At 74.7% G+C, this 113,134-nt stretch carries 110 protein-coding genes, 3 tRNA genes and 1 other RNA gene (1 of these 114 only partly in view); 73 read left to right on the forward strand and 41 right to left on the reverse strand.

Features of this window, described 5'->3' with window-relative positions; genetic code table 11:
- The first annotated feature begins 82 nt into the window (after nt 1-82).
- Nucleotides 83-159: transfer RNA gene (locus tag ABD160_RS14375), tRNA-Met, on the forward strand.
- A 196-nt stretch (nt 160-355) separates the two neighbouring features.
- Nucleotides 356-432: transfer RNA gene (locus ABD160_RS14380), tRNA-Met, on the forward strand.
- A gap of 42 nt (nt 433-474) precedes the next feature.
- On the opposite strand, the gene ABD160_RS14385 is transcribed toward ABD160_RS14380, so the two are convergent.
- Nucleotides 475-1,080, reverse strand: coding sequence for a class I SAM-dependent methyltransferase (locus ABD160_RS14385; RefSeq protein WP_344022493.1), 606 nt, complete (start codon nt 1,078-1,080; stop codon nt 475-477).
- Between the two features lie 44 nt (nt 1,081-1,124).
- Between ABD160_RS14385 and ABD160_RS14390 the strand changes: the two genes are divergently transcribed.
- A complete protein-coding gene (locus ABD160_RS14390; RefSeq protein WP_344022495.1) occupies nt 1,125-1,349 on the forward strand; it encodes an RNA-binding S4 domain-containing protein in 225 nt (74 codons plus the stop codon).
- A gap of 4 nt (nt 1,350-1,353) precedes the next feature.
- On the opposite strand, the gene ABD160_RS14395 is transcribed toward ABD160_RS14390, so the two are convergent.
- On the reverse strand, nt 1,354-3,417 hold the full coding sequence (locus ABD160_RS14395) for an acyltransferase family protein (RefSeq protein WP_344022497.1): 2,064 nt from the start codon (nt 3,415-3,417) through the stop codon (nt 1,354-1,356).
- A gap of 144 nt (nt 3,418-3,561) precedes the next feature.
- On the reverse strand, nt 3,562-4,371 hold the full coding sequence (locus ABD160_RS14400; protein ID WP_344022499.1) for a transglycosylase SLT domain-containing protein: 810 nt from the start codon (nt 4,369-4,371) through the stop codon (nt 3,562-3,564).
- Nucleotides 4,372-4,800: 429 nt separating this feature from the next.
- Between ABD160_RS14400 and soxR the strand changes: the two genes are divergently transcribed.
- Both soxR and ABD160_RS14410 read left to right on the forward strand, forming a co-directional pair.
- A complete protein-coding gene (soxR, locus tag ABD160_RS14405; RefSeq protein WP_344022810.1) occupies nt 4,801-5,271 on the forward strand; it encodes a redox-sensitive transcriptional activator SoxR in 471 nt (156 codons plus the stop codon).
- A gap of 54 nt (nt 5,272-5,325) precedes the next feature.
- A complete protein-coding gene (locus ABD160_RS14410) occupies nt 5,326-6,084 on the forward strand; it encodes a tyrosine-protein phosphatase (RefSeq protein WP_344022501.1) in 759 nt (252 codons plus the stop codon).
- Nucleotides 6,085-6,093: 9 nt separating this feature from the next.
- Here ABD160_RS14410 and ABD160_RS14415 read toward each other — a convergent pair whose 3' ends face one another.
- The 3 genes from ABD160_RS14415 to ABD160_RS14425 all read right to left on the reverse strand — a co-directional run bounded on the left by ABD160_RS14415 (nt 6,094) and on the right by ABD160_RS14425 (nt 7,777).
- Nucleotides 6,094-7,065 (reverse strand): zinc-binding dehydrogenase, encoded by a 972-nt coding sequence (locus ABD160_RS14415; RefSeq protein WP_344022503.1) that lies wholly within the window; start codon nt 7,063-7,065, stop codon nt 6,094-6,096.
- A 68-nt stretch (nt 7,066-7,133) separates the two neighbouring features.
- Nucleotides 7,134-7,460 (reverse strand): hypothetical protein, encoded by a 327-nt coding sequence (locus ABD160_RS14420; protein WP_344022505.1) that lies wholly within the window; start codon nt 7,458-7,460, stop codon nt 7,134-7,136.
- Between the two features lie 74 nt (nt 7,461-7,534).
- Nucleotides 7,535-7,777 (reverse strand): ribbon-helix-helix domain-containing protein, encoded by a 243-nt coding sequence (locus tag ABD160_RS14425; protein WP_344022507.1) that lies wholly within the window; start codon nt 7,775-7,777, stop codon nt 7,535-7,537.
- Between the two features lie 124 nt (nt 7,778-7,901).
- On the opposite strand from ABD160_RS14425, the gene ABD160_RS14430 reads away from it, so the two are divergent.
- The 12 genes from ABD160_RS14430 to ABD160_RS14485 all read left to right on the forward strand — a co-directional run bounded on the left by ABD160_RS14430 (nt 7,902) and on the right by ABD160_RS14485 (nt 18,048).
- Nucleotides 7,902-9,101, forward strand: coding sequence for an acyl-CoA dehydrogenase family protein (locus tag ABD160_RS14430; protein ID WP_344022509.1), 1,200 nt, complete (start codon nt 7,902-7,904; stop codon nt 9,099-9,101).
- A 10-nt stretch (nt 9,102-9,111) separates the two neighbouring features.
- Nucleotides 9,112-10,194, forward strand: coding sequence for an acyl-CoA dehydrogenase family protein (locus tag ABD160_RS14435; protein WP_344022511.1), 1,083 nt, complete (start codon nt 9,112-9,114; stop codon nt 10,192-10,194).
- A 171-nt stretch (nt 10,195-10,365) separates the two neighbouring features.
- Nucleotides 10,366-10,875, forward strand: a complete 510-nt coding sequence (locus ABD160_RS14440; protein WP_344022513.1) for a PadR family transcriptional regulator — start codon at nt 10,366-10,368, stop codon at nt 10,873-10,875.
- Nucleotides 10,876-10,907: 32 nt separating this feature from the next.
- Entirely contained in the window at nt 10,908-12,014 is a 1,107-nt protein-coding gene (gene prfB / locus ABD160_RS14445; protein ID WP_344022515.1) for a peptide chain release factor 2, read from the forward strand.
- Entirely contained in the window at nt 12,011-12,727 is a 717-nt protein-coding gene (locus tag ABD160_RS14450; protein ID WP_344022517.1) for a LolA-like protein, read from the forward strand. The genes prfB and ABD160_RS14450 overlap by 4 nt, the downstream gene beginning before the upstream one ends.
- Nucleotides 12,728-12,781: 54 nt before the next feature.
- Nucleotides 12,782-13,471: a cell division ATP-binding protein FtsE gene (ftsE, locus tag ABD160_RS14455; RefSeq protein WP_344022519.1), complete on the forward strand. Its 690-nt coding sequence runs from the start codon at nt 12,782-12,784 to the stop codon at nt 13,469-13,471.
- A complete protein-coding gene (gene ftsX, locus ABD160_RS14460; RefSeq protein ID WP_344022521.1) occupies nt 13,471-14,373 on the forward strand; it encodes a permease-like cell division protein FtsX in 903 nt (300 codons plus the stop codon). The genes ftsE and ftsX overlap by 1 nt, the downstream gene beginning before the upstream one ends.
- Nucleotides 14,374-14,401: 28 nt before the next feature.
- Nucleotides 14,402-14,887, forward strand: a complete 486-nt coding sequence (gene smpB / locus ABD160_RS14465) for an SsrA-binding protein SmpB (protein ID WP_344022523.1) — start codon at nt 14,402-14,404, stop codon at nt 14,885-14,887.
- Nucleotides 14,888-15,010: 123 nt separating this feature from the next.
- Nucleotides 15,011-15,967: an amidohydrolase family protein gene (locus ABD160_RS14470; protein WP_425563616.1), complete on the forward strand. Its 957-nt coding sequence runs from the start codon at nt 15,011-15,013 to the stop codon at nt 15,965-15,967.
- Nucleotides 15,964-17,220 carry a saccharopine dehydrogenase family protein gene (locus ABD160_RS14475; RefSeq protein ID WP_344022527.1) on the forward strand — a complete coding sequence of 419 codons (1,257 nt, stop codon included), beginning with the start codon at nt 15,964-15,966 and terminating at the stop codon, nt 17,218-17,220. Before ABD160_RS14470 ends, ABD160_RS14475 begins: the two co-directional genes overlap by 4 nt.
- A 165-nt stretch (nt 17,221-17,385) precedes the next feature.
- Nucleotides 17,386-17,770: a transfer-messenger RNA gene (gene ssrA, locus ABD160_RS14480) on the forward strand.
- Between the two features lie 86 nt (nt 17,771-17,856).
- Nucleotides 17,857-18,048, forward strand: a complete 192-nt coding sequence (locus tag ABD160_RS14485; protein WP_344022529.1) for a ferredoxin — start codon at nt 17,857-17,859, stop codon at nt 18,046-18,048.
- 260 nt (nt 18,049-18,308) lie between these two features.
- On the opposite strand, the gene ABD160_RS14490 is transcribed toward ABD160_RS14485, so the two are convergent.
- Nucleotides 18,309-19,037: a VIT1/CCC1 transporter family protein gene (locus ABD160_RS14490; protein ID WP_344022531.1), complete on the reverse strand. Its 729-nt coding sequence runs from the start codon at nt 19,035-19,037 to the stop codon at nt 18,309-18,311.
- A gap of 501 nt (nt 19,038-19,538) precedes the next feature.
- On the opposite strand from ABD160_RS14490, the gene ABD160_RS14495 reads away from it, so the two are divergent.
- Nucleotides 19,539-21,065: a cryptochrome/photolyase family protein gene (locus ABD160_RS14495; protein ID WP_344022533.1), complete on the forward strand. Its 1,527-nt coding sequence runs from the start codon at nt 19,539-19,541 to the stop codon at nt 21,063-21,065.
- Nucleotides 21,066-21,133: 68 nt separating this feature from the next.
- On the opposite strand, the gene ABD160_RS14500 is transcribed toward ABD160_RS14495, so the two are convergent.
- Complete coding sequence (locus ABD160_RS14500; protein WP_344022535.1) at nt 21,134-22,876, reverse strand: DUF222 domain-containing protein; 1,743 nt, start codon at nt 22,874-22,876, stop codon at nt 21,134-21,136.
- 159 nt (nt 22,877-23,035) lie between these two features.
- Here ABD160_RS14500 and ABD160_RS14505 point away from each other — a divergent pair, with 159 nt between their 5' ends.
- Both ABD160_RS14505 and ABD160_RS14510 read left to right on the forward strand, forming a co-directional pair.
- Nucleotides 23,036-23,662: a MauE/DoxX family redox-associated membrane protein gene (locus ABD160_RS14505; RefSeq protein ID WP_344022537.1), complete on the forward strand. Its 627-nt coding sequence runs from the start codon at nt 23,036-23,038 to the stop codon at nt 23,660-23,662.
- Between the two features lie 391 nt (nt 23,663-24,053).
- Complete coding sequence (locus ABD160_RS14510; RefSeq protein ID WP_344022539.1) at nt 24,054-24,788, forward strand: DsbA family protein; 735 nt, start codon at nt 24,054-24,056, stop codon at nt 24,786-24,788.
- A 38-nt stretch (nt 24,789-24,826) separates the two neighbouring features.
- Here ABD160_RS14510 and yczE read toward each other — a convergent pair whose 3' ends face one another.
- Nucleotides 24,827-25,417 carry a membrane protein YczE gene (gene yczE / locus ABD160_RS14515; RefSeq protein ID WP_344022812.1) on the reverse strand — a complete coding sequence of 197 codons (591 nt, stop codon included), beginning with the start codon at nt 25,415-25,417 and terminating at the stop codon, nt 24,827-24,829.
- A gap of 111 nt (nt 25,418-25,528) precedes the next feature.
- Between yczE and yczR the strand changes: the two genes are divergently transcribed.
- Nucleotides 25,529-26,974: a MocR-like transcription factor YczR gene (gene yczR, locus ABD160_RS14520; protein WP_344022541.1), complete on the forward strand. Its 1,446-nt coding sequence runs from the start codon at nt 25,529-25,531 to the stop codon at nt 26,972-26,974.
- A gap of 4 nt (nt 26,975-26,978) precedes the next feature.
- Here yczR and ABD160_RS14525 read toward each other — a convergent pair whose 3' ends face one another.
- Nucleotides 26,979-27,497, reverse strand: a complete 519-nt coding sequence (locus ABD160_RS14525; protein WP_344022543.1) for a gluconokinase — start codon at nt 27,495-27,497, stop codon at nt 26,979-26,981.
- A gap of 134 nt (nt 27,498-27,631) precedes the next feature.
- On the opposite strand from ABD160_RS14525, the gene ABD160_RS14530 reads away from it, so the two are divergent.
- The 5 genes from ABD160_RS14530 (at nt 27,632) to ABD160_RS14550 (ending at nt 31,543) form a co-directional block, all read left to right on the forward strand.
- A complete protein-coding gene (locus ABD160_RS14530) occupies nt 27,632-28,366 on the forward strand; it encodes a FadR/GntR family transcriptional regulator (protein ID WP_344022544.1) in 735 nt (244 codons plus the stop codon).
- Between the two features lie 141 nt (nt 28,367-28,507).
- Nucleotides 28,508-29,344 (forward strand): TrmB family transcriptional regulator, encoded by an 837-nt coding sequence (locus tag ABD160_RS14535; protein WP_344022545.1) that lies wholly within the window; start codon nt 28,508-28,510, stop codon nt 29,342-29,344.
- 250 nt (nt 29,345-29,594) lie between these two features.
- A tRNA-Ala gene (locus ABD160_RS14540) sits at nt 29,595-29,667 on the forward strand.
- A 564-nt stretch (nt 29,668-30,231) separates the two neighbouring features.
- Complete coding sequence (locus ABD160_RS14545; RefSeq protein ID WP_344022547.1) at nt 30,232-30,957, forward strand: SDR family NAD(P)-dependent oxidoreductase; 726 nt, start codon at nt 30,232-30,234, stop codon at nt 30,955-30,957.
- Between the two features lie 16 nt (nt 30,958-30,973).
- Complete coding sequence (locus ABD160_RS14550) at nt 30,974-31,543, forward strand: TetR/AcrR family transcriptional regulator (RefSeq protein WP_344022549.1); 570 nt, start codon at nt 30,974-30,976, stop codon at nt 31,541-31,543.
- A gap of 70 nt (nt 31,544-31,613) precedes the next feature.
- Here the strand turns inward: ABD160_RS14550 and ABD160_RS14555 are convergent, their stop codons facing one another.
- Both ABD160_RS14555 and ABD160_RS14560 read right to left on the reverse strand, forming a co-directional pair.
- Nucleotides 31,614-32,597 (reverse strand): glucosyl-3-phosphoglycerate synthase, encoded by a 984-nt coding sequence (locus ABD160_RS14555; protein WP_344022551.1) that lies wholly within the window; start codon nt 32,595-32,597, stop codon nt 31,614-31,616.
- Between the two features lie 59 nt (nt 32,598-32,656).
- Nucleotides 32,657-34,618, reverse strand: coding sequence for an acetoacetate--CoA ligase (locus ABD160_RS14560; protein WP_344022553.1), 1,962 nt, complete (start codon nt 34,616-34,618; stop codon nt 32,657-32,659).
- Between the two features lie 170 nt (nt 34,619-34,788).
- Between ABD160_RS14560 and ABD160_RS14565 the strand changes: the two genes are divergently transcribed.
- Entirely contained in the window at nt 34,789-35,778 is a 990-nt protein-coding gene (locus ABD160_RS14565; protein WP_344022555.1) for an LLM class flavin-dependent oxidoreductase, read from the forward strand.
- 31 nt (nt 35,779-35,809) lie between these two features.
- Here ABD160_RS14565 and ABD160_RS14570 read toward each other — a convergent pair whose 3' ends face one another.
- Nucleotides 35,810-36,949, reverse strand: a complete 1,140-nt coding sequence (locus tag ABD160_RS14570; protein ID WP_344022557.1) for a hypothetical protein — start codon at nt 36,947-36,949, stop codon at nt 35,810-35,812.
- 97 nt (nt 36,950-37,046) lie between these two features.
- Between ABD160_RS14570 and ABD160_RS14575 the strand changes: the two genes are divergently transcribed.
- The 4 genes from ABD160_RS14575 (at nt 37,047) to ABD160_RS14590 (ending at nt 42,708) form a co-directional block, all read left to right on the forward strand.
- Nucleotides 37,047-37,805, forward strand: a complete 759-nt coding sequence (locus tag ABD160_RS14575) for a DUF3159 domain-containing protein (RefSeq protein ID WP_344022559.1) — start codon at nt 37,047-37,049, stop codon at nt 37,803-37,805.
- Nucleotides 37,802-39,112, forward strand: coding sequence for an MFS transporter (locus ABD160_RS14580; RefSeq protein ID WP_344022561.1), 1,311 nt, complete (start codon nt 37,802-37,804; stop codon nt 39,110-39,112). The genes ABD160_RS14575 and ABD160_RS14580 overlap by 4 nt, the downstream gene beginning before the upstream one ends.
- 72 nt (nt 39,113-39,184) lie before the next feature.
- Nucleotides 39,185-39,901 carry a helix-turn-helix domain-containing protein gene (locus tag ABD160_RS14585; RefSeq protein WP_344022563.1) on the forward strand — a complete coding sequence of 239 codons (717 nt, stop codon included), beginning with the start codon at nt 39,185-39,187 and terminating at the stop codon, nt 39,899-39,901.
- Nucleotides 39,902-39,972: 71 nt separating this feature from the next.
- A complete protein-coding gene (locus ABD160_RS14590) occupies nt 39,973-42,708 on the forward strand; it encodes an AAA family ATPase (protein ID WP_344022565.1) in 2,736 nt (911 codons plus the stop codon).
- 13 nt (nt 42,709-42,721) lie between these two features.
- On the opposite strand, the gene ABD160_RS14595 is transcribed toward ABD160_RS14590, so the two are convergent.
- Nucleotides 42,722-43,075 carry a nuclear transport factor 2 family protein gene (locus ABD160_RS14595; RefSeq protein ID WP_344022567.1) on the reverse strand — a complete coding sequence of 118 codons (354 nt, stop codon included), beginning with the start codon at nt 43,073-43,075 and terminating at the stop codon, nt 42,722-42,724.
- Between the two features lie 195 nt (nt 43,076-43,270).
- Between ABD160_RS14595 and ABD160_RS14600 the strand changes: the two genes are divergently transcribed.
- The 8 genes from ABD160_RS14600 (at nt 43,271) to ABD160_RS14635 (ending at nt 51,361) form a co-directional block, all read left to right on the forward strand.
- Nucleotides 43,271-43,414, forward strand: coding sequence for a hypothetical protein (locus ABD160_RS14600; RefSeq protein WP_344022569.1), 144 nt, complete (start codon nt 43,271-43,273; stop codon nt 43,412-43,414).
- The gene (locus ABD160_RS14605; RefSeq protein ID WP_344022572.1) at nt 43,411-44,418 is read left to right on the forward strand and encodes a zinc-dependent alcohol dehydrogenase; all 1,008 of its coding nucleotides are present in this window, start codon (nt 43,411-43,413) and stop codon (nt 44,416-44,418) included. Before ABD160_RS14600 ends, ABD160_RS14605 begins: the two co-directional genes overlap by 4 nt.
- A gap of 100 nt (nt 44,419-44,518) precedes the next feature.
- Nucleotides 44,519-45,397 (forward strand): SMP-30/gluconolactonase/LRE family protein, encoded by an 879-nt coding sequence (locus ABD160_RS14610; protein WP_344022574.1) that lies wholly within the window; start codon nt 44,519-44,521, stop codon nt 45,395-45,397.
- Nucleotides 45,398-45,455: 58 nt separating this feature from the next.
- Complete coding sequence (locus ABD160_RS14615) at nt 45,456-46,580, forward strand: LacI family DNA-binding transcriptional regulator (RefSeq protein ID WP_344022576.1); 1,125 nt, start codon at nt 45,456-45,458, stop codon at nt 46,578-46,580.
- 522 nt (nt 46,581-47,102) lie between these two features.
- The gene (gene chvE, locus ABD160_RS14620; RefSeq protein ID WP_344022578.1) at nt 47,103-48,245 is read left to right on the forward strand and encodes a multiple monosaccharide ABC transporter substrate-binding protein; all 1,143 of its coding nucleotides are present in this window, start codon (nt 47,103-47,105) and stop codon (nt 48,243-48,245) included.
- A gap of 121 nt (nt 48,246-48,366) precedes the next feature.
- The gene (mmsA, locus tag ABD160_RS14625; RefSeq protein WP_344022814.1) at nt 48,367-49,884 is read left to right on the forward strand and encodes a multiple monosaccharide ABC transporter ATP-binding protein; all 1,518 of its coding nucleotides are present in this window, start codon (nt 48,367-48,369) and stop codon (nt 49,882-49,884) included.
- Nucleotides 49,881-51,122, forward strand: a complete 1,242-nt coding sequence (gene mmsB / locus ABD160_RS14630) for a multiple monosaccharide ABC transporter permease (RefSeq protein WP_344022580.1) — start codon at nt 49,881-49,883, stop codon at nt 51,120-51,122. Before mmsA ends, mmsB begins: the two co-directional genes overlap by 4 nt.
- 56 nt (nt 51,123-51,178) lie before the next feature.
- Nucleotides 51,179-51,361, forward strand: coding sequence for a hypothetical protein (locus ABD160_RS14635; RefSeq protein ID WP_344022582.1), 183 nt, complete (start codon nt 51,179-51,181; stop codon nt 51,359-51,361).
- Between the two features lie 24 nt (nt 51,362-51,385).
- On the opposite strand, the gene ABD160_RS14640 is transcribed toward ABD160_RS14635, so the two are convergent.
- The gene (locus tag ABD160_RS14640) at nt 51,386-52,558 is read right to left on the reverse strand and encodes an acetyl-CoA hydrolase/transferase C-terminal domain-containing protein (RefSeq protein WP_344022583.1); all 1,173 of its coding nucleotides are present in this window, start codon (nt 52,556-52,558) and stop codon (nt 51,386-51,388) included.
- 37 nt (nt 52,559-52,595) lie between these two features.
- On the reverse strand, nt 52,596-53,027 hold the full coding sequence (locus ABD160_RS14645; protein ID WP_344022584.1) for an ATP-binding protein: 432 nt from the start codon (nt 53,025-53,027) through the stop codon (nt 52,596-52,598).
- A 142-nt stretch (nt 53,028-53,169) separates the two neighbouring features.
- Here ABD160_RS14645 and ABD160_RS14650 point away from each other — a divergent pair, with 142 nt between their 5' ends.
- The 7 genes from ABD160_RS14650 (at nt 53,170) to ABD160_RS14680 (ending at nt 58,400) form a co-directional block, all read left to right on the forward strand.
- A complete protein-coding gene (locus tag ABD160_RS14650; protein WP_344022586.1) occupies nt 53,170-54,009 on the forward strand; it encodes a SigB/SigF/SigG family RNA polymerase sigma factor in 840 nt (279 codons plus the stop codon).
- Nucleotides 54,010-54,226: 217 nt separating this feature from the next.
- Nucleotides 54,227-54,712: a hypothetical protein gene (locus tag ABD160_RS14655; protein ID WP_344022588.1), complete on the forward strand. Its 486-nt coding sequence runs from the start codon at nt 54,227-54,229 to the stop codon at nt 54,710-54,712.
- A gap of 192 nt (nt 54,713-54,904) precedes the next feature.
- Nucleotides 54,905-55,606, forward strand: a complete 702-nt coding sequence (locus ABD160_RS14660; RefSeq protein WP_344022590.1) for an energy-coupling factor ABC transporter permease — start codon at nt 54,905-54,907, stop codon at nt 55,604-55,606.
- On the forward strand, nt 55,603-55,905 hold the full coding sequence (locus ABD160_RS14665) for an energy-coupling factor ABC transporter substrate-binding protein (protein ID WP_344022592.1): 303 nt from the start codon (nt 55,603-55,605) through the stop codon (nt 55,903-55,905). The genes ABD160_RS14660 and ABD160_RS14665 overlap by 4 nt, the downstream gene beginning before the upstream one ends.
- On the forward strand, nt 55,905-56,636 hold the full coding sequence (gene cbiQ / locus ABD160_RS14670) for a cobalt ECF transporter T component CbiQ (RefSeq protein ID WP_344022594.1): 732 nt from the start codon (nt 55,905-55,907) through the stop codon (nt 56,634-56,636). Before ABD160_RS14665 ends, cbiQ begins: the two co-directional genes overlap by 1 nt.
- A complete protein-coding gene (locus ABD160_RS14675) occupies nt 56,633-57,517 on the forward strand; it encodes an energy-coupling factor ABC transporter ATP-binding protein (RefSeq protein WP_344022596.1) in 885 nt (294 codons plus the stop codon). Before cbiQ ends, ABD160_RS14675 begins: the two co-directional genes overlap by 4 nt.
- Nucleotides 57,518-57,584: 67 nt before the next feature.
- Complete coding sequence (locus ABD160_RS14680) at nt 57,585-58,400, forward strand: SAM-dependent methyltransferase (RefSeq protein ID WP_344022598.1); 816 nt, start codon at nt 57,585-57,587, stop codon at nt 58,398-58,400.
- Here the strand turns inward: ABD160_RS14680 and ABD160_RS14685 are convergent.
- Entirely contained in the window at nt 58,388-59,203 is an 816-nt protein-coding gene (locus ABD160_RS14685) for a crotonase/enoyl-CoA hydratase family protein (RefSeq protein ID WP_344022600.1), read from the reverse strand. The genes ABD160_RS14680 and ABD160_RS14685 overlap by 13 nt on opposite strands.
- 79 nt (nt 59,204-59,282) lie before the next feature.
- Between ABD160_RS14685 and ABD160_RS14690 the strand changes: the two genes are divergently transcribed.
- From ABD160_RS14690 to ABD160_RS14715, 6 genes are all read left to right on the forward strand, one after another.
- On the forward strand, nt 59,283-60,464 hold the full coding sequence (locus ABD160_RS14690) for an MFS transporter (RefSeq protein ID WP_344022602.1): 1,182 nt from the start codon (nt 59,283-59,285) through the stop codon (nt 60,462-60,464).
- Nucleotides 60,465-60,494: 30 nt separating this feature from the next.
- Nucleotides 60,495-61,298: a TrmH family RNA methyltransferase gene (locus ABD160_RS14695; protein ID WP_344022604.1), complete on the forward strand. Its 804-nt coding sequence runs from the start codon at nt 60,495-60,497 to the stop codon at nt 61,296-61,298.
- A 36-nt stretch (nt 61,299-61,334) separates the two neighbouring features.
- Nucleotides 61,335-62,429 (forward strand): sensor histidine kinase, encoded by a 1,095-nt coding sequence (locus tag ABD160_RS14700; protein ID WP_344022606.1) that lies wholly within the window; start codon nt 61,335-61,337, stop codon nt 62,427-62,429.
- The gene (locus ABD160_RS14705) at nt 62,426-63,094 is read left to right on the forward strand and encodes a response regulator (RefSeq protein ID WP_344022608.1); all 669 of its coding nucleotides are present in this window, start codon (nt 62,426-62,428) and stop codon (nt 63,092-63,094) included. Before ABD160_RS14700 ends, ABD160_RS14705 begins: the two co-directional genes overlap by 4 nt.
- A 121-nt stretch (nt 63,095-63,215) precedes the next feature.
- Nucleotides 63,216-64,715, forward strand: a complete 1,500-nt coding sequence (locus ABD160_RS14710; protein WP_344022610.1) for a multicopper oxidase family protein — start codon at nt 63,216-63,218, stop codon at nt 64,713-64,715.
- The gene (locus tag ABD160_RS14715; RefSeq protein ID WP_344022612.1) at nt 64,708-65,130 is read left to right on the forward strand and encodes a hypothetical protein; all 423 of its coding nucleotides are present in this window, start codon (nt 64,708-64,710) and stop codon (nt 65,128-65,130) included. The genes ABD160_RS14710 and ABD160_RS14715 overlap by 8 nt, the downstream gene beginning before the upstream one ends.
- 30 nt (nt 65,131-65,160) lie before the next feature.
- Here the strand turns inward: ABD160_RS14715 and ABD160_RS14720 are convergent, their stop codons facing one another.
- Nucleotides 65,161-66,390, reverse strand: a complete 1,230-nt coding sequence (locus tag ABD160_RS14720; protein WP_344022614.1) for an MFS transporter — start codon at nt 66,388-66,390, stop codon at nt 65,161-65,163.
- Nucleotides 66,391-66,435: 45 nt separating this feature from the next.
- On the opposite strand from ABD160_RS14720, the gene ABD160_RS14725 reads away from it, so the two are divergent.
- Both ABD160_RS14725 and ABD160_RS14730 read left to right on the forward strand, forming a co-directional pair.
- The gene (locus ABD160_RS14725; RefSeq protein ID WP_344022616.1) at nt 66,436-67,620 is read left to right on the forward strand and encodes an ROK family transcriptional regulator; all 1,185 of its coding nucleotides are present in this window, start codon (nt 66,436-66,438) and stop codon (nt 67,618-67,620) included.
- Between the two features lie 566 nt (nt 67,621-68,186).
- The gene (locus ABD160_RS14730; RefSeq protein WP_085913989.1) at nt 68,187-68,342 is read left to right on the forward strand and encodes a hypothetical protein; all 156 of its coding nucleotides are present in this window, start codon (nt 68,187-68,189) and stop codon (nt 68,340-68,342) included.
- 194 nt (nt 68,343-68,536) lie between these two features.
- Here ABD160_RS14730 and ABD160_RS14735 read toward each other — a convergent pair whose 3' ends face one another.
- Nucleotides 68,537-69,433 (reverse strand): beta-keto acid cleavage family enzyme, encoded by an 897-nt coding sequence (locus tag ABD160_RS14735; protein ID WP_344022622.1) that lies wholly within the window; start codon nt 69,431-69,433, stop codon nt 68,537-68,539.
- Between the two features lie 76 nt (nt 69,434-69,509).
- Between ABD160_RS14735 and ABD160_RS14740 the strand changes: the two genes are divergently transcribed.
- The 3 genes from ABD160_RS14740 (at nt 69,510) to ABD160_RS14750 (ending at nt 72,150) form a co-directional block, all read left to right on the forward strand.
- A complete protein-coding gene (locus tag ABD160_RS14740) occupies nt 69,510-70,259 on the forward strand; it encodes a chorismate mutase family protein (protein WP_344022624.1) in 750 nt (249 codons plus the stop codon).
- Nucleotides 70,260-70,357: 98 nt separating this feature from the next.
- The gene (locus ABD160_RS14745) at nt 70,358-71,404 is read left to right on the forward strand and encodes a 2,5-dihydroxypyridine 5,6-dioxygenase NicX family protein (protein WP_344022626.1); all 1,047 of its coding nucleotides are present in this window, start codon (nt 70,358-70,360) and stop codon (nt 71,402-71,404) included.
- Nucleotides 71,401-72,150 (forward strand): maleate cis-trans isomerase family protein, encoded by a 750-nt coding sequence (locus tag ABD160_RS14750; protein ID WP_344022628.1) that lies wholly within the window; start codon nt 71,401-71,403, stop codon nt 72,148-72,150. Before ABD160_RS14745 ends, ABD160_RS14750 begins: the two co-directional genes overlap by 4 nt.
- A gap of 136 nt (nt 72,151-72,286) precedes the next feature.
- On the opposite strand, the gene ABD160_RS14755 is transcribed toward ABD160_RS14750, so the two are convergent.
- Nucleotides 72,287-73,885: a solute symporter family protein gene (locus ABD160_RS14755; RefSeq protein WP_344022630.1), complete on the reverse strand. Its 1,599-nt coding sequence runs from the start codon at nt 73,883-73,885 to the stop codon at nt 72,287-72,289.
- On the reverse strand, nt 73,882-74,250 hold the full coding sequence (locus ABD160_RS14760) for a DUF485 domain-containing protein (protein ID WP_344022632.1): 369 nt from the start codon (nt 74,248-74,250) through the stop codon (nt 73,882-73,884). The genes ABD160_RS14755 and ABD160_RS14760 overlap by 4 nt, the downstream gene beginning before the upstream one ends.
- Before the next feature lie 276 nt (nt 74,251-74,526).
- Between ABD160_RS14760 and ABD160_RS14765 the strand changes: the two genes are divergently transcribed.
- From ABD160_RS14765 to ABD160_RS14780, 4 genes are all read left to right on the forward strand, one after another.
- On the forward strand, nt 74,527-76,281 hold the full coding sequence (locus ABD160_RS14765) for an N-acyl-D-amino-acid deacylase family protein (protein WP_344022634.1): 1,755 nt from the start codon (nt 74,527-74,529) through the stop codon (nt 76,279-76,281).
- Between the two features lie 48 nt (nt 76,282-76,329).
- Nucleotides 76,330-77,046, forward strand: coding sequence for an alpha/beta hydrolase (locus tag ABD160_RS14770; RefSeq protein WP_344022636.1), 717 nt, complete (start codon nt 76,330-76,332; stop codon nt 77,044-77,046).
- Nucleotides 77,047-77,108: 62 nt separating this feature from the next.
- Nucleotides 77,109-77,879, forward strand: a complete 771-nt coding sequence (locus tag ABD160_RS14775; protein WP_344022638.1) for an IclR family transcriptional regulator — start codon at nt 77,109-77,111, stop codon at nt 77,877-77,879.
- 100 nt (nt 77,880-77,979) lie between these two features.
- Nucleotides 77,980-79,377, forward strand: coding sequence for an MFS transporter (locus ABD160_RS14780; protein ID WP_344022640.1), 1,398 nt, complete (start codon nt 77,980-77,982; stop codon nt 79,375-79,377).
- 26 nt (nt 79,378-79,403) lie between these two features.
- Here ABD160_RS14780 and ABD160_RS14785 read toward each other — a convergent pair whose 3' ends face one another.
- The 10 genes from ABD160_RS14785 to ABD160_RS14830 all read right to left on the reverse strand — a co-directional run bounded on the left by ABD160_RS14785 (nt 79,404) and on the right by ABD160_RS14830 (nt 88,962).
- On the reverse strand, nt 79,404-80,255 hold the full coding sequence (locus ABD160_RS14785; protein ID WP_344022642.1) for an alpha/beta fold hydrolase: 852 nt from the start codon (nt 80,253-80,255) through the stop codon (nt 79,404-79,406).
- Nucleotides 80,252-80,905, reverse strand: coding sequence for an isochorismatase family protein (locus tag ABD160_RS14790; RefSeq protein ID WP_344022644.1), 654 nt, complete (start codon nt 80,903-80,905; stop codon nt 80,252-80,254). Before ABD160_RS14790 ends, ABD160_RS14785 begins: the two co-directional genes overlap by 4 nt.
- Entirely contained in the window at nt 80,902-81,447 is a 546-nt protein-coding gene (locus ABD160_RS14795) for a (2Fe-2S)-binding protein (RefSeq protein ID WP_344022646.1), read from the reverse strand. Before ABD160_RS14795 ends, ABD160_RS14790 begins: the two co-directional genes overlap by 4 nt.
- Nucleotides 81,444-83,798 (reverse strand): xanthine dehydrogenase family protein molybdopterin-binding subunit, encoded by a 2,355-nt coding sequence (locus tag ABD160_RS14800; protein WP_344022648.1) that lies wholly within the window; start codon nt 83,796-83,798, stop codon nt 81,444-81,446. Before ABD160_RS14800 ends, ABD160_RS14795 begins: the two co-directional genes overlap by 4 nt.
- Entirely contained in the window at nt 83,791-84,606 is an 816-nt protein-coding gene (locus ABD160_RS14805) for an FAD binding domain-containing protein (protein ID WP_344022650.1), read from the reverse strand. Before ABD160_RS14805 ends, ABD160_RS14800 begins: the two co-directional genes overlap by 8 nt.
- A complete protein-coding gene (locus tag ABD160_RS14810; protein WP_344022652.1) occupies nt 84,603-86,012 on the reverse strand; it encodes an MFS transporter in 1,410 nt (469 codons plus the stop codon). Before ABD160_RS14810 ends, ABD160_RS14805 begins: the two co-directional genes overlap by 4 nt.
- Before the next feature lie 12 nt (nt 86,013-86,024).
- Complete coding sequence (locus ABD160_RS14815; protein ID WP_344022654.1) at nt 86,025-87,293, reverse strand: FAD-dependent monooxygenase; 1,269 nt, start codon at nt 87,291-87,293, stop codon at nt 86,025-86,027.
- A gap of 139 nt (nt 87,294-87,432) precedes the next feature.
- Nucleotides 87,433-87,945, reverse strand: coding sequence for a MarR family winged helix-turn-helix transcriptional regulator (locus tag ABD160_RS14820; protein ID WP_425563618.1), 513 nt, complete (start codon nt 87,943-87,945; stop codon nt 87,433-87,435).
- Between the two features lie 67 nt (nt 87,946-88,012).
- Nucleotides 88,013-88,327 carry a hypothetical protein gene (locus ABD160_RS14825; RefSeq protein ID WP_344022656.1) on the reverse strand — a complete coding sequence of 105 codons (315 nt, stop codon included), beginning with the start codon at nt 88,325-88,327 and terminating at the stop codon, nt 88,013-88,015.
- 41 nt (nt 88,328-88,368) lie between these two features.
- A complete protein-coding gene (locus ABD160_RS14830) occupies nt 88,369-88,962 on the reverse strand; it encodes a TetR/AcrR family transcriptional regulator (protein WP_344022658.1) in 594 nt (197 codons plus the stop codon).
- 274 nt (nt 88,963-89,236) lie between these two features.
- Here ABD160_RS14830 and ABD160_RS14835 point away from each other — a divergent pair, with 274 nt between their 5' ends.
- Nucleotides 89,237-90,133 carry an SDR family NAD(P)-dependent oxidoreductase gene (locus ABD160_RS14835; protein WP_344022660.1) on the forward strand — a complete coding sequence of 299 codons (897 nt, stop codon included), beginning with the start codon at nt 89,237-89,239 and terminating at the stop codon, nt 90,131-90,133.
- A 44-nt stretch (nt 90,134-90,177) separates the two neighbouring features.
- Here the strand turns inward: ABD160_RS14835 and ABD160_RS14840 are convergent, their stop codons facing one another.
- Entirely contained in the window at nt 90,178-90,693 is a 516-nt protein-coding gene (locus ABD160_RS14840; protein ID WP_344022662.1) for a hypothetical protein, read from the reverse strand.
- A 167-nt stretch (nt 90,694-90,860) separates the two neighbouring features.
- Entirely contained in the window at nt 90,861-92,564 is a 1,704-nt protein-coding gene (locus tag ABD160_RS14845; protein ID WP_344022664.1) for a glycoside hydrolase family 13 protein, read from the reverse strand.
- A 90-nt stretch (nt 92,565-92,654) separates the two neighbouring features.
- On the opposite strand from ABD160_RS14845, the gene ABD160_RS14850 reads away from it, so the two are divergent.
- Nucleotides 92,655-93,677 carry a LacI family DNA-binding transcriptional regulator gene (locus ABD160_RS14850; RefSeq protein ID WP_344022666.1) on the forward strand — a complete coding sequence of 341 codons (1,023 nt, stop codon included), beginning with the start codon at nt 92,655-92,657 and terminating at the stop codon, nt 93,675-93,677.
- A 19-nt stretch (nt 93,678-93,696) separates the two neighbouring features.
- Here ABD160_RS14850 and ABD160_RS14855 read toward each other — a convergent pair whose 3' ends face one another.
- The gene (locus ABD160_RS14855) at nt 93,697-94,821 is read right to left on the reverse strand and encodes a DUF418 domain-containing protein (RefSeq protein ID WP_344022668.1); all 1,125 of its coding nucleotides are present in this window, start codon (nt 94,819-94,821) and stop codon (nt 93,697-93,699) included.
- A gap of 74 nt (nt 94,822-94,895) precedes the next feature.
- Between ABD160_RS14855 and ABD160_RS14860 the strand changes: the two genes are divergently transcribed.
- From ABD160_RS14860 to ABD160_RS14885, 6 genes are all read left to right on the forward strand, one after another.
- On the forward strand, nt 94,896-95,477 hold the full coding sequence (locus tag ABD160_RS14860) for a TetR/AcrR family transcriptional regulator (protein ID WP_344022670.1): 582 nt from the start codon (nt 94,896-94,898) through the stop codon (nt 95,475-95,477).
- 692 nt (nt 95,478-96,169) lie between these two features.
- Nucleotides 96,170-97,639 (forward strand): NUDIX hydrolase, encoded by a 1,470-nt coding sequence (locus ABD160_RS14865; protein ID WP_344022672.1) that lies wholly within the window; start codon nt 96,170-96,172, stop codon nt 97,637-97,639.
- Nucleotides 97,639-99,567: an ABC transporter ATP-binding protein gene (locus ABD160_RS14870; RefSeq protein ID WP_344022674.1), complete on the forward strand. Its 1,929-nt coding sequence runs from the start codon at nt 97,639-97,641 to the stop codon at nt 99,565-99,567. The genes ABD160_RS14865 and ABD160_RS14870 overlap by 1 nt, the downstream gene beginning before the upstream one ends.
- A gap of 336 nt (nt 99,568-99,903) precedes the next feature.
- Complete coding sequence (locus tag ABD160_RS14875) at nt 99,904-100,116, forward strand: hypothetical protein (RefSeq protein ID WP_344022676.1); 213 nt, start codon at nt 99,904-99,906, stop codon at nt 100,114-100,116.
- Between the two features lie 25 nt (nt 100,117-100,141).
- Entirely contained in the window at nt 100,142-100,504 is a 363-nt protein-coding gene (locus ABD160_RS14880; RefSeq protein ID WP_344022678.1) for a cupin domain-containing protein, read from the forward strand.
- 49 nt (nt 100,505-100,553) lie between these two features.
- Entirely contained in the window at nt 100,554-100,979 is a 426-nt protein-coding gene (locus tag ABD160_RS14885; RefSeq protein WP_344022680.1) for an META domain-containing protein, read from the forward strand.
- Between the two features lie 15 nt (nt 100,980-100,994).
- On the opposite strand, the gene ABD160_RS14890 is transcribed toward ABD160_RS14885, so the two are convergent.
- Both ABD160_RS14890 and ABD160_RS14895 read right to left on the reverse strand, forming a co-directional pair.
- Nucleotides 100,995-101,771 carry an alpha/beta hydrolase gene (locus tag ABD160_RS14890; protein ID WP_344022682.1) on the reverse strand — a complete coding sequence of 259 codons (777 nt, stop codon included), beginning with the start codon at nt 101,769-101,771 and terminating at the stop codon, nt 100,995-100,997.
- Nucleotides 101,771-102,826, reverse strand: a complete 1,056-nt coding sequence (locus tag ABD160_RS14895) for an alpha/beta hydrolase (protein WP_344022684.1) — start codon at nt 102,824-102,826, stop codon at nt 101,771-101,773. Before ABD160_RS14895 ends, ABD160_RS14890 begins: the two co-directional genes overlap by 1 nt.
- Nucleotides 102,827-103,074: 248 nt before the next feature.
- Between ABD160_RS14895 and ABD160_RS14900 the strand changes: the two genes are divergently transcribed.
- The gene (locus ABD160_RS14900; RefSeq protein ID WP_344022686.1) at nt 103,075-104,871 is read left to right on the forward strand and encodes an alpha/beta hydrolase; all 1,797 of its coding nucleotides are present in this window, start codon (nt 103,075-103,077) and stop codon (nt 104,869-104,871) included.
- A 96-nt stretch (nt 104,872-104,967) separates the two neighbouring features.
- Nucleotides 104,968-105,555, forward strand: a complete 588-nt coding sequence (locus ABD160_RS14905) for a hypothetical protein (RefSeq protein ID WP_344022688.1) — start codon at nt 104,968-104,970, stop codon at nt 105,553-105,555.
- 180 nt (nt 105,556-105,735) lie between these two features.
- Here the strand turns inward: ABD160_RS14905 and ABD160_RS14910 are convergent, their stop codons facing one another.
- Nucleotides 105,736-105,933: a hypothetical protein gene (locus ABD160_RS14910; RefSeq protein WP_344022690.1), complete on the reverse strand. Its 198-nt coding sequence runs from the start codon at nt 105,931-105,933 to the stop codon at nt 105,736-105,738.
- An 837-nt stretch (nt 105,934-106,770) separates the two neighbouring features.
- On the opposite strand from ABD160_RS14910, the gene ABD160_RS14915 reads away from it, so the two are divergent.
- Entirely contained in the window at nt 106,771-107,232 is a 462-nt protein-coding gene (locus ABD160_RS14915; protein ID WP_344022692.1) for a DNA-processing protein DprA, read from the forward strand.
- Nucleotides 107,233-107,389: 157 nt separating this feature from the next.
- Here ABD160_RS14915 and ABD160_RS14920 read toward each other — a convergent pair whose 3' ends face one another.
- The 4 genes from ABD160_RS14920 to boxC all read right to left on the reverse strand — a co-directional run bounded on the left by ABD160_RS14920 (nt 107,390) and on the right by boxC (nt 112,760).
- Nucleotides 107,390-108,880: an NCS1 family nucleobase:cation symporter-1 gene (locus ABD160_RS14920; RefSeq protein ID WP_344022694.1), complete on the reverse strand. Its 1,491-nt coding sequence runs from the start codon at nt 108,878-108,880 to the stop codon at nt 107,390-107,392.
- A 74-nt stretch (nt 108,881-108,954) separates the two neighbouring features.
- Entirely contained in the window at nt 108,955-109,593 is a 639-nt protein-coding gene (locus tag ABD160_RS14925; protein ID WP_344022696.1) for a helix-turn-helix domain-containing protein, read from the reverse strand.
- A gap of 18 nt (nt 109,594-109,611) precedes the next feature.
- Nucleotides 109,612-111,033, reverse strand: coding sequence for a benzoyl-CoA 2,3-epoxidase subunit BoxB (boxB, locus tag ABD160_RS14930; protein ID WP_344022698.1), 1,422 nt, complete (start codon nt 111,031-111,033; stop codon nt 109,612-109,614).
- A gap of 5 nt (nt 111,034-111,038) precedes the next feature.
- Nucleotides 111,039-112,760 (reverse strand): 2,3-epoxybenzoyl-CoA dihydrolase, encoded by a 1,722-nt coding sequence (gene boxC, locus ABD160_RS14935; RefSeq protein WP_344022700.1) that lies wholly within the window; start codon nt 112,758-112,760, stop codon nt 111,039-111,041.
- Nucleotides 112,761-112,915: 155 nt separating this feature from the next.
- On the opposite strand from boxC, the gene ABD160_RS14940 reads away from it, so the two are divergent.
- On the forward strand, nt 112,916-113,134 hold the start of the coding sequence (locus tag ABD160_RS14940) for a DUF3558 family protein (RefSeq protein WP_344022702.1). Its footprint extends 342 nt past the window's final position; 219 of the gene's 561 nt are visible here — the first part of the coding sequence; it begins with the start codon at nt 112,916-112,918; its stop codon lies beyond the right edge, outside the window.

A 113,134-nucleotide genomic window follows, 5' to 3' on the forward strand; every position in this document is an offset into this window, starting at 1 on the left:
GCCCGCGGTGTACGGTGGGGACACAACACAGACGGAGCCACGGGGTCGAGGCCACACGGTCGACACGGCCGGTTCCGTTCGGCGCGGGGTGGAGCAGCTCGGTAGCTCGCTGGGCTCATAACCCAGAGGTCGCAGGTTCGAATCCTGCCCCCGCTACCACCACACGACGGCCCCCGGGATCTCCCGGGGGCCGTCGTCGTGTGCGGGTCGGATGCGCTCGGGCGCAACGGATCCGGTGCACGCGTGGGCCGGCGCCGGGAACCGACCCCCCTGTGCGGGCGCCGGGAGCGGCGAGGTACTGTGGGGACACAACACAGACGGAGCCACAGAGGTCGAAACGACCGGTTCCGGACGGCGCGGGGTGGAGCAGCTCGGTAGCTCGCTGGGCTCATAACCCAGAGGTCGTAGGTTCGAATCCTACCCCCGCTACCACGATACGAAGGCCCCCGGAGAGATCCGGGGGCCTTCGTCGTCTCACGGCTCGCGCGGCGCGACCTCCAGCACCCGGTAGCCCTTCTCGGAGACCAGCCGGACCGTCGGGAACCCCTGCTCGTGCTCCAGCCAGCGCTGCAGCGAGTCCGATCCCAGGTTCTTCGCCACGACCAGCCAGGCCCGCCCGTCCGGCATCAGCCGGGGCAGCCAGCGCAGCAGCAGCGCGTGCAGGGCCGGCTTCCCGGACCGGATCGGCGGGTTCGAGTAGATCCCGGCGAACGACAGGTCGGCGGGCACCTCGTCCGGCAGGCAGGCCGTCACGTTGCCCAGCCCGGCGCGCTGTGCGTTCGCCCGGGTGAGGCCCAGCGCCCGCTCGTTGAGGTCCACCGCCCACACCGGCAGCCGCCTGCGGCGCGCGGCGAGGGTGAGCGCGATCGGGCCGTAGCCGCAACCGACGTCCAGCATCGGCCCGCGGACCGGTGGCATCGGCGCCGCGTCCAGCAGCACCCGGGTGCCCCGGTCGATCCGGCCGCCGGAGAACACGCCGGTGTCGGTCGCGAGGGTCAGGTCCACGCCGTCGGCGTGCAGCCGGACCTCGCCCGGCCGGCTCGCGACCGACGGCGTGGCCGTGAAGTAGTGGTCTGCCACGCCGGTCGATGCTACGGACCCGGGGACCGGCCAGAATGGGGGCCATGACGCCCCCGAGCAGCCCGGCCGACGTCCCGATCCGCGACGAGCCGATCCGGATCGGCCAGTTCCTCAAGCTGGCGAACCTCGCCGAGGACGGCGGGCACGCCCGCGAGCTGCTCGAGTCCGGCCTGGTGACGGTGAACGGCGAGCCGGAGTACCGGCGCGGCGCTCAGCTGCGCCGCGGCGACGTGGTCGCCGTCGACGGCCGGAGCGTGCGCCCGGTGTGAGCCCTCACCAGCCGAGCCGGTGGGTGAAGTGCTCGTCGAACAGCGGGGCCATGCTCTCGGCGTAGGTCGCGGTCAGGTGGTTGTCGTCCATGTAGACGAGCACGTTCCCGATCTCGCTGGGGCAGAAGTCCGGCTCGCAGATCGCCGGGGCGGTGTCGACGAACGAGACGTTCGGCGGGACGTCCGGGAGCAGCGCGTACGGCGGCAGCGGGGCGTAGACGTCCTCGCGGGGCATCCCGCACGCCTCCGCGTGCCTGCCCTCCCGGCCGACGCACTCCGGCACGAAGAACGGCGGCCGCGGGTTGTCCCGGACGGCCACCACGGCCACGCCGGCGTCGTCCATCTTCTTCCAGGCGTCCACGAAGCCCTGCGGGGTGACCTCGGTCAGGCCGGGCCGGACCTCGCGGGTGGCGAGCGTGACGACGGCGTCCGGCTGCTGCTCGGCCAGCTCCTCGGCCACCTCGGCGTTCCACTCGGCGCAGCCGTTCTCGGCCCACTCGGACTCGGCGGTCGTCGAGAACGGGCAGGCGCCGCGGAACATGCCGATGATCTCCCAGTTCCGCTCGGCGGCGACCGGCATCAGCGACGCGACGTACTGCTGGGCGTGCGAGTCGCCGACCACCGCGATCCGCCGCTCGGCCGGTTCCGGGCCGGGCGCCGGGATGGTGCACAGGTGCACCTCGGGCCGTTCGATCGGGTCGCACAGCCAGGTCCCGCGCCGGTAGCTCCAGTCGTCACCGGCCTGCACCAGGGACGGCGCGAGGGCGACCTCCGAGCCCGGCTCCTCGCCGAGCCCGGCGTACTGCACCCCGGCGGTCAGCGCGGCCGCCCCGGGGTGGGTCGGCGACCCGATGTCGACCTCGACCGACGAGCGGGCGGCGGCCACCCCGTACCAGGCGCCGGCACCGAGCAGGACGACCAGCGCGAGCGCGCCGCCGGTGCGCAGCGCCCGCCGCACGTCCAGCGCCGCGATCGGCTGCTCGACGAACCGGTGGGTGAGCCAGGCCAGCACGAACGACGCGGCGATCACCGCGGTGCCCGCGGCCGCGCCGAGCCGGTCGGCGCCGGTGTACACCAGCGTCAGCACCAGGATCGGCCAGTGCCACAGGTACAGCGGGAACGAGATGTCGCCGATCCGGCGCAGCACCGGGCCGGACAGCAGCCGGTCCACACCCAGCGGGTGCCCCGAGCGCCCGGCGACGAGCACCATCGCCGCGGCGAGCGTCGGCCACAGCGCGGCCCAGCCGGGGAACGCCCGGTCCACCTGCAGCAGCACGCCGCAGGACACCAGCGCGACGACGCCGAACCAGCCGAGCGCGGCCCGCGCGGGCGGGGTGAGCTCCGGCCGGTCCTCGATCCGGGAGATCCACAGCGCGAGCAGGCCGCCGAGCGCGAACTCCCAGAGCCGGGTCAGCGAGTGGAAGTAGGCGAGCGGCTGGTTGACCAGCGTCAGGTACACCGAGTACGCCAGCGACGCCCCGCCGACGACGACCAGCGTGCCGGTCAGCCGGGCGTGCAGGTCGGCGCCGTCCCGCCGGGCGGCGACCGCGACACCGGCCACCAGCAGCGGCGCGACGAGGTAGAACTGGCCCTGGATGGACAGCGACCAGAAGTGCTGCACCATGCTCGCCGCGTTGTTCATCGCGGCGTAGTCGACGGCGTTGTTCGCCAGCTCCCAGTTCTGCACGAACAGCAGCGACGCGACGGTCTCCCGGACCGTGGGCAGCCACCGGCTCTCCGGGAGCAGGAACGCGCCGGCCGCGATCCCGGTGCCCAGCACCACGGTGATGGCGGGGAGCAGCCGGGACAGCTGCCGCCGCCAGGTCGCGAGCAGGTCGATCCCGCCGCGGCCGGCCGCGCGGTACAGCCCGCCGACGATGAGGAATCCGGTGATCAGGAAGAAGACGTCCACGCCGCCGGAGACGCGATCGAACCAGATGTGGTAGACGACGACCAGGAGGACCGCGAGTGCGCGCAGTCCCTGGAGCTCGGGCCGGAACCGGGACCTCGAACCGTCGCCGCTCGTGGCGGCGCCGGTGCAGGCGTGCGCTCCACCGGGGGAGGTCACGAGCGGGGAGCTCCTCTCGGCCACGGACGTTAAAGCAGATATTACTTTCCACAACGGGAAAGGCGGCCGGCAGGTTCCCCCTGCCGACCGCCGTCACAGTCGTGGCCCGGAACGACACGCCACCCCGATGGGGTGAACCGCCGGTCAGTAGCCGATGTACCCGCCGTTCGCGCCGGTCCGGCCGCCCGCCGCGAGGGTGTCGATGCCGTACCGGTCGATCATGTACCGGACACCGGCGGTGATGTTCGCGATCGGGTGGGTGATGTCCTCGTGCGCGAAGTCCGGGTGCACGTACGCCGCGAACGTCGACGGGATGACCTGCATCAGGCCCTCCGAGGGGGTGCCGCGCAGGGCGTTGGAGTCCCAGTTGTTGATCGCGTTGGGATCGCCGTTGGACTCCTTCATGATGATCCGCTTGAGCCCGGTCGCGTAGGACTGCGACAGGCCCATGTGGTCGAGCGCCTCGGCGATCCAGGCGTCCACGCCGCCCTGCGCGATCAGCTCCTGGAGCCGGGCCTGCTCGGCCTCGCGCTGGGCCTGTGCCTCGGCCGCCCGGCGGTGCTCCTCGGCGATCCGGTCGGCGATCTCGCGGGCCTTGCCCATCGAGGCGATGTCGCCGTCGTCGGCCGGGGCGGCCGCCTGCAGCGCACCGGTGGCGGCACCGGAGTGCTCGAACGAGACCGGGCTGAAGTACCCGGACGGGCTGCCGTCGGAGGTCGCCGTCGCGGACGGGATCGTCGCCGAGTACGCGGCGAGGGTCGTCGCGGTGGTCGACTCCTCGGCCTCGGCCTCGGTGGCCGTCCCGTCCAGCGTGGTCGGGACGATCGTGGCGAACGCGCCGGAGGCGAGCACGCCGAAGGCGGCGCCGGTGGCCGCTGTCGCGGTCCCGGCACGGCGGGCCGCGTGTGCGGCCCCGGGGGAGCGGACGGTGCGGGCACCGGGTGTTGCTGTCACTGCGGGATGGGTCGCCACGGGTCGGGGGAACACGCGGCGGCCACCGGGGGAGCGGTGTCCTGGCAAGGGTTGCCCTTTCACGATCAACGGACGGCACCGAGCACCGAGCGGCCGGGTCGGGGGTCCCGGGCGAGCCGGTCGGGGATTCCGGCTCCTGGCCCGCTCGTGATCGGACCGTGATGACTTGCGGATCACCGTAGAGGGGTCCGCCCGGCAGGTCCAGCCCCGGGGGTGTCGGTCGCCGCGCCGCAGGCACCGCTCACCGAGAAATCGATCTTGAGGGCGGCTGCGGGGCAACCCGGCGGACGGCCGGTCCGCACCGACGGGCGGATGTCGCCGCAGGTGGCCGGAGCGCGACGAACGGCATGATGGTGAACTGAGCTTCAGGATCGGACCGGGAGCCGGACGGTGTCGGAGGGGGTGGAGGAGATGGAGTCGGGCGATCTCCTGACGATCGGCGAGATCGTCGAGCGGAGCGGCTTCCCGCACTCGGCGCTGCGCTACTACGAGCGGGAGGGGCTGATCTCGGCGAGCCGCACCTCGGGCGGGCAGCGCCGGTACCGCCGCAGCGTGCTGCGCAGGCTGGCGTTCGTCCGGGCGGCCCGCTCGCTCGGCATCGGGCTGGACGAGGTGCGGGCCGCGCTGGACTCGCTGCCCGCCGAGCGCACGCCGACCCGCGCCGACTGGTCGCGGCTGTCGAAGGCCTGGCGGGGCAGGCTGGACGAGCAGATCGAGGCGCTGACCGCGCTGCGCGACGGCCTGGACGGCTGCATCGGCTGCGGCTGCCTGTCCATGACGACCTGCCGGCTGGTCAATCCCGACGACGCGGCGGCCGTCCAGGGCGACGGCGCGCGCCGGCTGCCGCCCGCGCTGCGCAGGCCGCCGGTGCACGGACGGTGAGCCCGGTCGCCGGGGCCTCCCGCGGGCGCGTCCGGCTGCCTAGGCTCGGTGACCGTGACGGATCTGGTGCCGGACCGCTGGCTGACCTTCGACGGCCTCGCCAACGCCCGTGACGTCGGCGGCCTCCCGCTGGCGGGCGGTGGCCGGGTGCGGCCGGGCGTGCTGCTGCGGACCGAGTCCCTGGAGGGGCTCAGTCCGGCCGACGTCGCCCGGCTGACCGGCGAGCTCGGCGTCGTGCAGGTGCTGGACCTGCGCAAGGACGAGGAGCTGCTGATCAGCGGGGCGGGCGCGCTGGCCGGTGCCGGCGTCACCGTGCACCGGCTCAGCTTCATCCCGGACGCCGGGCGCGGCCTGCCCGAGATCGGTGACGACGCCGATCCGATGGTCGGTCACTACCTGGCCTACCTCGGCGACCGGGGCGCGAACGTGGTGACCGGCGTCCGCCGGATCGCCGAGCGGGAGACCGGCGCGACCGTGGTGCACTGCGCGGCCGGGAAGGACCGGACCGGCGTGCTCGTCGCGCTGGTGTGCTCGGCGGTCGGCGTCCCGCGGGAGGAGGTGGTCGCCGACTACGCGCTCTCGGCGACCCGGATCGACGCGCTGTTCCGGCGCTGGACGACCGCCGCCGGGCAGCCGATGCCGGCCCCCGAGGAGATCGACCGGCACCGGCCGCGGGCCGAGGTGATGCAGACCTTCCTGCAGTTGCTCGACGAGCGGTACGACGGCCCCGTCGGCTGGCTGCACGAGCACGGCCTGACCGAGGGCGAGCTGGCCACGCTCCGTTCCCGCCTTCGTGACGAGAACGCTGTCTGAGCTGCCGGTTCAGGGCACCAGCACGACCTTCCCCCGGGTCCGCCGGGCCTCCAGGTCGGCGTGCGCGCGGGCCGCGTCGGCCAGCCGGTAGCGGCTCACCACCGGTGACCACCGGCCGTCGGCGAGCCGGGCGAGCGCCCGCTCCTCGAGCCGGCGCAGTCCCAGGGCGAGGACCGGCGGCCCGAGCGCCACGGTCACGGTGAGCGCCCGCTCCCACAGCTCGTCGGCCCGGAACGGCGTCGGGGTGCCCGCCGACCAGCCGTGCAGCAGCACCCGGCCGCCGGGGGCCAGCAGCTCGAACGCGCCGCGGCCGGCGTCGCCGCCGACGCCGTCGAACACCAGATCGACGCCGCGGCCCCCGGTGTGCCCGCGGGCGGCGCCGGTCCAGCCGGGCCGGTCGTAGGCCAGCGGGACCACCCCGTCCGGCAGCGGTCCGTTCAGCCGGCCGGAGCCGGCCGCGGCGAGCACCGTCACGCCGTCGGCGGCCAGCGCCTGCACCAGCAGCGTCCCGATCCCGCCGGCCGCGGAGGTCACCAGCGCGGTCTCCCCGGCCCGCGGCCGGGCCAGCTCCAGCAGGCCCTCGGTCATCCGCCCGGTGCCGAGCACGGCCACCGCCGCCGCGGCGTCGACACCGGCCGGCAGCCGGTGCAGGTCGCCGGCCGCGGCGACCGCGACCGCGGCGTACCCGCCGGACCCGCCCGGGCCGAGATGGCTGCTGACCCGGGCGCCGAGCAGGCCCGGATCGACGCCCGGCCCGATCGCGTCGACGACGCCGGCGACCTCCCGGCCGGGGACGGTGGGCAGGGCGGGCGCCGGGAACGGTCCCCGGTCGCCACCGGCACGCAGCGTGGTGTCCACCAGGTGCACCCCGGCCGCCTCGACCCGGATGCGCACCCGGTCCGGGCCGGGCTCGGGATCGGGGACCTCGCGCGGGACGAGGACCTCGGGTCCTCCGTGGTCGTGCTGGACGATGGCGAGCATGCGGACCTCCGGCCGTCGCGGGCTGACCGGAGGAGCGTGCGACCTGAAGCCGACGTCAGGTCAAGGGATCAGGGCAGTTCCTCGATCGGGACCAGCGGGTCCAGCTTGCGCAGGGTCCCCGGGTCGCCGGTGACCGCGGGCCAGCCGCGCCGGCGGGCGGCCGAGACGACCTGGCCGGTGGCGATGTCGTCCAGCCCCTGGGAGGCGAGCAGCAGGCCGGCCTCCTGCGCGCTCTCCGGGGAGAGGTCGTGGATCACCGTGTTCGGCAGGCCGAGCAGGACCTGCAGCGCCGCGTGGTGCTCGGCGTCGACCATCGACCAGGCGCGGCCGAGGGCGGTGCTGGGCACCGCGAGCACGATGCCCTCCTCGACGGCGGCCCAGACGAGGGCCCGCATGTAGACGGGGCGACCGGTCGCGAAGGCCGCCAGAGCCGAGGCATCGAGAACTCGTCCGCCGATCATCGCGCGGCTCAGCCGACGGCCACGGGCGGGATCGGGCGCAGCGAACGCCGCGCCGCATCCAGCTCATCGGCCGGCGGCGGGCCGCCGTAGAGGCTCGCCAGTGTGGCCAGGGACCGGTCCCGGTCCTGCCGGGCCTGGACCGCCTCCGCCACGTAGGCGGACAGGCTCGCTGCTGATCCGCGGGACACCGCGTCCCGCGCTTCCGCTACCAGCTCGGCCGGCAGCGTGACCGTCACCCGCTCGCTGCGCATACCGGAATGGTACTCGCTGCATACCGGACCGGCCATGGCGGCACGCCGGGGTGGCAGGTTACCGGCGGGTATGCAAGATTGCGGCGAGGGACAGCGGCGACTCAACGCAGAACGGGTGCGACACATGGACCTGACCTTCACCCCCGCCGAGGAGGAGTTCCGCAGCGAGCTGCGCTCCTGGCTCTCGGCGCACATCCCGCAGGAGTGGACCCGGCCCGGCTTCTGGGAGTCCCTCGGCGACGACGAGAGCTTCCGGCTGCGCCGCGACTGGGAGCGGGACAAGGCCGACGCGGGCTTCGCCGGGATCCAGTGGCCGACCGAGTACGGCGGCCGCGGCGGCACCCCCGGCATGAAGGCGATCTACGACGAGGAGACCGTCCGCGCGCACGCCCCGCGCACCGTCAACCCGCTCGGGCTGGCGTTCCTCGCGCCGACCGTGATGGCGATCGGCACCGACGCGCAGAAGAAGGAGATCATCGGCCCGCTGCTGCGCAACGAGGTGATCTGGTGCCAGGGCTTCTCCGAGCCGGGCGCCGGGTCCGACCTGGCGGCACTGTCGACACGGGGCGTCCGGGACGGCGACGGCAGCAGTGACGACTTCGTCGTCAACGGGCAGAAGGTCTGGACCACCAACGCCGTGCACGGCGACAAGATCTTCACCCTGGTCCGCACCGAGCCCGGATCGGCCAAGCACCGCGGCATCAGCATGCTGCTGATCGACATGGACCAGCCCGGCGTCACCGCGCGCCCGCTCAAGCAGATGAGCGGGGCCAGCGAGTTCGGCGAGGTCTTCTTCGACGACGCCCGGGTCCCGGCCACCGACTGCCTCGGCGAGATCGGCGACGGCTGGCGGACCGCGATGCTGCTGCTCTCCTTCGAGCGCGGCGCGTCCGGCATCTCCCAGTACACCGAGTTCCGCAGGCAGTACGACGAGATCGTCGCGGTCGCCCGCACCCTCGGCCGGGACACCGATCCGGTGGTCCGCAACGAGCTCGCCAGGGTGCTCACCGAGCTGGAGTGCCTGCGGCTGCACTCGATGCACGTGCTCACCCAGGTCGAGCAGGGCCGCGATCTCGGCTTCGAGGCGTCGATGACCAAGCTGCAGTGGTCGGAGACGTTCCAGGACCTCTGGGAGGTCTACGACCAGATCCTCGGCGCCGACGCCACCCTCGACACCCTGGGCGGGTGGGACGGCGGCCCGGCGACCGACCTGCGGGCGATGCACGCCCAGGCCATGTGGTCCCGTTCGGTCACCATCTGGGGCGGCTCGTCCCAGGTCCAGCGCAACGTCACCGCCGAGCGCGTGCTCGGCCTGCCGCGGTAGAGGGGTCACCGTGTACTTCGCACTCACCGACACCCAGCGCGAGTTCGACCGGGCCGTGCGCGACTACCTGGCGCAGCGGTTCGACCTGGCCGCCGTCCGCGAGGTGGTGGACGCCGGCACAGCCGGTACCGCCGGCACCGCCGGCCCTGCTGGCACAGCCGGCACCGCCGACCCTGCTGACACAGCCGGCAACCCGGCGTCGCTGTGGGCCGCCGCCGGCGAGCAGGGCTGGCTGGCCGTCACCGTCCCCGAGGAGCACGACGGTCTCGGGCTCGGCCTGGTCGAGGCCCAGGTGATCGCCCGGGCGCTCGGCGCCGGGGTGGCGCCCGGGCCGTGGCGGGGCACCGTGCTCGCCGCCGAGGCGATCCGGCTGGCCGGCTCCGACGAGCAGCGCGCGGCCTGGTTGCCGCGGCTGGCGGCCGGGGAGGCGGTCGGGGCGTTCGCGTCCCGCGGCTCCGCCGCCGGCGGCCTGCCCGCCGTCGAGTACGGCGCGATCGCCGACGTCGTGGTCGCCCCCGCCGAGGACGGCGTGCCCGGCCTGGTGCTCCTCACCGGCGCCTCGGCCACACCGGTCGGCTCCTACGACGGCACCACCCGGCTGGCCACCCTGACCGGCGGCCGCACCGAGCCGCTGCCGGGGGCCGGCATCGACGTCGCCCGCGACCTGGCGGACCGGGCGACCGTGCTGGTGGCCGCCGACCTGGTCGGCGTCGCGCGCGAGGCGCTGGACCGGACCGTCGCCTACGACCGGGAGCGCGAACAGTTCGGCGTGCCGGTCGGCTCCTTCCAGGCGATCAAGCACGCGCTGGCCGACCTGCACGTCGGTGTGACGATGGCCGAGCACGCCGCGCTGTACGCCTCGTACGCGGTGCAGGAGGGGCTCGACGGTGCCGATCTCGCCGTCGCCGTCGCGAAGGCCAAGGCCAACGACGTCGCGCTGCAGGCGACCGCGGCGATGATCCAGTACCACGGCGGGATCGGCTACACCTGGGAGCACGAGGCGCACTTCTTCTACAAGCGCGCCCGCCGGCTGGCCGGGCAGTGGGGCGATCTCGCGGTCACCCGCGAGCGGATCGCGGCGCTCACGATCTGACGCCGCCGGCACCCGGCCCGTCGACAGTGGACCGGGTTCGGCGGTTCGCGCCCGGTGTCCGAAATCGACCCCGGCGAACGGCGGCACCGGCTGGGCCGGAGGGACCGCCGCCCCCGGATCGGGTGCAACGTGGACTCGCGGAGCGGCCCGGTCCGTGGGACCGTCGATGTCATGGCCCCTGTCACACCGGTCAACGCGACCGCCGCCGCACTGCTCGGACTGCTGCACGGCGGCCCGATGACCGGCGGGCAGCTGGTCACCGCCGCCGGCGAGCGGTTCGGGCTGTTCTTCTCGGTGACCCGCAGCCAGGTCTACCGGGAGCTGCCCGCGCTCACCGAGGAGGGACTGCTCCGGCTGGGCAAGCAGGGCCCGCGGGCGAGCCAGCAGTACGTCGTCACCGCGGCGGGCAAGCGGGCGTTCAAGGCGTGGCTGGCCGCCGGCGGCGACGCCGACGCGGTCCGCAGCCCGCTGGTGCTGCGGCTGCTGCACGCCGGGTCGCTCACCGTGAAGCAGCGCACCGAGCTGCTGCGCGCCGCCCGCGAGGCCTACACCGAGCGGCTCGCCGAGGCGCGCGCCGCCGCGAAGGCCACCACCGACCCGTACGGCAGGCCGGTCGCGGACTTCGCGGTCGCCCACACCCGCGCGATGATCAAGCTGATCGACGCGGTGCCCGAGGACTGAGCGGCCCCGCACGCCGCGTACCCTCGGTCGGCGTGAACCCCGACGTCCAGGCCGACCTGAAGGACCTCGACACCACGCTGTCCAGCATCGAGGCCGTCGCCGACGTGCCCGCGCTCCGGCAGGAGATCGAGGAGCTGTCCGAGCAGGCGGGCCGGCCGGACCTCTGGGACGACGTCGACGCCGCCCAGAAGATCACCAGTCGGCTCGCGCACGCCCAGGGCGAGCTGCGCAGGCTCGACGACCTGCGCCGCAGGCTCGACGACCTCCCGGTGCTCTACGAGCTCGCCGAGGACGAGGGCGACGCCGCCGCGATCGCCGACGCCGACGCCGACCGGGCCCGGCTGCGGTCCGAGATCGCCTCGCTGGAGGTCCGGACCCTGCTGTCCGGCGAGTACGACCAGCGCGAGGCGCTGGTGACCATCCGCGCCGAGGCCGGCGGGGTGGACGCCGCCGACTTCGCCGAGATGCTGCTCCGCATGTACCTGCGCTGGGCCGAGCGGCACGGCTACGGCACCGACGTCTACGACACCTCCTACGCCGAGGAGGCCGGCATCAAGTCGGCCACCTTCGCGGTGCACACGCCGTACGCGTTCGGCACGCTCTCGGTCGAGGCGGGCACCCACCGGCTGGTCCGGATCTCGCCGTTCGACAACCAGGGCCGCCGGCAGACCTCGTTCGCCGGGGTCGAGGTGGCCCCGGTCGTCGAGGTCACCGACCACGTCGAGATCGACGAGAAGGACCTGCGGGTCGACGTGTTCCGCGCGTCCGGGCCGGGCGGCCAGGGCGTCAACACCACCGACTCCGCGGTCCGGCTCACCCACATCCCGACCGGGATCGTGGTGGCCTGCCAGAACGAGCGCTCGCAGCTGCAGAACAAGGCGTCGGCGATGACGGTGCTGCAGGCCAAGCTGCTGGAGCGGCGCCGGCAGGAGGAGCGCGAGCTGCGCGACTCGTTCAAGGACGCCGGCTCGTCCTGGGGCAACCAGATGCGCAACTACGTGCTGCACCCCTACCAGCTGGTGAAGGACCTGCGCACCGAGCACGAGGAGGGCAACCCCTCCCAGGTGCTCGACGGCGAGATCGACCAGTTCATCGAGGCCGGCATCCGCTGGCGCCGTCAGCAGGCCGACGCGTCGTGAGCCGCGGTTCCCGGGCGTCGCTCGCCGTCCGCTGCGCGGTGCCCGCCGTGCTGGTCCTGCTGCTCGCCGGCTGCACCGGCGGTGCCCCCGGCGCGGAGCAGGACCCGCCGCCGCCCACCCCGCAGGAGATCGTGACGGCGGCCGGGACGGCGCTCGCCGAGGCCGGGACGGCGCGGGTGGCGGTCACCCTGGACGGGCCGACCGGTCCGCTGAGCGGCGGCGGCCCGGTCCGCTTCGACCCGTTCGCCGCGGACCTGACGGTCGCGCTCGGCACCCGCGGTGCGCACGTCCGGGTGCTCGACGACGACGCCTGGCTCCGGCTCGGCGGTGCCGAGCAGTGGCAGCCGGTCTCCACCGGGCTGCTGCCGGTCGGCGCGCTGACCGGGGCGCTGCACGCCACGTCCGGCCTGCGCGAGGTCACCGAGCAGGGCCCGGCCGAGGTGGACGGCGTCCCGGCGCTGCACTACACCGGCACCGTGGACCTGGCCGCGGCCCGGGACGCCGCGCCCGGCCCGGCCGAGGCGACCCGGCTCGACGAGCTCGCCGGGCTGGTCTCGCCGCGTCCCGGGTTCGACGCCTGGCTGGGCGCCCCCGGCACCCCCGACGAGGGCCGGCTGCTGCGGCTGCAGCTGGTGCCGGCCGAGGCCGCCACCGGCGCGATCACCCTGACGTTCGCCGAGCCCGGCCTGCCGGTCGACGTCACCGCACCCTGATCCCCGCGTGTCGTCACCGCTCGTGCACAGCGGGCGGCGGTACCGTCCCGCTCCGTGATCGAGCTGCAGGACGTCACCAAGCGCTATCCGGCGTCCGGGCGTCCGGCGCTGGACCGGATCTCGCTGACCGTCGGTGCCGGTGAGTTCGCGTTCCTGATCGGGCCGTCCGGATCCGGCAAGTCGACCCTGCTGCGGTTGCTGCTGCGGGAGGACGTGCCGACCTCGGGGACCATCCGGGTCGACGGCCGCGACGTCGCGCGGCTCCCGCGGCGCAAGGTGCCCGGGCTGCGCCAGCGGATCGGCTGCGTCTTCCAGGACTTCCGGCTGCTGCCCAAGCGCACCGTGGCGGGCAACGTCGCGTTCGCGCTGGAGGTGCTGGGGCGCAGGCCCGCCGAGATCCGGGCCGCGGTCCCCGAGCTGCTGGAGATGGTCGGGCTGCAGGGCAAGGCCGAGCGGATGCCGCACGAGCTGTCCGGCGGCGAGCAGCAGCGGGTGGCGATCGCCAGGGCGTCGGTGAACCGGCCGCCGCTGCTGCTCGCCGACGAGCCCACCGGCAATCTCGACCCGGACACCAGCCGGGAGATCATGCAGGTGCTGGAGCGGATCAACCGCGGCGGGACGACGGTGCTGATGGCCACCCACGACGACTCCATCGTGGACGCGATGCGCCGCCGGGTGATCGAGCTGTCCGACGGGACGGTGCTGCGCGACGAGTCCCGCGCCGTGTACGGGGCGGGCCGGTAGTGCGCCCCGCCCTGCTCACCCGCGAGGTCTCCGCCGGCCTGCGCCGGAACGTCACGATGACCGTCGCGATGGTGCTGACCACCGCGGTCACCCTGATGTCGGTCGGGGCAGGCCTGCTCGTGCTGCGCACCATCGACGACATCTCCGCGCTCTACACCGACCGGCTGGAGATCCAGGTCGCGCTGACCGCCGACGTCTCCGGCTCCGATCCGGACTGCTCCGGCCCGACGTGCGCGTCGATCCGGTCGGCCGTCGAGACCGCGCCGGGCGTCGCCGCGGTGACGTTCGAGTCCCAGGAGGAGGCCTACACCCGGTTCCGGGAGCTGTTCGCCGGGCAGTCCGTGGCCGACGTCGCGCGGCCGCAGTCGCTGCCCGCCACCCTGCGGGTGACGCTCACCGACCAGGAGGCCGGCCCGGCCGCCGTCCGCGCCGCGGTCGCCGAACGGCCCGGGGTGCGCGGTGTGATCGACCAGCGCGACGTCGTCGGGACGCTGTTCGACTTCCTGAACGGCGTGCGGAACGTGGCGTTCGCGCTGGCCGTCGTGCAGGCGTTCGCCGCGGTGCTGCTGATCTCCAACACGGTGCAGGTGTCGGCGTTCACCCGGCGCACCGAGGTGGGGGTGATGCGCCTGGTCGGGGCCACCCGGTGGACGACGCAGCTGCCGTTCCTGGTGGAGGCCGCGATCGCCGGCGCGATCGGCGGCGCGCTCGCCGGGCTCGGGCTGGTGGCGGCCAAGTACGCGGTCGTCGACGACCTGGTCGCGGCGATCGGGCAGGCCGGGGTGATCCCGCCGGTCCGGCTGTCCGACGTGCTGCTGGTGTCGGCGCTGCTGGTGCCGGTCGGTGCCGTCGTCGCGGGCGTCACCGGGTACGTGACGCTGCGCGCTTATGTGAAGGTCTGACGTCGGTGGTCACGGGTACCCTGGCCGCATGAAGGAACAGGGCCGGAAGGTGATCGCACAGAACCGTCGGGCCCGGCACGACTACGCGATCCTGGAGGAGTTCGAGGCCGGGGTCGCGCTCAAGGGGACCGAGGTGAAGAGCCTCCGTCTGGGCCGGGCGTCGATGGTGGACGCGTTCGCCACCATCGACGACGGCGAGGTGTTCCTGCGCGGGCTGCACATCCCGGAGTACGTCCGCGGGAGCTGGACCAACCACGAGCCGCGGCGCACCCGCAAGCTGCTGCTGCACCGCGGCGAGATCGACCGGCTGATGGGCAAGACCCGCGAGGGCGGGCTCACCCTCGTCCCGCTGTCGCTCTACTTCAACGACGGCAAGGTCAAGTGCGAGCTCGCGCTCGCCCGCGGCAAGAAGGACTACGACAAGCGCCGCGATCTCGCCAAGAAGGACGCGCAGCGGGAGATCGCCCGCGCCGTCGGCCGTGCGGCGAAGGGGCGGGCGCGCAGCCTGCGCTGAGCGGCGGCGCCGATCCGGCACCGCGCCGGCGGCCCGGCCGGTCCGGCACTGCGCCGGTGGTCCGGCCGATCCGGCACCGCCGGGCCGCCGGTGGCCCGGCCGATCCCCGCGCACCGGCCTAGGGTGGACCACGTGGATCTTCCCGCGCCACCCCGCGACGACGCCGACGTCCCGCGCTGGACCGCCGAGCTGGGCCTGCCCGGCCTGGTCGACGTGCACGTGCACTTCCTGCCGGAACGCATGCTGGACAAGGTGTGGGCCTACTTCGACCAGGCCCGCACGCACTACGGCACGGATTGGCCGGTGCAGTACCGGCTGCCCGAGCAGCAGCGCTACGAGGTGCTGGAACGGCTCGGCGTGCTCGCGTTCGCGCCGCTGACCTACCCGCACAAGGCGGGCATGGGCGAGTGGCTGACCGGCTGGGCGGGCGAGTTCGCCGACGCCCACCCGCGGGCGGTCCGGACCGCGACGCTGTTCCCGGAGCCGTCGGTCACCGACTACCTGGGCCGGGCCGTCGAGGCGGGCGCCCGGATGGTCAAGGTGCACGTCCAGGTCGGCGCGTTCGACCCGCGTGATCCGCTGCTGCGCGACGCCTGGGGCCTGCTCGCCGAGGCGGGCGTCCCGGCCGTCGTGCACTGCGGGGACGGCCCGATCCCGGGGAAGCACACCGGGCTCGGGATCTTCGCCGAGGTGCTCGAGGCGCACCCGTCGCTGCGGATCGTGCTGGCGCACGCCGGCATGCCGGACTTCCGCGGGGCGCTGGAGCTGCTGGAGCGGTTCCCGAACCTGGTGCTGGACACGACGATGGTCGGCACCGCGTTCTCCGAGCGGATCGCGCCGCTGCCCGCGGACTGGCCGGCCCGGCTCGCCCGGTTCCCCGGCCGCGTCGTGCTCGGGTCCGACTTCCCCAACATCCCCTACCCGTACGCCGAGCAGCTGGCCGCGATCCACGACTGGGCCGCCGCCGAGCCGCGCCTCGGCGCGGCATTCCTGCGCTCGGTGCTCTACGACGCGCCGGCCGAGCTGCTCGGCGTCCGTGACCGGCTGCCGTCCCCGACCTCCCAGGAGCACCCGTGGTGAACCCGCAGAACGACCCGACCGGCGGCGCCGCGCCGTCGGAGCCGGTGGACATCGCGATCTACGGGGCCACCGGTTTCGTGGGCGGGCTGACCGCCCGCCATCTCGCCGAGCACGCGCCGCCCGGGCTCCGGATCGCGCTGGCCGGCCGGTCCGAGGCGAAGCTCGCCGCGACCAGGGCGGGTCTGCCGGCCGCAGCCCGGGAGTGGCCGTTGATCGTCGCCGACTCCGCGGACCGGGCGGCGACCGACCGGCTCGCCAGCGCCGCCCGCGTCGTCCTGACCACGGTCGGCCCGTACGCGAAGTACGGCAGCCGGCTCGTCGAGTCCTGCGCCCGGGCCGGCACGCACTACGCCGACCTGACCGGCGAGGTGCTGTTCGTCCGGGACACCATCGACCGCTGTCACGGCGTCGCCGAGTCCACCGGGGCCCGGATCGTGCACTCCTGCGGCTACGACTCGATCCCGTCCGATCTCGGGGTGTGGCTCGCGCACACCGCGGCGGCGGCCGACGACGCCGGCGGGCTCACCGAGGTCCGGACGGTCGCCACCATGCGCGGCGGGGTCAGCGGCGGCACCATCGACTCGCTGCGCGGGCACATCGACGCCGTGCGCGCCGATCCGGCGCAGCGGCGGCTGGCGGCCGACCCGCACACGCTCAGCCCGGACCGCTCCGCCGAGCCGACCCCGTCCCAGCCGTCCGACGCCGGACGGCCCGCGCGGCTCGACGACGGCACCTGGACCGCGCCGTTCGTGATGGCGTCGCACAACACCCGCATCGTGCGCCGCTCCAACGCGCTGCTCGGTCACGCCTACGGGGCCGGCCTGCGCTACGGCGAGCTGCAGGGCTGCGGGAAGGGCCCGGCCGGTGCGCTCGCCGCGGCCGGGATCACCGGCGGGCTCGGTGCGCTGGTCGGCGCCTTCATGGTCCCGGCGGTCCGGCCGCTGCTCGACCGGGCACTGCCCTCGCCCGGTGCGGGACCCTCGGAACGGACCCGGGAGCGTGGCTGGTTCCGGATGGACGTCCGGGCCCGGACCGAGTCCGGCCGCCGCTACCGGGTGACGGTCGCCGGACCGGGCGATCCCGGCTATGCAGCGACCGCGGTGATGCTGGGGGAGAGCGGGATCGCGCTCGCCACCGGCGGCGCTGCACTGCCCGGCCGGGCGGGGTCGCTGACCCCGGCGACCGCGATGGGGGACGTGCTCGTCGACCGGTTGCGGGCGGCCGGGCACACCTACCGGGTGGCGCCGGGGTGAGCCGGGACGGGGCCGTGCCGGCCGGTCGCCCGGTCCATCGCCGCACCCCGGCCCTGGCCGCCGCGCCCGGAGCGGAACCGGAATGATCCGCGGGGCGCGGGGCGTTATGCTGTGCGTCCGCGCGGGTACGCTCGGGCGGACACCAGGTGGACACCTACCTGACCAGGGGGTGAACGGTTTCGACTCCGATCGTTGATCGAGGTGAAGCGTGCCGAGGAAGGCGACGATGATCTCGTTAACCATGCGTCGCAAAAAAATAAGTGCCGACAACAGTCGCACTGCCCCGCAGAGCGCTTACGCGCTCGCTGCCTGATCACCAGGTAGGGGCTGTCGGGCCGGAGGCGTCCCCGCTCCGGATCCCGGCATCATTCAGGGGACTCACCCTGCGGCTCGGCCGCGGAGCCGCAGGGGACATCTCACAGCGGCTGGGATCGTCACACCGGCTTGTTCGCGTGACCGGTGGATCCGAGTAGAGACGAAGCGAACTGCGCACGGAGAAGCCCTCGTGAACCGACGGAGGACCCGGGTTCGATTCCCGGCACCTCCACCACCACTGCGGCGGCCCCGTCCCGGACCATCCGGGACGGGGCCGCCGTCTTTCCTGCGGGACGGGTGGTGCGGTGGGACCCTGGTGGCATGCATGTCTCCGTGGACAAGGATCTCTGCATCGGTGCCGGGCAGTGCGTCGTCACGGCACCGGACGTGTTCGACCAGGACGACGACGGCATCGTCGAGCTGCTGACCGAGCACCCCGCCGAGACCGACCGGGACGCGGTCAAGGAGGCCGAGCACGTCTGCCCGGCGCGGGTGATCGCCGTCGAGGACTGAGTCCGTCGGAGCCCGCGCCTCGGCCGGGCACCGGGTGTCTGGTGGCCGCGCGGGTACTCCGCGCTGCCCGGTCGCCGGGTCGCTGTCGTGTGCCGTGTTGCCGCGGTTGCCGGGGCTGTCTGCCCGGGGCTGTCATCTGCGGTGCTGCGGGTGCTGCCCGGTGCTGCGGGTGCTGCCCGGTGCTGCGGGTGCTGCGGGTGCTGCGCGGTGCTGCGCGGTGCTGCGCGGTGCTGCTGCCGGTGGTGCGCTGCTGTGCTGCGTCAGGCGATCCCGACGCCGATCAGCATGCCGACCAGGTAGGTCGCGCCGGCTGCGATGGCGCCGAACGCGAGCTGGCGCAGGGCCGCACCCCACCACGTCCGCGAGGTGAAGCGCGACGTCAGTGCCCCCGCGACGAGCAGGCCGAGACCGCCGACGGCCAGGCCGAGGGCCAGCGACGAGAAGCCGAGCAGGAACGTCACCAGCGGGATGATCCCGCCGACCACGAACGCCGCGAACGACGACGCCGCGGCCACCCACGGCGACGGCCTGCTGTCCAGGCTGACGCCCAGCTCCTGGGTGAGGTGCACCCGCAGCGCCAGCTCGGGATCGGCGTGCACCTCCCGGGCGACGGCGGCGGCCGTCTCCTCGGACAGGCCCATCTCGCGGTAGGCCCGGGCGAGCTCGTACTGCTCGGCGCGCGGGTGCCGGCTGAGCTCCCGTCGCTCGACCGACGCCTCGGCGTCGACGGCGTCGTTCTGGGTGCCGACCGACGCGAACTCGCCGAGCGCCATCGAGAAGGCCCCGGCCACGACTCCGGCCATCCCGGTCAGCACGATCAGGTCGCGGTCGGCGCCGCCGCCACCCACCCCGGCGATGAGCGCGATCGTGGTCACGAGGCCGTCCATCGCGCCGAACGTCGCCGCCCGCAGCCAGCCGCCGGACACGTCCCGGTGACCGTGGTCCTGTTGGTGCTCGGCGAGTTCAGCGGCCAGTTCCGGATCCTCCATGAGCCGTGATGATAGGCCGGTGACCTGCGCGGACAAGGTCGTGAACGGGTGGCGTCGATGGCGCGCAGGGGACCGGCTGCCTGCCCCGGCGCCGGTGCCGGTGCTCCTGCCCGGCGTCGTCATCGGCGTCCGGCCACAGCCGCGCCGGTGGGACCGTCGCCGGCAGGCCCGGCAGGCCCGGCACGCCCGGCACGTCCGGCACGCCCGGGCATGTCCGGCACGCCCGGGCATGTCCGGCCCCCAGCATCCGCGGCATCTGTGGCGCCCCGGCGTCCTCGGCATCCGTGGCGTTCCCGGTGTCCCAGGCGTCCCTGAAGTCGGCAGCGTCCCAGCGTTCTCGGCGTCCCCAGCGTCCTGCGATTCTCAGTGTCTCCGTTGTCGCCCGTCTCCGTTGTCGCCCGTCTCCGTTGTCGCCCGTCTCCGTTGTCGCCGGTGTCCGCTGTGGCATCGCCCGGGCCGGTCCGGCGCGCGGTTCCGCTCGGCCGGCTCGACACTGGATCGATGGCGAGCACCTCCCGCACCCCGGAGCGTCGGTCCGGCCCGGACGACGACCGGGCCCCGTTGTGGCTGTTCGCCGATCAGCTCGGACCCCACGTGTGGGACACCGACGAGCACGCCGGCCGGGAGATCGTCCTCGTCGAGTCGGCACGGGCGCTGGGCCGCAGGCGGCACCACCGGCAGAAGCTGCACCTCGTCCTGTCGGGGATGCGGCATCTCGCCGACGAGCTCGGCGACCGGGTGACCCTCCTGCGCACCGAGACCTACCGCGAGGCGCTGGAGCGGATCGGCAGACCCGTCGTCGTGCACCAGCCGACGTCGTTCCCGGCATCGGACATGGTGCGCCGGTTCCGGACGGAGGGCCTCGTCGCCGGGATCCGGCCGACACCGACGTTCGCCCTGTCGAAGGAGGAGTTCGACGACTGGGCCGGTGACCGGGACACCTTCCGGATGGAGGAGTTCTACCGGGCGCAGCGGGAACGGTTCGACGTGCTGGTCGACGGCGACGGTCCGGTCGGGGGAACCTGGAACCTCGACCGGGAGAACCGCGAGCCCCCGCCGAAGGGGGCGACGTCGCTCGGGGTCACGCCGCCGTGGCAGCCGTCCGAGGACGGGATCGACGAGCAGGTCAGGGCCGAGCTCGACGCGGCACCGTGGCCGATGACCGGTTCGGACGGTCCCCGGCGGTTCGCCGTGACCCATCGCGAGGCGACGACCGCGCTGCAGCACTTCGTCCGGCACCGGCTCGACCCGTTCGGCCCCTACGAGGACGCCGTGCTGGCCGGGGACTGGGCGATGGCGCACTCGCTGCTGTCGGTCCCGATGAACCTCGGCGTGCTGCACCCGCTCGACGCCGTCCGCGCCGCGGAACGTGCCTATCACGACGGCACCGCCCGGCTCGCCAGCGTCGAGGGGTTCGTCCGGCAGGTCCTGGGGTGGCGGGAGTACGTGTGGCAGCTGTACTGGCGGTTCGGCCGCGGCTACACCCGGCGCAACCAGCTGCGGGCGCGCTCGCCGCTGCCGGACTGGTGGGCCGATCTCGACGCCGACGCGGTCACCGCGAGATGCCTGTCGTCGGCACTCGCCGACGTCCGGGACCGCGGCTGGACCCACCACATCCCGCGCCTGATGATCCTCGGCAACCACGCCCTGCAGCGCGGATACCGGCCCGCGGAGCTCAACGAGTGGTTCGCGACCCGGTTCGTCGACGGTTTCGCCTGGGTCATGCCGGCCAACGTGATCGGGATGAGCCAGCACGCCGACGGGGGCCGGATGGCCACGAAGCCGTACTCCTCGGGCGGCGCCTACATCGACCGGATGACCGACTTCTGCGGTGGCTGCGCGTTCGACCCGAAGGTGCGGGTCGGGGAGAACGCCTGCCCCTACACGGCCGGCTACTGGCAGTTCGTGCACCGGCACCGTGACCTCATGGCTGCGAACAACCGGACCGCGCGGGCCGTCGCCACGATGGACCGGCTGAAGGACCTCGACGACCTGCTGGAACAGGAGTCCGCCCGCGAGCAGTACTGAGCCCCGGAGGCGAGGTCGGTCGCACGGGGAGCGCCGGTCCGGACGTCCGGTCGCGCATGGCCCGCGCATCAGAACGGTGCCTCGGCGGTGCCCTGGGCGAGCCGCGCGGCCAGCCCGGGATCACGCAGCAACGCGAGCACTCCCGGGCCGCGCCGGCCGCGCCCGCCTGCGCCGTCCGGACCGGGCCCGCCGGCCCCGCCCGGGCCGCGTGCGGAGGAGCCGGCCGGCTCCGGCTCGGACCGGTGGACGTGGCCGGACGGAGTGGTCCACTCGGTGGTCCCGTCCGGCATCAGCACGGTGCGCCATCCGGGCAGGTGCTTGAGGACGTGGTGCGAACGGCACAGTGGATGCAGGTTGTCGGCGCTCGTCGGGCCGGCGCCGGTCCGCGGATCGTGCGGGACCACATGGTCGAGATCGCACCGATGTGCCGGCACCCGGCATCCCGGATGTGCGCATCTGCCGTGCCGGGCACGGACCAGCTCGGCCAGGGCGGCGCCCGGCCGGTACGCGGTGGTGTCCCGGTGCACGACGTGCCCGGCCGGATCGGTCAGCAGCCGGTACCAGACGCAGGCCGGATCGAAGGCCAGCGCGCGGGCGTCCGAGACGGGGAGCGGCCCGTACCCGGCGAGCTCGGCCGGTCCCTCGGACCGGCCGAGGAGCGCCTCGAGCGGGACGGTGACGTTGATCCGGACGGACACCGAGTTGCGGACGGGGTCGTAGCGGCCGGAGGGTGCGGCGGCCGGCCCGGTGCTGCTTGGTCCGGTGCTGCCTGGTCCGGTGCTGCCTGGTCCGGCGCTGCTCGGCACGGTGCTGCCTGGTCCGGTGCTGCCTGGTCCGGTGCTGCCTGGTCCGGTGCTGCCCGGTTCTGTTCCGGCCGGGTCGGCGCCGCTCGTGGTGGCAGCGCCTCCCGGTCGGCTCGCCGCCGTGCCGGTCCGTGGGCCGGGCCATCCCGTCTCGCGCAGGACGAGATCGGTCAACACGTCGGTCCGGCGCTGGTCCATCGTGCGGGGATCGGAGCTCCCGCACCGGCGGGCGTGCTCGTCGAGCACGGCGTAGACACCCACCGCGGCCGCGGCCGGGAGGAACATGCGCAGCGTCGCCATCCCCTGCGGCTCGGCCTGCAGCTCGACCGACCGCGAGCGGATCGCCCGGTCCCGGCGCCGCGCCGGGAGCTCACGATCGGCGAGCGCCGTCAGGAAACGGTCGATCGCGACCCGCAGCTGCCCGACCGTCTGTCGTGGGGCGGCCGGGAGCACCGCGGCCTGGAGCCGCGCGGCCTGCTCGTCGGTCAGGTCGGCGGTGCCGTCGAGGATCTTCCTGGCCTTCACCGGGGTCAGCAGCCCGGCCCTGGCCAGCTCGGTGGTGGGGCCGTGCCCCGGCTCGTGCAGACGGCGGGCGTGCTCGAGGCGCCGCAGCATCGCGGCACCGGTGAGATGCAGCATCAGCTGGATCTCGGCCGTCGCCGACCGGGAGGCGTGACCGACCGTGTCGAAGGGCCCCGGGGGTCCGTCGGCCGGATCCCGATCGGTGAGGAGCCGGGCCATCGCGGCCTCCGCGTCGGTGACGAAGGAGGCCATCTCGGCATCCTGAACGGTCTGCAGCCAGCCGATGACGCGCTCGAGGGCACCGATGCGCTCCAGGCGCTCGGCGCCGCTCGCGGACCGGTCGGGTGGTCGCGCCAGGACCGTGACGAGCGCGGGACCGGGGTCGCGCTCGGAGAGGCGGACGGGCCCGGTCACGGTGGTGGTGAGGGTGGCCGGGGACGCACCGGTGTCGGCATCACCGCAGGCAGTCGCCATGTCGTCGAACATGTGGTCGATTCTGGCGGGTGGGACCGACAGTTTCGCGACGATATGACGACCTGAGGACAACTCGGGGGTTGTTCACTCGGATGGAGTACGAGGTTCTCCCGGTGTCGTCCGCCCGGACGTGTGAACCGGCCGGCGGGAGCCTCTCGCTAGGCTCCCGCCGTGAGATCCGCCCGCCTGCTGGACGTCGTGGGCACCGCTGTGCGGCTCGGTCTGGCGGTCGTGTGGCTGGTGTCCGGTGGCGTCAAGCTGGCCGATCCGTTGCAGGCGGCGGTCGCCGTCGACGCGTACGAGATCCTGCCTGCGGGTGCCGTGCCGGTCGTCGCGACCGTGCTGCCGCTGCTGGAGCTGGCGCTCGGTGCGCTGCTGCTGCTCGGCGTCGGCACCCGGCTGGCCGGGGTGGTCAGCGTGCTGCTGCTGCTCGGGTTCGTCGCCGGTCTGGTGCAGGCGTGGGTCCGCGGCCTGTCCATCGACTGCGGGTGTTTCGGTGGCGGCGGACCGGTGGAACCGGGGGAGGAGCGGTACCTCTCGTCGCTGTTGCGCGATCTCGGCTTCCTGGCGCTCGCGCTGTGGGTGTCGGTGCGTCCGCGCACGTTGCTGGCGGTGGACCGGATCTGGGACGGAGGTGGACCTATGAGCGACGCGGACGGTGACCGGGTGCCCGACGAGACGGTGGTCGGCCGGCGCGCACCCGACTCGGGGCCGGATGTCGACGGCACCGCGGTCGACGACTGGCCGGGTGCGGACACGGCGGATCCGGAGCATGCGGGGGACGACCGGGGCCGGTGACCGGCCGGTGCGGCCCAGGTGAGCAGAGCAGCGGCCGGGTCGGTGCAGGCCGGTAGCGCCGGCCGGCGGGCGGGCCCGGCGGGCGAGCCTGGTGGGCGGGCCTGGTGGGTGAGCAGAGCAGTGACCGGGCCCGGTGGGTGAGCAGAGCAGTGACCGGGTGGGTGCGGGCGGGCAGCGCGATCCGGTTGGTGAGCAGAGCAGAGCCGGTAGGTGAGCAGAGCAGAGCCGGTGGGACGCCGGTGGGTCCGGGAGCGGCGGGCGCGGTACCGGCCCGGTGGTGAGCAGAGCAGGAGCGGGTCCGGACCGGGACCGGGGCGGGTGACCGCGACCGGCCGGCTCCCGGGGCCGGTGACACGTCCGGTGCGAACCGGCGGCACGAAGGGGAACAGCGATGGGACAGTCGGAGCGGGAGCGGCGGGCAGCCGCACAGGCACGGCTGCAGGCGGCCGGGATCACCCCGCCGAAGAAGTCCGGCGGCGCCACCCGCGGCCTGGTGATCGGCGCCGTGGTCCTGGTGTTCGCGGTGGTCACGGGCCTCTACCTGGCGTGGCAGAACTACACCGCCGGTGCCGAGCCCGCGTACCCGGTCGCCCGGGACGGCGCCGTGGTCAGGGCGGGCGACCAGGCCGCGCCGGTCACCGTCGACGTCTACGAGGACTATCTCTGCCCGACCTGCCAGCAGTTCGAGCGCATCTACCGCGACCAGCTCACCCGGGCCATGAACGACGGCACGATCAAGGTCAACTATCACACGATCGCCATCCTGGACGACCGCTCGACGCCCCCCGGCTACTCCACCCGGGCCGGCAACGCGGCGCTCTGCGCGGTCGACGCCGGGATCTACCCGGCGTACCACTCCCGGCTCTACGTCGACCAGCCGCGCCAGGGCACCGCGGGCCTGTCGGTCGAGCAGCTGACCGCACTCGGCACCGAGCTGGGCGCGACCGGGGACTTCGGCGGATGTGTCGCGGGCCAGGCGGGGACGCAGTCGATCGTCGACGCGACGGAGGCGGCGATCGCGAACCCGGCGGCGGCCCCCGGTGGCCGGTTCGCCACCCCGACCGTGCTGGTGGACGGCCGGATGGCCGATCTCACCAACTCCGACTGGCTGTCGAACATCACCTGACCGTCACCCGCCCGACACCGGCCACCGGCTGACGCCGCTCACCGGGACGTCCGGACGGTGAACCAGGGCAGGAACCACTGGACCAGCGGTCCGACGCCGAGCGCGTAGGCCACGGTCACCACGCCGAAGGTGCCACCGAGCAGCCATCCCGTGAGCACCACCGTCACCTCGATCCCGGTCCGCACCGCGCGCACCGAGCGCCCGGTGCGGGCCGCGAGGCCGGTCATCAGGCCGTCCCGCGGGCCGGCCCCGAGGCCGACCCCGATGTAGGCGGCCGTCGCGGCGGCGTTCAGCACGATCCCGGTGACCGCGAGCCCGGCCCGCGCCCAGAGCCCGTCCACCACCGGTACGACGGCGAGCGCGCCGTCGACCGCCAGCGCGATCACGACGACGTTGGCGAGGGTCCCGATACCCGGCCGCTCCCGCAGCGGGATCCACAGCAGCAGCACGACCACCCCGGTCACGGCGACGACGACACCGATCGAGAGGCCGGTGCGCAGCGCCAGGCCCTGGTGCAGCACGTCCCACGGCATCGAGCCCAGCCCGGCGCGCATCATCAACGCCATCGAGAGCGCGTACCCGACCAGCCCGAGCACGAGCTGCACCAGCCGCCGGCGTCGCCGGGGCATCCGCAGCGACCACCGCGTGCCGCCCTTCCGTCCGATCGTCACGTCACGGCATCCTGCCCCTGAATTGGCGTGTCGTCTGCGATCCAATCGAGCAGAAGTGGACTGAAGAAGATGGACGGAATCGGGGCGGCCGCGCTGGCCGAGCTGTGCGGCGAGGTCCGGGGCGGGCGCGGGCCGGCGTACCGCACGCTCGCCGACGCGATCCGGGTCCTGGTCGGCGACGGACGGCTGCCGGCCGGCACCCGGCTCCCTGCCGAGCGGGCGTTCGCCGAACGGCTGCGGGTCAGCCGGGTCACCGTCACGCACGCCTACCGCGAGCTGCGCGAGGAGGGCTGGGCGGACGCGCGGCAGGGATCGGGCACCTGGGTCCGGCTCCCGGACGGCCCGGCCGGCGTCGACGGGGCCTGGGTGCCCGGCCCGCCCCGCGGCGGTGTCATCGACCTGGCGCACGCCGCCCCGGCCGCCCCGCCGGGCATGTCCGGGCTGGTGCAGCGGGCCGTGCGGCGGCTCGACGGCGAGCTGGCCGGGCACGGGTACGGCCCGGACGGCCTGCCCGAGCTGCGCGAGCGGATCGCCGCCCGGTTCACCGCCCGCGGCGTGCCCACCGATCCGGACCGGATCGTCGTCACCGGTGGCGCGCTGCACGCGATCGGGATCGCGGTCGCGGAGCTGACCGGCGCCGGCGACCGGGTACTGGTCGAGCACCCGACCTACCCCTCCGCGCTGGACGTCCTCGCCGACGCCGGCGTCCGGCCGGTCCCGGTCGCGCCCGGGCCCGGCATCGAGGACGCGTTGCCGCGGGCCGCCCGGCAGACGGCCGCGCGGGCGGCGTACCTGATGGCGGACTTCCAGAACCCGACCGGCCGGCTGCTCGGCGACGACAGCCGCGCCCGGCTGCTGCACCGGCTCGCCCGGCAGGGGACCGTGGCGATCGTCGACGAGACGTTCGCCGAGCTGGACCTGCGGGAGGGGGTGCGCTCACCGCTGCCGTGCGCGGCGCACGCGCTGCGCGACGACGACGTCGTCACCGTCGGCGGGGCCAGCAAGATCGCCTGGGGCGGGTTGCGGCTGGGCTGGATCCGGGCGGCCCGGGAGCCCGCCGCGCGGATGCGGCGGCGGCTGGCCCGCGCCCAGATCGCGCAGCCCGTGCTCGAGCAGCTGATCGCGGTCGAGGTGCTGGACGCGATCGACGGCATCCGGGCCGAGCGGACCGCCGAGCTGCGCCGGCGCCGGGACCGGCTGGTCGGCGAGCTCGCCGCGGTGCTGCCCGAGTGGCGTCCGGTCGTTCCCGACGGTGGTCTGGTGCTCTGGTGCGATCTCGGCGCGGAGCTGTCGACGGCGTTGACGGCGGTCGCGCCGCGGCACGGGCTGACGCTCGCGCCCGGCCCGAGGTTCGGGACCGGTCACGCCTTCGAGGACCGGCTGCGGCTGCCCTTCACCCATCCCGAGCCGGTGCTCGCCGAGGCGGTCCGGCGGCTCCGCCGGGCCCACGACGAGATCGCCGGGACGTCCGCCGGTGCCGGACGTCCGGCCGGGCCGGCACCGGTCGTCGTGTAGCGCCTCAACCCAGGTCGGCGGCGCCGGCCTCGACGAGCTCGCCGACCGGGGCGTCGATGTCCAGGGTGGTGCCCGCCTCCCCGGTGGCGAGCGGCTCGAGCGTGTCGAGCTGGGAGGTGAGCAGAGCAGGCGGCATGAAGTGCCCGGCGCGCCCGGCCATCCGGGCGGCGAGGACCTCGCGTCCGCCGGCCAGGTGCAGGAAGGCGGTGCGCGGGGCGTGCGCCCGGATCCGGTCCCGGTAGCTGCGGCGCAGCGCCGAGCAGGCGACGACCAGCCCGTCGTCGTCGTGGCCGGACAGCTCGGCGCCGACGGCGTCCAGCCAGGGCCACCGGTCGTCGTCGGTGAGCGGGACACCGGAGCTCATCTTCGCGACGTTCGCCGGGGGGTGCAGGCCGTCGGCGTCGGTGAAGGCGAGGCCGAGCCGGTCGGCGAGCGCGGCGCCGACCGTGGACTTGCCGGATCCCGACACCCCCATCACCACGATCAACGGTGGTCGCTGGACGTCCTGCGGCTGGTGCGTCACTGCAGCGGCTCCTCGGGGTACGGCACCGGACGCGAGCCGGACTGCCCGGCCGGTACCGACCAGCCTGCGTCATAAGTAGTACTTATTCAAGATCGTATCGATTCAGATATGTCCAATGTGCGAGCATGCGGCGGATGAACGACGGGCGCGAGATCGGTGCGGGTCTGCACGCCGACGTCGTCGACCGGCTCGGGGCGCGCGTCGCGGGTGGCGGGATCCCGCCGGGCACCGTCCTGCGGGCCGACGAGCTGGGCGAACGCTACGGGGTCTCACGGACCGTCGTGCGCGAGGCCGTGCGGGTCCTCGAGTCGATGGGACTGGTGCAGAGCCGCCGCCGGGTCGGGACGACGGTCGCCCCCCGCGAGCACTGGAACGTGCTCGATCCGCGGGTGATCCGCTGGCGGCTGGACGGGGCGGAGCGGGCCGGGCAGCTGCGCTCGCTGTCCGAGCTGCGGCACGGGATCGAGCCGGTCGCGGCGCTGCTCGCGGCCACCCGGGCGACCCCCGAGCAGTGCGGCGAGCTGGTCGGTGCGGTGATGGACATGACCGTGCACGGCCGCAGCGGCGATCTCGCCGCGTATCTGGGCGCCGACGTCCGGTTCCACCGGACCCTGCTCGCCGCGTCCGGCAACGAGATGCTCGCGGCGCTGGGTGACACGGTCGCGGAGGTGCTCGCCGGCCGGACCCGGCACCACCTGATGCCCGACCGGCCGGAGCCGGCGGCGATCCGGCTGCACGGCGACGTCGCCGACGCGGTCCGGTGCGGCGACGGCGCCGCCGCGGAGACGGCGATGCGGGCGATCCTGACCGAGGCCGCGTCGGCGATGAGGACGGACGGCATGGACAGCGGGGCGGCGCCGGATCAATGATTGTGATGAAGGGGAGCAGCGCCCCGTAGCATTCGATCGTTCACGATCGATTCATTCGCGGGCCCTGCGTGCCGGGGCCGCGTCGCGGTGATGGCACCGGACGCACGACGGCGTCGAACGATTGATTGAGATGATCCCGCAATGTCCGTGCAGCACGTGACCGGAGAGCTGCAACGCCTCGGCATGTCCGGCTACGAGGCCAAGGCCTACGTGGCGCTGGTCCTCGCCGCCGAGCCGGTCAACGGCTACGAGGTGGCCAAGCGCTCCGGGGTTCCCCGGAGCACCGTGTACGAGACCCTCGGCAAGCTCGTCGGGCGCGGCGCGGCGTACGAGGTGCGCACCGACGACGACTCGGTCGGCTACGTCCCGCTCCCGCCGCGCTCGCTGCTGGAGCGGATGCGCCGCGAGTTCGACCGCACCATCCAGGTCCTGGAGGACGAGCTGCCCCGGCTGGCGACGCCGCCGCCGGTCCGGCTGGTGCACTCCCTCGCCGAGCGCAGCACCCTGCTCGAGCGGGCCGAGGACGTCGTCACCGCGGCCGAGGGCGAGCTGTACATGTCCGGCTGGCCGGACGACCTCGACGCGCTCACCCCGGGCGCCCGCCGCGCCGAGGAGCGCGGCGTCGCCGTGCGCCGGGTGGTGTTCGGTGACGACGGCGACCCGGTCGGCTGGACCACCGAGCACCGCTACTCCAGCCCGGAGGCGGTCGAGGAGAACCTGGGGCAGCGGCTGCTGGTCGTCGTCGCGGACCGCAGTCAGGCGGTGATCGGCGGACTGACCGCCGACCGCACCTGGGGGCTGTACACCGACGACCCGGCGGCCGTCCTGCTCGCCGTCGACTACGTGCGGCACGACATCGCGATGCACGTCGTGGCCGACCGCTACGCCGATCACGGGTTCGACGAGTTCTGGACCGGTGACCAGGCGCTGCGGCGGCTCCGCGGGACCGCCGGCCCGGACCAGGGGTGCACCGGCTGATCCGGTCCGGGCCCGAGGTTCCCGCCGACGACGTCGGGGCCGGCGCCGGCCTCCCGGCGCCGGGGGACCGGCCCGGGGCCGGAGTGTCACCGGCGACCGCCGCGCCGTCCGGGGAGGCCGCGGGGAGCGGGGGTGGACGGTCGTCCGAGGTCGGAGCGCGGTGGCGGCGGCACGCCGGCGGGCGCCCGCGGAACAGGCACCCCCCTGTCCGGGGCCGGGACGGCGCCGTGTACTGTTCTGCATGTCGCAAGGGGCTGTGGCGCAGCTGGTAGCGCACTTGACTGGCAGTCAAGGGGTCAGGGGTTCGAATCCCCTCAGCTCCACCCTTCTTCATCAGCCAGAACTTCGGTTCTGGCTTTTTTCTTGCCCGGCTGGACAGCTATCGCGGACGGCAACGTTCTCGGCGGTCCAGCTCGTCATCGAGCTGTTCGGGTGCGACGCGTTGGGTCTCTGGAATCACGTGGCCGTGGACGTTCATGGTCATCTCGATTGCGGAGAGACGTGCTGGAAAGCGCGGCCCCTGAGCGCGGCCTGATCGCCGGCCGGAACCAGTTCGATGGTTCCGGCCTTCTGCGTTTCCGGCCCGTCCCGGCCCGTGGTTCCGGCCGCTGTGCCCGTCGGCGCCGGGTGTCGGCGGGGCCCGCGACCCGGCGCGATTTCACCGCAGAGCCGCCGGGGTTCCGGCGGGCGGTCGGGCGCCGGCCGCAGGCCACAGATCGGGGCCGGTCGGTCCCTCCCACCCGGTGCTCCTGCGGGACCCACCACCCCCCGGGACCGGCCGAACTGGACGATGCTCGGCGCACCTCCCGGCCCGGCGACACCCCGGTGGCGCTCTTAGACAGGTTGGTCTAACTTGGTTTTAGACCAACCTGTTCAAAGGAGCTGACGTGAGCGACCTGACCGGCAAGACCGCCCTCGTGACGGGTGCGACGACGGGGATCGGTGCTGCGACCGCACGTGCGCTGGCCGCGCAGGGGGCCGACGTGGTGGTGCACGGACGTGACGTCGAGCGCGGCGAGGGCGTCGTCCGTGATCTCAAGGCGAGCCACGTCGACGCTCGCTTCATCGCCGCCGATCTCCGCGATCCCGGCGAGATCGCCCGCCTCGTCGGTGAGGCGGGCCGCATCGACGTGCTCGTCAACAACGCGGCCGTGGGGTGGTTCGGGCCGAGCGCCGACATCGGGCTGGACGACTACGCCCGGGTGTTCGAGAGCAACGTGCGCAGCGCCTACCTGCTCACCACCGCACTCGCTCCGCTCATGGTCGAGCGCGGCGGGGGCGCCGTCGTCAACGTGAGCAGCGGGTCGGCGGTCATCGGCCAGGCCTACGACTCGGCGTACGCCGCGACCAAGGCGGCCGTCAGCTCGCTGACCCGCTCGTGGGCGGTCGAGTACGGGGCGTCGAACGTGCGGGTCAACGCGGTGTCCCCGGGACCGGTGTACACCCGGAAGGAGATCCGCGAGCTGCTCGAGAGCCACATCCCGGACATCCCGCTCGGTCGCGTCGCGGAGCCGGCCGAGATCGGTGAGGTCATCGCGTTCCTGGCCGGACCGAGGGCCTCCTACATCCACGGGACCACCATCGCGGTGGACGGCGGCCGGACCGTGGTGTGACGGTTACAGTCGTGGCATGACCTCCGTGGCGACTCCGGGAAAGCGGTCGGCCCGCGATCGCCTCCTGGAGACCGCGGACCGGCTCTTCGACGCGGAGGGGACCGACGCGGTCGGCATCGACCGGATCCTCGAGGAGTCCGGAGTCGCCAAGGGCTCCCTCTACTACAACTTCAGCGGCAAGGCGGAGCTGGTCACCGAGTACTACCTCCGCCAGCACGCCCGGTGGGTCGGGCGGATCGCCGACGCGGTGCAACGGCAGGAGCACCCCCGAGCGAAGATCCTCGCGATCTTCGACGAGCTCGGCACCATCTTCACCGAGCCCGACTTCCGTGGCTGCGCGCTGAACAACTCCTCCGCCGACACCCGTGCCGGGAGCCCGAAGGACCTGGCCGTCAGGAAGTTCCGTTCCTGGCTGCACGCGCTGTTCCGCGAGCCGGTGACGCAGCTCGGCGTCGACGATCCCGATCAGCTCGTCGCCCAGCTGGTGCTGCTGTTCGACGGCGCGAACATCGCCGCGAACACCGGCTCCACCCGCACGGCGGCCGGCTCCGCGAGGACGATCGCGGAGGCGATCCTGCCCGGCTGACCCGCAGACGACCACCGGGCCGGCTCGCGCAGGTGCTGCGCGCGGTGCGGGCGTCCGGGGTCGGGTACTGCTACGAGGAGATGACGGTCGGCGCGGTCCCGGTGGCCGCTCCGGTGCCCGCCGGCCGGAGATCGCACATCGGGGGCCGGTCGGTCCCGTCCACCCGGTGCTCCTGCGGAACCCACCGCTCCCCGGACCGGCCGAACTGGACGATGCTCGGCGCACCCCCCGGCGCGCCGGTCCCGTCGCGGCGCAGCACCGTGTCGACGATCTGCCGGGCCATCACCCCGAGCTCGAGCAACGTCCGGTTGCGGTGCTTCCGCACGCCGAGATCGACCTGCGCGATGGCGTCCAGCCCGCGCCGGCGCAGGGTGTCGATCAGCAGGCCGATCTCGACGCCGTAGCCGGCCGCGAACGGCAGCGACTCCAGCAGTTCGCGGGTGGCCGCGTACTCGCCGCCGAGCGGCTGGACCACCCCGGCCAGATCGGGCTGCAGGGCGGCCAGCAGCGGGCGCACGGTGAGCTCGGTGACCCGGCCGCCGCCGGTCGCGGCCTCGGTCCCCGCCAGCCGCAGCGGGCGCCGGTAGAAGCCCTTGACCAGGGCGATCCGGTCGTCCTGGAACAGCGGTTCGAGCAGCGAGCCGACGAGTGCGGCCGGGTCGGCCTCGACCAGGTCGGAGTCGACGAACACCAGGACATCACCGGTGGTCGCGGCCAGCGAACGCCAGAGCACCTCGCCCTTGCCGGGGCGGACCGGCACGTCCGGCAGCGCCTCCTCACGGGTGACCACCCGGGCCCCGGCGGCGGCCGCGACCTCGCGGGTGCGGTCGGTGGAGCCGGAGTCGACGACGACCACCTCGCCGACCAGCGGATCCGGGCCGCGGGTCAGCGGCACCAGCCCGGCGACGAGCGCGCCGACCGTGGCCTCCTCGTCCAGCGCCGGCAGCACCACCGAGACGGTCCGGCGGTGCCGGGACGCGCGCAGCCGGTCGACCGGCATCCCCGAGTCGTGCCAGGTCCGGCGGCCGAACCAGCTCCGGACGTGGTCGTCCACCGTGCAGTCCTCCTGGACGGGATGACGGGAGGGACGACGATCGTATCGGCGCGCGCAGCTCAGCCGGTCCGCCGGGCCCGGCGCCGGGCGAACCCGGCGTACCAGCGCAGGGTGTCCGGGTCGTCGACGGAGGCGATGTTCGCGGCCTTCTCCAGTGGCCGCCCGGCCAGCAGCTTCTTGATCGGGACCTCGAGCCGCTTGCCGCTGAGCGTGTGCGGCACGCCGGGCGCCTCGATGATCTCGTCCGGGACGTGCCGCGGGGTGAGCCGGGACCGCAGGGTGTCCACGACGGTGGCCCGCAGCGCGTCGTCGAGCACATGCCCCTCGGCCGGGACGACGAACAGGCCGAGCCAGTAGCCGTCGTCGGGCTCCTCGACGCCGACGACCAGGGTCTCGGCGATCTCCGGGAGCGTCTCCAGCACGTCGTAGAAGTCGCTGCTGCCCAGCCGTACACCCTGCCGGTTCAGGGTGGAGTCGGACCGGCCGTGGATGGACACGTCGCCCTCGGGATGGAAGGTCACCCAGTCCCCGTGCCGCCAGACCCCGGGCCAGGTGTCGAAGTAGGACTCGGTGTAGCGCACCGCGTCCGGGTCGTTCCACAGGTACACCGGCATCGACGGCAGCGGCTGGGTGAGGACGAGGTCCCCGACCGTGCCGACCACCGGCCGCCCGTCCTCGTCCCAGGCGGCGCAGTCGACGCCGGCCAGCCGCCCGCCGATCCGGCCGACCCGCACCGGGGCGTACTCGTTGCCGCCGACGAACGCGCCGGAGATGTCGGTGCCGCCGCTGGTGGAGTCGATCCGCACGTGCGGGCCGACGTGCTCGAGGATCCAGTGGTAGCCCGCCGACGGCAGCGCCGAGCCGCTGACCATGACGTGCCGCAGCCGGCCCAGGTCGTGCTCGGACCGGGGCGACACCCCGGTGTTCGCGGTCGCGGTGACCACGGCGGCGCCGAGCAGCAGGAGGTCCGCGCGGGTGCGGGCGGCGACCTCGAACACGGCGCCCGCCGGGTGGCCGGGGCTGCCCTCGTACAGCACGATCGTCGCGCCCCGGGTGAGCGCGCCGAGCTGCATGTTCCACAGTGCCCAGCCGGTGGAGGTGAAGGCGAACATCCGCTCGCCCTCGCGCAGGCCGCAGTACAGCCCGGCCCACCGGAGGCCCTCCAGGGTGATCCCGCCGTGCCCGTGCACCAGGCCCTTGGGCAGCCCGGTGGTGCCGGAGGTGAACAGCACCCAGAGCGGGTGCGAGAACTCGACCTGTGCGAACTCGAGCGGGGCGGGTTCGGCGAGCAGCTCGGCCCACGGCGTGCTGCCGTCCGGGGCGGGCCGGTCGGACAGGTACGGGACGTGCACCACGTGCCGGACCGTCGGCAGGTTCGCCCGCAGCTGCGCGACGACGTCGCCGCGGTCGATCTCGCGGCCGTTCCAGTGGTACCCGTCGGCGGCGACGAGCACGGTCGGCTCCAGCTGGGCCAGCCGGCCGATCGTCCCGTCGGCGCCGAAGTCGGGGGAGCAGCACGCCCACACGGCCCCGACGGCGGCCGTGGCGAGCACGCCGATCACCGCGTGCTCGGTGTCGGGCAGGTAGGCGGCGACCCGGTCCCCGGGCCGCACCCCGGCCCGGCGCAGCCAGGCCGCGGCCGCGGCGACCGAGCCGCGCAGCTCGCCCCAGGTGATCTCCCGGGCGGGCCCGCCGCCCTCCTGCACGCACACCAGCGCGGCGGCGTCGTCGGCCCCGTGGCGCAGCGCGTGCCGCGCCCAGTTCAGCCGGGCCCCGGTGAACCAGCGGGTGTGCGGCATCGGATCGGCGGTCCGCACCTGCGTCCACGGCGTGGACAGCTCGACCTCGTAGTACTCGACGACGGCGGTCCAGAACCGGTCGATGTCCGCGACCGACCACTCCCAGAGGGCGTCGTGGTCGGGGAAGTCCCGGCCCTCGCGCTCCTGCAGCCAGTCGAGGAATCCGCGCAGCGCGGACGACTCGACGCGGGCGTCGGACGGGCTCCACAGGATGTCGGTCATCCTCGGAACATAGGGCTGCGACGCCGTCCGACGGCCCCGGTTGAGAATGCGTTGAGATCCACATGACGCGGGGTTGAGCGGACCGCGGGAAGGTCGGTCCTGCATCCGCGTGCGCCGGTCCCGCAGGCCCGGACCGGGCGCCGACGACGACGTGTCGAGGGGACCGACCGATGAAGCTCGCTCTCTACCTGCCCAACTTCCGCGACCACGTCACGGTGAAGGAGCTGGAGGACCTGACCGTCCTCGCCGAGGACCTGGACTTCGACTCGGTCTGGACGCTGGACCGGATCATCGTCCCGGAGAGCTCGGACCGCCTGGAGCTGCAGTACCCGTTCGGCATGATGGACGACCTGCCCAGGGGGCTGCCGGTGGTCGCGGCCGGCAAGTGGTTCCAGGGCATGACGCTGATCCCGTGGCTCGCCGCGAAGACCGAGAAGGTCCGGATCGGCATGAGCATCATCGACACCCCCTACCGCTCGCCGGGCGTGCTGGCCGCCGAGCTCGCCACCCAGGACCACCTCGCGAACGGCAGGCTGAACGTCGGCGTCGGCTCCGGCTGGATGCCCGAGGAGTTCGCCGCCGCCAGCGCCGCGCACCTGTTCCCGCGCCGGCACGCGCACGTCCGCGAGACGATCGAGATCATGCAGGGCATCTGGTCGAACGAGCTGTTCGAGTACCACGGCGAGTTCGCCGACTTCCCGCTGTCCGGCTTCGGCCACAAGCCGGTCCAGCAGCCCGGGCCGCCGATCTTCTTCTCCGGCCTGAAGGACCCGAAGCGCTCGGCGAAGCGGATCGCCAAGTACGGCCTGCAGGGCTGGATCGGCATCCAGGACTCGCCCGAGGACATCCGCCGCTGGAAGGGCGAGATGGAGCGCGAGCTGGGCGAGCTCGGCCGCGGCTTCCCGGACGGCTTCGAGATGTGCAGCATGATCTGGTTCGTCATCACCGACGAGCCGATGGACCAGACCCCGGCGGGCAAGGCGACGAACCTGCTGGCCGGCAACGCCCAGCAGATCGAGGACATGCTGAAGCGCTACAAGGAGGCCGGGATGACGATGCCGCTGCTGTGGCCGCCGTTCCGCGACGTCCCGACCAGCAAGACCCTCGACGACCTCAAGCGGCTGAACGAGGAGATCCTGCCGAAGGTCAACGCGAGCTGAGCACCGGCCTCGCAGCGGCCGGCGGGGTGGCTCACCGGAGCCCCCGCCGGCCGACCAGGACCGCGAACACCGCCTGGACGACGACGTAGCCGACGACGAACGGCAGCATCACCAGCGCCGGGTGCGCCGTGCCGGGATCGGGCAGCGGCACCAGCCAGGCGAAGCCGACGACCAGGCCCGAGTTGAGCAGCGAGAGCCGCGCGTATCCGAACCCGTCGCCGTCGGCCTGGCGCCGGGCGAGCTCGAACACCACCATCAGCCGGAACAGCACGCCGACCAGCAGCGCCGCGAGGACCGGCGCGCCGACGGTGTAGCCCTCGCCGAGCACCCGCAGCACCGGCCACCCGAGTGCCGCGCCGAGCACGAGCAGCGGGACGAACACCGTCAGCATCCGGCGGCGGGTGGACCGGGCGAGGTCGGCGGCCCGGTGCGGCTCGCGGGCGGTCTGCACGGCCAGCGAGTTCGTGAAGAACACCGCGGCGGTGTCGACGACGACGGTCGCCTGCCAGGCGATGAAGAAGACCGCGCCGATCTCGTTGCCCATCCGGAAGTTCGCGAGCAGCGGGATCTGGTTGTAGAGCAGCACCGCGCCGAACTGGGCCACCGCGGTCGGCGCGAGGAACGCGGCCATCGAGGCCCGGGCCGGCAGGGTCCCCGCGTCGCCCGCGGCGGCGAACCGGCGCACCACGAACCAGAGCACGACGGTGCCCACGGCGATCCACAGCACCACCGGGACCACCCAGGACAGCACCATCCCCTGCGCGGCGAGGCCGCCGCCGAGCGCGGCCAGCAGCCCGATCCGGGCGATCGCGAAGGTGCCGCTGCGCCAGACCGCGAGCCACGGCCGGCCGACCGCGACCAGCACGAAGTCGTGGACGACGAACACGCCCCAGCCGGCGCAGCCGAGCACGAGCAGCAGCAGTCCCCAGCCGAACGGGGCGTCACCGGCGGCGATCTCGGCGACCCGCGGGACGACGAGCCCGTAGCCGAGGCCCACCAGCCCGGACAGCGGCATGATCAGGAGCAGGCTGCCGAACACCAGGCGGACCGACCTGCGCCCGGCGCCCGGGAGCCAGCGCATGAGCCCGATCCCGAGGTTGAGCTGGGCGGCGCCGGTGTGCGCCGGTCCCGCCCCGCCGACCCGGCCGGGGAGCGTGCACCCGGCCCGCACGCGTCGGTGACCTGGGTCACTGGCGGTTGAGTGTGCCGCGACGGCATCGACTCTCCTGGTTCCCGGATCACCGGGACGAAGGGGAGGACGAATGTCCATGACCGGACGACAGGACGACACACGGCCGGACGACGAGGCCGGCACGGGACCGCTGCCCGTCGTCGGGCAGGCGGGTCAGGCCGGGCAGGCAGGGCAGGCCGGGCCGGCCGGGCAGGGCCGGCCGGGCGGCCCTGCCGGGGCGCCTAAGGACCCGGCCGAGATGACCCTGCTCGACCACATGGGCGGCCCGATGGGGTTCGTCTACTCGGCGATCCCGGTCGTCGTGTTCGTCACCGCGAACGCGTTCCTGTCGCTGTCGCTGACGATCGGGATCTCGGTCGGATCGGGCCTGGCGCTGTTCGGCTACCGGCTGCTGCGCGGTGAGCGCTTCGCGCAGGCCGTCGGCAGCCTGCTCGGGGTCGTGCTCGCCTCCGCGCTGGTCGCGGTCACCGGATCGGCACGGGACTTCTTCGCGATCGGGATCTGGGTCTCGCTCGCCGGTTTCGTGTTCACCCTCGGGACCGTGCTGGCCCGGCGGCCGATCACCGGGGTGGTGTGGAACCTGGTGCACGGCGGCACCCACGACTGGCGGGCCGACCGGCCCACCCTGCGCGCACACGACATCGCGACGCTGGCCGCGGCGCTCGTCCTCGGCTCCCGGTTCGCGATCCAGCAGTGGCTCTACGTCACCGAGGCCACGACCGGGCTGGGCGTCGCCCGGGTGGTGATGGGCACCCCGCTGACGATCGTGGCCGCACTCGTCGTCGTGTGGGCGTTCCGGCGCAGCACCAAGCGCCTCGTCCCGTCCGGCCGATGAGCGTCGCCGGTGTCCGGCGCAGCCCGGCGGTGTGGCTGACCTCGTACGGGCTGTCGTTGCTGGGCAGGGGCATCGCCGCGGTGGTGCTGCCCCTGCTGGTGCTCGACCGCACCGGCGACGTGCTCGCCGCGGGCGTGCTGGCATCGGTATCGACGGCCGCGTCCGCGCTGACCGGGCTGGTCTCCGGGCTGCTGGTGGACCGGGTCGACCGGCGGACGGTGGCGGTCGCGTCGGACCTGCTCGCCGCGCTCGCGCTGGCCGCGCTGCCGCTGGTGGACCTGATGTGGGGGCTGAACCTGGCCTGGTTCCTGGTGTTCGGGGTGCTGCTCGCGATGATCCGGATCCCGGGGATGACCGCCCAGGAGACGCTGCTGCCCGCACTGGTGCGGCTCGGCGGCACCGCCCCCGGCCGGCTGGAGCGGTGGATCGCGATCCGGGAGAACCTCGGCAACGTGCTGCTGCTCGCCGGGCCCGGCGCCGGCGGGCTGCTGATCGCGCTGCTCGGCCCGGCGCCGTCGGTGCTGTGGGTGACGGCCGTGTCGAGCGTGCTCGCCGCGGCGACGACGCTGCTGCTGGACCCGCGGGCCGGCCGGATCGCCGGCCGGGCCCGGCAGGCCGCGCGCGGCGCGCTGCGCGGGGCGATGTCGGACCTGATCGCGTCGTGGCGGTTCCTCGCCCGCACCCGGCTGGTGCTCGGCACCACGCTGGTGTCGGCGGCGCTGGTGGCGGTGCTCGCGTCGCTGCAGACGACGGTGCTGCCCGCCTACTTCGTCGAGATGGACCTGCCCGCGCTGACCGGGCTGACGCTGAGCGCGCTGGCCGGCGGCGGCGTCGTCGGGTCGGCGCTGTACGCCGCACTGGCCGGACGGGTGCCGCGCCGGGTGTGGTTCGTCGTCGGGATGATCGGGTTCGGTGTCGGGTTCGGGCTGGTCGGGAGCCTGGCCGCGCCCTGGCTGGTGCTCGCCGCCGCCGCGCTGGTCGGTCTCACCAACGCCCCGGTCGCCGCGATCCTGGGCGTGCTGACGATCGAGGCGACCCCGGACCCGATGCGCGGCCGGGTGCTGGGCGCCCAGAACACCCTGGTGCTGGCGGCGCCCGCGCTGACCGGTGCGCCGGTCGCCGCGGTCGCCTCGTTCGCCGGGCTGGACGTCGCCGGGATCGTGCTGGCCGCCGTCGCGGCCGTCGCCGCGGTGGTCGCGCTGGTCGCGCCGGCCTTCCGGCGGCTGGACGACCTGCCGGACCCGGACGACGCCGCGCCGGGCCCGGGGGCGGGCACCGTCCCCCCGGTCCCGGCCGCGGGTTCCTGACGGTGGCCGCGGTGCGCCGCCGTGCGCGCGCGGGCTTGACCATGCCGTCGGGGCACGGTGTGGAGTGGGGTCATGGCCTGGAGCACCCGTGAGATCGCAGACCTGGCCGGCACCAGCCTCCGGGCGGTTCGGCACTACCACGAGGTCGGGCTCCTCGCCGAGCCCGAGCGGCTCTCGAACGGCTACAAGCAGTACGGCGTCGTGCACCTGGTCCGGCTGCTGCGCATCAAGCGGCTCGTCGACCTGGGCTTCTCGCTCGGCCAGATCGCCGGGATGGGCGACGACGACCACCATCCCGCGCAGGCGCTGCGCACCCTGGACGCCGAGCTCGCCTCGACCGTCGAGCAGCTGCAGCGGGCCCGCGTCGAGCTCGCCCTGATCCTGCGCCACCGCACCTCCACCGATCTGCCGCCCGGGCTCGTCCCGACGGCCGGGATGTCCGAGGCGGACCGGTCGCTCGTCGCCGTCATGAGCCGGGTGCTCGGGTCGCAACGGCTGGACGCGTACACCGAGCTGCTGCGCTCCGCGACCTCCGACCCGACCGACGGCGAGTTCGACGAGCTCCCCGCCGACGCCGACGCCGACGTCCGCAGCGACCTCGCCCGCCGGATGGCCCCGCACATCCGGCGGATCCGGAAGGAGCATCCGGGGGTCGGCGCACCGCTGTCCGGGGACCGGCCCGAGGACCGGCTGGCCGCGCGGACCGCGGCGACGGCGATGCAGGAGCTCTACAACCCGGCCCAGCTCGACGTGCTGCGCCGGGTCCGCGAGCTGATCGGGGACACCTGACGCGGCCGGTGGTGACTCCCCGCCCGGCTGGTGATGACACGTGACCTGCACGGACGGTAACTTCCCCGGTCATGCGGCTGCGCGGCCGGACGACCGAGCTCCGAGCCCTGTCCCGGCTCCTGGACGCGGCCCGCGCCGGCACGAGCGGGGTCCTCGTCCTGCGCGGCGAGCCCGGGATCGGCAAGACCGCGCTGCTGGACGCGGCGGTCGCCGCCGCCACCGGCATGCGGGTGCTCACCGTCACCGGGGTGGAGTCGGAGCGGGCGCTGGGCAACGGCGCGCTGCACCGGCTCACCGCCGGGTTCCTGGACCGCAGGCAGATCCTGCGCGAGCCGCAGCGGGCGGCGCTCGACGCCGCGCTCGGTCTGGGCCCCGGCCGGTCCGACCGCTTCCTGGTGTGCCTGGCGGTGCTGACGCTGCTCACCGACGCGGCGGGCGACGTCCCGCTGCTGTGCGTGTGCGACGACGCCCAGTGGCTCGATCACGAGTCGCTGCAGACGCTGACCTTCCTGGCCCGGCGGCTCGACGCCGATCCGGTGGTGCTGCTGTTCGGGGTGCGGGACACCGATCCGGCCGACCGGGTCCCGGAGCTGGACGGTCTCCCGGCGTTGCGGATCGGCGCGCTGCCCCCGGCGGACGCCAGGGAGCTGGCCGTCGAGGCGGCGCAGGGCCGCTTCGACGAGCGCGAGCTGGACCGGGTCGTCGCCGAGTCGGGCGGCAACCCGCTCGCCGTGCGCGAGCTGGCCACCGAGTGGCTGCACGCGCGCGGCCGCTCCGGCGACGGCGTCCCGCTGGCCCACCGGCTGCCGATGGGCCGCGCGCTGGAGGACCGGTTCCGGGACCGGATCCTGTGCCTGCCCGAGCCGGTCCGGGTGGCGCTGGCCGTGGTCGCCGCGGATCCGACGGGTGACGCGGAGCTGGTCACCCGGGCGCTGGCCGGGCTCGACGTCACCGCCGTGTCCGCGCTCGACGCGGGCGGGCCGGCGTCGGACCTGCTGGTCCTCGACCCGGTGCTCGGGTTCCGGCATCCGCTGATGCGGTCGGCCGCGTACTCCTGCGCGGACGAGCCGACCCGGCGCCGGGTGCACGCCGCGCTCGCCGCGGCCACCCCGGACGCCGACGCCGACCGCCGCGCGTGGCACCTGGCCGCCGCCACCGACGGCGCGGACGAGGCGGCCGCGGCCGAGCTGGAGTCGGCGGCCGGCCGGGCCCGCGACCGGGCCGGCTACAGCGCCGAGTCGGCGTTCCTGGCGGCGGCCGCCGATCTCAGCACCGATCCGGAGCTGCGGGCGGAGCGCCGGTTCGCGGCCGGTGTCGCGGCCATCCGGGCCGGGATGCCGGAGCGGGCGGACGCCGTGCTGCGGCAGGTCCCGTCCGGTGCGGGCGCGGTGGTCGCGCAGTCGATGGCGCTCGCCCGCGGCGCCGCCGCGCTGCAGCTGGACCGGATCGGCGAGGGCATGTCGCTGATGCTCGGTGCGACGGCCGGGCTCGCCGGGCTGCTCGACGGCGAGCTGCGCAGACAGGTCCGGCTGGAGACGTTGCAGACCCTGGTCATGGTCCCGTGGCTGGACCCGCCCGCGGTCGCGTCGGTCCTGGGGGAGGCGGAGCCGCCGGACCCGGACGATCCGGTCGCGGTCCTGCTGCAGGGACATCGCGCGCACCTGATCGACGGCTCGGTGGCCGGGCTGCGGGCGGTCGTCGACGGCTCGCCGGGCACGCTGCCCGCGGACGTCGTGACCCGGTGGGCACCGCTGCTGTCGGCCACCACCCGGGAACTGCTCGACGACCGGGCGATGGACGACCTGTCCGTCCGGATCCTGGCCGCGGCCCGCTCGGGTGGGGCGGCGACGACGCTGCGCAGCGCCCTGGTGTCCCGCGCGCTGACCGAGACGTTCGCCGGCCGGCTCGACGACGCCGAGGTGCACCACGGCGAGGCGGGCGAGGTCGCCGCGGTCACCGGGGGAGCGCCCGACCTGCGCCGGGCGCACGACGCGCTGCTGCGGGCCTGGCGGGACGACGGCGACGGGGTGCTCCGGGCCGCCGGCGCGCTCCCGCCCGCCGAGGGGGCACCGGTGGGCGGCGCCCAGGTGCAGCTGGTCCGGACCGCCCGGGCGGTGCTCGCGCTGGGGGCGGGCCGCTACGCGGACGCGGCGGCCGCGGCGCTCGAGGTCTACCGGGACGATCCGCCGTACTGGGGCCATCTCGCGCTGCCCGACCTGGTGGAGGGCGCGGTGCGCGGCGGGGACCGGGACGCCGCCCGCGCCGCGCTGGACCGGTTCGCGGTCCGGGCCCGCGGCACCGGGACGCCGTGGGCGCTGGGGCTGCTGGCCCGCAGCGCGGCGCTGCTCGCGGCGGCCGGTGACGCGGAGGCGCTGTACCGGGAGGCGGTGGACCGGCTGCGCGGCACCGTGGTGCGCACCGATCTCGCCCGGGCGCACCTGCTGTACGGCGAGTGGCTGCGGCGCCGGCGCCGGCGCACCGACGCCCGGCGCGAGCTGGCCGCCGCGCACGCGCTGTTCACGCAGATGGGGGCGCCGCGGTTCGCCGAGCGCGCCCGCACCGAGCTGGCCGCGGCCGGGGCGGCCACCCGGCCCGCCGCGGACCGGCCGGCCGCCGGACGCCCGGAGCTGACCCCGCAGGAGCACCGGATCGCCCGGCTGGCGGCGGCCGGGTCGACGAACTCGGAGATCGCCGCCGAGCTGGTGATCAGCGCGAACACCGTCGAGTACCACCTGAGGAAGGTGTTCGGGAAGATCGGCGTGCGGTCCCGCCGCGAGCTCGGGGCGGCCGGGTTCGGGAGCCCGTGAGCGGGCCGCCGGATCAGCCGCCGAGCAGGGTGTACAGCGCGCTGATCCGGCCGTCGGTGACCAGCACGACGTCGGTCCCGGTGACGACCGGATCGCCGCCCTCGGGGCCGAACCGCCAGTCGAGCACGCTCAGCCCGCCGGGGTTCTCGCGGACCTGCGCCAGGGCGAACCGGAACCCGGGCGCCCCGTCGAGCAGCGCGCCGGCCTTGGCCACGACGGCGGCGGGCCCGCGGACGGTCCCCTCGGGATCGTGGAAGGCCACGTCGGCGGTGTAGATCTCGTCGCCGGCCCGGGCCCGCGCGGCGGGATCGCGCTCGTCGAAGACCTCGAACAGGTTGCGCTGGGCGAGCTCGGCTGCGGAGGTCATGACGGTTCCCCTCGGTCGGCGGGCACCCTGGGCGGCGTGACCGGGCCGCACCATCCCAGGGCCGCGGCGGCCCCGTGTCAAGCGCCTCACCCGACCGAGCCTGTTAGCGTAAACATCCGGTGGTCACGGGGTCCGCCGGGACCTCGTCAAGGCGGTTGACTCAACACCTCTGCGAACGGCGAGGTCGTTGACACGATGAGTGTGAGCGCTAACAATCGAGCCCGGGCCGCCGCTCCGGCACGGTCCGGCAGCGGACGGCGACACGACGACGAGGTGGTGGGCGTGCACGAGCTCAGGGACTTCCCGCGCCGGGAGAAGCGGGCGGGCGCCACCCCGTGAGCGGCGTGCGGGCGCTGGTCGTCGAGCGACCCGGTGAGCTGCGGGTGGCCGACGCCGGCCGGGGCGGGCCGCTCGACCACGGCGAGGCCCTGGTGCGGGTCGCGTACGCCGGGATCTGCGGTTCGGACCGGGAGATCCTGGCCGGGACGCGGGCCCCCGGCTACGTCCGGTACCCGGTGGTGCCCGGGCACGAGTGGTCCGGGACCGTCATCGAGCTCGGGCCGGGGACCGATCCCCGGCTGCTCGGGCGCCGGGTCGTCGGCGAGGGCTTCCGCTACTGCGGCACCTGCGACGCCTGCCGCCGCGGCGAGACCAACCTGTGCCTGAGCGGGTACGACGAGACCGGCTTCACCCGCCCCGGCGCCTGCGCCGACGAGCTGCGGCTCCCGGCCCGGCTGCTGCACGTGCTGCCCGACGACGCCGACCTGCGCGGCGCCGCGCTCATCGAGCCCGCGGCCTGCATGGCCGAGGCGGTGCTCCAGGCCGCGCCGCTGCCCGGCGAGCGCGTCGCGGTGGTCGGCGGCGGGACGCTGGGACTGCTCGCCGTCCAGCTGCTGGCCGCGCACTCGCCGTCCGAGCTGCTGGTCGTCGATCCGCGGCCGCGCCCGGCGGCCGCCGCGGCCGGCGCGACCGGGGTCTGCCCGCCGGACCGGGCGGACGCCCGCGCCGGGACGTTCGACGTCGTCCTGGAGGCGGCCGGGGCCCGCGGGGCCGGCCGGCTGGCGGTCGGCCTCACCCGGCGCGGCGGCCGGGTGGTGCTGAGCGGGCTGCACGGCGGCGCCGACGACCTGCTGTCGCCGGCCGGGCTGGTCGAGGCCGCGGTGACGGTGCGTACGGTGTTCGGCGCACCGTCGCGGGCCTGGTCGTACGCGGTCGCCGCGTTCGCCGACGGGCGGCTGCGGCCGGCGCCGCTGATCAGCGACGAGCTGGTGCTGGAGGACGCGGTGCGGGCGCTCGGCCCGTCCGCTCCGCTGCCGACCGGAAAGGTGTTGCTGCACCCGTGATGCCCGTGTCCGTGTCCGTGCCCACCCGGCCCGTGCCCACCCGGCCGGCGCGCCGCATCGCCCCGGCCCGTGCCGCGGCGCCGGCGCACGGCGGGACGTCGTGACCCGCGAGCTGGTCGCCGAGCAGGTGACCGGCCCGGTGGCCGAGCACGGCGAGGGCCCGGTGTGGCACCCGTCGTTCGCCGGGGTGCGCTGGGTCGACATGCTCGCCGGCGACATCCTGGAGCTCGCCGGCGGCCGGGTGGGACGCACCCGCGTCGGCTCGGTCGCGGCGGCGTTCCGGCCGCGCCGCGACGGCGGCCTGGTGCTCGCCGACGAGCGCGGCTTCGTGCTGCTCGATCGCGACCTGCGGGTGCAGCGGCGGCTCGGCGACCTGTGGGACGACCCCGGCATCCGGATGAACGAGGGCGGCTGCGACCCGTCCGGCGCGTTCTGGTGCGGCTCGATGGCCTACGACACCCGGCCCGGCGCGGGCACCCTGTACCGGCTCGGGCCGGACCTGGACGTCGAGCCCGCGCTGACCGGCGTCACGATCTCCAACGGGCTCGCGTTCACCCCGGACGGCAGGCGCGCCTTCTACGTCGACACCCCGACCGGGCGGGTCGACGTGTTCGACGTCGATCCGGCCGCCGGTGCCGCCGGGCTGCACGACCGTCGGCCCGCCGCCGTCGTCGATCCGGCGGCCGGCCTGCCCGACGGTCTGGCCGTGGACTCCACCGGCGCCCTGTGGGTGGCACTGTGGGGCGGCTCCGCGGTGCACCGCTACACCCCGGACGGGGTGCTGGACACCGTCGTCCGGCTGCCGGTGAGCCGGGTGACCGCGTGCACGTTCGGCGATCCCGATCTCGGCACGCTGTTCGTGACGACGTCGCGCCAGGCGCTCACCGCCGACGAGCTCGCCGCCCAGCCGGCGGCCGGGGCGCTGTTCGCGGTGCGCCCGGGGACGACCGGCACGCCGGTGGCCGAGTTCAGCGGCTGAGGCCGATCACGGGTCGCTACCCTCCGTCGGGGCGGCAGCGGGCGAGGAGGAACGGGCGATGGGTGAGCGGACCCGGCGCGGCCCGTCCATGTTCGACGTCGCCCGGGTCGCCGGGGTGTCGCACCAGACCGTGTCCCGGGTGCTGAACGCGCACCCGAACGTCCGCGAGGTGACCCGCACCCGGGTGCTCTCCGCGATCGACGAGCTCGGGTACCGGCCGAACCGGGCCGCCCGGACGCTGGTCACCGGCCGGGACCGGGTGCTCGGCGTCGTCGCCCCCGGCTCGACGCTGTTCGGCCCGGTCTCGCTGCTCGCCGCGTTCGAGGAGCAGGCGGTCAACGCCGGCTTCGGGGTCAGCGTGGTGCGGATCCGCACGCTGGACGGCACCTCGGTGCGGGAGGCCGTCGACCGGCACCTCGACGGCCAGGTCTCGGGCATCGTGGTGATCGCCCCGGTGGCGCCGGTGGCCGCCGCGCTCGACGAGCTGCCCCGGACCGTCCCGCTGGTCACGGTGGACGGCGACCCGGCTCGCCCGGGCGCGATGGCCACCGTCGACCAGGTCGAGGGCGGCCGGGTGGCGACCCGGCGGCTGCTGGAGGCCGGGCACCGCACCGTCTGGCACATCTCCGGGCCGCCGGACTGGTTCGACGCGGCCGGCCGGGCCGCAGGCTGGGAGGCCGAGCTGCGGGCCGCGGGCTGCGAGGTGCCGCCGGTGGTGCCGGGGGACTGGAGCCCGGACGCCGGGTACCGGGCCGGGCAGTTCCTCGGCCGGATGCCCGAGGTGACCGCGGTGTTCGCGGCGAACGACGCGATGGCCACCGGTCTGCTGCACGCCCTGCACGAGCGTGGCCGGTCGGTGCCCGGCGACATCAGCGTCGTCGGGTTCGACGACGTGCCGTCCTCGGCGCACCTCATCCCGCCGCTGACCACGGTCCGTCCGGACTTCGAGGCCGTGGCGCGGGCGGCGCTGGAGCTGCTGGTCGCCGGGACCGACGGCTCCGGCGGCGTGCGCGACGTGGCCGGTGCGGCGGGCGGCGGTGCGGCGGGCGCCGGTGCTGCGGGCGCCGGTGCTGCGGCGGGCGCCGGTGACGCGCGCCGGGGCCCGGGCGGGGAGGCGGTCGCGCACCGCGGGGTGGTCCCGGTGCTGGTGGACCGGGACAGCGTCGGCCCGCCACCGGGCTGAGCCCGGCCGGAACGGCCTGCGGCGCGGGCCCCGGGGACGGCGGGTGACGCGCGGCCCGGAGCCTGCGGCGTGCCCCGGGCGGGGCCGGTGGCGCGGACCCGGTGGCGCGGACCTGGTGGCGCGGCGCCAGTGGCACGGACCTGGTGGCGCGGACCCGGCCGCGCGGACCCGGCGGCCGCGGGTCCGGTGACTCGCCCCGGAGGTCGGCGCGATCCCGAGACCGGCCCCGAACCTGCCGGCGCGACCCTCTCGCCCGCGTGGCCCCGGTTGCCTACTCTGGGGTACCGCCGCGCGCCCGCCCCCCGTCCCCGACACCGTTAGCGCTCACCCCGCCGACCCGCTGGAGCCGCGACGGCATTCGGTGCTGCCCAGCTTCCGGCGCATCTCACCTGCCTAGATCCACTCCGAAATTCGGTGATTCCCATCTCACGCGGTCTTTGTTAACGTTCACAGTCGACGAGCTGGAAGGCCAGCCGCCCGGCGCCCATCGCGCCGGGCGACATCTCGAAGAGGAGATCGCCCGTGTGGAAGAGAGTGCGCGCCGTCGCCGTCGGCGCTCTGCTGGTTGTGGGTCTGGCCGCGTGCGGCGGGGAGGGCGCCTCCGGTGGCGGGGGCGCGGGGACCGGTGCCTCCGCCGAGGACCTGCTGGTCGGCGTCGCGATGCCGACCCAGACCTCGGAGCGCTGGATCGCCGACGGCAACTCCGTGCGTGACCAGCTGAGCGAGGCCGGCTACCAGGTCGACCTGCAGTTCGCGAACGACGACATCCCGACCCAGTCGCAGCAGATCGACCAGATGATCACCCGCGGGGCCGATCTGCTGGTCGTCGCCGCGATCGACGGCACCGCGCTGTCCGGCCAGCTGCAGGCGGCCGCCGACGCCGGCATCCCGGTCATCTCCTACGACCGGCTGATCCGGGACACCGAGAACGTCGACTTCTACGTCACCTTCGACAACTTCCAGGTCGGCGTCGCCCAGGCGAACGCCCTGCTCACCGGCCTGGGCCTGCAGAACGAGGACGGCACGCCCGGCCCGGAGACCGGCCCGTTCGTGGTGGAGCTGTTCGCCGGCTCGCTGGACGACAACAACGCCTTCTTCTTCTACGACGGCGCGATGTCGGTGCTGCAGCCGCTGATCGACGACGGCACCCTGGTCGTCCGCAGCGGCCAGACCACCATCGAGCAGATCGCCACCCTGCGCTGGGCGCAGGAGACCGCGCAGCGCCGGATGGAGGACCTGCTCACCTCCGCCTACAGCGACGGGACGCCGGTCGCCGGCGTGCTCTCGCCCTACGACGGCATCTCCCGCGGCATCATCACCGCGCTGCAGAACGCCGGCTACGGCGGCCCGGACCGGCCGCTGCCGGTCGTCACCGGGCAGGACGCCGAGATCGCGTCGGTGAACCTGATCAGCCGCGGGGTGCAGAACTCGACGATCTTCAAGGACACCCGCGAGCTCGCCGCACAGGCCGTCGTCGCGGCCCAGGCGTTCCTCGAGGGCGGCGTCCCGGAGGCCAACGACACCACCACCTACGACAACGGCGTCAAGGTCGTCCCGTCGTACCTGCTCCCGGTGCAGACGGTGTACCAGGAGAACATCCAGCAGGTGCTCGTCGACTCGGGGTACTACACCGCCGAGGACGTCGAGCGCGGCCAGCAGGGCTGATCCCGATCCCGGGTGCCCGGGCCGACACCCTCCCCGGCCCGGGCACCCGTCACCACGAAGCACGGAGGACCTCGTGCCCGATCACGAGCCGGCCGGTGAGCAGCCGGACACGATTCTCGAGATGCGCTCCATCACCAAGACCTTCCCCGGCGTCACGGCGCTGTCCGAGGTCTCCCTCGCGGTGCGCCGCGGCGAGATCCACGCGATCTGCGGGGAGAACGGAGCGGGCAAGTCGACCCTGATGAAGGTGCTGTCCGGGGTGCACCCGGCGGGGAGCTACGAGGGCGAGATCGTCCTCGACGGGCGGACCGCCCGGTTCTCCGGCATCCGGGACAGCGAGTCCGACGGCGTGGTGATCATCCACCAGGAGCTGGCCCTGATCCCGCACCTGTCGATCGCCGAGAACATCTTCCTCGGCAACGAGCGGCGCGGCCGGTTCGGGCTGGTCGACTGGGCCCGCACGCACCGCGAGGCGGCGGCGCTGCTCGGCGAGGTCGGGCTGGACGAGAGCCCGTCCACCCCGGTCGGCCGGCTCGGCGTCGGCAAGCAGCAGCTCGTCGAGATCGTCAAGGCGATGGCGAAGGACGTCCGGCTGCTGATCCTGGACGAGCCGACCGCCGCGCTGAACGACACCGACTCGGCGCACCTGCTGGACCTGCTGCGCCGGTTCCGGGACAGCGGCATCACCGCGATCATCATCTCGCACAAGCTCGACGAGATCGTCCAGATCGCCGACCGCACCACGGTGATCCGGGACGGGCACAGCGTCGAGACCTTCACCATCGCCGACGAGCCCGCCCCGCGTAACCGGATCATCCGCGGGATGGTCGGGCGGGACCTGGCGTCGTTCTACCCGGACCGGGAGTCCCGGCCGGGGGAGGAGATGCTGCGGATCTCGGACTGGACGGTCCGCCACCCCACCCAGGACCGGACGGTGGTGCACTCGGCGTCGCTGTCGGTGCGGGCCGGAGAGGTCGTCGGGATCGCCGGGCTGATGGGCGCCGGGCGCACCGAGCTCGCGATGAGCGTGTTCGGCCGCTCCTGGGGCCGCGACATCAGCGGCCGGTTGTTCGTCGGCGGCCGGGAGGTCCGGGCCCGGACGGTGGACGAGGCGATCCGGGCCGGGATCGCCTACGTCACCGAGGACCGCAAGCACTACGGCCTGAACCTGGTGGAGGACATCCGCCGCAACGTCTCGGCGGCCGGGCTGTCCCGGCTCGCGAGGCGGGGCTGGGTGGACGCCGACCGGGAGCACCGGGTCGCCGAGGACTACCGGCGTGACCTGGGCATCCGCACCGCCGGTGTGACGAGCGGGGTCGGCACCCTCTCCGGCGGGAACCAGCAGAAGGTCGTGCTGGCGAAGTGGCTGTTCACCGAGCCGGAGGTGCTGATCCTCGACGAGCCGACCCGCGGCATCGACGTGGGCGCCCGCTACGAGATCTACGTGATCATCAACCGGCTGGTGGAGGCCGGGAAGGCGGTCCTGGTCATCTCCTCCGAGCTGCCGGAGCTGCTCGGCATCTGCGACCGCATCTACACCCTGTCCGCCGGCCGGATCACCGGAGAGGTGCCGGTCGCCGAGGCCACCCAGGAGGGCCTGATGGCCCTCATGACCGAGGAGTCGGAGTCTGCCGCATGACCAGCACCCTCAAGCGGGACCCGGCCGGCGAGAGCGGCGCCGCCGCCGCCCTGCACACCGGGACGAACAACCTGCGGACGCTGCTCACCCGCAACCTGCGCCAGAGCGGCATCGTGATCGCCTTCGTCGCGATCGTGGCGCTGTTCGCGGTGCTCACCGGCGGCGTCTCGCTGAGCCCCGGCAACATCACCAACATCGTCCTGCAGTACTCCTACATCCTGGTGCTCGCGATCGGCATGGTGATCGTGATCGTCGGCGGGCACATCGACCTGTCGGTCGGCTCGGTGGTCGCGCTGACCGGCGCGATCGCCGCGGTGCTGGTGATCGGCGGCGGCCTGCCCTGGTGGGTCGGGATCGCGGCCGCGATCGGCACCGGCGTGCTGGTCGGCGCCTGGCACGGGTTCTGGGTCGCCTACGTCGGCATCCCGGCGTTCATCGTGACCCTGGCCGGGATGCTGCTGTTCCGCGGCCTGACCCTGCAGGTGCTCGGCAACATCTCGCTCTCGCCGTTCCCGGCCGAGTACCAGATGGTCGCGGGCGGCTTCGTCAACGGCCTGATCGGCGGGCAGGGCTTCGACGCGTTCACCATGCTGATCGCCGCGGTCGGCGTCGCCGGGTACGCGGCGTTCGCCTACCGCTCGCGGATCGCGAAGGTCCTCGACCTGCAGCAGGTCGAGTCGTTCCCGCTGTTCGCCTGCCGGATCGCGCTGGTCGGCGTCGTCGTGCTGGCCTTCGCCTGGCAGCTGGCCACCTCCCGCGGGCTGCCGGTGGTGCTGGTGATCCTCAGCGTGCTGGTGCTGGCCTACGGCCTGATCACCCGGCGCACCGTGTTCGGCAGGCACGTCTACGCGATCGGCGGGAACCTGGCCGCGGCCCGGCTGTCCGGTGTGAAGGCCAGGGCCGTCACGTTCTGGATCTTCGTGAACATGGGCTTCCTGGCCGGCATCGCCGGGGTCATCTACTCGGCCCGCTCCAACGGCGCCCAGCCCGCGGCCGGGACGATGTTCGAGCTGGACGCGATCGCCGCCGCCTTCATCGGTGGCGCCGCGGTGACCGGCGGCGTCGGCACCGTGGTCGGCGCGCTGGTCGGCGGGCTGATCATGGCGGTGATGAGCAACGGCATGCAGCTGATGGGCGTCGACCAGTCGATGCAGTCGGTCGTCAAGGGGCTGGTGCTGCTGCTGGCGGTCGCGTTCGACGTCTGGAACAAGCGCCGCGCGCGCGGCACCGGGTCGTAACCCACCCGTCAGCCGGGAGCGGTGTGGACGGAACACGGGCCGGGCACAGTGCAGGTATGAGTGAGAGCAGCAACCAGCACGCCGACGTCTCCTGGCCGCACCCGGGCAGCGAGTCCGCCCGCCTCGGCGGGCACTACGCCCCGGCCGACGGTGCCGCCGACCGGTCCGCCCGCGAGCACGACGGGCGGCCGGCCGGCGACCGGTCCGGCCGTGCGGTCCGGCCCGGGGCGCGCGGCTGACCGGCCGGTCCGTCCCCGGCACCCTCAGCCGGTCGCGCCGTCCCACAGCGCCAGCAGGGCGCTCCGGCGCTCGGCCCGGTCCAGGCCGCGCAGGTCGGCGGTGCCGCGCTCGGTCACGACCACGTCGACGTCCTGGGACGGGGTGCTGACCGGCCGGGACAGCCGCCGCACCAGCGTCGGCGCTCCGCGGTGGGCCGAGGCGAGCGCGATCACCGACAGGCCGTCCCCGCGCACCCCGGCCGCGGCGAAGTCCGGGTGCCCGCCGATCATCCCGGCCGCCGAGCGGCCCAGACCCTCGACGTTGACCTGCCCGTCGACGTCGATCTCCAGCGCCGCGTTCAGCGCGATCAGCGGCGGCGCCCCGGCCGCGGAGAGCCGGCCGATGTCGTGCGTGTGCTCGACCGGGTGCAGCAGCGCCCGCCCGTCCGCCCAGTCGTAGAGCCGCCGGGTCCCGGCCAGGTAGGTGCTGACCGGCCGGTCCAGCAGCAGCCCGCGGGCGTCCAGGTCGACCACCGGATCGGGCAGCAGGCCGGAGTCGAGCCGCACCGGGACCTCGATCGCGGCGGCCATCGCGGCGGCGAGCCGGCCGGGGCCGACCTGGATCCGGGCCCCGGGCGGGACGAGCGCGGCGACCCGGCGGGCGATCGCCCCGTCGTCCGCGGTGGGCGGCGGGACGGTGAGCTCGGCCGGGCCGTCGCCGGTCTCCGCGAGGACGGTCACCGCGTCCGCGGGCAGCGCGGGCCCGGCGTCGGCGCACGGGCTGCCGTGCGACAGCACCGCCGCGACCGGCACCCCGGCCGCCACCAGGCCGCGCAGGTAGCCGACCTCGGCGCCGAACCGCAGGCCGCCGTCCGGGCCGCGGACCACGGACGCGACCAGCACGTCGGGGCGCAGCGGACCGCGCAGCAGCGCGGGCACCGCCGACAGCCGGGCCGGGACGAGGTGCGCGGCGCCGGACTCGACGGCCGCCCGGGTGCCGGGCCCGCCCATCACGACCCGGACGTCGTCGAACGCGGCCGGATCGAGATCCGGCGCCGGCACCGGATGCCAGCCCAACACGACCGACACGCCGCGGCCCGCGGCGACCCGGGACAGCGGCCCGTGCAGCGCCCGCGGGGTGCCGCAGCCGTCGGCCAGCGCGACCCGGCTGCCGGGGCGGACCAGTGCGGCGAGTGCGGACTCCGGACCGTGCGTCATGGGAGCAGCATCGGCCACCGGGCGCCGGGGCCCGCGGTCAGGTCGTGCAGACGCCCGGGCAGCGGCCGAGCGTGCGGTGCAGCGTGACGGTGGTGCCGTCGGCGCCCGGCCGCACGGAGACGTCCTCGGCGCAGGCGGTGATCATCAGCAGTCCGCGGCCGCGGTGGCCGTTGTCCTCCGGCGGGTCCCGCCAGCAGCCGTGGTCGGACACCTGGACGCGGACCCGCGGGCCCGGCCGCTGCACCTCGGCGCGCAGCGTGACGGTGCCGTCGGCGCCCAGCGGGTCGTCGCCGTAGGCGTGCTCGACGCTGTTGGACACCGCCTCGTTCACCGCCAGCACCAGGTCCGACGCCGTCTCGCAGGCGTGCTCCGCGCCGCACAGCGACGCCAGCCACCGGCCGACCTCCCGGCGGGCGCGGCTCGCGGCGCGCGGCTCGGCGGTCAGTTCCAGGACGAGGTGCGCGGCCATGGGTCGGCGTACCCCGCCGGGCGCCCGGCAACGCGTCCGTTGCGGGACGGGGTGCATCACATCCGTTCGACTCGCGGGCCGCGGGGCGTGGGCATACCGTCGCAAACGATGGGTACCTATCGTCGCCGCCGCGGGGAGCGGCATGGCTGAGGTCGATACCGGGGCCGGGACCGTGGGCCGCGACGACGCCTACGCGCACCTCGAGGCCCCGCTGCGCGCCTTCGCCGCCGCCGCCCCGGACGATCCGGACCGCGACCGGCTGCGCGACGAGCTGGTGCGCGGGTTCCAGCCGGTCGTCACGAACATCGCGAACCGGTACCGGCAGCGCGGCGAGCCCGTCGACGACCTGGAGCAGGTCGGCGCGATCGGCATGATCAACGCGCTGGACCGGTTCGATCCGGCCCAGGGCACCCCGTTCCTGGCGTTCGCGGTCCCCACCGTCACCGGCGAGATCCGCCGGCACTTCCGGGACCGCACCTGGTCGATGCGGGTGCCGCGGCGGCTCAAGGACGTCCAGGCCCGGCTGGGCCGGGCCCAGGAGGAGCTGTCGTCGCGGCTGGGCCGCGCGCCGCGGGTCTCCGAGCTCGCCGAGCACCTCGGGATCGGCCGCGAGGAGGTCATCGAGAGCCTGCAGGCGCGGGAGGGCTACCGGGCCGACTCGCTGGACCAGCTGGTGGGGCAGACGGACAGCCCGCTGGGTGACGTCGTCGGCGGGATCGACACCGGCCTGGACGCCGTCGACGCCCGCGAGTCGCTGCGCCCGGCCCTGCGCAAGCTCCCGGAACGCGAGCGCACGATCCTCATGCTGCGCTTCTTCGGCAACCGCACGCAGACCCAGATCGCCGAGCAGGTCGGGCTGTCCCAGATGCACGTCTCGCGGCTGCTCGCGCGCACCCTGGTCACGCTGCGCGGGCATCTCGCCGAGGAACCGGCGGCGGACGCCGGCGACCGGGACCGGCCACGGCTCCCGGAGGCCGGCTGACCGGATCGGGTGCCGTGTTTCGGCGCGGTGACCGTGGGTACTCTCCCGAGTTCCACGCACGTCGCCGTCCGTTCGTCAGCGCGGCCGGTCGTGCCATACCGAGTTGGTCCGTGCCGGAGTGCCGAGCGCGCCGCCGACCCGGCGGTACCGGCCCCGGTCCGGCACCGCCGGCGCGTCGCCGCGCCCGGCCCCGGCGTCGGAGCAGGGGAGGACCGTGATGGCCAAGAAGGCAGACAAGAACAAGAAGGCCGAGAAGGCCGAGAAGGACAAGAAGAGCAAGAAGATCGAGTCCGCGAAGAAGGACGTGAAGAAGGCCCGCCGCGCGGAGGAGAAGAAGGCCGAGCAGGCCGTCCGCGACGCCGCCAAGGCCGAGAAGAAGGCCAAGGAGAAGGCCAAGGAGCAGCGCAAGGAGCAGGAGCGCGCCGCGAAGGCCGAGAAGAAGGCGGCGAAGAAGGCCAAGGCCGCCCGGCTGGAGAAGGTCGCCAGCGCGAAGGCCGCGGAGAAGGCCGAGCGCAAGGCCGCCGAGAAGGCGAGCGAGAAGGTCGTCGCGGAGAAGCCGGGCACCGGCGTGGGCACCCCGGAGACGGACCCGTCGGCGAAGGAGGCCCGCCGCCGCGAGGCCGAGGCCGCCGCCGCCCGGATCGCCGAGGCGGTCAGCAGGAAGGTCAACGGCAGCCGGCCCGCGAAGGCCGGAAAGGCCTGACCAGGCCCGGAAAGGCCCGGAAAGGTCCGGGCCGCACCGGTACCGGCGCGCCCGGGTCCGCACGAGCGGGCCCGGGCGCGTCGGCGTCCGGGTGATCTTGCGCGGCCAAACGCATGAGTAGATGTTCAGTCTTGCACCTTTACATCTCGCAGTCGTAGCGTTCCCTCGTCCGAGCCCACGAGGAGAACTGCCGTGCACATCGCCGAGGGATACCTGCCACCGCTGCACGCGGCGGCCTGGACCGTGGTCGCCGCCCCGTTCGTGGTGCACGGCGCACGCGCCGTCGTCGTCCGGGTGCGTGAGGACCCGGACGCCAAGCTGCTCCTCGGCGCCGCCGGGGCGTTCACCTTCGTGCTGTCCGCGCTGAAGATCCCCTCGGTGACCGGCTCGTCGTCGCACCCGACCGGCACCGGGCTGGGGGCGGTGCTGTTCCGGCCCCCGGTGATGGCGCTGATCGGCACGGTGGTGCTGGTCTTCCAGGCCCTGCTGCTCGCGCACGGCGGGCTCACCACGCTCGGCGCGAACGCGTTCTCGCTGGCCGTCGCCGGTCCGTGGATCGCCTACGGCTCCTACCTGGCGGTCCGCCGGCTGGGCGGCACGCTGGGGCCTGCGGTGTTCGTCGCGGCGTTCCTGGCCGATCTCGGCACCTACACCGTCACCAGCGCGCAGCTGGCACTCGCCTTCCCGGACCCGACGTCCGGCTTCGGCGGCGCGTTCCTGACCTTCGCCTCGATCTTCTCGATCACCCAGATCCCGCTGGCCGTCGCCGAGGGCCTGCTGACCGTGCTGGTGGTCCGGCTGCTGGTCCGGATCACCCCCGACGAGCTGCGCAGGCTCGGCGTGCTGCGCCCGCGCGACACCACCGGAACCGAGCCGACGGAGGCCACGGCGTGAAGCGTTCGACACTGGTCAATCTGCTGCTCGTGGTCGCCGTCGTGGCGCTGTTCGCGATCCCGGCGCTGTTCGTGCCCGGCGAGTACTCCGGCGCCGACGGCCAGGCGGGCGACGCGATCGACGCCACCGGGTACGAGCCCTGGTTCGAGCCGGTCTGGGAGCCGCCGTCCGGCGAGATCGAGTCGGGCATCTTCGCGATCCAGGCCGCTGCCGGCGCGGGCGTGCTCGGCTACTGCCTCGGCGTCGCCCGGACCCGCTCGCGGCAGCGCAGCGGCTCCGCGCCCGCCGCCGAGAGCTGATGCTGCTGATCGACGAGACCGCGTACGCCGGCCGCTGGCGCTCCCGGCACCCGGGGGAGAAGGCGTTCCTGGCGCTCGGCCTGCTCGCGCTGGCGGTGCTGCTCCCGCCCTGGCCCGGCGCCCTGCTCTGCGGGGCCGCCGCGCTCGGCCTGCTGCTCGCCGGCGCCCGGATCCCGCTGCGCACGGTCGGCAGGCTGCTCCGGCTGCCGCTCGGGTTCGTGCTGGTGGGGGCGCTGCCGCTGCTCGTGACGGTCGGCGGCGACCCGTGGCTCGCCCCGGCGCCGGGCGGCCCGCTGCGCGCCGCCGAGCTCGTCGGCCGGGCGATGGCCGCGGTCGGCTGCCTGATCCTGTTCGCCGCGACCACCCCGATCGCGGACACCCTGCCGCGGCTGCGGTGGCTGCCGCGGGCGGTCACCGAGATCGCCCTGCTGATCTACCGGATGCTGTTCCTGCTGCTCGACTCGCTGCGCGCGGTCCGCGAGGCGCAGACCCTGCGGATGGGGTTCCGCACCCGCCGGGCGACGTTCCGGTCGCTGGCCGGGCAGGGCGGCGCGGTGTTCGTCCGGGCGTTCGACCGGGCCCGCAGGCTGGAGGCCGGGCTGGCCGTCCGCGGCTACGACGGCGAGCTGGCCGTGCGGGTCACCTCCCGGCCGGTGTCGCGGGCGTTCGTCGCCGCGAGCGCGGTGCTGCTCGCCGGGATCGTCGCCGCCACCGTGGTGGTGCTGCGGTGACCGCGCCGGTGCTCGAGGCCCGCGATCTGGTGTTCGGCTACCGCGGCGGCCCCCCGGTGCTCGACGGCGCCGATCTCGCCGTGTGCCCGGACCGCAGGCTCGCCGTGCTCGGCCCGAACGGCGGCGGCAAGACGACGCTGTTCCGGCTGCTGCTCGGGCTGCTCCGGCCGCACAGCGGGGAGGTGCTGCTCGACGGCGAGCCGCTGGACCGCAGCCGGCGCGGGCTGGTCCGGCTGCGGGAGAGCGTGCAGCTCGTCCTGCAGGACCCCGACGACCAGCTGTTCGCCGCCGACGTCGGGCAGGACGTCTCGTTCGGCCCGCTCAATCTCGGGCTCGACGACGACGAGGTGGCCCGCCGGGTGGCCGGCGCGCTGGCCGCGGTCGGCGCCACCGAGCTGGTCGACCGGCCCACCCACCAGCTCTCGTTCGGGCAGCGCAAGCGGGTCGCGATCGCCGGTGCGCTGGCGGTGCGGCCGCGGGTGCTGGTGCTCGACGAGCCGACCGCCGGGCTGGACCCGGCCGGCGTCGAGGAGCTGGTCGCCGTGCTGGCCCGGCTGCACCGCGACGGGACCGCCGTCGTGCTGTCCACCCACGACGTCGACCTGGCCCACCGGTGGGCCGACGACGTCGCCGTCGTCGCCGGGGGCCGGGTCCGGACCGGTCCGGCGGACCAGGCGCTGGGGGACACCGCGCTGCTCGCCGGGGCCCGGCTCGGGCCGGCCTGGGCGCCCGCGGTCGCCCGGCTGCTCGCCGAGCTCGGCCACGACGGGCCGCCGCCGCGTACCGCCGCGGAGCTGCACGAGCTGCTCGACGGTCCGGCCGGGCGCGCGGGGCGGGCGGAGCGCAGTGCCGTGGACGGACGGCCGGCCACCGGGCGGTGATCCGGGGCGCCCCGCCGCGAGCTGCTCCGGTTGCGTGGTGAGGTGTTCGGGCGAGAGGGTGACGCAGGTGAGCGTCCCGGAGTCGGCCGATGAGCCGGACCTCAGCCTCCCCAGCTCCGCCCGGATCTACGACTTCCTGCTCGGCGGCGGGCACAACTTCGCCGTCGACCGGCAGCTGGCCGAGCGGATCCTGCAGGTGGTGCCCGCCGCCCGGGACACCGCGGTGGCCAACCGGGCGTTCCTCGGCCGGGCCGTGCGGGCCTGCCTGGACCGCGGCTGCCGGCAGTTCCTCGATCTCGGGTCCGGCATCCCGACGGTCGAGGCGGTGCACGAGACCGCCCAGCGGTACGACCCGTCCGCCCGGGTCGCCTACGTCGACACCGATCCGGTCGCGGTGGCGATCTCCCGCGACGTGCTCGCCGGCTCCGATCGCGCGACGGTCACCGCGGCGGACCTGACCGACCCGGACGCGGTGCTGTCCGCGCCCGGCGTCGCCGGCCTGCTCGATCCCGCGGAGCCGACCGCCGTGCTCGCCGTCTCGGTGCTGCACTACGTCGCCGACGACGACCTGGTGGCCCGGCTGATCGGGCGCTACTGCTCCGCGTTCGGCCCGGGCAGCATGCTGGTGCTCTCGCACGGCAGCACCGACGTCGACGATCCGGCGGCGGTCGCCGGGACGGTGGGCATGCAGCAGCTGGCCCGGGACAGCGGCCATCCGCTGGTGCTCCGGGACCGGGGCGTCCTGCGCCGGGTCACCGCGGGGGTGGACCCGCTCGAACCGGGCCTGGTCGACATCACCCGCTGGCGCTGCGACGAACCGGCCCCGGGACCCGTCCTCGGGATGTACGCGCTGGTCGGGACGGTGCGCGCTCAGTCCCGGTAGACCCCGGGGCGCTTCTCCAGGAACGCGGTGACCGCCTCCTGCAGGTCCGCCGAGACCAGCGCGCCGCTGTTCCAGGTGGCGATCTGGTCGAGACCGTCGGCGATCGAGTGGTCCCGGGCGTAGGTGATCGCGTGCTTGGTGCCGCGCAGCGCCAGCGGCGACTTCGCGGCCAGCTCGGTGGCCAGCGCGGTGACGCCCTGCTCGAGTGCGTCGGCGTCGTCGAACACGCCGTTGACCAGCCGCAGCTGCTGGGCCTCGGTGCCGGACACCGGGCGGCAGGTGTAGGCCATCTCCCGGGCGACGCCCTCGCCGACGATCCGCGGCAGCCGCTGCAGGACGCCGACGTCGGCGGCCAGCCCCATGTCCACCTCCTTCAGCACGAACGACGCGTCGGCCGTCGCGTACCGCAGGTCGCAGGCCACGGCCAGGTCGAGACCGGCGCCGAGGCAGACGCCGTGCACCGCGGCGAGCACCGGCTTGCGGCAGCGCTCGACGGCGGTCAGGCAGTCCTGCAGGTCCAGGATGGTCCGGCGCAGCTTCTCCGCGCCGTGCCCCGGGGAGGGATCGGACGCGGTCTCCTTCAGCCCGCCGAGCATCGCGACGTCGATCCCGGAGCAGAAGTGCCTGCCGTTCCCGCTGATCACGACCACCCGGGCGGACGGGTCGGCGTCCAGCTCGTGCATCGCGTCGCGCAGCCCGGACCACATCGGCCCGTGCAGCGCGTTCGCCGCCTCCGGCCGGTCCAGGCGCACCCGCGCGATCCCCTCGGTCACCTCGACCGCGATGCCCGTCGGCTCGCCCATGGAGTGCACTCCCTCGTGTCCGGTGTCGGTTCCGGGCCGAGGCTACCGCGGAGTAACCCGCGACTGACAGGATGCGCTGGTGCAACGGGGCAGCGCGGCCGGCCGGCCGGACCGGATGTGGTGGGTGGCCTGCGGGCTGTTGTTCGCGACCGCGTTCGGCACCAACGTGCCGACCCCGTTGCTGCTGGTCTACCGGGTCGAGCTGGATCTCGCACCGAGCACCCTGGCCGCGATCTTCGGGGTCTACGCGCTCGGGCTCGCGCCGTCGCTGCTGCTCGGCGGGCCCGCCTCGGACCGGTACGGCCGGACCCGGGTGCTGCTGCCCGCCGCGGTCGGCGTGGCCGGGGCGTCGCTGCTGTTCCTCGGCGGCGCGTCCGCGCTGTGGCTGCTGTTCGCCGCCCGGTTCGTGCAGGGCCTGGCGTCCGGCGCGATCTTCTCGGTGGGCAGCGCCTGGCTGCAGGACCAGGCCGGGACGGCGGGCGCCGCGCGGGCGGCCCGGGCCGCGTCGGTCGCGCAGAGCGCGGGATTCTGCCTGGGCCCGCTGTGCTCCGGGCTGATCGCCGCCTACGGGCCGTGGCCGCTCACCCTGCCCTACCTGGTGCACGTCGCGCTGCTGGTGCCCGCGGCCGGCGCGGTGCTGCTGGTCGCCGGTGTCACCCGCCCGGTCGGTGACGGGCCGCGGCGCGGGCTGCTGCCCCGCCCCGGCCTGGCCGCCCCGGCCCGGCGGACGTTCGTCCGGGTCGTCGTGCCGACCGCGGTGTGCGTGTACGCGTTCCCGTCGGTGGCGGTCACCGCGCTGCCGCTGCTGCTGCCCGGGATCACCGGTCTGGTCGCCTTCACCGGGCTGCTCGCCGCGCTCACCCTCGGCACCGGCACGCTGGTGCAGCCGTTCGCGCACCGGCTCGGCGCCCGCACCGGGCCGGTCGGTGCCGCGCTCGGCGCGCTCGGGTTCGGCGTCGGGGCGCTCGCCGCGCCCACCGGATCGGTGCTCGCCGTCGCGGTCGCCGGGGTGCTGCTCGGCGCCGGCGGCGGACTGTGCCTCAACGCCGGGCTGACCCTGGTCGGGCGGCTGGCCCCGGCGTCCGGCCGGGGCGCGGCGAACGGGGTGTTCTACACCGCGGCCTACGTCGGGTTCGCGATGCCGTTCCTGGCGACCGCGTTCGTCGGGGTGGACGCGCTGATGTGGCCGCTGCTGGTGCTCGGCACCGCGGCCGCGGCGACGGCCGGCTGGCTGGCGCTGCGGATGCGCGCCGCCTGCTGAGCGGGCGGCACCGCGTCCTACCCTCGTCGGGTGCCCGACCTGACCAGCACCGCCAACCCGCGCGTCAAGAACCTGGTCCGGCTGCGCACCCGCCGGCACCGCGACGCCGCGGGCGTCACCCTGATCGAGGGGCACGACGAGCTGGCACTCGCGCTCGACGCCGGCGTCCGGCCGGCCGAGGTGTACTGGGCGCCCGGCCTGGTCGCCGATCCCGGGCTGCTGGACCGGATGCCCGGCGCCCGGACGTTCTCGGTCAGCCCCGAGGTGTTCGCCCGGATCGCCTACCGGGAGTCCCCGGACGGCTGGCTTGCCGTCGCCGACGCCCCCGGCCGCCCGCTGGACGCGCTGGAGCTGCGCCCGGACGCGCTGGTGCTGGTCGCGGAGGGGATCGAGAAGCCGGGGAACGTCGGCGCGATGCTGCGCACCGCCGAGGCGTGCGGGGTGGACGCGGTCGTGATCGCGACCGCGGACCGGGCCGGGACCGACTTCGCGAACCCGAACGTGGTCCGGGCCTCGAAGGGGACGGTGTTCGCGGTGCCGGTCGCCTCGGCGTCCTCGGAGGAGGTGCTCGACTGGCTGCGCCGGCGCGGGCTGCGGGTGCTCGTGACGACCCCGGCCGGCCGCACCGAGCTGGGCGCCGCCGATCTCACCGGGCCGTCCGCGCTGGTCATCGGCACCGAGGCGACCGGAGTCACCGAGCTGTGGCACGACGGCGCCGACGAGACCGTGGTGATCCCGATGCAGGGCACCGTCAACTCGCTGAACGCCTCGATCGCCGCCGCGGTGGTGCTGTTCGAGGCCGTCCGGCAGCGCCGGGGTACGTCGGCGCGATGACGCGCCGGGCCCTCCCCGCTGCGTAGCCTGCGCGGCATGCCGACCGCGCGCGATGTGCTGGTGGCGGCGGTCACCGCCGCCGTGGCGGTCACCGGTGCGCTGCTCGGCGACCCGTCCGGGCGGCCGCTGCTGCCCTGGGGGATCGTGCTGATCGGGGCCGCGACGGTGGCACTGTGCTGGCGCAGCCGGTTCCCGGTGCCGGTGCTCGGCGCCGTGATGGTGCCGACCGCGCTCTACTACTGGCTCGACCATCCCGACGGGCCCGCGTCGCTGCTCGTCGCGGTCGCGGTCTATACGGTCGCCAGCCGGGTGAGCTGGCCGCGCGCCGTGCTGACCGGGCTGATCGTGGTGCTGGCCTGGGCGGGCACCGAGGTGCTCGTCGTACGGAACCCGCCTGATCCGGTCGACCACTACGGGTGGATCGCCGTGACGGTCGCGCTCGGCGTGGCGGTCGGCGCGGTCCGCCGCGCCGCGGAGCTGTCCGCGGAGCAGGCCGAGGAACGGCTCGCGCGCCGCGTCGAGCAGGAGCGGCTGCGGATCGCCAGGGACGTGCACGACGTCGTCTCGCACAGCCTGTCCATGATCGTCGTGCAGGCCGGCGTCGGTGCGCACGTCGCGGCCCGGCGGCCGGAGGAGGCGGTGGCGGCGCTGCACCGCATCCGGGACGCCGGCACCGACGCGCTGCGCGAGCTGCGCGGCACCCTGGAACTGCTGCGTGAGGGCCCCGAGCCGCCCGCCGACCCGCCTGCGCACGGTCTCGACCGGCTCGACGAGGTCATCAGCGCAGGCCGGTCGGCCGGGCTGGACGTCACCGTCACCGGCGACCCCGGACCGCTGCCCGACGGCGCGGACCGCACGGTGTTCGCGATCGTCCGGGAGGCGGTCACCAACACCGTGCGGCACGCGCCGGTGGCGTCCCGGGTGGAGGTGTCGATCACCCGCGACGCCGGCCTGCTGCATGTGCGCGTCGCCGACGACGGCGGGCCGCCCGGACGCCCGGCCCGTCCGCCCGGCCAGGGCCTGCGCGGTCTCGCCGAGCGGGCCGAGGCATTGGGCGGGCGGGTGCGGGCCGCGCCCGCCGCGGAGGGTTTCGTCGTCGAGGCGGAGCTGCCGGACGGGAGCCGGGCGTGACCGGGGACGTCCGGGTGCTGCTCGCCGACGACCAGCCGCTGATCCGGGCCGGACTGCGGGTGCTGCTGGAGACCGAACCCGGCTACGCGGTCGCCGGCGAGGCCGCGGACGGCGCGGAGGCGGTCCGGCTGGCCCGGGCGCACCGGCCGGACGTGGTGATGATGGACGTCCGGATGCCCGGCACGGACGGCCTGGACGCCCTCGAGGCCATCGCCGCGGATCCCGCGCTGGCCGGTACCCGGGTGGTCGTGCTGACGACCTTCGACCTGGACGTCTACGTGTACCGGGCGCTGCGTGCCGGGGCCAGCGGCTTCCTGCTCAAGGACACCGAACCGGTGGCGCTGCTGCGCGCGATCGACCTGGTGCACGCCGGCGAGGCGCTGCTCGCACCGTCGGTGACCCGGCGGCTGATCACCGAGTTCGCCCGGCACGGCCCCGCGGCGCCACCGGGCGAGGATCGGCTCGCGGTCCTGACCCGCCGGGAACGGGAGGTGCTCGCCCTCGTCGGCACCGGCCGGACCAACGGCGAGATCGCCGCCCAGCTGGTGATCAGCCCGGCCACCGCGCGCACCCACGTCGGGCGGCTGCTGACCAAGCTGGACGCCCGGGACCGGGTGCAGCTCGTGGTGATCGCGCACGAGGCCGGGCTGGTCGGCCGCCGCTGACGCGCCCGGCGGGTGGGGCGATCCCCGGGGCCGGCCCCGGGGTCGTACGTCGGTGCGGGTAGCGGTGGGTGACGTCGTCGCGCCGACGCGCCGGACCGGTGCTGCGGCGAGGCTCGTCGCCATGACCCGACGGATCGGACGCCGTGGCTTCCTCGGCCTCGCCTGCGCCGCCGCGGGCGGAGTGGTGCTGGGCGGCTGCGCAGGCGTTCCGGCATCGCCGCTGCCCGTGCCGGCGCCCCGCCCGCTGGCGATCCCGCCGCTCGCCCCCTCGACCACCCGCGACGGCGTCCGCACGTTCGCGCTGACCGCTGCGCCCGGGACGAGTGCGTTCCACCCCGGTGTGCGGACCCCCACCTGGGGCTACGACGTGGCGTTCGGCGGACCCACGATTCGCGCGTCCCGCGGTGAGCGGGTCCGCGTCCACGTCACCAACGGCCTGCCGGAGACCACCTCCACGCACTGGCACGGCATGACGCTGCCCGCCGAGCACGACGGCGGACCGCACGCCCCGATCGAGCCCGGCGCCACCTGGAGCCCGGAGTGGACGATCGAGCAGCCGGCCGCGACCCTCTGGTACCACCCGCACCCGCACGGCGTCACCGAGCGGCACGTCCACCGGGGGTTGGCCGGACTGTTCCTCGTCGACGAACCGGATGGTGCCTCCCCGCTCCCGCACCGCTACGGCGTCGACGACATCCCGCTCGTCGTGACCGACCGGACCTTCACCGCGGACGGGGAGTTCGAGACCCGCCGGCGCAGCGCGCACGGCCTGGTCGGGGACACGCTGCTGGTGAACGGGACCGTCGCGCCGTACCTGGCGTCGTCGTCGTCCCGGATCCGGTTGCGGGTGCTCAACGCGTCACCGGCCCGCTGCTACCGGTTCGCCCGGTCCGACGACCGTCCGATGGTGCTGGTCGGGACCGACTCCGGGCTGCTGGCGGCCCCTCGGACGGTCGGCTCTGCTCTGCTCACCCCCGGTGAGCGGGCCGAGCTGCTGCTCGATCTCGACCCCGGCCGCCCGGTGACGCTGCGGTCGCTGCCGCAGGATCTCGGTGCGGTGTCCGGCACGGAGCGCTCGATCGGTGCCATGGACACCCTCGACGTCCTGCGGATCCGGCCGGCCGGTGTGCTCGAACCGTCGGCACCGCTGCCCGGCGCGCTGCCGCACGAACCGGGTCCCGACGAGTCCGCGGCGAGCCGGGTACGCCGCTTCGAGCTCGGCAACGACGTGATCAACGGCCGGGCGATGGACATGACCCGGATCGACGAGATCGTGCAGGCCGGCGCCACCGAGATCTGGGAACTCGCCAACGTGCACTCCCGTCCGCACAACATGCACGTGCACGACGCGCGCGGTCAGGTGGTCGAGGCGGACGGGCGGGCGGTCGCACCGGCGCAGCGGAGCTGGAAGGACACCTTCTACGTCCCGCCGCGGACGGTGCTGCGGGTGCTCCTGCGGTTCGGGAGGCACCCGGACCCGGCCCGGCCATTCATGTACCACTGCCACCTGCTGTACCACGAGGACCAGGGGATGATGGGCCAGTTCGTGCTCGTCCCGGAGGGCACCGATCCCGGTTCGGTGCCGCGCACCCCGCTCACCCACGGTGCGGATCATGGGTGAGCGCGCCCGCCTGCTCGCGACCCTTCCGTTCCGGGTGTGGGCGGTGCTGCACGCGGTGCTGGTGCTGGCCCAGGTCGGCCTGGCCGGGGCGCTGCTCGACGCGGCGCTCGGCGCACTGGCCTGGCACGGCGGGATCGGCGGCTCGCTGATCCTGGTGGCGACGGTGCAGACCGCGCTCGCGGTGCCGGCCGCGTGGCCGGGCCGGATGCCGGGATGGCCGGTCGCCGTGAGCGCGGTCCTCGTCGTCGCCGACACCGCGCAGGTCGCCGTCGGGCACCTCGGTCTGCTGGCGGTGCACGTGCCGCTGGGGGTGGCGATCGTCGTCACCCAGGTGGTTGTCGCGGCACGGGCCCTGCTGCCCGCCGACCGCCGAGATGCGCGCCGGCGTCCGGAAACGATCTCTGCGGGACGCTGACGCGCATCTCGGCGGTGCCGGACGCGCGGATCAGCCGGTGCGGGCCGGGATCCGGTGCTGGGCTGCGAGCTCGGTGCGCTCCATCCGGACGGCGACGTACAGCGCGGCCAGCCCGAGCAGCGGCAGCACGGTCGCGACGGCGGCGGGCGAGGTCCAGCCCCAGCCGGCGGCCAGGACCAGGCCGCCCAGCGCGGCGCCGAGCGCGTTCGCGACGTTGAACGCCGCGTGGTGCAGGGCGGCGCCCAGCGTCGGGCCCTCCCGGCCGGCGTCCATCAGGCGGGTGGCCAGCGCGGGGGTGGTCGCGGTCGTGGTGAACGCCAGGGTGAACAGCGCGGCCAGCGCCATCACCGCCGACGACGCCGTCGCCGCGAACACCGTCATCGACACCGCGGCCGAGCCGAGACCGGCGGCGATGGTGCGCACCGGGGCGATCTCGGCGAGCCGCCCGCCGACCTGGTTGCCCAGCGTCATGCCGATCCCGAACACCGCGAGCGCCACCGGCACCGCGGCCTCGGCCAGCCCGGACACCTCGGTGAGTACCGGCGTGATGTAGCTGTAGACGGCGAACGAGCCGCCGAAGCCGGTCGCGATGACCGCCATCGTGATCCACACCTGGCCGCGGCGCAGCGCCGACAGCTCGCCGAGCACCGAGCCGCGACGCTCGTCGCGCACGTCGGGCACCAGCCACCAGACCGCGGCCATGGTGACGATGGCGATCGCGCCGGTCGCCAGGTACGCGGCGGGCCAGCCGGCGGCCTGGCCGAGCCAGGTCGCGCCCGGGACACCGACCACGTTCGCGATCATCAGGCCGCTCATCACGGTCGCGATCGCGCGCGGACGGCGCTCGCGCGGCACCAGCGACGCGGCGAGCACCGACGCCGTCCCGAAGTAGGCGCCGTGCGGGAGCCCGGCCAGGAACCGGGTGGCGACGAAGGTGCCGAACGTCGGCGCGAACGCCGAGGCGATGTTGGTCAGCGCCAGCGCGCCCGCGAGTGCGAGCACCAGGTGCTTGCGCGGCCATCGGGCGCCGAGCACGGCGAGCACCGGCGCGCCGACCACGACCCCGAGCGCGTAGGCGCTGATCGCGGTGCCGGCCTGCGGCACCGTCGCGCCGAGGTCCGCGGCGAACGCCGGCAGCAGACCCATCGAGGCGAACTCGGTGGTGCCGATGGCGAGCCCGCCCAGCGCCATCGCGAACAGCGCGGGGCCGGGCTTTCCGGTGGTGGGAGAGTGGTGGGAGGGTGTGGCCTGAGTTTTCATCGCCCCACGAGAATAAAGAGCGCGGGCCAGGAGGTGTCAAACGAGATGGCGTCGGTGTCAGCCGATTCACGTCCCGGTCGCGCCGAGACCGACCGCTGGCGGGCCAGCGCGGAGGTGCTCGCCGAGATCCGCCGCGAGCCCGGCCTGACCCGGGTCGAGCTGGCCCGGCGGCTGCGGCTGGCCGGCGGATCGGCCACCGAGATCACCGCGCGGCTGCGCGAGCTGGGCTGGGTCACCGAGGAACGGGCGCCCTGCGGCGGACGCGGCCGCCCGACGACCCGGCTGGTCCCGAACCGCGCCGGACCGGCGGTCGTCGCCGTCGACGTCCGGTTCGAGGGCTGGCGGGCCGGTCTCGTCGGGCTGGACGGCGAGCCGGTCGCGGTGCGGTCCGGCCGGCACGCGCGCCGGGAGCCGGACGCCGTCGCCGCCGAGCTGGACGGGATCGTCGGGACGCTGGTCGCCGAGCACCCCGGCCCGGTCGCCGCGGTCGGGATCGGGGTGGCGGCGACGCTGCTCGACGAGCACCTCGCACAGGCCGCCGGGCAGGGCTGGAGCCCGCTCGACGTCCGCCGGATCGGCGCCGGGCAGGGGCTGCCGGTGCTCGCCGGCAACGACGCGAACCTGGCCGGGGTGGCCGAGGTCCGCGACGGCGCCGCGGCGGGCGCCGGGACGGCGCTGTACCTGACCGTCGAGGTCGGGATCGGCGGTGCGCTGCTGCTGCGCGGCCGGCCGCAGTCCGGGTCGCGGGGCGCGGCCGGGGAGTTCGGCCACCTGCCCTTCGGCGATCCCGGCCGGGACTGCCCGTGCGGGGCCCGCGGCTGCTGGAACTCCGAGGTCGACGGCCGCGCGCTCGCCCGGATGCTCGGCGAGCCGGAGCCCGACGACCCGCACGGCTCGGCGGTCGCCGTGCTGGACCGCGCCGCGGCGGGGGAGGAGCCCGCGGCCCGCGCCGTCGCGCACGCCGCCGCCCGGCTGGCCGGTGGGACGGCCGGCCTGGTCAACGCGCACGACCCGGAGATCGTGGTGCTCGGCGGGCTCGGGACGGCGCTGCGCGGGGCCGCGCCGGACCGCTTCGCGCAGGCGTACCGGGCCGGGCTGATGACCTTCCACCGGGAGGACCCGCCCCCGGTCGTCGACGCCGCGCACGGTGCCGACGGGGTGCTGCGGGGTGCCGGGGCGATCGCGCTCGACCACGTGACATCGGCGGCCGGGCTGGCGGCGCGGGCGTAGGCCTCGCGCCTCGCGCCTCGGGGATCGCGGCCCGTCGGATCCGCCAGCACCCGGCCACGTCGCCGCACCCCGCGACCGTCTTCGCACCGGCTGTACACGGTGCGGGGCCGGTGACGGGGTGCGTTGTGGCGCGGCCCGGTGGTGGGCTCGCACCCCGGTCGTGACGTCGCACCCCGTTTCTGATGTCGCACCGTGTACAGCCGGTGCGAAGACGGTCGCGGGTTGCGACGACGTCACCGGGGTGCGACGACGTCACCGGGGTGCGACGACGTCGCCGGGGTGCGCCGCCGCAGGGTGGCCGGACGCTGCTCGGGTGTGACGACGCCGCTGGGTGCGACGACTCCGCCGGGGCGCAACGACTCCACCGGCGCGCGACGACCCCGCCGGCGCACCGCCGCCGCAGGGGTGCGCTGCCGCGCCCACCCCGCCCCCGGCGACCGCTCGCCGACGGAGTCCCGGAAAACCCGGACCGAATGTCACGATCCGACCATCGGAACCGTTCCCCGTGCTGCGCGCCGGGCCCGCCCCGGGTACTTTTCTCCCACATTCTCGGGAGGGAACTGGAAATGATCATTCTCGGCATCATTCTGCTGCTGGTGGGCTACTTCACCAGTATTCCGCTGGTCACCACGATCGGCACGATCCTGGTCGTCGTCGGCGTCGTCCTGCTCATCCTCGGGGCGATCGGCCGGCCGGTCGGTGGTCGCAAGGCCTGGTTCTGACCAGGCCGGTCGCGACCGGAGGGCGGCGCCCGACCGCCCGCGGGAGCAGACCGGCAGCGCAGCCGCACAAGGGGTGCGGCCCCGGACCGACCGGGGTCGCACCCCTTGTTGCGTATCGGCTCGAAAACATCACCCGAATCAATGTTTCGACCCGGCCCGAGTGGGTACCGCTCCGGATTTCCGGGAAATCCGGATCATGAATTCCCGGCGTCCGTCGGAAGGCCGAGGATGCGACGTGCGGTAACCGGGTCCGCAGGGGTCGCGCCGACCCGGTCGAGCAGCCGCAGCGCGTCCTCCAGGAGCTCCCGGTTCGACGGCGTCGCGGGGCCCGCATAGTCCTCCAGGCCCACCCGCAGGTGCCCGCCGCGGCGCACCGCCAGCTCGGCCAGTCCGGACGCCACCACGTCCCCGCCGAGCACCGCGACCGACCACGGCAGCCCGGACGGCTCGAGCAGCTCCAGGTACGCCTCCAGCGCGGCCGGGGTCGGCGGCAGGCCGAACTGCAGCCGATCGGCGAAGTACAGCTTGACGATCGCGCCCGGCGGCACCCGGCCGTGCCGGTGCAGGGTCAGCGTGGTCCGCAGGAAGCCCGGCTCGAAGATCGAGATGCTCGGACCGGCCGCCAGCTCGGCGGTGCGCGCGAACATGTACTCCGTGTCGGCGAACGAGTTCTGGTAGGGCTCCGGCGCCGCGGCGTCGGGGCAGCTGCCGTCGTCGAGCAGGCCGACGTTCACCGAGCCCGGATCGACCAGCGTCAGCCCGCCCATCCGGCGTCGCGCCAGCTCCTCGACGTGCGCCCACCGGCGCCGCACCGGGATGTCGCGGGCGCCGGCCGCCATCGTCGGGTACAGCAGCGCCGCCGGGTGCCGGTCGAGCACCGGCTGCCACGCCGCCAGGTACGGCTCGACGGCGTGCACCCCGTCGACGGTGAACATCGGCTCGTCGTTGTGGTTGTGCACGATCGCCGCACCGCGGCCGAGCACGTCCAGCGCCTGCTCGGTGATCTCCCCGGGTGCCCGCGGGACGTGCGGGTTCCGGTCGCGGGTGGTGGTGCCGTTGAGCGCCACTTCGAGGATCACCGTCGAGTCCACCCGGCCAGCATCGCCGGATCCGGGCCCTGGCGCACCTCCTCCGGCGGCCCGGCAGCCGGGTCGTAGGCTCGTGATCGTGAGTGGCACCCCCCGGTCGAGCCGTGCCCGACGCCGCGCCGGCGCCGCAACCCTCGCCGCCGCGCTGGTGCTGCTGGCCGGCTGCGCCGACCAGCCGGGGCCGCTCAGCGAGGGGCCTCCCGGGGCCACCCCGGCCGACGGGCTGGCCCGGATCGCCGAGCTCACCGCGCAGCGGGCCACGCTCGCCGGGCAGCTCGCCCTCGCTGAGCCCGGGGCCGGGTCCGGGTCCGGGTCCGAGGCCGGGTCCGAGGCCGGGTCCGGGTCCGGGTCCGAGGCCGCGCCCGGGTCCGAGCCCGGGCCCGCGCCCGGGTCCGAGGCCGGGTCCGGGCCCGGGTCCGCGCCCGAGTCCGAGGCTGCGCGCGGGCCGGAGCCCGGGCCGGCCGCCGGAGCCGACGCCCGTGCCGCGGCGGAGCGGGCGGGTGTCGATCCGGAGTGGGCGGCCCGCGTCCTCACCGACCAGGCCGCGGCGGCGGAACAGGTGCGTGACGGCCTGCTCCGCCGGTGGGCCGAGCAGCCGGACACCCGGCCGGCCGAGCGGCCCGATCCGGCGCAGCTGCGCTCCGAGCTGGCGACCGTCGACGACGAGCTGGTCGCCGCCCTGCGGGTCGCGGCGCCGGCCCGCACCCACGAGGACTGCCCGACGTCGCTGGCCCAGGCCGCCGTCGCCCGCGCCGAGGGCCTCGACGACCTGCACCGGGCGGCGCTCGGCCGCGGCCTGATGTCGGTCTGCGACGGCACCCCGGACTGACCGGCGCCGCGTGACGGTCGTGTTTCCGTCGCCGCCAGGTATTGCGTACCCGGATAGTACGTGCTCGGATTAATAGCCGAGTCATGGAGGTGGCCGCGATGGACCAGAACCTGTTCAACGACATCTGCCTGCAGCAACTGACGCTGTCCGGGGTGCACGAGGGCGAGACCGTGGTCGTCCTGACCCGCGGCGCCGAGCGCGGCGCGTACGCCGACGCGTTCCTCTGGGCGATCCAGCGCCTCGGTGCGACCGGGTACCACATGCGGCTGCCGCCGCCGGCGAGCGCGAGCGGGGCGTGGGCGGTCGGCGACTCCGGCCTGGGGGACATCCCGCTCGCCGTGGACGCGCTCAAGGCCGTCGACATGGTCGTGGACTGCACGTTCCTGCTGTTCTCGCCCGAGCAGTTCGCGATCCAGGACGCCGGTACCCGGATCCTCACCGCCGTCGAGCCGCCCGAGCTGCTGGCCCGGCTGATGCCGACCACCGAGCTGCGCGAGCGCGTCGAGACCGGCGCCGAGCTGCTGGCCAAGGCGTCGTCGATGCGGATCACCAGCCCGCACGGCACCGACGTGACCTACCAGCTCGGCATGTACCCGACCATGTCGGAGTACGGCTACACCGACACCCCCGGCCGCTGGGACCACTGGCCGGCCGCGTTCGTCTTCACCGGCGGGTCCGACACCGGCGTCGACGGGAGGATCGTGCTCGCGCCCGGCGACGTGCTGCTGCCGTTCAACACCTACGTGCAGACCCCGGTGGAGATCACCATCGAGGAGGGCTTCATCCGCGACATCCGCGGCGGCGCCGGCAGCAGCGGGCTGGACGCCGATCTGCTGCGGTCCTACATCGAGAGCTTCGACGACCCGCGCGGCTACGGCATGAGCCACGTCGGCTGGGGCCTCGACGAGCGCGCACACTGGCACGGCCTGACCCAGTTCCCCGGCGGGATGGGGATGGAGCTGCGCAGCTTCTACGGCAACGTGATGTTCTCGATCGGCCCGAACAACGAGCTCGGCGGGCCGAACGACACCGCCTGCCACTTCGACATCCCGATGCGCGGGAACTCGCTGTACCTCGACGACGAGCTGATCGTCGACGCCGGCGAGCTGACCGTCCCGGAGATGAAGCCGGTGGACCGCCGATGAGCCGGGATCATCATGTCGGGATGATCGTCCCGTCGTCGAACCTGACGATGGAGACCGAGCTCCCGCGGATGCTCGCCGCGCGCGAGGCGGAGATCCCCGGCGAGCGGTTCGTCTTCCACTCCGCCCGGGCCCGGATGCAGCACGTGACGCCCGAGCAGCTGCGCGCGATGAACGCCCAGGCCCAGCGGGCCGCGGCCGAGCTGGCCGACGCCCGCCCGGACGTCGTCGCCACCGCCTGCCTGGTGGCGATCATGGCGCAGGGCCCCGGCTACCACTGCACCGCCGAGGACGACATCACCGCGGCGCTGCGGGCCGAGGGTTCGGACGCGCCGGTGGTGTCCAGCGCGGGCGCGCTGCTGTCCGGGATCGCCGCGCTCGGGGCGCGCCGGGTCGCGATCATCACGCCGTACCTGGAGCCGCTGACCAAGGCCGTCGCGGACTACCTCGAGGACGCGGGCGTGGAGGTCGTCGACTCGCTGTCGCTGCAGGTGCCCGACAACCTGGCCGTCGCCCGGCTCGATCCGGCCGACCTGCGTGAGCACCACCGCAAGCTCGACCTGACCCGGGCCGACGCGCTGGTGCTGAGCGCCTGCGTGCAGATGCCGTCGCTGCCGTCGATCCAGCCGGTGCAGGACGAGATCGGCATCCCGGTGCTGTCCGCGGCGACCGCGACGACCCACCGGATCCTCACCGAGCTGGGCCTGCAGCCGCGGGTCCCGGGCGCCGGGGCGCTGCTGGCCGGCTGACCGCCCCGGGGGGAGGGACCGGACCCGCGCCCACACCCTCCCGGGCGCGGGTCCGGTCTGCTGTCCGCACGCCGATGATCCCTGTCCCGGGAGTGCCGGAGGCCGTCGGACGCTCCGGCACCCCCCGGGACGCGGGTCAGCGGCGGGGGGCGCCGGGGACCGGGCGCTGCAGCCCGGCGCCGGTCAGCGCCCGGACCGACATCTGCGCGTGCCCGGCGACGTCGGGACGCTCGCGGCCCAGCACCGACCCGAGGTAGCCGAGCAGGAAGCCGGCGGGCACCGACACCAGGCCGGGATTGGACAGCGGGAACCAGGCGAAGTCCACGCCGGGCAGCATCGACGTCGGCGATCCGGACACCGCCGGGGAGAACACGATCAGCGCGAGGGTGACGGTGAGCCCGCCGTAGATGCTCCACAGCGCCCCGGTGGTGGTGAACCCCTTCCAGAACAGCGAGTACAGCAGCGTCGGCAGGTTCGCCGAGGCGGCCATCGCGAACGTCAGGGCGGCCAGGAAGGCGATGTTCTGCCCGTTCGCCAGGATCCCGCCGGCGATGCCGACGATCCCGATCACGATCGTGGTGCGCCGCGCGACCCGGACCTCCTCGGCGGCGGTCGCCCGGCCGCGCCGGACCAGCTGCGCGTAGACGTCGTGCGCGAACGCCGCCGCCGCGGTGATCATCAGACCGGCGACGACCGCGACGATCGTCGCGAACGCCACCGCCGCGACCAGCGCGAGCATCACCGGCCCGCCGATCTGCAGGGCCAGCAGCGGCGCCGCCGAGTTGACCCCGCCGGGCGCGGCCATGATCGCCTCCGGCCCGACGAGCGCGGTGGCGCCGTAGCCGAGCACCAGCACCAGCAGGAAGAACGCGCCGATCAGCCAGATCGCCCAGACCACCGACTTCCGGGCCTGGCGGGCGTCCGGCACGGTGTAGAAGCGCATCAGGATGTGCGGCAGCCCGGCCACGCCGAGCACCCCGCCGAGGGCCAGCGAGATCAGGTCGAGGTTCGCGGTGAGGCTGCCGCCGTAGAGCAGCCCGGGCGCCAGCATCGCGTCGCCGCGCGGGTGGTTCTCGACGGCGGCGGTGATCAGCGCGGGCAGGCTCAGCCCGGACGTGCCGAGCACGAACGCCGCCATCGCCAGTCCGGTGGCCAGCAGCAGGCAGGCCTTGACGATCTGGATCCAGGTGGTGCCGCTCATCCCGCCGACCAGCACGTAGCCGATCACGACGGCGCCGACGCCGGCGATCATCGCGGACTGCCCGGCCCGGTCGGTGATGTTGAGCAGCAGCGCGAGCAGGCCGCCCGCGCCGGCGAGCTGGCCGAGCAGGTAGAGCGTGGAGATGACGACCGCGGAGGTCGCGGCCGCCGCGCGCACCGGGCGCTGGCGCAGCCGGTAGCTGAGCACGTCGGCCATCGTGTAGCGGCCGGTGTTGCGCAGCAGCTCGGCGACGAAGAACAGCGCCACCAGCCAGCCGACGAAGGCGATCACGGCGTAGAGGAAGCCGTCGGGGCCGGCGACCGCGACCGCGCCGACGATGCCGAGGAAGGTCGCGGCGGACAGGAAGTCGCCGGACAGGGCCAGGCCGTTCTCCGGGCCGGTGAACCCGCTGCCCGCGGTGTAGTAGTCCCGCTCGGACGCCGACCGCCGGCGCACCCGCAGCACGAGCAGGAAGGCGAACACGACGAACGCGGAGAAGACCAGGATGTTGAGGACCGGGTCGCCGGGGGTCACCGGCGGATCCCCTCGAGACGCTCGCGGATCTCGTCGGCGAGCGGATCGAGCCGGCGGTCCGCGTAGCGCACGTATGCGGCGGTGATCGCGAAGGTCGACGCGAACTGGCCGATGGCCAGCAGGACCACCAGGGTGAGATCGCCGAGCACCCGGGTGCCGAGCAGCCCGGGCGCCCAGGCGTTGAGCGCGATGAACAGGAAGAACCAGCTCAGGAAGCCGGCCGTGGCGGGGATCAGGAAGCGTCGCTGGCGGGACCGGAGCTCGGCGAACTCGGGGCTCCGCGCCGCGGCGGTCCACACGTCCGGTCCGGTCGCGACGTCGCCGCGCTGCGGCGATCCGGTGACGGGCAGGGGGGTCGGCGTCATTGCCGGCGGCATTTTCACACTCTCCGTAACGAAACGATGCGATTTGAGTTACGTAGAGTCGTTGGCGACACCTGATCGCAGCAGCGGCGTGGGGCGCTTCCCCGGGTGCACCGGCCGACTCACTCAGTGAGTCGGTTTCCTTGGTGCTCCGGGACGCCCGACCTAGCTTCGGGAGGTACCCGAGCGGTGCCGCCGGGGACACGGATCCGCTGGTCGCGAGCGTGCGGCCGGTGCGGAACGGGTCCGGCGGGCATCGCGTCCCGACTCTGAGGAGCAATGAGGCTCATGGTCTACGACCTGGTGATCCGCGGCGGATCGGTGGTCGACGGGACCGGGGCACCACCCCGGACCGCCGACGTCGCCGTGCAGGACGGGCTCGTCGTCGAGGTCGGCAAGCTCGGTGTCGGCACCACCGCACGCCGGACCGTCGACGCCGACGGCGCGATCGTCACCCCCGGCTTCGTCGACATCCACACCCACTACGACGGCCAGGCCACCTGGGACGACCATCTCCAGCCGTCCGCCGGGCACGGCGTCACCACCGCCGTGACCGGGAACTGCGGCGTCGGGTTCGCCCCCGTCCGGGCCGGTGACCGGGACACCCTCGTCGAGCTGATGGAGGGCGTCGAGGACCTGCCCGGCGCCGTCCTGCACGAGGGCCTCGGCTGGGAGTGGGAGAGCATCGGCGAGTTCCTGGACACCATCGAACGCCGTCCGCACGACATCGACCTCGCCACCCAGGTCTGCCACGGCCCGCTGCGGGTGTACGTCATGGGGCAGCGCGGGGTCGACCGGGAGAAGGCGACCCCGGCCGACATCGCGGAGATGGGACGGCTGGCCGCCGAGGGCATCGAGGCCGGCGCGCTCGGCTTCAGCACCTCCCGGACGCTGATCCACCGGACCAGCCGCGGCGAGCCCATCCCGACCCTGCGCGCCTCCCGCGACGAGCTCGTCGGGATCGGCCGGGCGATCGGCGCGACCGGTCGCGGGGTGCTCCAGGTGATCTCCGACTTCGAGGACTTCGACGCCGAGATGGCGACCCTGCGGGAGGTCATGGAGTCCTCCGGGCGGCCGCTGTCGATCTCGGTCGCGCACTCGCGCAGCGGCTACGACTACCGGCGCTGCCTGCAGGTGCTGGACGAGGCGAACGCGGCCGGGCTGACCATGCGGGCCCAGGTCGCGGTGCGGGCGATCGGGATGCTGATGGGCCTGGAGGGGTCGGTGAACCCGCTGAAGGGGTCCGCGACCTACACCGCCGTCGAGCACCTCCCGCTCGCCGAGCGGGCCCGGCGGCTGGCCGAGCCGTCGACCAGGGCGACCGTCCTCGCCGAGCTGTCCGGGCGGACCCGCGACCCGAACCAGCCGGTCGAGCAGATGCTCTCCCGGCAGCCGATGGACCGGATCTTCGTGCTCGGCGACCCGCCCGACTACGAGCCGGACCCGTCGACCAGCATCGCCGCCCGGGCCGCCGCCGCCGGACGCCCGGCCGAGGAGGTCCTCTACGACCTTCTCGTCGGCGGCGACGGCAGCACGCTGCTCTACGTCCCGGTCGCCAACTACGTCGACGGCAACCTCGACGCGGTGCACGAGATGCTCGCGCACCCGCACACCCTGCCCGCGCTGGGCGACGGCGGCGCGCACGTCGGCATCATCTGCGACGCCAGCTTCCCGACGTCGCTGCTCACCCACTGGACCCGGGACCGCACCCGCGGCCCGCGCTTCGACCTGGCCTGGGCGATCCGGCGGCAGTGCCGGTCCACCGCCGAGGCGGTCGGGCTGCTCGACCGCGGCCTGCTCGCGCCCGGCTACAAGGCGGACCTCAACGTGATCGACATCGACGGCCTGCGGCTGGACGCCCCGGCGATGGTCGCCGATCTGCCCGCCGGCGGCCGTCGCTACCTGCAGTCGGCGCACGGCTACCTCTGCACCGCCGTGTCCGGGGTGGTGACCCGGTGCGACGGCGAGGCGACCGGGGAGCTGCCCGGCCGGCTGGTCCGCGGTGCCCAGCAGCCCGCCGGGGTCCTGACGTGACCGGCCGGCCGGATCCGGGCGCCGCCGGGACCGGGCGGGGGTGACCCGGTGGCCACCTTCGTGCTGGTGCACGGGAGCGGGCACGGCGGCTGGTGCTGGCGGCGGGTGGTCCCGCTGCTGACCGCGGCCGGGCACCGGGTGCTGACGCCCACGCTGACCGGGCTGGGCGACCGCGCCCACCTGCTGAGCCGGTCCACCGACCTGGACCTGCACATCGCCGACGTGGTGTCGGTCCTGGAGCACGAGCGGATCCACGATGCCGTGCTGGTCGGGCACAGCTACGGCGGGATGGTGGTGACCGGTGCCGCGGACCGGGTCGGGCACCGGGTGGCGCACCTGGTGTACCTGGACGCGGCGATTCCGCGGGACGGCGAGTCCGTCGTCGACCTGGTCCCGCACGCGGTGTCGTCGCTGAAGGCGGGGGTGCGGGTGGTCGACGGGGTGGAGCTGGTCGGCTTCCCCGACGACGGGCCGCCGCCCGCGCTGGGCCTGAGCGACCCGGAGGACGTCGCCTGGGTCGGCTCGATGCTCACCCCGCACCCGTGGGCGACGATGGTGGCGCCGATCCGGCTGACCGGCGGTGCGGCCGTCGAGGCGATCCCGCGCACGGTGCTGCTGACCCCCGCCCATCCCGGCATCGCCGAGGACCGGCTGGCGTCGGCCCGCTCGGCCGGCCGGTTCCACGAGACCGGGCTCCCGCACGACATGATGGTGACCCACCCGGCGGAGACCGCGAAGGTCCTGCTGGACGCGGTGCCGCGATGAGCGTGTCGGTGGGCGGAACGGACCTGGTTGACCGGGTCGCGGGGGCACCGGACACTGCGTCGGTGGGCTCCGCCGAGCACCTTCCGACGTCGGTGCTGCGGCGGGCGTTCTCCCTCCTCGAGGTGCTCGGCGCGGCCGACCGGAGCATGGGCATGGCCGAGCTCGCGAAGCGGGCCGGGATGCCGAAGGCGACGGCGTACCGGATGGCGAACCAGCTCGTCGAGCTGCAGGTGATCGACCGGGTCGGGAACGAGTACCGGATCGGGCTGAAGCTGTTCCAGCTCGACGCCAGGGCCCGGCACCAGGAGATGCGCGAGGTGGCGCTGCCGTTCCTGGAGGACCTGCAGGCGATCGTGCAGGAGACGGTGCACCTCGGCGTGCTGGACGGCAGCGAGGTCCTCTACCTGGAACGGGTCGCCGGGCGGGGCGTCCCGACCGGGACGCCCGCCCGGGGCAGCCGCGGCGAGCTGCACTGCAGCGCGCTCGGGAAGGTCATGCTCGCCCACCTGGACGGCGACCTGGTGCAGCGGGTGCTCCAGGAGGGCCTGACCCGCCGTACCCCGTTCACCATCTCGACGCCCGGACGGCTGCTCGACGCCCTCGACCGAGCCAGGGCGACCGGTGTCGCCTACGAGCACGAGGAGCACGAGCTGGGCGTCACCGGCGTCGCCAGCCCGGTGTTCGACCGGCAGGGCCGGGGCCGGGCCGCGATCTCGGTGACCGGCCCGAGCAGCGCGTTCCGGCCGGAGCGGGTCGCCGCGGTGGTGCGGGCCGCCGCGCAGGGGCTGCAGAACCGCTGGCTGACCCCGCTGCGGGCGCACGGCAGCCGCTAGTCGGCGCCCCACCTCCGACATTCCCGAGACGACCTCCGGGACGACTCCCGGGACGACTCCTGAGACGACTCCTGAAACAACGCTGTTGAGGAGAGACGCTGTGTCCGTCACCGAACGCGCGATCGGGGCCCGGCTCGACCGGTTGCCGATCTGGCCCTACCGCCGCATCGTCCTGGTGCTGGTCGGTGTCGCCTACTTCTTCGCCTACTTCGAGGGCGTCAACCTGGGGGTGGCCCTCCCGGGTGCGCTGGAGGCGTTCGACGCCTCGCTCACCGTCGGCGCCACGATCGTCAGCATCACCTTCTGGGGTGCGATCGTCGGCAGCCTGCTCAGCGGCTACGTCTGTGACCGCTGGGGCCGCCGCAACGGGATCATCACCGCGGTGCTGCTGGTCGGTGTCGGGTCGGTGCTCACCGCGATCAGCACCGGCGTCGTCATGTTCACCGCGATGCGGTTCGTCGCGGTGGTCGGCGGGGCCGCGGCGACCACCGCGATCGCCACCTACATGTCCGAGATCGCGCCGGCCGGGCGGCGCGGCCGCTCGATGGCGTGGAGCGTCATCCCGGCGATGCTCGGCTTCGCCAGCGTGCCGTTCATCGGGCTCGCCCTGGTGCCCGCGTTCGACAACGGCTGGCGGATGGTGCTGATGGTCCCGGCGATCGGGACGCTGGTGTTCCTCGTCGGGTACCGGTGGCTGCCCGAGTCGCCGCGCTGGCTGGCCGCCCGCGGCCGGGCGGCCGAGGCCGACCGGATCGTCGCCGACGCCGAGGCGCACGTCCGGGCGACCGTCCCGGGACAGCTCCCGCCGGTCGACCCGCCGCAGGCCGCGATGCTCGACGCCGGTGCCGACGGCGGCCGCTGGCGGGAGCTGGTCCGGGCGCCGCACCTGCGCTGGACCGCGCTGTTCTCGCTCATCTGGTTCGGCATCCAGATCCCGATCAAGACGGTGATGGGGATGGGCGTCACGCTGCTCACCGAGGCCGGGTTCGACATCACGACCAGCATCTCGCTCACCATCGGGATGAGCGTCGGCGTGGTCGGCGGGGCGCTCGTCGCGCTCGCCGTGACCGACCGCTGGCCGCGCAAGTACCCGGTGATGGCGATCGCCGCGGCCTGCGGCTCGATGCTGGTGGTGATGGGCTTCCACCCGACGAACCTGCTGATCGTGCTGGCGTTCGGCGGGATCGGCGCCTTCATCGGGATGTCGGCGCCGCTGCTGCACCTGCTGACGGCCGAGCACTTCCCGACCAGGATCCGCAGCCGCGGCTGCGGGCTGGTGTCCACCATCGGCGATCTCGGCGGGATCGCCGGGCCGTGGGTGGCGCTCGGCGCCGCGGCGGTCGGCGGGTTCTCCGGGACCTGGATCGTGATGGGGGCGCTGTTCCTGTCGCTGTGCGTCCCGCTGACGATGACCCGCAACACCACCCGGGCCAGCCTGGAGGAGACCGCCGCCGAGCGGATCGACGATCCGGCCGACCTGCAGCCGCGCCCGACCTGAGCGGCGGGTGCCCGGCCGGGGCGCGCTCAGCGCACCAGCGGCTCCAGCGCGCCGCGCAGCAGCGCGCGCGCCCCGGCCGGGTCGTCCCAGAAGATCATGTGCCCGGTGCCGGGCACCCGTACCAGCTCGGCCCGCGGATTGGCGGCGGCGATCTCCGCGGCACCGTCGGCGGTCACCACCGGCGAGTCCGCGCCGTAGAGCACGGTGCTCGGCGCCGGCACCGACGGCCAGGCGTCGAAGAAGTCCTCGTTCTCGAACCCGGCGTGGGTGGCCCGGATCGCCGTCTCGTCGCACGACGACAGCCAGCGCGCCCGCAGCGCCTGCTCGGCCCGCGGCCAGCGCGGCCAGGCCCGGGCGACCTCGTCGGCGTCGGTGCCGCGGACGGCCTCGGCGAGCTGGCCGAGGAACGCGTCCAGGGTGGTCGGGTAGGGCCCGCGGCCGGGACCGGACAGCGGCGGATCGACCAGCACGGTGCCGCGCAGCGGCCTGCGCAGCGCGGTGACGGCGGCGATCCGGGCGCCCATCGAGTGCCCGAGCAGCACCGGCTCGGAACCCAGGTCCAGTTCGGACAGCACGGCGAGCACGTCGGAGGCGTAGTCGTCGAGCGTCCAGGAGGTGCCGGAGTCGGACAGCCCGCGGCCGCGGACGTCGAGCACCAGCGGGCGGCAGAGGTCGTTCAGCTCGCGGGCGACGAAGTCCATCGTGATCGCCGGGCTGGTGATGCCGGGCAGGATCAGCACCGGGGTGCCGGTGCCCTCGTAGTCGAGCACGTGCAGCCGCAGGTCGCCGTTGCGGACCCAGCGGGACACGGCCTGCACGTCGGCGAGATCGGCCAGCGCGTCCTGCCGGACCTGGCGGGTGGTGAGCGTGCCGGTCACAGGAGTCCCTTCAGGTAGCCGACGGCGTCGTCGAGGTCGATCACGTCGCCGTACTTGGCCTCGATGTCGAACAGGTTCGCCTCGTGCGGCCCGGCCGCGCGGTCACCGACGCAGTCCCGCGGCACCAGCACGCCGAAGCCGGACTGCACGGCGTCGACCACGGTGGCGCGCACGCAGCCGCTGGTCGTCGCGCCGCAGACCAGCACGGTGTCCACCCGGGCCGCGGTGAGGAACGAGGCGAGCCCGGTGTCGAAGAACGCCGACGCGCCCTTCTTGGTGATCAGGTTGTCGGCCGGGTCCACCGGCAGCCGGGTGTCCAGCGCGACGGCCGCCGAGCCCTCGGCGAGCCCGCGCAGGCCGGGCGCCTTCGCCGGCCACGGCAGCGTGTCCAGCTCGGCCGGGTGGTAGGCGACCGTCGTCCAGACGACCGGGGCGCCCGCCGCGCGGGCCGCCCCGACCAGTGTGGACGTCGCGGCGACGACGTCGGTGAGATCGGCGCCGGTCGGGTACTGCGGGTCGGTGAACCCGTTGCTCAGATCGACCACGACGATCGCCGGCCGGTCGCCGCGCCGGGCCCGGCCGCCGAACCCGGCACGCAGGTAGGTCGCGTCGGTCTCGGCGCCGTGCAGGCCGGTGTCGTGCGTGCTCATGCGGTGCTCCTGGGATCGGCTCGGGTGGCGGCGGCCGGCACCGTGTCCAGTGCGGCCTGCAGGGCGGCGCGGCGGCGGGACGCGCAGTCCTCCACCGCGTCGATGATGGTCTCGTAGCCGGTGCAGCGGCACAGGTTCGAGGCGACCACCTCACGGATCTCCGCGCGGGTCGCGTCCGGCTCCTCGGCCAGGAAGCCCTCGGCGAGCATCAGGAACCCGGGCGTGCAGAACCCGCACTGCAGGCCGTGGTGCTCGCCGAAGCAGCGTTGCAGGTCCGACAGCTCGCCGTCCGGCCCGGCCAGCGACTCGACGGTGCTGATCGCGGCGTTCTCCACCTGCGCGGCGAACAGCAGGCAGGCCCGCGCCGGGGCGCCGTCGACGAGCACCGTGCAGGCCCCGCAGATGCCGTGCTCGCAGCCGAGGTGGGTGCCGGTCAGCCCCAGGTCGTGGCGCAGCACGTCGGCGAGCGTGCGCCGGGGCGGGATCGCCAGGTCGTGGCGCTCCCCGTTGACGGTCAGCTCGACCAGCTGCACGTCGGTCACGATGCCTCCCGGTTGAGTGCGGCGTACAGGTCCGCCCGCGCCAGCGGGGTGTGGTCCAGCTCGACGCCGGTGTGCCGCAGCGCGTCGTTCACCGCGTTGAGCACGGCCGCCGGGGCGCCGATGGTGCCGCCCTCGCCGGCGCCCTTCGCCCCGTTCGCGGTGAACGCGCAGGGCGTCTCCAGGTGCTCGATCCGCACGTCCGGGATCTCGGCGGCGGTCGGCACCTTGTACTCCATGAAGCTGGGCGCCAGCGGCTGGCCGAGCTCGTCGTAGGTGACCTGCTCGAACAGTGCGCCCGCGATGCCCTGCGCGATGCCGCCGCGGGCCTGCCCCTCGACCACCCGCGGATGGATCGCGACGCCGCAGTCCTCGACGCAGACGTAGCGCAGGATCTCGACGCCGCCGGTGCCCGGATCGAGCGCGACGACGCAGCCGTGGGTGGCGTTGGAGAAGGTGCCGTCGCCGGCGACGTCGAAGGACGCGGTGGCGGTGAGCCCGGGCCCGACGTCCTTGGGCAGCAGGTGCGCGCGCAGGTACGCGACGTCGGCCAGCTCGGTGAACGGCAGCGTGCGGTCCCCGGCCCGGACCCCGCCCGCGCCGTCCAGCTCGCAGGCGTCGGCATCGACCCCGGCGAGGTGCGCGGCCAGCGCGCACAGCTGCTCGCCCAGCTTGTCGGTCGCGGCGGCGGCCGCGGACCCGCCGATGGTCACCGAGCGGGACGCGAACGAGCCCCAGCCGTAGGTGATCCGGTCGGTGTCGCCCTGCACGATGGTGACCTTGTCGTAGCCGATGCCGAGCCGGTCGGCGACGATCTGGGCGAACGTCGTCTCGTGGCTCTGGCCGTGCGACAGGGTGCCGGTGGTGACCGTGACGGTGCCGTCGAGGTCCATCGTGATCTGCGAGATGTCGAACCCGGGGACGACCTGCATCCGCCGCTGGGCGAACGCGCCGGAGCCGTAGCCGGTGCGCTCGGAGAAGCAGGCGTAGCCGATCCCGACGATCCGGCCGTCGTCCGGCGCGCGGCCGGGCCAGCCCTCGTCGCGCAGCACCTGCTCGCACAGGTCGAGGGACTCCCGGTAGGAGCCGGGATCGTAGGTGACGCCGTTGATCCCGCGGTACGGGAACTCGGTGATCAGGTTGCGCCGCCGGACGTCCAGCGCGTCCAGCCCGAGCGTCCGGGCGGCGCGCTCCATCAGCCGTTCCATCACCATCACGTACTGCGGCCGGGACACCCCGCGGTACGGCGCGGTGGGCGCCTTGTTCGTGGTGATCGCCCGGCCGCGCACCCGGTAGGCGGGCACCCGGTAGACGCTCGGCATCTCGGCCGACGCCATCAGCGGCTCGATGCCGGCGGTGAACGGGTAGCAGGAGTAGGCGCCCATGTCGCAGACGACGTCGGCGTCCAGGGCCAGGATCTCGCCGTCGCGGGAGAACGCGGCCCGCGCGGTGTAGTGCTGCTCGCGGGCGAGGAAGCTCGCGGTGAGCGCCTCCCGCCGGTCCTCGATCCACTTGACCGGGCGGCGCAGCAGCCGGGCGGCGGCCGCGGCGGCGATCTCCTCCCGGCCGACGACGCACTTCTGCCCGAACCCGCCGCCCATGTCCGGCACGGTGACCCGGACCTGCCGCTCGGCCAGCCCGGCGCACCGGGCCAGCACGGTGCGGACCTGGTGCGGGACCTGGGTGCAGGTGCGCACCACGAGCTGGTCGTCGCGGTCGTCCCAGTCGGCGACGACGCCGCGGGTCTCCAGCGGCAGCGCGTTCTGCCGCCCGGTGCGGGTCTCCACGGTGACCACGGTGTGCGCGCCCGAGAAGATCTCGTCGATGCCGTCGGTGGCGAACAGCGACACGTCGACGAGCACGTTGCCGGGCGCCTCGTCGTGCACCGGCGGGCCGTCCGCGGCCAGCGCGGCGGCCTCGGTGACGACCGGCGGCAGCGGCTCGAGCTCGACCAGCGCGGCCTCCACGCCGTCCTCGGCGGCGTAGGGGTCGGTGGCGAGCACGATCGCGACCGGCTCGCCGGCGAACCGGATCCGGTCCCGGGCGAGCACCGGCATCGCGGTCGGCGTGAACTCCTCGGCCGGCCGGTCGAGCAGCGCGGTGATGTCGCCGAGCCCGAGATCGGCGGCGTCGAACGCGGCGACGACGCCGGGCACCGCGCGGGTCCCGGTCAGGTCGACCGAGGTGAGCAGGGCATGCGCCTCGGTGCCGCGGACGAACGCGGCGTGCAGCATCCGGGGCAGCGTGATGTCGTCGACGAACCGCCCGCGCCCGGTGAGCAGCCGCGGGTCCTCCCGGCGCGGCACGGACGCGCCGACCCAGGTGCCGTCGCGGCGCAGGCCCGGCTCACCCATCGAGGGCCCCCGTCCCGGCCGGGCCGGGCGCGCCGGCCGCGGCCCGGGCCCTGGCGACCAGGGTGCGGACCAGCCCGCGCCGGTAGGACGCCGGTGCGCCGGGCTCGTCGCGCAGGTCGAGCGCGTCCGCGATCGCGGCCGGCGATCCCGCGTCGCGGACCAGCACCGGGACGGTGCCGACGCCGCCGAGCACGACCGATCCGGTGTCCAGGTCGACCCCGGCGGCGACGACGGCGAAGTCGCCGCGCCGGTCGGCGTACTCGGTCAGCGCCGCCCGCGGTGCGGGGCGGGGGAACACGATCTCCACGATCACCTCGTCGGGGTCCAGCGCGGTGGTGAAGGGCCCGAGGAAGAACTCCCCGGCGGCGATCTCCCGCCGGCCGGCGGGCCCCTCGGCGACGACGACGGCGTCCAGCAGCGTCGCGAGCAGGCACCACTCGGCGGTGGCGTCGGCGTGCGCGATCGAGCCGCCGACCGTGCCGCGGGTCCGGATCGGCAGGTGCCCGACCCAGCGCATCGCGTCCGAGAGCACCCGGAAGCCCGGGCCGAGATCGGCCTTCTCCACGGCCCGGTGCGTGGTGAGCGCGCCGATCCGCAGCGCGTCGCCGTCGCGCCGGACGCCGGCCAGCCCGGGCACGTGCGTGATGTCGACCAGATGGCCCGGGCGGGCCATCCGGAAGTTCATCATGGCGACCAGGCTCTGCCCGCCGGCGAGCACCTTGGGGTCGTCGTCGGCCAGCTCACCGAGCAGCGTCACCGCGTCGCGCACCGAGGACGCCCGGTGGTAGGTGAACGCGGCGGGCTTCACGTCTTCTCCACCGCCGGGTCGGCTGCGGGCCGGTCGATCTGCTGCTCGGTGCCGGTGATCCGGTCCAGCTCCAGGCCCTTGGTCTCCGGCGCGCAGAGCGCCATGAAGATCACCGCGGCGACGACCAGCAGGGCCATCACGGTGAAGGTCAGCGGCAGGCCGAGCACCGGCCAGAGCAGCGTGCCGAAGATCAGCGGGACGAACCCGGTGACCGCCCGGCTGGACGACGACGCCCAGCCGAATCCGGAGGCGCGCAGCTCGGTCGGGTACAGCTCGGAGACGTAGGCGTACATCACCGGGATGACCACGAGGGCGAAGAAGCCGAACACCGCGATCGTCGCGATCGACGCCGCCGCCGACTCCATGACCAGCGAGAACACGACCAGCGACAGCGCGGCCAGCGGTGCCGAGACGCCGATCACCCACTTGCGCCCGACCAGCTCGACCAGCAGCACCGAGGTGATGACGCCGAGGATGCCGACCGCGTTCATGATCGTCGTGGAGGCGAACGCGGCCACGTCGTCCATGCCCTGCGAGCGCAGGATCGACGGCATCCAGGACAGGGCGGCGTAGTAGACGACCATCACCGAGATGAACAGCGACCAGGCGACGCCGGTGATCCGCGGCGAGAACGCCCAGACCATCCTGAGCTGCTCGCCCAGCGCGGCGAGCCCCTTCTTGCGCGAGGTCGTCGCCTCGGGCGCGGCGGTGGTGATGACGTAGGTCTCGGGCGTCGCGCCGGTGCGCCGCACCATGTCGTCGATGACCTCGCGGGCCTCGGCCTCACGGCCGGTGCGGGCCAGGTAGATCGGGGACTCGGGCACGCCGCGGCGGACCCAGAACAGCAGCAGCGCGGGCAGCACCATCAGCGAGAGCATCCAGCGCCAGTTGCCCTCGACCGGGACGAGCAGGGTGGCGGACACCCCGGCCATGGTGGCGCCGATCGGCCACCAGCCGTCCATCGCGGCGAGGATCTTGCCGCGCAGCTTCCTCGGTGAGAACTCGCTGACGATCGCGTAGTCCACCGGGATGCATCCGCCGAGGCCGAGGCCGGCGATGAAGCGCAGCAGCAGGAAGATCTCCCAGTTCGGGGAGAGCGCGCCGAGCACGGAGAACAGCGCGAAGATCAGCAGGGTGATGCTGAAGACCTTCTTGCGGCCCATCCGGTCGGCGATCGTGCCGAACGCGACGGCACCCACCGCCATGCCGATCAGGTTGGCGGTGGCGACCAGCCCGCGCTGGCCGGTGGAGAGCCCGAACTCGAGCCCGAGCAGCGGGGTGAGGAAGCCGTTGAGGGCGACGTCCCAGGCGTCGAACATGTAGCCGAGGCCGCCGATGATGAAGATCTTGCCCTGGACCCTCCACCGCCAGGGCAGGTCCTGGACGACCTGGTCTCCGGTACGCATCGTGAGTGCTCCTTAGCGGGCGAACTGGTAGGTGATGGCCTCGTTGTCGGGGTCGTGCAGGGGGGAGCCGCGCCACAGCCAGTCGTAGGACACGTCGGACTCCCCGTCGAAGCGGCGCAGCTTGTCGTCGCGCTCGCGCTGCTCCGGGCCGTCGGGAAGGTGGTAGAACGCCATGTTCTGCAACGACGCGTCCTGCACCATCCCGGCGTGTTTCGCCCGCCGGTGGACGTAGCGTGCCAGCGCGCCGTCGATGCCGGACCGGCCGGCGGCGGCGAGCTCCTCGGCCAGCACGGCGGCGTCCTCCATCGCCTGCGAGGCGCCCTGGGCCTGGTAGGGGAGCATCGCGTGGCAGGCGTCGCCGAGCAGGGCGACCCGGCCGTCGATCCAGACCGGATCGCGGCGGCGCCGGTACAGCGCGAACGCGGCGACGTCGTCCTTGGCCTTGGACAGCATCGCGGGCACCCGGTCGTCCCAGTCGGCGAACGCCTCGACCATCTCCTCGGCCGAGGCCGGCGCCGTCCAGTCCCGCTCGACCCGGTCGGTGCACGGGACGATGGCGACGACGTTGAGGTACTCGCCGCGCCGGATGACGTAGTGCACCAGGTGCTTGTCCGGCCCGTACCAGATCGTGGAGTGGTAGCGGTCGACCAGGAAGCGGGTCGCCGGGTCGGCGGCGATCAGGTCACCGGGGATCAGCGCCCGGTAGGCCATCTCGCCGGAGAAGGCCAGCGTGTCGTCGAAGCCGGCCAGGTCGCGGACCGCGGAGCGGATCCCGTCCGCACCGACCAGCACGTCGCCGGGGAACCGGTCGCCGCGGCCGGTGACCGCGACCGGGCGGTCCGGCTCGGTGCGGTCCAGCTCGACGACCTTCGCGTCGGTGTGCACCTCGACGACCGGGCCGGGCCCGTCCGGGTCCAGGCAGGCGTCGAGCAGGATCCGGTGCAGGTCGGCGCGGTGGTAGTGCCAGTAGGGGGCGCCGTAGCCCTCGACGACGGACCGGCCGAGCGGGAGCTGGGCGATGATGCTGCCGTCCGCCCACCGGCGCCGGACCTGGTCCTGCGGCGCGGTGTGGATCCGCTCCATCTCGCCGCGCAGGCCCAGCCCGATCAGCACCCGGCTCGCGTTCGGCGCGGTCTGGATGCCGGCGCCGACCTCGCCGAGCTCCGGCGCCGCCTCCAGCACGGTCACCCGGCAGCCCTGCTGGCGCAGGGCCAGCGCGGCGGTCAGCCCGCCGAGGCCGCCGCCGACGACCGTGATCTGCAGGGACTGGCTCGGTGCCACCGCTACCTCCTCGGATTCCTGTGATGCAGCCCGCATCGGGAACTAATCCGAGCACGTACTATCCGGATACGCAAGAGTTTGCCGAGGAGTGAATCGGACCGAAACCGGGGTTGATCTCCCGTTCACACGGGAGCGCGGCTCACCCGGGGTCGTCGAGCGGCGGCAGCTCGGCGACCGCCTCCCAGTGCGCGCCGAGCGTGTTGAGCAGGCCGGCGATCTCCCGGCGGCGGTCCTCGGGGACGGCTGCGAGCAGCTCCTGGTCCAGTCGCCGGGTCCGCCGGGTCACCTCGGCGAGCGCGGCGGCGCCGTCGTCGGTCAGCGAGAGCAGCTTGCGCCGGGCGTCGTAGGGCGACTCGGTGCGGGCGATCAGCCCGCGCCGCTCGAGCCGGCGGCAGACGTCGGCCATCGTCGAGGTGTCCAGCGCGACCGCGCCGGCCAGCGAGCTCTGGTCGGAGTCGGGATAGGCCCGGACCGCGGACAGCACGGCGAACTGCGGGCCGGTCAGGACGCTGTCGACGTGCCGGTTCCAGGCCGCCAGGTACGCCTGGTACATCCGGCGGGAGCCGTACCCGGGCGCGGCGACCAGGTCGGCGGGCGGGGCGGCGGACCGCGCCGCCCGGCTGCTGGTGCTCGACGGCAGCGTCTCGCCCACTGAACCCTCCGGCGTCGATCCGGACCGGGTGTCCGGAACTGCCCACCGATCTTACGTGTTCGGACGATCACGCCGGGTGCCGGCTCCGCCGCCGCAGCCGGACCGCCAGTGCGTGCAGGCCCACGTTCAGCACCGCCGGGCCGAACGCGGCGGGCCACCACAGCAGGGCCGGGAGCCGGTCGTAGAGCTCCGGGCTCGCCAGGTGCGCCCACGACCAGGGCAGGCCGAGCCCGATCAGCGGGAGCCCGACCAGGCCGGCGCCGATGTTCGCGTCCGGCCCGGCGCCGGCGATCCGGAGCGCGCAGAACGCGGCGAGCAGGACGGCCACCAGGGCCGCGTGGATCCGGACGGTCCACATCGGGCGTCGGTCACGGGTGTGCACGGTCACATCCTGCCGTGCCCCGGTGCGGCTCCGGTCCCGGGTCAGTGCTTGCGCAGCCCGTCCACCAGCAGGTCCAGCAGGCGCCCGGCCTGCTCCCGGCCCTGCGGGTCGGCGATCGCCATGCAGATGCCGCTGGTGCCGACCAGCACGTCGGCCGCATCCACGTCGGAACGCAGTGTGCCGTCGGCCACACCGGCCTGCTGCAGCATGCGCACCGCCTCGACCATCCGCTCGCGGCTCTGCGCGAACGGGTTCCGGCCGCACGCGACCAGCGCGTGCAGCGAGTCCGCGAGGTGCTTCTTGGTGATCACGTAGTCGACGAACCGGTCCATCCAGGCGCGCAGCGCCCGGTCGGCCGGGAGCTCGGCGAGCAGTTCGCCCGCGGCCGCGCAGAGCCGGTCGAGCTCGTTGCGGTAGACGGCCTCGACCAGCGCGTCCCGGTTGGGGAAGTGCCGGTACAGGGTGCCGATGCCGACCCCCGCCTCCTTGGCGATGCCGTCGAGCGTGGTGGCCGGGCCGCCGGTGCTCTCCGCGGCGAACGCCCGGACCGCGGCGGCGAGCAGCAGCTCACGGTTGCGCGCGGCGTCCGCGCGCAGCGCGGTGCGGGTCCCGGATCGTCCGGTGCCGGTGGGCATGTCGTGCCTCCTCGAACGCGATCGGCTCCACGATACGGCTTGCGATCCGGAGGGTGCTCCGGATAGAGTTCCGAGTCATGCGGAGGATCCTCCGCTTTATACACCCGGATCCGCCCCGGCGCACCGCCGCATCGCAGCCGCCCGTGCCGCCGTCCGAGGTTTCCGGTGCTCAGAAGGGATCAATGCCATGTTCGTCCGGCCCGCATCCGTCCGATCCCAGCAGGTTCCGTCCCGCCCCGTCTCCGCACTGCCCGTGCCGGTGCCGCCCGCGGCTGTGGCACCCGCCGGTGCCGCGCCCGCCGCGGCCGGTGTCCCGACCGCCGCGCAGGTCCTCGCCGGAGTGGACCTGACCGGCCGTCGCGCCGTCGTCACCGGCGCCGCCGCCGGCGTCGGCCTGGAGACCGCCCGTGCGCTCGCCGGCGCCGGCGCCGAGGTCACCCTCGCCGTGCGCGACGCCGACGCCGGTGCCGTCGCCCGCGCCGCGATCGTCGCCGAGACCGGCAACGAGCGGGTCGCGGTCGGCGAGCTCGATCTCGCCGACCAGCGCTCCATCGCCCGGTTCGTCCGGCTCTGGGACGGCCCGCTGCACATGCTGGTCAACACCGCAGGCGTGTCGGCCGTCCCGCTGACCCGCACCGCCGAGGAGGAGTGGGAGCTGCACCTGGCCGTCAACCACCTCGGGCCGGCCGCGCTCAGCTCCGGCCTGCACTGGGCGCTGGCGGCCGTCGACGGCGCCCGGGTGGTCAACCTGTCGTCCAGCGCGCACCTCACCGCGCCGTTCGACCTGGAGGACCCGCACTTCATGTCCACCCGCTACGACAGCGCGCTGGCGCTCGGCCGGTCCCGCACCGCCGCCGTGCTGCACGCCGTCGAGGCGACCCGGCGCTGGTCCGGCGACGGGATCGCGGTCAACGCGGTCGCCCCCGCCGCGGACCGGCTGACCCCGCAGCAGGGGGCGGCGACGGTGGTGCTGGCCGCCGCGTCGCCGCTGGCCGGCGGGATCAGCGGGCGCTACTTCGAGGACCTCGTCGAGGCCGGGCCGGCCGATCCGCGGACCGGCCGCGGGGTCGCGGCGCACGCGCTGGACCCGGTCGTGGCCCGGCGGGTGTGGCGCTGGACCGAGCGCACGCTGCGCGAGACCTGGTTCTCCGGGCTGCCGGTGGTGGCCTGAACGCTCGTGCGCGGGGCCGTGACCCCGCGCACGAGCGTCGCCGGTCAGCGCCCGGCGACCAGCGAGATGTTCACGACCGTCCCGTCCGGCGCGCGGCGTTCCCACTCGTCGCCGACCTTGAAGGGTTCGAGCTTGCCGCAGCGCTCCCAGCGCTCCTCGCCCGGCCGCGGGTCGGAGGTCTGGGTCTGGCAGAAGTCCTCGCCCCAGTTCTCCCACACCCCGGTGAAGGTGAACCCGTCGGAGTACTCGGCGCTCAGCGTGCGATCGCGGTTGTACCAGATCTTCATCGTCTTGCCCTGCTCGTGGACGATCATCGTGTTGTCGAAGAAGTCGCTCAGCGGGTGGTCGTCGGTGACCGGATCGGGCGGCCCGTTCGTGCCGGTGGCCGGTTCCGGCGCGGGCGAGGCGGCGGCCGGCGCGGCCGCGGCCGCCGCATCGGGTTCGGGCCCGGGACCGGCGCAGGCAGACACCGCCAGCACCAGGGCGAGCGCCGGGAGTATCCGCGCGAGTCGCCGCAACGGCCGGGCGGCGCCGGTGCTCAGGGGGGCGAAGACGGTCATGAAGCCTCCTTCTGCACGGGCGACGGTGCCCGCGCTCCTTCAGAAACATGACCCCGGGATCGTGTCCCCCCGGGTGACCGGTGACACGCACATCGGTCCACCCATCGGACCATCCGGACATTCCCTCCGGGCGGCGACCGGGGAACCGGTCGCCGCCCGGATCGGGCTCAGGAGCGGAGCCAGACCGCGGTGTCGGCGGGGACCTCACCGCGCGCGGTGAGCGGTCCGCTGGTCAGCATCACCTCGGCGTCCTCCGGCAGCGAGACCGGCGCCGACGACACGTTCACCAGCGCGGTGAAGCCGCCGTCGCCGTCGTCGGAGACCCGGGTGAAGGCCAGCGTGCCCTCCGGCGACGGCTGCCAGCTCAGCGTCCCGCCACCCAGCGCCGGATGTGCGCGGCGCAGCGCCAGCGCGTCCCGGTAGAGGTTCAGCACCGAGTCCGGATCGGCCGCCTGGACGTCCGCCGCGTGCCGGGCGAAGACGTCCGGCTGCGGCAGCCAGGGCCCGGGCCCGGTGGGGCGCACGTCGCTGAACCCGTGCCACGGCTCGCCGGCCACCCAGGGCAGCGGCACCCGGCAGCCGTCCCGGCCGCGCAGGGTGTGCCCGGACAGCTCCCAGGTGGGGTCGTCGAGCCGGTCCACCGGGATGTCCTCGACCTCGGGCAGGCCGAGCTCCTCGCCCTGGTAGAGGTAGGCCGTGCCGGGCAGCGCGAGCATCAGCAGCGTCGCCGCGCGGGCCCGGCGCAGGCCGAGCCCGGGATCCGCCGGCAGATCGAGCACGTCGTCGAGGTTCCACCCGCGGCCGGCCTCGGGCTTGCGGGACAGCCGGTTCGGGTGCCTGCACACGTCGTGGTTGGACAGCACCCAGGTCGCGGGCGCGCCGACGGCCGAGTTCTCGGTGATCGCGTCGTCGATGTGCGAACGCAGGTCCTCGGCCAGCCAGGCCGCGGTCAGGAAGTTGAACGAGAACGCCGTGTGCAGCTCGTCCGGGCGCAGGTAGCGGGCCAGGCGCTCCGGGTCCGGCACCCACGCCTCGGCGACGAACACCCGCGGCGGGTCGTAGGAGTCACCGATCCGCCGCCAGGACCGGAAGACCTCGTGCACGCCGTCCCGGTCGAGATAGGGGTGGCCGCCGTCCTGCGCGTCGTTGACGCCCTCGACGACGTCGGGCAGCCCGGGCTCCTTGACCATCGCGTTGGCCACGTCCACCCGGAACCCGTCGACGCCGCGATCGAACCAGAACCGCAGGGTCTCCTCGAAGTCCGCACGCACCTCGGGGTGCTCCCAGTTCACGTCCGGCTGCCGGACGTCGAACAGGTGCAGGTACCACTGCCCGTCGGTTCTGTCGGCTCCGTCGGTGCCGTGCTCGGGCAGCCGCTCCCAGGCGGGTCCGCCGAACATCGAGCGCCAGTTGTTCGGCGGCTCGGCGCCGTCCGGGCCGCGGCCGTCGCGGAACAGGTAGCGCTCCCGCTCGGGCGAGCCGGGACCGGCGGCGAGTGCCTCCCGGAACCAGGCGTGCTCGTCGGAGTGGTGGTTCGGGACGATGTCGAGCAGCACCCGGATCCCGCGCTCGTGCGCCTCGGCGATCAGCGCCTCGGCCTGCGCGGTGTCGCCGAACATCGGATTGACCGCCCGGTAGTCGGCCACGTCGTAGCCGCCGTCGGCGAGCGGCGAGGGGTACCAGGGGTTGATCCAGATCGCGTCGACGCCGAGCCGGGCCAGGTGGTCGAGCCGGTTGCGCAGGCCGGCGATGTCGCCGGTGCCGTCGCCGTTCCCGTCGGCGAAGCTGCGGATGTACACCTGGTAGACGACGGCGTTCCGCCACCACTCGGCGGTCGCCTCCGGGCTGCGGGCTGGGTCGTGGGCGGTCATGCCTCTCCCCGGGTCGGAAGTGTGTCTCACGGTGTTTCACACTGTTCCATGCTGTTGCAACATCTGTCGAGGCGGGAGCAGACTGGCGTCGTGACCCAGGAGCGGGCAGGGCTGCGCGACGTGCCGCGCGACGTGCCGCGCCGGGCCGGGGTGCGGCGGGTGGCCGAGCTCGCCGGGGTGTCCCCGGCCACCGTCTCGCGCGCGCTGCGCGCGGGCACCCCGGTCTCCGCGGACACCCGCGAGCGGGTCCGGCGGGCCGCCCTGTCGGCCGGGTACCGGCTGCCGGCGCGCTCGCTGACGGTCGCGGTGCTGGCCCGCTTCCCGACCCGCTGGTTCTTCGCCGAGGCGGTCGCCGGCGTCGAGTCCGTGCTGGCCGCCGCCGGGCACCTCACCCAGCTGCACAACGTCGGCGACCCGGCCGGCCGGGCACACTTCTTCGCCACCCTTCCGGTGCGCGGCCGGGTGGACGGACTGATCGTCGTCGCCTCCGCGCTCGACGACGCCGAGCGGAGGGCGCTGGACGATCTCGGTCTGCCGGTCACGGTGGTCGGCGGCGACATGCCGGGGCGGCCCCGGATCGGGATCGACGACCGGGCCGGCGCCCGGGCCGCCGTCCGGCACCTGGCCGGGCTGGGTCACCGGGAGATCGCGCTGGTGTCGTTCGACCCGTCCGAGGCCTGCGGCCGCACCACCACCCGGGACCGCCGGGACGGCTGGGCCGACGCGCTCGCCGAGTCCGGGATCGCGCCGGGGCCGGTCCTGGAGGTCGGGGCCGACGTGGCGGCCGGGGACGCCGCCGCCGGTCGGCTGCTGTCGCTGCCGCACATGCCCACCGCGGTCTTCGCGATGTCCGACGAGGCCGCGCTCGGCGTGATCCGGACGCTGCGCCGGGCCGGGATCGACGTGCCCGGACGGGTGTCGGTGATCGGGTTCGACGACCACGAGATGGCCGCCGTCGCCGATCTCACCACGATCGCGCAGCCGGTCCGCCGGCAGGGCGAGCTCGCCGCGCGGGCGCTGCAGGCCGTCGTCGCCGGGGAGGAGCCGGCCGATGTGGAGCTGCCGACCCGGTTGGTGGTGCGGGGGACGACGGCGCCACCGGGCCGAGCCTGAGCCGGCGCCGGGCAGCGGCTCAGCGGGTGGGTTCGACCAGCCTGCGCAGCAACGCCTCCGCCGGGCCGGGCCGCCCGGCGCGCTCGGCGGTCGCCGCGACGCCGACGGTGACCGCCCAGACCCCCAGGCCGATCCCCGCCGCGCCGGCCGGGCCGACCGAGCCGCCGAGGTCGAGCAGGTACGGCTCGAACAGCAGCAGCCAGGCCACCGACTGGGCGAGGTAGCAGCTCATCGAACGCCGGCCGCAGGCGACGAGCGCCCCGGTCACGCCGGTGCGCGGCCGGGTGGCGAGGTGTGCGGCGAGCAGCCCGATCGCGGCGGCGTAGCCGAGCCCGCCGGCGTATCCGGTGAGCGTGTGCAGGGCGCCCGCGGCGACCGCGCCGAGGGTGTCGGGTGCCCAGTACCCGGTGGTCCGGGCGGCCTGCGGCAGCGCACCGAGCACCGCGATCGCGATCCCGGCGGTCGCGGTCCGGCGGAGCAGGGCCCGATGGGCCACCGGGTCCTCCAGCAGTCCGCGCCGGGCCGCCCAGATCCCGATCAGGAACGGAGCGGCCGCCATCAGCGCGTTCAGCGGGGTCAACACCGGGAACACGGTCAGCCGCAGCAGTGCCGACGACAGCGGATCGGCCGGCAGCTCGGCGCCGCCGGTCGGGTCGGGCACCGCGAGGACGGCCCCGTACACCGATGCGCCGACGATCCCGGCGAGCCCGGCCAGGACCAGCAGGCGCGGTCCGGGTGCGCGCAGCATCCCGGCCAGCACCAGGGCGAGCAGTCCGTACGCGGCGAGGATGTCACCGGTGAACAGCAGCGCGGTGTGCGCGATCCCGAACACCACCAGCCACCGGCCGCGCCGGCGCAGCACCCGGCGTGCCCCGTCCGGGCCGAGCCGCTCCTCCCGGCTCCGCAGGATCTGGACCAGGCCGTAGCCGAACAGCGCGGCGAACATCGGATACGCACGGCTGTCGACGAGCAGGGTGAGCGCGGCCTGGGCGACCGTGTCCACCACCGGCGCCGCACCCGGGAGCGGTGCGAGCACCCGGCCGGTGAGCAGCTGGGCATGGGCCAGCGCGATCAGCGCCAGCATCAGCCCGCGGGCCAGATCGGGTGCGAGCGCACGCTCGCGGAGGGTCGGGGAGACGGGCACGATGACTCCAGATAAGATACGGGACAGTATCTAGGAAGAGTAAGATACGAACCCGTATCTAACAAGGAGGGCGAGTGGCGGCACGTACCCGACGCCGTGGCGACCAGCTGGTCGCGGCGCTCCACGAGTCGGTCCTCGCCGAGGTCGACGAGGTCGGGCTCGGCCGGCTGACGATGGAGGGGGTCGCCCGCCGGGCCGCGACCGCCAAGACCACCCTCTACCGCCGCTGGCCGACCCCCGAGGCGCTCCTGCTGGACGCCATCGGCGCCGCCTACCCGGTGGAGCAGCCGTCACCGGCCGCCGACGACCTGCGCGGCGACCTGATCCGCGCGCTGGAGCTGATGCTCGAGTGGGCGCGGCACCCGAGCGCCCGGGCCGTGCAGGCGATCCTCGCCGACCGGCGCCGGGTGCCCGAGCTCACCGCCGGTCTGCACGAGGTCTTCGACGCCTCCGGCCGCCGGTTCACCGCGACCGTGCTGCACCACTACGCGCGCCTCGGGCAGCTCGATCCTGCTCTGCTCACCCCCGTCGTCGAGGACATCGGCGAGGCGCTGGTGTTCAAGCACGGCCTGGACACCGGGGAGGAGCCGGGCCGGGAACGGCTGGCGGAGATCGTCGACCAGGCGATCCTGCCCGCGGTCGGGATCGGCCGGTGAGCCGAGCCGCGCCCCGCACCTCGGTGCCCCCGCGCACCCCGGTGTCGTCGCCGCACCCGTTCCAGCGGGTGCGGGAGCGGGCTGGGGGTGCGGGACGGCGCGAGGCGGGGTGCGCGCTCGCCGCCGGGGTGCGGGGCCGCTGCTCTGCTCACAGGGCGTTCGGCATCGGGCGCTCGGAACCGGACGCTCGGCATCCCGCGCCGGGCACCTGCACCCGGTGCTCTGCGCCGGGCCCCGGCCACCCCTCGCCGGTCACCCCGCGCCGGTCACCCCGCGCCGGGCACCTCGCGCCGGGCACCTCGCGCCGGGCACCTCGCGCCGGGCACCTCGCGCCGGGCACCTCGCGCCGGGCACCTCGCGCCGGGCACCTCGCGCCGGCTGCCCCGCGTCGGGCACCTCGCGCCGGCTGCCCCGCGTCGGCCGCCCCGCGCCGGGCACCTCGCGCCGGGGCATCCGCATCGGGGCATGCGGCGCCGGGCAGCGCATCCGGGCACTCAGCACCGGGCCCCGCACCGGGCGCTTCTCGCCGCACCCCGGCGTCGTCCCCGCACCCGTTGCAGAGGGTGCGGGGAGCAGGCCGGGGTGCGGCGACCGGGGGGTAAGCCTCCGCGCTCGGTCCTGTGTGGCCGGATTACCCCGCCTTAACCTTCGCGCAGCGTGCTCCTACGGGCCGTTCACCCACGGTTACCGGCGTGCAGAACCCGATCGCGGACACCGCGCCGCCCAGCAGCCCACCCGTCCGGGCGGCCCGTCCGGTGCCGCCGGGAACCGGCGCCCTGGCCCGGGCCCGGCTGGCCGGCAGCGCCGCCGCCGCGGCCTGCTGGCTGCGGGCGCTCGCCGAACCGGGCGGGGGTGATCCGGCCCCGGTCGCGGCGGCCCTCGACGCGCTCGGCACGCTGCGCACCGAGCTCCGGTCGCTGCGCCCCCTGCTGGACCGGGCCCGCGCGGTCCGAGCCCGGGCGGCGACCGACGCACCGGCCCGGGCGCTCGCCGCCCGGCACGATCTGGACCACCGGATCGCCCTGCTCGACGGTGCGCCCACCGACCCGGAGGCCACGGTGCTGCGCGCTCAGCTGGCGCGGGCCCGCCGGCGGGCCCCGCTCCCGGTGCTCGACACCGAGCTGCGCCGCGAGCTGGACGCGCTCGCCACCGGCCGTGTCCCGCTGCGCGGCGACGCGCCGCTCGGTGACCCGGAGCTCCCGGCGTCGGTGCTGCTGCCGCCGCTGCTGCACCGCCGGTTCCGGAAGCTGGTGCGCACCGATCCGGGGGCCACCGCGGACGTGCTGCGGCGCGCCGCCGAGCTGCGGATCGTGCTGGCGCTGGCGACCGCGGGCGGGCTCGACCGGGCCGACCCGAGCGCAACCGGCACCCCGGCCACCCCGGGCGCCGCCGGCAGCCCGACCGGCACCCCGGCCGCTCCGGCGACTCCGGCCGCTCCGGCGACTCCGGCCGCTCCGGCGACTCCGGCGACCCCGGCGACCCCGGCCACCCCGGCCACCCCGGCCACCCCGGGCGCCGCCGGCAGCCCCGGCCTCCCCACCGTCGACGCCGCCGCGGCCGCGCTGCTCGACCGCGCCACCGCCGCCCACGACGCCGAGATCGCGGCCGAGCTGGCCGACCGGCTCCCACCCGGCCCGGCCCACGACGCGCTCACCCGGATCGCCACCACCGGGCCCGGCCTGCGCACCGCGCTCGCCGACCTGGGCGGGCTGCGCGATCTCCTGCCGGTCGACGTCGACGGCCCGGCCAAGCGCGCCGCGGGCGGGGTGCTGCTGCGGCCCGGCCCGGACGGCCCCGAGGTGCTGCTCGTGCACCGGGTCCGGCACGGTGACTGGTCGTTGCCCAAGGGCGCCGTCGCACCCGGTGAGTCCGATCTGGAGGCCGCGCTGCGCGAGGTCCGGGAGGAGACCGGGCTGCGCTGCCGGGCCGGCGCCGAGGTGACCGGCGTCCGGTACCGGGACCGCAACCGCCGGGCCAAGCAGGTCCGCTACTGGCTGATGACGCCGCTCGCCGGTGCCGGCTGCCCCGATCCGTCCGAGGTGGACGGTGTCCGCTGGGTGCCGCTGACCGACGCGCAGCGGTGGACCTCCCGGGAGCGTGACCGGGTCGTGCTGGACGGCGTCGCCCGCGAGCACGCCGGCCGCCCGGGGCGGGTGGCCTGATGATCGCGACGCTGTGGCGGTTCCGTGCCCTGCTCGCCGGGCACCGGATGCGACTGGCCGGTGGCGGCGCGCTGACCGTCGTCGCGGCCGGGCTGGCGCTGCTGCTGCCGTGGCCGCTGGCCGTCGTCGTGGACTCGGTGCTCGGCGGCGCCGGGGTCCCCGACCTGCTCGAACCGCTCACCCGGGTGGTCGGCACCGGTCCCGGGCTGGTGTGGGCGTGCGCGCTCGCGCTGTGCCTGGCCGCCGCGGCCGGGGCGGCCGCGACCTACGGCGCCGAGCGGGTGCTGGCCGGGGTCGGCGAGCGGATGCTGGCCGACCTGCGGCAGCGGCTGTTCGCGCACCTGCACGCGCTCGGCCTGCGCTACCACGAGGGCCAGCGGATCGGGGATCTCGGCAACCGGCTGACCGCGGACACCTCCACCGTGCAGACGCTGCTCGTCGCGGTGCTGTCGGTGCTGCTGCCGAACGCGACGCTGCTGGTCGGGATCGTCGCGGTGACCCTGGTCGTCGATCCGGCGTTCGCGCTGCTGTCGCTCGCGGTGGGGCCGACGCTCTACGTCGTCCTGGTGCACTACCGGAAGATCATCAAGTCCTGGGCGGCCGTCGCCCGCGCCGCCGAGGGCCGGGTCGCGGCGCACGCCGCCGAGTCGCTCGGCGCGATCCGGCTGGTCAAGACGTTCGCCGGCGAGGACCGCTCACAGGCGCGGTTCCGCGGGTACGGCCGGGAGCGGATGGTGGCCGGTCTGGCCCGGGTCGACCACGCCGCCCGGTTGCCCGCCGTCGTCGAGGTGCTGGTGCACGCCGGACGCGCGGTGGTGCTGCTCGCCGGCTCGCTGCGGGTGCTGGACGGGTCGATGGACCTCGGTGTGCTGCTGGTGTTCCTCACCTACAACGAGCGGCTCTACCAGCCCGTGCGCCAGCTCGCGAAGCTGCAGACGACGATCAGCAAGGGACAGGCTTCGGCGGACCGGGTGTGCGAGGTGCTCGACACCGCACCCGAGATCGTCGACGCGCCCGGCGCCCGGCCGCTGCCCCCGCTGCGCGGGCACGTCGAGCTGCGTGACGTCCGGTTCGGCTACGACCCGGCACGACCGGTGCTGGACGGCGTCTCGATCGTCGCCCGGCCCGGCGAGACGGTCGCGCTCGCCGGACCGACCGGCGCCGGGAAGTCGACGATCGGCGGGCTGCTGCTGCGGCTGCACGACGTCCAGTCCGGCGCGGTCCTGCTCGACGGGCACGACGTCCGCGCCGTCACCGTCCGCTCGCTGCGCGACCAGGTGTCGGTCGTCCCGCAGGAACCGGTGCTGATGGCCGGCACCATCCTGGACAACATCGGCTACGGCGCACCGTCGGCGTCCCGCGCGCAGCTGGTCGCGGCCGCCCGGGCCGCGCACGTCGACGAGTTCGTCGAGCGCCTCCCGGACGGCTGGGACACCGTGCTCACCGAACGCGGGTCCACCCTGTCCGGCGGGCAGCGGCAGCGGATCGCGATCGCCCGCGCGCTCGTCCGGGACACCCCGGTCGTGCTGCTCGACGAGCCGACGTCCGGACTGGACGCGGTGTCGGAGTCGCTGGTGATGGCCGGTCTGGAACGGCTGACGGCGGGCCGCACGGTGATCGTCGTCGCGCACCGGCTGTCCACGCTGCAGTCCGCCGACCGGATCCACGTGCTGGACCGGGGCCGGATCGTGCAGTCCGGCACGCACGCCGAGCTGGTCGCCGCCGACGGGCTGTTCCGCGACATGCACCGGCTGCTCACCGACGCCCCGGCGGACCCGCCGGCACCGGGGGACCCCACCGGCCGCCCGGTACCGGGGGACCCGGCCGGCTGCCCGGCACCGGGGGACCCGGCCGGCCGCCCGGCCGCGGTCGACCCGGCGACGGTGTGGCTCACGCCGGGGCGCACTGCGGGCCGGCGGATCGCGTGAACGCGGGCGGGCCCGGCCGCCGGGCCGCCGGGCCGGGCCCGGCGCCGGGAACCGGAGCCGGGGGGGTGTGGCCGGACGGGGGCCGGACCGGCCCCGAGTGTGGCCGGAAGGGGGCCGGACCGTCCCCGGGTGTGGCCGGAGGGGGGCCGGACCGTCCCCGGGTGTGGCCGGACGGGGGCCGGACCGTCCCCGGGTGTGGCCGGAGGGGGGGGCCGGACCGGCGCCGCGTGTGGCCGGAGGGGGGTCGGACCGGCGCCGCGCGTGGTCACCGGGCCGCAACCGTCGCCGTTGTCGGGGGTTCGTGGTTCCCTCGTCGGGGGAACCGGGAGGTGGGCCGTGGTCAGGGTGGACGGGCACTGGCGGAACCGCAGCTGGGTGCGCACGCACTACCGCCATCCGCTCCGGCCGGAGGCCGACCAGACGGTGCTGATCTTCCCGCGGGCCCGGCTGCTGCGGCCCGACCTGTCGGCGCACGGCGGGCCGTTCCCGTCCTCGCCGGTCGGCGGCGCACCCGGCCCGCGGCTGCCGGCGCCCCGGCCGCCCTCCTGAACCGGGCGGGGGCAGGATGGTCGGCGTGCCACGACTGATCGAGACCGCGAGCCGGGTCACCGCCGCCGGGACCCCGCCGAAGACCATCGACGAGTACGTCGGCCGGGTGAACACCGGCACCGACGCGCTGTCGGTCGCGCACATGCGCAGCCCGTCCGGCTGGGCCGAGCCCGGCCAGACCCCCGAGTTCGACGAGTACACCCTCGTCCTGCGCGGGGAGCTGCGCGTCGAGCACACCGGCGGCGAGCTGACCGTCCCCGCCGGCAGCGCCGTGCACACCGCGCCGGGGGAGTGGGTGCGCTACAGCTCGCCCGGCCCCGAGGGCGCCGAGTACGTCGCGGTCTGCCTGCCCGCCTTCGAGATCGGCGCCGCGCACCGGGACGACTGATCCCGGCGGGCCGGTCGACAGCGGACGCCGCGGACGGTAGGTGTGGGGTGTGCTGAACCGGACACTGCTGGGATCCGCGCTGGTCGCCGCGCTCGCGCTGGCCGGCTGCGCGGACCCGCCCGCGGGCGCGGGCGGCCCGGCCGGCGACGGACCGCGCCCGGCCGTCGCCGGGGACCTCACCGGCGGCCACTGGTACCCGGCCGACGGCACCGCGCAGGGCCGCGCGTTCGCCGAGTTCGCCGCGGACGGGAGCTGGACCGGCTCCGACGGCTGCAACGGCCAGAGCGGCACCTGGGCGCTCGACGACGACGGCACCTTCACCGGCACCGCGGGCATGAGCACCCTGATCGGCTGCGAGAACGTCCCGGTCGCGTTCTGGATCGACGAGGCGGTCCGGGCCGGGACCGACGACGGCGACCTGCTCCTGCACGACGCGGCGGGGGAGACGGTCCGGCTGGTCCGCGAGCTGCCCTGACCGGCCGGTGACCGCTCAGCGGGGGATCGGCAGCCAGTCCAGGACGTCCCGGATCCGGGCGTCCCAGTAGGCCCAGTCGTGCTCACCCGGCCCGTCGTGGCCGGTCACGTCGAGCCCGGCGGCGCGGGCGGCCGCGGTGAACCGGACGGACTGGTCGTGCAGCGGGTCCCCGGTGCCCGCGCAGACGAACAGCGGCGGCACCGCGGCCGGGTCCGCCCGCCCGACGAGCGCGAACAGGTCGGCGTCGGTGCCGGTCACCTCCTCGCCGCCGAGGATCCGCTCCCAGATCCGCGGGTCCTCCTCGCGCGGCGGGGACCGCACCAGCTCCGCGACGTCCAGCGCCCCGGACAGCGACGCCGCCGCCCCGAACCGGCCCGGCTCGCGCAGCGCCCAGCCGATCGCGCCGTAGCCGCCCATCGACAGCCCGGCGACGAACGTCCGTGCCGGATCACCGGACACCCGGAAGAACCGGGCGACGAGCTCCGGCAGCTCCGTGCACACCCAGGTCCGGTACCGGCCGCCGTACGCCTGGTCGAGGTAGAAGCTGCGGTGCACCTGCGGCATGACGACGGCCAGCCCCAGCTCGTCGGCGTACCGCTCGATCGCGGTGTAGCGGGTCCAGGCGGTGTCGTCGTCGGACAGCCCGTGCAGCAGGTAGAGCACCGGCGGCGGCGCGTCCAGGTCGCGCACGCCGGCCCCGATCCGGGTGCGGGACGGCTGCGGGAGCAGCACGGTGATCGAGGTGGCCAGCCCGAGCGAGTCGGCGACGACGTCGCAGCGCAGCCGGGCCATCAGCGCACCCCGGCGAGGAAGTCGCGCAGCACCCGGGTCCAGCGGGCCTCGGCGTCGAACAGCGGCCCGTGCCCGGACCCGTCGAACCACTCGGTCCGGACGCTGCCGCCCGCGTCGGCGTAGCGCTCCAGCACGGTCCGGATCTGGGTGACCATCTGCTGCGGCGGGAACTCCTCGGCGCCCGGCCAGCCGGGGATCAGCCCGGCCCGCCCGAGGGTGCCCGCCTCGAGCATCGAGCCGTCGGCGACGATCAGGTCGTCGCTCCCGTGCGTCCACAGCACCGGCGGCTTCGGGTCCAGGCTGACGATCCCGTCCCAGCGCAGGTGCTTGGGCGACAGCGCGTTGAGCACCCCGGAGCCGCCGGGGGCGAAACCGGGCCAGTGCGGCGACGACGCCGCCGAACCCGGGTAGCCGCCGTCGCCGATGGTGGTCAGCAGGATCTCCTCGACCAGCAGGTCCTCCCGCTCCGGGGACAGCCGGAACGACGGCGACCAGTACGTCCGGCGCATCACGTTCCGGATCGAGAACGGGCTGTCGGCCGAGGAGTCGCGCTCGCGCAGCCGTCGTACGAACTCGGGGTTCGCGCCGGCCGCGCCGGAACCGGCACCGTCGGGGTGCACCGGGGTGCCGTCGTCGCGGACGCCGCCGTAGCCGTACGGCCCGACCGGGTCGACCAGCGTCAGCGACGCCGCCGGCCGGGTCAGCGCGAACCGGGCGATCGCGCCGCCGCCGGTGGACCAGCCCACCAGGTGCGGGGGCGCGTCGACGCCGAGGGTGCGCAGCAGGGCGGCGACGTCGTCGGCCCAGTCGTCGAGCCCGCGGGTGGCGTCCAGCGGGGCGGGCTCGCTGCGGCCGAACGAGCGCATGTCCGGCGCGAGCACCCGGAACCCGTCCCCGGCGAGCGCCGGCATCACGTGCTCGTAGAACCGGCCGGTCGAGAGGTTGCCGTGCACCAGGACCAGCGGGGTCCCGTCGGACGGGCCCGCCTCCAGCAGGTGGATCCGGAGCCGGTCGGTCGGTACCTCGCGCGCACGCACGCCGGGCAGCAGGTCCACGCCCGGATCCTCGCGGCGCCCGTGCGGCGCGGTCAAGGACCGCCGCGGAGCCGTTCGCCGCCCGGCACCCGACCGGGGGAGCCGCTCCGCGCGGCGTGCACGCGTCGCCCGTTCCGGGGCCGTTCGTCCGAGTCCGTTACGCCGATCGCGTCCCTCTGCGGCGTGACCGTTGTGGACACGTGGTTGCGGGTGGCAACGTCGCGGCCCGACGTCGGGGGCGGGCGCGAGCCCGGGAGCGGGGGCCACACGTGCGCAGGACGACCGTCAGCAGGCTCGTCACGACGGTGCTCGCCTGCGCGGTCCTGACCGGCGCCGGGGTGCCGGGACGGACCGCCGCGCCCGCCGCGCCTGCTGTGCCCGCCCCGCCTGCTGTGCCCGCCCCGCCTGCTGTGCCCGCCCCGCCCGCCCCGCCCGCCGGGCAGATCGCGTGGGGGCCGTGCCCGTCGCCGCCGCTGCAGCAGGCCGGGGCCGAGTGCGGGTTCCTGCCGGTGCCGCTGGACCACGCCGATCCCGGCGGCGAGCAGATCGAGATCGCGGTGTCCCGGGTGCGCCACACGGTGCCGGACGCGCAGTACCAGGGCGTCATGCTGGTCAACCCGGGCGGCCCCGGCGGGCCCGGCCTCGGGCTGAGCCGGCTCGGCGGCGCCGTCCCGGGCAACGCCGGTGCCGCCTACGACTGGATCGGTTTCGACCCGCGCGGCGTCGGCACCAGCAGGCCGGCGCTGAGCTGCGATCCCGGCTACGGCGGCTACGACCGGCCCGACCACCGCCCGGAGCACGGCGCCGAGGCCGCCTGGCTGCCCCGGACGCAGGCGTACGCCCGGGCCTGCGCCGAGCGCGGCGGCGCGCTGCTGGAGAACCTGCGCACCGAGGACACCGTGCGCGACATGGATCTGCTGCGCGCCGCGCTCGGCGCCGAGCAGATCAACTTCTACGGCTTCTCCTACGGCACGATGCTCGGCCAGGTCTACGCCACGACGTTCCCGGACCGGGTCCGCCGGATGGTGCTCGACGGCGTCGTCGATCCGCGGGCCTGGTGGTACCAGGCGAACCAGAACCAGAACGTCGCGTTCGAGCGCAACATCGGGGTGTTCTTCGACTGGGTCGCGAAGAACGACGCGACCTACGGTCTCGGCGACTCCGGCGACGAGGTGGAGGCGCTCTACTACGAGATCGGTGACCGGCTGCGGGCCGAGCCGGCGGGCGGGCTGATCGGCTCGGCGGAGTGGACCGACATCTTCCTCAGCGCCGGGTACAACGTCGGCGCCTACACACGGGTCGCCGACGCCTTCGTGGCCGGCACCCGGGGCGACGCCGCCACCCTGAAACAGGCCTACGACCAGGCCGGGTCACCGACCGACGACAACAACTACGCCGTCTACCTCGCCACCCAGTGCACCGACGCCCCGTTCCCGCAGGACTGGGCGACCTGGAAGGCCGACAACACCGAGACCGACGCCGTCGCACCCTTCGAGACCTGGGGCAACGCCTGGTACAACGCGCCCTGCCTGGACTGGCCGGTGCCGCCGGGCCCGGCGCCGGAGGTGCGCGGCACCCTCGCCGAGGGGCCGCTGCTGATCTCCGAGACCTACGACGGCGCCACCCCCTACGAGGGCGCGCTGCAGGCCCGCCGGACGTTCCCCGGATCGTCGCTGGTCGAGGGGCTCGGCGGGCACACGCACTCGGCGTCGCTGTCCGGGGTGTCCTGTGTCGACGACGCGGTCGCCGCCTACCTCGCCACCGGCGCTCTGCCGGAGCGGACCGGCGGCGACGGGTCCGACCTGCAGTTGCCCCGCGGTGCCGCCGCCGGACCCGGTCGCCCCCGCCGCGCCGCCCGGGAGCTGACCGCCCCGGCTCCGCGCGCCTCGCTCCGGCCTGGCTCGCTCCGGCCTGGCTCGCTCCGGCCTGGCTCGCTCCGGCCTGGCCTGCTCCGGCCTGGCCTGCTCCGGCCTGGCCTGCTCCGGCCTGGCCTGCTCCGGCCTGGCCTGCTCCGCGCCGGCTCCGCGCGCCGAGATGCAGCTCACGGGGCGCTCGGCGGGCGATGACAGCGCTGAGCTGCATCTCGGCGCGCGGAGCCGCTGCGGGCACCGCATGCTGGGACGATGCCGGTGGGCGGGATCGGTCTCGGTGGGCTCGATCCCGTGGCGGACGTCCTGGTGCCGCTCGGGCTGCTGCTCACCGTGGTGACCACGGTCGGCACCGTGCACCGGCTCAAGGGCAAACCGTGGCTGGCGCTGCTCGCCCCGCTGTCGGTGGTGTCGGTGATCGGGATCGCCGGGATCGCCCGGGTCGCGCGACCGGACTCGCCGTGGGCCCGCTGGCGCTACTCGCCCGACCGGATGGGACAGGCCCGGATCCGGTTCGGCCCGGGCGGCGCCGGCCCGGAGCCCCGGTGGGATCCACCCGCCACCGCCGGATTCGTGACGGTGCTGGCCGGGGTGGTCGCGGGCGTCCCGGCCGGTGCGGTGACGTCGTTGGCGGGCGGGGTGATCGTGGTGCACGCGCTGCTCGCGTCGGTGGGCCGGACGGCGTCCCTGCGGGTGTGCCGGTGGACGGTCGGCGGCGCCGCGGCCGGGCAGGCGGTGGCCGTCGCGCTCCTGCTGCCGGGCCTCGGCACGCTCCCGGGGATGGTGACGACGACGGTGACCGGGGCCGGGTTGGCGTTGCTGCGACCGCGGGCCGGCCCGGGGGTCGATGCCCTCGATCCCGGCGAACCGCTCACCCGGTGAGCCGTGCGCCCGCCCGGCCGGCGCCGTCCCGGGTCAGATCGCCGATCGGTGCCAGGTGTGGGGGCCACCGGGGTCGTCGAGCCACACCCGGTGACGGTCGGGGGTGACCGAGTTCCCGAGGCGGGTCCGGTGCGGGGAGCCGGCCGCGACCCACTCGTCGTGTGCGTCCTCGATCAGATCTCACAGACGCTGGGGTCCCGCCTGCTCGACCTGCTCGGTGGCGGGATCGCGGTAGGCCCACGACCCGTCGGAGTGCAGGAGCCATTGCACCGTTCCGCTGTCCCGGTGCAGCGTGACGCGGGTGATGCCGGGATGGCGCAGTCCGGCGAGTACGGCCCAGCCGGGGGCGGGATCGGGGACCGACCCGGTGCGGCGCACCTTCCGTCTGTGCCCGTCCGGCTGGTGGCAGCCGCTCGGAGCAGCACGTCGACCGGGAGCGGCACCTCGGTCCGGGATTCGAGCATGCCGGCCATGAGGCTCGGCTGCGAGCTCGACGAGGTCACGGTCCCGGTGACCGGCCCGTGGGCTCAGGTGTGCCCCCAGCGTGTCCCGTCGGAGTCGAGCTGCGTCGTGATCGGCTCGTCGGCATGGGCGAGATCGAGCCACCGGGGATCGTCGGCACCGATGGCCCGGTGAGCGCCGCGGTCGGGGGTGAAGGCGAACGCCCGTGGCACGAACAGGTGTCGCGGAACCGTCTCGAACGCCCTCGCGCCATGCCGCACTCCGCAGCCGGCCACCCTCGACCAGAGTGCGGACGAGTTCCTGGCGCCGGTCCCGGGTGGGATCGGAACTCGTCGGTCCGGTTCCCATCGCTGCTCCCCGGTCGGTGTCTCGGCGATCGTGGATGCAACCGGCGCTCCGGTGGCGTCGTCGGGCCGGTGCGCCTGCCCCGGCAGGCGGCGTGATCGTGGAGCACGCCCCGGTGGGCGGTGCCTCGATCCCGGCGAACCGCTCACCCGGTGGCCGTCGGGCGCCCCCGCGCACTGCCTGGGAGACGTAGCCTCCATCGTGGTCGGTTCGCCGGGCAACGACGACGCCGGCAGGTCCACACCCCTGCTCCCGGCGTCGTGAGGTCGATCGGCCTGCCGCATACCCGGCACCGGCTCCACCACCACCCGGCCCGGGCCGTCCGCCCCGTCGGCGTGCCGCCCATGGGCCGTGGTTCGAGCCGATCAGGACAGGTGACAACCGGTGACAGGGCACTGTGGAGGTGGCGTGTCCCGAGCGATCACGGTGACCGGGACCCGCGAGGTCACCTCGGAACCGGACGCCGGTCTCGGGGCGGTCTTCGCGGCCTACCTGCTGCCCTTCACGACGTCGTCGAGCACCGTGCACCTGGGCGGCGCGGCGGGCATCGACACCGCAGCCCTGGACTGGCTGGCAGCCCACACCGGTGCTGCGCTGATCGTCGTCGTCCCGTGCACGGTCGCCGACCAGCCCGAGGTGGCGGCCACGGCCGTCCGGCGGTGGCAACGGCGGGGCAGGCTCGCCGGCGTCGTCGAGCTGGGAGCCCGGCGACCGGGCACCGGTGCCTTCCACGCCCGGAACCGGTGGATGGTGGACCGCAGCGATCTGGTGATCGGTTTCCCCCGGGGCGACGATCCGTCGAGCGGGACCCGGTACACGCTCGGCCACGCCGCCCGTCTCGGGCTGCCCCACCTGGTGGTGCCGGTGTGAGCCCGGGGCACAGGTTCGCGACGGCCGCGTGAGCGGCTGCGGGACACCGCCACCGAGGCGGGTGTCCCGCAGCCTGCCGGCGCGCCCGGCGGCGACGTCGGCTGATCGTGCCGGTGGCGGTGCCCGCGGCAACGCCCGGGCACCGCCACTCCGGCGATCAGCCGCTCGTCTCCCCGGCCGGCGCCGCGGTCCGGTAGTGCCACAGCAGCGCCGTGTACAGCGCCCCGCCCAGCGCGGCCCCGATCACCCAGGCGATCCCGCTGAGCTCGGCGAGCGCCGGGACCCACACCGCGGCGAGCGAGAACGTCCCGGCCAGCCCGATCGCGACGAGCGCCCTGATGTTCCAGCCGTGGCGGTAGTGGTAGCGGGCGTCCGGGTCCATCGTGAACAGCTCGGCGACGCGCACCGAGCGGCGCTGGATGATGTAGTAGTCGGCGATCAGCACGCCGTAGAGCGGCGCGAGCAGCGCGCCCAGCGTGTCGACGAACGTCGGCAGGCCGATCTCGTCGATCATCGCCACCCACAGCCCGCCGATCACGAAGCCGGCCGCCGCGGTGAGCAGCCCGCCGGTGCGGAAGCTGATCCGGCTGGGCGCCAGGTTCGCCAGGTCGTAGGCGGGCGGGATGAAGTTCGCGACCAGGTTGATGCCGATCGTGGCGACCACGAAGGTGACCGCGGCGATGATCGTCAGCACCGGGTTGCCGACCAGCCCGACGATGTCGGCCGGGTTGGTCAGCGGCTCGCCCTGCCCGTTCTGCAGCACGATGAAGGCGCCCGCGGTGATGAACAGGCTGAGGAAGGTGAACAGGGCCAGGCTCACCGGCAGCCCGGTGAAGTTCCCGATCCGCATCGACCGCTCGTCGCGGGCGAACCGGGCGAAGTCGCCGTAGTTCACGACGACCGCCGAGAAGTAGGCGATCATCGTGCCCATCACCCCGACGAACGCGCCGACCGCGGCCCAGCCCTGCACCTCGGTGTTGTCGAAGATCGCGCCGACGGCCGGGAGCAGCTGGTCGCCCGCCTGTACCCAGATGACCGCGAGCAGCGCGATCATCACGACGTAGACGGCCGGGCCGGCGAAGTTCAGGAAGCGCTCGATCCACACGATGCCGCGGGAGAACAGCGCGATCTGCAGCACGGCGACGAAGGTGTAGGACAGCCAGTCCACCCAGTCCATGCCGAGGAACGTGGCCCGCCCCGGATCGGCCACGAACGCGTTGATCGCCAGCGCGACCGCGGTCGAGGCGAAGTAGGTCTGCGCGCCGTACCAGAAGATCCCGACGACGCCCCGGACCAGCGCGGGGAACCGCGCACCGCGCACACCCATGCTCGCCCGGGCCATCACCGCGTACGGGATCCCGTACCGGACGCTCGGCGTGCCCGACAGGTTGACCAGCAGGTTCACGAACGCGCCGGACAGCACGATGGCGGCGAACACCCACCAGCCGTTGATCCCCGCGGTGATGAACAGGCTGGCGGCCAGCGTGTAGCCGGCCAGGCTCTGCACGTCGTTCGTCCACACGTTGAAGATCGGGAACGGGCCCCAGCGCCGTTGCGCGGCGGGCAGCGGTGCCAGGTCGTCGTTGTGCAGGGTCGGATGCGGGTCGCTGCCGACATCGGAGTGCGTGTTCAGGACGGCGTCCGTCATGGGGGCTCCCGGGCCGGGTGTTTCGGACAACCGTGAAGCTATGGCTTAAAACGCCTGGTGTGGTTGCCGCCGGGTTAACCCTCTCGGAGGTCGACGGTGGCCCAGATGGCCACCGCGACCTCGCCGGTGCCGTTCTCCACCCGGTGCGGCCGCCCGGCCGGGAACGAGATGGTGCCGCCGGCCGGGACCTCGACGGCGCCGTCGGGGAACCGGAAGGTGAGCCGGCCGCGGACGATGCAGCCGGTGTCGTGGCCGTGGTGGGTGAGCATCTCGCCGTCCGGCGCGGACGACGAGCCGGGCGGGTAGGTCGACTCGAACAGGTCCAGCCCGGGCAGCGCGACCGGGGTGAGCCTGCGGTAGGTCACGCCGTCGCCGAGCTGTGCGTCCGCCGAGGGGAGGGCGACCTGCACGCCCGGCAGCGGCTGCGAGGTCTCGGCGCCCCCGGCGTCGTCCGAGCAGGACGGGCGGCGGGTGAACACGGCGTCGTCGAGTGCCGCCGACACCGGCACCCCGAGCGCGCCGACGATGTCGATCAGCCGCTTGACCGACGGCTGCCGGGTGCCGACCTCGATCTGGGACAGCGCGCTCGCCGAGATCCCGATCTCCCGGGCCACCGAGGTCAGGGAGCGGCCCGCGCCGGTGCGCAACGCGCGCAGGCGCGGGCCGACGGCCTCCGGGAGCGAGGTCTGCAGGGTCCGGGGACTCTCGGTCACGGGCCCCAGCATGCCCGCTCAGGCGAAGTGCACGTACTCGTACTCGAAGGGCTTGCCGTTGATCCCGTTCGACGGCGGCGCGATCCAGCCGGCGATCTTGCCCGGCTCGTAGACCGGCCGCATCAGGTTCTGCACGTGCGTGCGGTCCGCGTCCGAGGGCAGCCAGTCGTCCTTGCGGGCCGCCCAGGCGTCCGCGCCGACGACGTCGCCCTTCGGCGTCACGTGGTGCCCGGAGAACAGCCCGACCTCCCGGTTGAACCCGACGTGCGGCAGGTGGACCCGGTCGTCGAACCCGTTCTTCTCGAGGATCTTGTTCCAGCGCTTGATCCCGGACTGGCAGTCCTTCACGTACTCGTTGCGCAGGTCCAGGTTCAGCGCCAGCAGGGCAGGCACCTCGTCGGTGACGATCCCGCCGTCGCGGACCTGCTCCATGCCGTAGCCGTCCTCGGTGAGGACGTGGTCGTCGCGGCGGCGCTCCTCCTGCCAGCGGCCCTTGAGCCCGGCGGTGAAGTAGTTCGCGGCGTTCGTGGACTGCTCGGAGCCGAACAGGTCCAGCGACACCGAGTAGTGGAAGTTGACGTACTTCTGGATCACGTCCAGCGGGACGCCGCCGTGCGGGGCGATGTCGGCGGTGTCGTGCTCGCGCATCAGCTCGCAGGTCCGCTGGACGACGCGGTCGATGCCGGTGGTGCCCACGAACATGTGGTGGGCCTCCTCCTTGAGCATGAACTCACACGTCCGCGACAGCGGATCGAAGGCGGACTCCTTCAGCGTGCCGAGCTGGTACTTGCCGTCCCGGTCGGTGAAGTAGGTGAACATGTAGAACGACAGCCAGTCCGGCGTCTCCTCGTTGAACGCGCCGAGGATCCGCGGCGAGTCGAGATCGCCGGAGTTGCGCTGCAGCAGCGCCTCGGCCTCCTCGCGGCCGTTGCGGCCGAAGTAGGCGTGCAGCAGGTAGACCATCGCCCAGAGGTGCCTGCCCTCCTCGACGTTGACCTGGAACAGGTTGCGCAGGTCGTAGAGCGACGGTGCGGTCTCGCCGAGTCGGCGCTGCTGCTCGACCGAGGCGGGCTCGGTGTCGCCCTGGATGACGATCAGGCGCTGCAGGTCGGCCCGGTACTCGCCGGGGACCTGCTGCCAGACCGGCTCGCCGCGGTTCTCGCCGAACGCGATCCGGCGGTCGTCGCCCCGCTCGGCGAGGAACACGCCCCAGCGGTACTCCTCCATCGCGACGTGGCCGAACTGCGCCCAGCCCTCCTTGCCGACGTCGACGGCGGTGCGCAGGTAGACGTCCTGGGTCGGGACGGCCGGGCCCATCGTCTTCCACCAGTTGATGAAGTTCGGCTGCCAGGACTCGAGCGCGCGCTGCAGCTTGCGGTCGCCGGCCAGGTCGACGTTGTTCGGGATCTTCTCGCTGTAGTCGATGGACCCTGTGCTCACTGTGCTCACACCCGCTTGCGGTCGAAGTCGGCCCTGCGGCCCGTCCCGTACTTGCGCAGCGCGCCCTCCTCGCCGGAGGCGTTGGGGCGCACGAAGATCCAGTTCTGCCAGGCGGTGAGCCGGCCGAAGATGCGGCTCTCCATCGTCTCCGGCCCGACGAACCGGTGATTGGCCTCCATCCCGGTCAGCGCGTCCGGGGACAGCGACGCCCGCTCCTCGAGCATGATCCGGACCTCGTCGTCCCAGTCGATGTCGTCCGGTGCGTCGGTGACCAGGCCCAGTTCGAGCGCCTCCCGGGCGTCGATCCGGCGGCCGGTCTCCTGGCGCAGCTTGGCGACGTGGTCGTCGTCGCCGTGGAACCGGGAGCCCAGCCGGGTCACGCCGTTGCCCATCGGGAAGGTCCCGAAGTTCGACGCCGTCAGCATGATCTGGGCCTCGTCCTGCTGCTCGTCGCTGTCCGGGTCGAGCGTCCCGTCGAGCATGTACTGCCGGTCGCAGGCCAGCGCCAGCTCCAGCAGCGCACCGCCGAAGCAGGAGCCGGGCTCGATCAGCGCGATCAGCGACCGGGAGGTGACGTCGAGCCGCTTGAGGGTGCGCTTGAAGTAGTGCCGGATCTCCGAGACCAGCCAGTCCGATCCGGAGTGCTCCTCGATGACCTTCTCGAAGGCCAGCGCGTCCTCGATGTCGCCGCGGGTCCGGATCACCCAGGTGCCCAGCTCCGGCTCGTTGGACCGCAGCCGCAGGATCAGGTCGTCGAGCTGGCGGGTCATCGCCAGCGGCCAGAACTCGGCGCCCAGCTCGCGCACCCGCTCGATCGACGACGGGACGCCGCCGTCCGGGCCGTCCACGGTGATCTCCACCAGGCCGCGGTCGCGGTCGAAGCGGGCCCGGACGTGGGGGTACTCGATCCCGTCGGCGGTCTCGGTGCGCTGCAGCGGCGGCAGCTCGATCCCCTGCTCCGCGGGCAGCCGGGTGGACGCCCGGGCCGCGGCGACGGCCCGCTCGCGGACCGTCTCGTCCCACTTCCGCTTGGGGACGACCTCGTCGACCAGCTTCCACTCGACGGCCTGCCGCCCGCCGAAGCCCTCGGACTTCGTCGCGAACACGTCCGCGCGGTCCTTGCGGACCTTGCGCTTGTCGGTGACCCGGGTGAGCCCGCCGGTGCCGGGCAGCACGCCCAGCAGCGGGACCTCGGGCAGCGCGACGGTGGACGAGTTGTCGTCGATCAGCAGGATGTTCTCGCAGGCCAGCGCCATCTCGTAGCCGCCGCCGGCCGCGGTGCCGTTGACCGCGGCGATCCAGGTCTGGCCGGAGTGCTCGGTCGCGTCCTCGATGCCGTTGCGGGTCTCGTTGGTGAACTTGCAGAAGTTCACCTTCCACGGGTGCGACGAGCCGGCGAGCATCCGGATGTTCGCGCCGGCGCAGAAGTTGCGGTCCTTGGCGCTGGTCAGCACGACCGCCCTGACCTGCGGATGGGTGAACCGCAGCCGCTGGGTGATGTCGTAGAGCTCGATGTCGACGCCGAGATCGTAGGAGTTCATCTTCAGCTCGTAGCCGGGGACGAGGCCGCCGGCCTCGTCGACGTCGAGCTTCACCCAGGCGACCGCCGGGTCCTCGGCGTCGATCTCCAGCCGCCAGTGCCGGTAGTGCGACGGATCCCGGTCGAAGTCGATCGAGGGGCTGTCGGCCGGGGCGTTCGCCTCGGTGGTGGGGCCGGCATCGGTCATGGGACGGGCGCCTCCTCGCGTCGTCGCGGCAACCCAAAGACTACAGGACAGTGACGCCGCGACGAAAGAGTGTGGAGTGTTCGCGTGTTCGCCATCGCGACCCGTGCCCCGGCGATCCGCCGTGGCGACGGCCGGCGGCTGTGACGGTGCCACCCGTGCGCAACCGACACCGACGACACCGATCCGTCCCCGCCCTGCTCCCGCTGCCGGCCGTGCTCGCGGCGCTCGCCGTCCTCGCCGGCTGCGGCGCTGCGGCCGTGCTCCCCGGCGCCACGGCCCGCGACTTCCCGGCGAACCACTGCTCCCTGGTCCCGGAGCAGGAGCTGGCCGGGCTCGGTCTGACCGGCCCGGGCCGGCCCGTCCCGCCGCCCGGG

The sequence above is a fragment of the Pseudonocardia kongjuensis genome (genome assembly GCF_039526905.1).
Lineage (GTDB): Bacteria > Actinomycetota > Actinomycetes > Mycobacteriales > Pseudonocardiaceae > Pseudonocardia > Pseudonocardia kongjuensis.

Coding starts and splice junctions, on each gene's coding strand:
- ABD160_RS14590 (WP_344022565.1), top strand. CDS start 39,973: ATGCGGCTGCGCGGCCGGACGACCGAGCTCCGAGCCCTGTCCCGGCTC.
- ABD160_RS14710 (WP_344022610.1), top strand. CDS start 63,216: ATGACCCGACGGATCGGACGCCGTGGCTTCCTCGGCCTCGCCTGCGCC.
- ABD160_RS14800 (WP_344022648.1), bottom strand. CDS start 83,798: ATGGGTGAGCCGGGCCTGCGCCGCGACGGCACCTGGGTCGGCGCGTCC.
- ABD160_RS14635 (WP_344022582.1), top strand. CDS start 51,179: ATGAGTGAGAGCAGCAACCAGCACGCCGACGTCTCCTGGCCGCACCCG.
- ABD160_RS14810 (WP_344022652.1), bottom strand. CDS start 86,012: ATGCGTACCGGAGACCAGGTCGTCCAGGACCTGCCCTGGCGGTGGAGG.
- ABD160_RS14580 (WP_344022561.1), top strand. CDS start 37,802: ATGAGCGTCGCCGGTGTCCGGCGCAGCCCGGCGGTGTGGCTGACCTCG.
- ABD160_RS14510 (WP_344022539.1), top strand. CDS start 24,054: ATGGGACAGTCGGAGCGGGAGCGGCGGGCAGCCGCACAGGCACGGCTG.
- ABD160_RS14420 (WP_344022505.1), bottom strand. CDS start 7,460: ATGCGGGCCCTCGTCTGGGCCGCCGTCGAGGAGGGCATCGTGCTCGCG.
- ABD160_RS14765 (WP_344022634.1), top strand. CDS start 74,527: ATGAGGCTCATGGTCTACGACCTGGTGATCCGCGGCGGATCGGTGGTC.
- ABD160_RS14575 (WP_344022559.1), top strand. CDS start 37,047: ATGACCGGACGACAGGACGACACACGGCCGGACGACGAGGCCGGCACG.
- yczE (WP_344022812.1), bottom strand. CDS start 25,417: ATGCCCCGGCGACGCCGGCGGCTGGTGCAGCTCGTGCTCGGGCTGGTC.
- ABD160_RS14595 (WP_344022567.1), bottom strand. CDS start 43,075: ATGACCTCCGCAGCCGAGCTCGCCCAGCGCAACCTGTTCGAGGTCTTC.
- ABD160_RS14390 (WP_344022495.1), top strand. CDS start 1,125: ATGACGCCCCCGAGCAGCCCGGCCGACGTCCCGATCCGCGACGAGCCG.
- ABD160_RS14640 (WP_344022583.1), bottom strand. CDS start 52,558: ATGACGCACGGTCCGGAGTCCGCACTCGCCGCACTGGTCCGCCCCGGC.
- ABD160_RS14530 (WP_344022544.1), top strand. CDS start 27,632: ATGAACGACGGGCGCGAGATCGGTGCGGGTCTGCACGCCGACGTCGTC.
- ABD160_RS14440 (WP_344022513.1), top strand. CDS start 10,366: ATGGCCCCTGTCACACCGGTCAACGCGACCGCCGCCGCACTGCTCGGA.
- ABD160_RS14495 (WP_344022533.1), top strand. CDS start 19,539: ATGGCGAGCACCTCCCGCACCCCGGAGCGTCGGTCCGGCCCGGACGAC.
- ABD160_RS14560 (WP_344022553.1), bottom strand. CDS start 34,618: ATGACCGACATCCTGTGGAGCCCGTCCGACGCCCGCGTCGAGTCGTCC.
- ABD160_RS14830 (WP_344022658.1), bottom strand. CDS start 88,962: ATGCCCACCGGCACCGGACGATCCGGGACCCGCACCGCGCTGCGCGCG.
- soxR (WP_344022810.1), top strand. CDS start 4,801: ATGGAGTCGGGCGATCTCCTGACGATCGGCGAGATCGTCGAGCGGAGC.
- ABD160_RS14425 (WP_344022507.1), bottom strand. CDS start 7,777: ATGCGCAGCGAGCGGGTGACGGTCACGCTGCCGGCCGAGCTGGTAGCG.
- ABD160_RS14750 (WP_344022628.1), top strand. CDS start 71,401: ATGAGCCGGGATCATCATGTCGGGATGATCGTCCCGTCGTCGAACCTG.
- ABD160_RS14870 (WP_344022674.1), top strand. CDS start 97,639: ATGATCGCGACGCTGTGGCGGTTCCGTGCCCTGCTCGCCGGGCACCGG.
- ABD160_RS14535 (WP_344022545.1), top strand. CDS start 28,508: ATGTCCGTGCAGCACGTGACCGGAGAGCTGCAACGCCTCGGCATGTCC.
- ABD160_RS14585 (WP_344022563.1), top strand. CDS start 39,185: ATGGCCTGGAGCACCCGTGAGATCGCAGACCTGGCCGGCACCAGCCTC.
- boxC (WP_344022700.1), bottom strand. CDS start 112,760: ATGACCGATGCCGGCCCCACCACCGAGGCGAACGCCCCGGCCGACAGC.
- ABD160_RS14840 (WP_344022662.1), bottom strand. CDS start 90,693: ATGACCGTCTTCGCCCCCCTGAGCACCGGCGCCGCCCGGCCGTTGCGG.
- yczR (WP_344022541.1), top strand. CDS start 25,529: ATGGACGGAATCGGGGCGGCCGCGCTGGCCGAGCTGTGCGGCGAGGTC.
- ABD160_RS14700 (WP_344022606.1), top strand. CDS start 61,335: ATGCCGACCGCGCGCGATGTGCTGGTGGCGGCGGTCACCGCCGCCGTG.
- ABD160_RS14720 (WP_344022614.1), bottom strand. CDS start 66,390: ATGAAAACTCAGGCCACACCCTCCCACCACTCTCCCACCACCGGAAAG.
- ABD160_RS14745 (WP_344022626.1), top strand. CDS start 70,358: ATGGACCAGAACCTGTTCAACGACATCTGCCTGCAGCAACTGACGCTG.
- mmsB (WP_344022580.1), top strand. CDS start 49,881: ATGACCAGCACCCTCAAGCGGGACCCGGCCGGCGAGAGCGGCGCCGCC.
- ABD160_RS14550 (WP_344022549.1), top strand. CDS start 30,974: ATGACCTCCGTGGCGACTCCGGGAAAGCGGTCGGCCCGCGATCGCCTC.
- ABD160_RS14725 (WP_344022616.1), top strand. CDS start 66,436: ATGGCGTCGGTGTCAGCCGATTCACGTCCCGGTCGCGCCGAGACCGAC.
- ABD160_RS14650 (WP_344022586.1), top strand. CDS start 53,170: ATGGCTGAGGTCGATACCGGGGCCGGGACCGTGGGCCGCGACGACGCC.
- ABD160_RS14490 (WP_344022531.1), bottom strand. CDS start 19,037: ATGGAGGATCCGGAACTGGCCGCTGAACTCGCCGAGCACCAACAGGAC.
- ABD160_RS14920 (WP_344022694.1), bottom strand. CDS start 108,880: ATGACGGACGCCGTCCTGAACACGCACTCCGATGTCGGCAGCGACCCG.
- ABD160_RS14565 (WP_344022555.1), top strand. CDS start 34,789: ATGAAGCTCGCTCTCTACCTGCCCAACTTCCGCGACCACGTCACGGTG.
- ABD160_RS14845 (WP_344022664.1), bottom strand. CDS start 92,564: ATGACCGCCCACGACCCAGCCCGCAGCCCGGAGGCGACCGCCGAGTGG.
- ABD160_RS14790 (WP_344022644.1), bottom strand. CDS start 80,905: ATGAGCACGCACGACACCGGCCTGCACGGCGCCGAGACCGACGCGACC.
- ABD160_RS14615 (WP_344022576.1), top strand. CDS start 45,456: ATGGGTGAGCGGACCCGGCGCGGCCCGTCCATGTTCGACGTCGCCCGG.
- ABD160_RS14485 (WP_344022529.1), top strand. CDS start 17,857: ATGCATGTCTCCGTGGACAAGGATCTCTGCATCGGTGCCGGGCAGTGC.
- ABD160_RS14430 (WP_344022509.1), top strand. CDS start 7,902: ATGGACCTGACCTTCACCCCCGCCGAGGAGGAGTTCCGCAGCGAGCTG.
- ABD160_RS14645 (WP_344022584.1), bottom strand. CDS start 53,027: ATGGCCGCGCACCTCGTCCTGGAACTGACCGCCGAGCCGCGCGCCGCG.
- smpB (WP_344022523.1), top strand. CDS start 14,402: ATGAAGGAACAGGGCCGGAAGGTGATCGCACAGAACCGTCGGGCCCGG.
- ABD160_RS14600 (WP_344022569.1), top strand. CDS start 43,271: ATGAGTGTGAGCGCTAACAATCGAGCCCGGGCCGCCGCTCCGGCACGG.
- ABD160_RS14760 (WP_344022632.1), bottom strand. CDS start 74,250: ATGACGCCGACCCCCCTGCCCGTCACCGGATCGCCGCAGCGCGGCGAC.
- ABD160_RS14500 (WP_344022535.1), bottom strand. CDS start 22,876: ATGTTCGACGACATGGCGACTGCCTGCGGTGATGCCGACACCGGTGCG.
- ABD160_RS14715 (WP_344022612.1), top strand. CDS start 64,708: ATGGGTGAGCGCGCCCGCCTGCTCGCGACCCTTCCGTTCCGGGTGTGG.
- ABD160_RS14730 (WP_085913989.1), top strand. CDS start 68,187: ATGATCATTCTCGGCATCATTCTGCTGCTGGTGGGCTACTTCACCAGT.
- cbiQ (WP_344022594.1), top strand. CDS start 55,905: ATGCTGCTGATCGACGAGACCGCGTACGCCGGCCGCTGGCGCTCCCGG.
- ABD160_RS14655 (WP_344022588.1), top strand. CDS start 54,227: ATGGCCAAGAAGGCAGACAAGAACAAGAAGGCCGAGAAGGCCGAGAAG.
- ABD160_RS14685 (WP_344022600.1), bottom strand. CDS start 59,203: ATGGGCGAGCCGACGGGCATCGCGGTCGAGGTGACCGAGGGGATCGCG.
- mmsA (WP_344022814.1), top strand. CDS start 48,367: ATGCGCTCCATCACCAAGACCTTCCCCGGCGTCACGGCGCTGTCCGAG.
- ABD160_RS14890 (WP_344022682.1), bottom strand. CDS start 101,771: ATGGCCCGGCTGCGCTGCGACGTCGTCGCCGACTCGCTCGGGCTGGCC.
- ABD160_RS14415 (WP_344022503.1), bottom strand. CDS start 7,065: ATGCTCGCCATCGTCCAGCACGACCACGGAGGACCCGAGGTCCTCGTC.